The 85,978-nt window shown below is 66.3% G+C and carries 85 protein-coding genes (1 of these 85 only partly in view); 42 read left to right on the top strand and 43 right to left on the bottom strand.

What is annotated here, in order from left to right; all coding sequences use genetic code 11:
- Window positions 1-1,554 (top strand): hypothetical protein (locus MTBLM5_RS14895; protein WP_217425040.1); only part of this gene is annotated, 1,554 nt, incomplete at its 5' end.
- Between the two features lie 833 nt (window positions 1,555-2,387).
- On the opposite strand, the gene MTBLM5_RS14890 is transcribed toward MTBLM5_RS14895, so the two are convergent.
- The 4 genes from MTBLM5_RS14890 to MTBLM5_RS14875 form a co-directional block, all read right to left on the bottom strand.
- Complete coding sequence (locus MTBLM5_RS14890; protein WP_173976855.1) at window positions 2,388-3,650, bottom strand: GGDEF domain-containing protein; 1,263 nt, start codon at window positions 3,648-3,650, stop codon at window positions 2,388-2,390.
- On the bottom strand, window positions 3,647-4,396 hold the full coding sequence (locus tag MTBLM5_RS14885) for a transporter substrate-binding domain-containing protein (protein WP_173976854.1): 750 nt from the start codon (window positions 4,394-4,396) through the stop codon (window positions 3,647-3,649). Before MTBLM5_RS14885 ends, MTBLM5_RS14890 begins: the two co-directional genes overlap by 4 nt.
- A gap of 175 nt (window positions 4,397-4,571) precedes the next feature.
- Window positions 4,572-5,036 (bottom strand): hypothetical protein, encoded by a 465-nt coding sequence (locus tag MTBLM5_RS14880; RefSeq protein WP_173976853.1) that lies wholly within the window; start codon window positions 5,034-5,036, stop codon window positions 4,572-4,574.
- A gap of 55 nt (window positions 5,037-5,091) precedes the next feature.
- Window positions 5,092-5,595, bottom strand: a complete 504-nt coding sequence (locus MTBLM5_RS14875; RefSeq protein ID WP_173976852.1) for a metal-dependent hydrolase — start codon at window positions 5,593-5,595, stop codon at window positions 5,092-5,094.
- A 117-nt stretch (window positions 5,596-5,712) separates the two neighbouring features.
- Here MTBLM5_RS14875 and MTBLM5_RS14870 point away from each other — a divergent pair, with 117 nt between their 5' ends.
- Window positions 5,713-6,201, top strand: a complete 489-nt coding sequence (locus MTBLM5_RS14870) for a bacteriohemerythrin (RefSeq protein WP_173976851.1) — start codon at window positions 5,713-5,715, stop codon at window positions 6,199-6,201.
- 63 nt (window positions 6,202-6,264) lie between these two features.
- Here MTBLM5_RS14870 and MTBLM5_RS14865 read toward each other — a convergent pair whose 3' ends face one another.
- From MTBLM5_RS14865 to MTBLM5_RS14845, 5 genes are all read right to left on the bottom strand, one after another.
- Window positions 6,265-6,420, bottom strand: coding sequence for a hypothetical protein (locus MTBLM5_RS14865; RefSeq protein ID WP_173976850.1), 156 nt, complete (start codon window positions 6,418-6,420; stop codon window positions 6,265-6,267).
- Window positions 6,421-6,490: 70 nt separating this feature from the next.
- The gene (locus tag MTBLM5_RS14860) at window positions 6,491-6,682 is read right to left on the bottom strand and encodes a hypothetical protein (protein WP_173976849.1); all 192 of its coding nucleotides are present in this window, start codon (window positions 6,680-6,682) and stop codon (window positions 6,491-6,493) included.
- Between the two features lie 181 nt (window positions 6,683-6,863).
- Entirely contained in the window at window positions 6,864-7,061 is a 198-nt protein-coding gene (locus MTBLM5_RS14855) for a hypothetical protein (protein WP_173976848.1), read from the bottom strand.
- Window positions 7,062-7,079: 18 nt separating this feature from the next.
- The gene (locus tag MTBLM5_RS14850; RefSeq protein WP_173976847.1) at window positions 7,080-7,907 is read right to left on the bottom strand and encodes a hypothetical protein; all 828 of its coding nucleotides are present in this window, start codon (window positions 7,905-7,907) and stop codon (window positions 7,080-7,082) included.
- Window positions 7,898-9,100, bottom strand: coding sequence for a hypothetical protein (locus MTBLM5_RS14845; protein ID WP_173976846.1), 1,203 nt, complete (start codon window positions 9,098-9,100; stop codon window positions 7,898-7,900). The genes MTBLM5_RS14850 and MTBLM5_RS14845 overlap by 10 nt, the downstream gene beginning before the upstream one ends.
- Window positions 9,101-9,199: 99 nt before the next feature.
- Between MTBLM5_RS14845 and MTBLM5_RS14840 the strand changes: the two genes are divergently transcribed.
- Window positions 9,200-10,132, top strand: a complete 933-nt coding sequence (locus MTBLM5_RS14840; protein WP_173976845.1) for a hypothetical protein — start codon at window positions 9,200-9,202, stop codon at window positions 10,130-10,132.
- Here the strand turns inward: MTBLM5_RS14840 and MTBLM5_RS14835 are convergent.
- Complete coding sequence (locus MTBLM5_RS14835; protein WP_173976844.1) at window positions 10,074-10,652, bottom strand: YqaA family protein; 579 nt, start codon at window positions 10,650-10,652, stop codon at window positions 10,074-10,076. The genes MTBLM5_RS14840 and MTBLM5_RS14835 overlap by 59 nt on opposite strands.
- 128 nt (window positions 10,653-10,780) lie before the next feature.
- Between MTBLM5_RS14835 and MTBLM5_RS14830 the strand changes: the two genes are divergently transcribed.
- On the top strand, window positions 10,781-13,231 hold the full coding sequence (locus tag MTBLM5_RS14830) for a PAS domain-containing sensor histidine kinase (protein WP_254431070.1): 2,451 nt from the start codon (window positions 10,781-10,783) through the stop codon (window positions 13,229-13,231).
- An 89-nt stretch (window positions 13,232-13,320) separates the two neighbouring features.
- Here the strand turns inward: MTBLM5_RS14830 and irrA are convergent, their stop codons facing one another.
- From irrA to MTBLM5_RS14810, 4 genes are all read right to left on the bottom strand, one after another.
- A complete protein-coding gene (gene irrA / locus MTBLM5_RS14825; protein WP_173976843.1) occupies window positions 13,321-13,740 on the bottom strand; it encodes an iron response transcriptional regulator IrrA in 420 nt (139 codons plus the stop codon).
- Between the two features lie 145 nt (window positions 13,741-13,885).
- Window positions 13,886-15,286, bottom strand: coding sequence for a nitronate monooxygenase family protein (locus MTBLM5_RS14820; protein WP_068501523.1), 1,401 nt, complete (start codon window positions 15,284-15,286; stop codon window positions 13,886-13,888).
- A 102-nt stretch (window positions 15,287-15,388) separates the two neighbouring features.
- On the bottom strand, window positions 15,389-16,090 hold the full coding sequence (locus tag MTBLM5_RS14815; protein ID WP_254431069.1) for a glycerophosphodiester phosphodiesterase family protein: 702 nt from the start codon (window positions 16,088-16,090) through the stop codon (window positions 15,389-15,391).
- The gene (locus MTBLM5_RS14810; protein ID WP_173976842.1) at window positions 16,090-16,497 is read right to left on the bottom strand and encodes a hypothetical protein; all 408 of its coding nucleotides are present in this window, start codon (window positions 16,495-16,497) and stop codon (window positions 16,090-16,092) included. Before MTBLM5_RS14810 ends, MTBLM5_RS14815 begins: the two co-directional genes overlap by 1 nt.
- 132 nt (window positions 16,498-16,629) lie before the next feature.
- On the opposite strand from MTBLM5_RS14810, the gene ccmA reads away from it, so the two are divergent.
- The 4 genes from ccmA (at window position 16,630) to MTBLM5_RS14790 (ending at window position 20,166) form a co-directional block, all read left to right on the top strand.
- Window positions 16,630-17,298, top strand: coding sequence for a heme ABC exporter ATP-binding protein CcmA (ccmA, locus tag MTBLM5_RS14805; RefSeq protein WP_173976841.1), 669 nt, complete (start codon window positions 16,630-16,632; stop codon window positions 17,296-17,298).
- The gene (gene ccmB, locus MTBLM5_RS14800) at window positions 17,295-17,960 is read left to right on the top strand and encodes a heme exporter protein CcmB (protein WP_068501534.1); all 666 of its coding nucleotides are present in this window, start codon (window positions 17,295-17,297) and stop codon (window positions 17,958-17,960) included. Before ccmA ends, ccmB begins: the two co-directional genes overlap by 4 nt.
- Window positions 17,961-18,051: 91 nt before the next feature.
- Window positions 18,052-18,219, top strand: a complete 168-nt coding sequence (locus tag MTBLM5_RS14795) for a hypothetical protein (RefSeq protein ID WP_173976840.1) — start codon at window positions 18,052-18,054, stop codon at window positions 18,217-18,219.
- Between the two features lie 339 nt (window positions 18,220-18,558).
- Window positions 18,559-20,166 (top strand): leucine-rich repeat domain-containing protein, encoded by a 1,608-nt coding sequence (locus MTBLM5_RS14790; protein ID WP_173976839.1) that lies wholly within the window; start codon window positions 18,559-18,561, stop codon window positions 20,164-20,166.
- Between the two features lie 285 nt (window positions 20,167-20,451).
- Here MTBLM5_RS14790 and typA read toward each other — a convergent pair whose 3' ends face one another.
- Together typA and MTBLM5_RS14780 are read right to left on the bottom strand one after the other, a co-directional pair.
- Window positions 20,452-22,263, bottom strand: coding sequence for a translational GTPase TypA (typA, locus tag MTBLM5_RS14785; protein ID WP_173976838.1), 1,812 nt, complete (start codon window positions 22,261-22,263; stop codon window positions 20,452-20,454).
- Between the two features lie 44 nt (window positions 22,264-22,307).
- On the bottom strand, window positions 22,308-23,300 hold the full coding sequence (locus MTBLM5_RS14780; protein WP_173976837.1) for an adenosine kinase: 993 nt from the start codon (window positions 23,298-23,300) through the stop codon (window positions 22,308-22,310).
- 124 nt (window positions 23,301-23,424) lie between these two features.
- Between MTBLM5_RS14780 and MTBLM5_RS14775 the strand changes: the two genes are divergently transcribed.
- From MTBLM5_RS14775 to MTBLM5_RS14765, 3 genes are all read left to right on the top strand, one after another.
- A complete protein-coding gene (locus tag MTBLM5_RS14775; RefSeq protein WP_254431068.1) occupies window positions 23,425-24,114 on the top strand; it encodes an EI24 domain-containing protein in 690 nt (229 codons plus the stop codon).
- Between the two features lie 131 nt (window positions 24,115-24,245).
- The gene (gene acnB / locus MTBLM5_RS14770) at window positions 24,246-26,831 is read left to right on the top strand and encodes a bifunctional aconitate hydratase 2/2-methylisocitrate dehydratase (RefSeq protein WP_173976835.1); all 2,586 of its coding nucleotides are present in this window, start codon (window positions 24,246-24,248) and stop codon (window positions 26,829-26,831) included.
- Between the two features lie 140 nt (window positions 26,832-26,971).
- A complete protein-coding gene (locus MTBLM5_RS14765; RefSeq protein WP_173976834.1) occupies window positions 26,972-28,732 on the top strand; it encodes a DEAD/DEAH box helicase in 1,761 nt (586 codons plus the stop codon).
- Here MTBLM5_RS14765 and MTBLM5_RS14760 read toward each other — a convergent pair whose 3' ends face one another.
- The 6 genes from MTBLM5_RS14760 to MTBLM5_RS14735 all read right to left on the bottom strand — a co-directional run bounded on the left by MTBLM5_RS14760 (window position 28,733) and on the right by MTBLM5_RS14735 (window position 36,158).
- Entirely contained in the window at window positions 28,733-30,934 is a 2,202-nt protein-coding gene (locus tag MTBLM5_RS14760; RefSeq protein ID WP_173976833.1) for a SulP family inorganic anion transporter, read from the bottom strand.
- Window positions 30,935-31,021: 87 nt separating this feature from the next.
- On the bottom strand, window positions 31,022-31,399 hold the full coding sequence (locus tag MTBLM5_RS14755) for a carboxymuconolactone decarboxylase family protein (protein WP_173976832.1): 378 nt from the start codon (window positions 31,397-31,399) through the stop codon (window positions 31,022-31,024).
- 15 nt (window positions 31,400-31,414) lie between these two features.
- Entirely contained in the window at window positions 31,415-33,256 is a 1,842-nt protein-coding gene (locus MTBLM5_RS14750) for an ATP-binding protein (RefSeq protein ID WP_173976831.1), read from the bottom strand.
- Window positions 33,257-33,265: 9 nt separating this feature from the next.
- On the bottom strand, window positions 33,266-34,273 hold the full coding sequence (locus MTBLM5_RS14745) for an ABC transporter substrate-binding protein (protein ID WP_173976830.1): 1,008 nt from the start codon (window positions 34,271-34,273) through the stop codon (window positions 33,266-33,268).
- On the bottom strand, window positions 34,270-35,115 hold the full coding sequence (locus MTBLM5_RS14740) for a 2-keto-4-pentenoate hydratase (protein WP_173976829.1): 846 nt from the start codon (window positions 35,113-35,115) through the stop codon (window positions 34,270-34,272). Before MTBLM5_RS14740 ends, MTBLM5_RS14745 begins: the two co-directional genes overlap by 4 nt.
- Window positions 35,116-35,189: 74 nt before the next feature.
- Window positions 35,190-36,158, bottom strand: a complete 969-nt coding sequence (locus MTBLM5_RS14735) for a DUF1848 domain-containing protein (protein WP_254431067.1) — start codon at window positions 36,156-36,158, stop codon at window positions 35,190-35,192.
- 121 nt (window positions 36,159-36,279) lie between these two features.
- Here MTBLM5_RS14735 and dnaK point away from each other — a divergent pair, with 121 nt between their 5' ends.
- The 5 genes from dnaK to dapB all read left to right on the top strand — a co-directional run bounded on the left by dnaK (window position 36,280) and on the right by dapB (window position 40,840).
- Entirely contained in the window at window positions 36,280-38,202 is a 1,923-nt protein-coding gene (dnaK, locus tag MTBLM5_RS14730) for a molecular chaperone DnaK (RefSeq protein ID WP_173976828.1), read from the top strand.
- A gap of 67 nt (window positions 38,203-38,269) precedes the next feature.
- Entirely contained in the window at window positions 38,270-39,430 is a 1,161-nt protein-coding gene (dnaJ, locus tag MTBLM5_RS14725; RefSeq protein WP_173976827.1) for a molecular chaperone DnaJ, read from the top strand.
- Window positions 39,431-39,489: 59 nt separating this feature from the next.
- Complete coding sequence (locus tag MTBLM5_RS14720; protein WP_173976826.1) at window positions 39,490-39,735, top strand: type II toxin-antitoxin system CcdA family antitoxin; 246 nt, start codon at window positions 39,490-39,492, stop codon at window positions 39,733-39,735.
- Window positions 39,735-40,028 carry a CcdB family protein gene (locus MTBLM5_RS14715; RefSeq protein ID WP_173976825.1) on the top strand — a complete coding sequence of 98 codons (294 nt, stop codon included), beginning with the start codon at window positions 39,735-39,737 and terminating at the stop codon, window positions 40,026-40,028. Before MTBLM5_RS14720 ends, MTBLM5_RS14715 begins: the two co-directional genes overlap by 1 nt.
- A gap of 14 nt (window positions 40,029-40,042) precedes the next feature.
- Window positions 40,043-40,840 (top strand): 4-hydroxy-tetrahydrodipicolinate reductase, encoded by a 798-nt coding sequence (gene dapB, locus MTBLM5_RS14710; protein WP_173976824.1) that lies wholly within the window; start codon window positions 40,043-40,045, stop codon window positions 40,838-40,840.
- Window positions 40,841-40,853: 13 nt separating this feature from the next.
- On the opposite strand, the gene MTBLM5_RS14705 is transcribed toward dapB, so the two are convergent.
- Genes MTBLM5_RS14705 through hrcA form a run of 3 tightly spaced genes read right to left on the bottom strand, consistent with a single transcriptional unit; the run spans window position 40,854 to window position 43,718 of the window.
- A complete protein-coding gene (locus MTBLM5_RS14705) occupies window positions 40,854-42,038 on the bottom strand; it encodes a sorbosone dehydrogenase family protein (RefSeq protein ID WP_173976823.1) in 1,185 nt (394 codons plus the stop codon).
- Between the two features lie 10 nt (window positions 42,039-42,048).
- Window positions 42,049-42,648, bottom strand: a complete 600-nt coding sequence (grpE, locus tag MTBLM5_RS14700) for a nucleotide exchange factor GrpE (RefSeq protein WP_173976822.1) — start codon at window positions 42,646-42,648, stop codon at window positions 42,049-42,051.
- Window positions 42,649-42,662: 14 nt separating this feature from the next.
- Window positions 42,663-43,718: a heat-inducible transcriptional repressor HrcA gene (gene hrcA, locus MTBLM5_RS14695; protein WP_173976821.1), complete on the bottom strand. Its 1,056-nt coding sequence runs from the start codon at window positions 43,716-43,718 to the stop codon at window positions 42,663-42,665.
- A 136-nt stretch (window positions 43,719-43,854) separates the two neighbouring features.
- Between hrcA and rph the strand changes: the two genes are divergently transcribed.
- Genes rph through hemW form a run of 3 tightly spaced genes read left to right on the top strand, consistent with a single transcriptional unit; the run spans window position 43,855 to window position 46,317 of the window.
- Entirely contained in the window at window positions 43,855-44,571 is a 717-nt protein-coding gene (rph, locus tag MTBLM5_RS14690; protein ID WP_173976820.1) for a ribonuclease PH, read from the top strand.
- Between the two features lie 4 nt (window positions 44,572-44,575).
- Window positions 44,576-45,169 carry an RdgB/HAM1 family non-canonical purine NTP pyrophosphatase gene (gene rdgB, locus MTBLM5_RS14685; protein ID WP_173976819.1) on the top strand — a complete coding sequence of 198 codons (594 nt, stop codon included), beginning with the start codon at window positions 44,576-44,578 and terminating at the stop codon, window positions 45,167-45,169.
- Window positions 45,157-46,317 (top strand): radical SAM family heme chaperone HemW, encoded by a 1,161-nt coding sequence (hemW, locus tag MTBLM5_RS14680; RefSeq protein WP_254431066.1) that lies wholly within the window; start codon window positions 45,157-45,159, stop codon window positions 46,315-46,317. The genes rdgB and hemW overlap by 13 nt, the downstream gene beginning before the upstream one ends.
- Window positions 46,318-46,322: 5 nt before the next feature.
- Here the strand turns inward: hemW and MTBLM5_RS14675 are convergent, their stop codons facing one another.
- A complete protein-coding gene (locus MTBLM5_RS14675) occupies window positions 46,323-47,654 on the bottom strand; it encodes a penicillin-binding protein activator (protein WP_173976818.1) in 1,332 nt (443 codons plus the stop codon).
- A 125-nt stretch (window positions 47,655-47,779) separates the two neighbouring features.
- Between MTBLM5_RS14675 and rsmI the strand changes: the two genes are divergently transcribed.
- Genes rsmI through gshB form a run of 5 tightly spaced genes read left to right on the top strand, consistent with a single transcriptional unit; the run spans window position 47,780 to window position 51,458 of the window.
- Window positions 47,780-48,733 (top strand): 16S rRNA (cytidine(1402)-2'-O)-methyltransferase, encoded by a 954-nt coding sequence (gene rsmI / locus MTBLM5_RS14670; protein WP_173976817.1) that lies wholly within the window; start codon window positions 47,780-47,782, stop codon window positions 48,731-48,733.
- Window positions 48,730-49,098 carry a YraN family protein gene (locus MTBLM5_RS14665; RefSeq protein WP_173976816.1) on the top strand — a complete coding sequence of 123 codons (369 nt, stop codon included), beginning with the start codon at window positions 48,730-48,732 and terminating at the stop codon, window positions 49,096-49,098. Before rsmI ends, MTBLM5_RS14665 begins: the two co-directional genes overlap by 4 nt.
- Window positions 49,099-49,156: 58 nt before the next feature.
- The gene (locus MTBLM5_RS14660) at window positions 49,157-49,762 is read left to right on the top strand and encodes a BON domain-containing protein (RefSeq protein WP_173976815.1); all 606 of its coding nucleotides are present in this window, start codon (window positions 49,157-49,159) and stop codon (window positions 49,760-49,762) included.
- Between the two features lie 4 nt (window positions 49,763-49,766).
- Window positions 49,767-50,468: a tetratricopeptide repeat protein gene (locus tag MTBLM5_RS14655; protein ID WP_173976814.1), complete on the top strand. Its 702-nt coding sequence runs from the start codon at window positions 49,767-49,769 to the stop codon at window positions 50,466-50,468.
- A gap of 24 nt (window positions 50,469-50,492) precedes the next feature.
- Window positions 50,493-51,458 carry a glutathione synthase gene (gene gshB / locus MTBLM5_RS14650; RefSeq protein ID WP_173976813.1) on the top strand — a complete coding sequence of 322 codons (966 nt, stop codon included), beginning with the start codon at window positions 50,493-50,495 and terminating at the stop codon, window positions 51,456-51,458.
- 83 nt (window positions 51,459-51,541) lie between these two features.
- Here the strand turns inward: gshB and MTBLM5_RS14645 are convergent, their stop codons facing one another.
- Entirely contained in the window at window positions 51,542-53,050 is a 1,509-nt protein-coding gene (locus MTBLM5_RS14645) for an ATP-binding protein (RefSeq protein ID WP_173976812.1), read from the bottom strand.
- A 170-nt stretch (window positions 53,051-53,220) separates the two neighbouring features.
- On the opposite strand from MTBLM5_RS14645, the gene MTBLM5_RS14640 reads away from it, so the two are divergent.
- From MTBLM5_RS14640 to MTBLM5_RS14630, 3 genes are all read left to right on the top strand, one after another.
- Entirely contained in the window at window positions 53,221-54,744 is a 1,524-nt protein-coding gene (locus MTBLM5_RS14640; RefSeq protein WP_173976811.1) for a YifB family Mg chelatase-like AAA ATPase, read from the top strand.
- Between the two features lie 56 nt (window positions 54,745-54,800).
- The gene (locus MTBLM5_RS14635; RefSeq protein ID WP_173976810.1) at window positions 54,801-55,451 is read left to right on the top strand and encodes a hypothetical protein; all 651 of its coding nucleotides are present in this window, start codon (window positions 54,801-54,803) and stop codon (window positions 55,449-55,451) included.
- A gap of 62 nt (window positions 55,452-55,513) precedes the next feature.
- The gene (locus tag MTBLM5_RS14630) at window positions 55,514-55,861 is read left to right on the top strand and encodes a hypothetical protein (protein ID WP_173976809.1); all 348 of its coding nucleotides are present in this window, start codon (window positions 55,514-55,516) and stop codon (window positions 55,859-55,861) included.
- Here MTBLM5_RS14630 and xth read toward each other — a convergent pair.
- Window positions 55,858-56,646, bottom strand: coding sequence for an exodeoxyribonuclease III (gene xth / locus MTBLM5_RS14625; RefSeq protein ID WP_173976808.1), 789 nt, complete (start codon window positions 56,644-56,646; stop codon window positions 55,858-55,860). The two genes, MTBLM5_RS14630 and xth, sit on opposite strands and share 4 nt — an antisense overlap.
- A gap of 283 nt (window positions 56,647-56,929) precedes the next feature.
- On the opposite strand from xth, the gene MTBLM5_RS14620 reads away from it, so the two are divergent.
- Window positions 56,930-58,210: a tetratricopeptide repeat protein gene (locus MTBLM5_RS14620; protein ID WP_173976807.1), complete on the top strand. Its 1,281-nt coding sequence runs from the start codon at window positions 56,930-56,932 to the stop codon at window positions 58,208-58,210.
- Here MTBLM5_RS14620 and MTBLM5_RS14615 read toward each other — a convergent pair.
- The 4 genes from MTBLM5_RS14615 to MTBLM5_RS14600 all read right to left on the bottom strand — a co-directional run bounded on the left by MTBLM5_RS14615 (window position 58,207) and on the right by MTBLM5_RS14600 (window position 64,025).
- Entirely contained in the window at window positions 58,207-58,854 is a 648-nt protein-coding gene (locus MTBLM5_RS14615) for an outer membrane lipoprotein carrier protein LolA (protein ID WP_254431064.1), read from the bottom strand. The genes MTBLM5_RS14620 and MTBLM5_RS14615 overlap by 4 nt on opposite strands.
- A gap of 52 nt (window positions 58,855-58,906) precedes the next feature.
- Entirely contained in the window at window positions 58,907-61,306 is a 2,400-nt protein-coding gene (locus MTBLM5_RS14610) for a DNA translocase FtsK 4TM domain-containing protein (RefSeq protein WP_173976806.1), read from the bottom strand.
- Window positions 61,307-61,317: 11 nt separating this feature from the next.
- Window positions 61,318-62,478: an aminotransferase class I/II-fold pyridoxal phosphate-dependent enzyme gene (locus MTBLM5_RS14605; RefSeq protein WP_173976805.1), complete on the bottom strand. Its 1,161-nt coding sequence runs from the start codon at window positions 62,476-62,478 to the stop codon at window positions 61,318-61,320.
- Window positions 62,479-62,669: 191 nt separating this feature from the next.
- Window positions 62,670-64,025 carry an ammonium transporter gene (locus MTBLM5_RS14600; RefSeq protein WP_173976804.1) on the bottom strand — a complete coding sequence of 452 codons (1,356 nt, stop codon included), beginning with the start codon at window positions 64,023-64,025 and terminating at the stop codon, window positions 62,670-62,672.
- A gap of 198 nt (window positions 64,026-64,223) precedes the next feature.
- Between MTBLM5_RS14600 and MTBLM5_RS14595 the strand changes: the two genes are divergently transcribed.
- Window positions 64,224-64,868, top strand: a complete 645-nt coding sequence (locus tag MTBLM5_RS14595; RefSeq protein ID WP_217425039.1) for a methyltransferase domain-containing protein — start codon at window positions 64,224-64,226, stop codon at window positions 64,866-64,868.
- 145 nt (window positions 64,869-65,013) lie between these two features.
- Here MTBLM5_RS14595 and MTBLM5_RS14590 read toward each other — a convergent pair whose 3' ends face one another.
- Window positions 65,014-65,352, bottom strand: a complete 339-nt coding sequence (locus MTBLM5_RS14590; protein ID WP_068501405.1) for a P-II family nitrogen regulator — start codon at window positions 65,350-65,352, stop codon at window positions 65,014-65,016.
- A 260-nt stretch (window positions 65,353-65,612) separates the two neighbouring features.
- Between MTBLM5_RS14590 and MTBLM5_RS14585 the strand changes: the two genes are divergently transcribed.
- Both MTBLM5_RS14585 and secB read left to right on the top strand, forming a co-directional pair.
- Window positions 65,613-66,830 (top strand): UbiH/UbiF/VisC/COQ6 family ubiquinone biosynthesis hydroxylase, encoded by a 1,218-nt coding sequence (locus MTBLM5_RS14585; protein ID WP_254431063.1) that lies wholly within the window; start codon window positions 65,613-65,615, stop codon window positions 66,828-66,830.
- 64 nt (window positions 66,831-66,894) lie between these two features.
- Window positions 66,895-67,365, top strand: coding sequence for a protein-export chaperone SecB (gene secB, locus MTBLM5_RS14580; RefSeq protein WP_068501411.1), 471 nt, complete (start codon window positions 66,895-66,897; stop codon window positions 67,363-67,365).
- Window positions 67,366-67,399: 34 nt separating this feature from the next.
- Here the strand turns inward: secB and dnaQ are convergent, their stop codons facing one another.
- The 5 genes from dnaQ to MTBLM5_RS14555 are packed head-to-tail and all read right to left on the bottom strand — an operon-like array spanning window position 67,400 to window position 70,922.
- Entirely contained in the window at window positions 67,400-68,092 is a 693-nt protein-coding gene (gene dnaQ, locus MTBLM5_RS14575; RefSeq protein ID WP_173976802.1) for a DNA polymerase III subunit epsilon, read from the bottom strand.
- Entirely contained in the window at window positions 68,085-68,675 is a 591-nt protein-coding gene (gene coaE / locus MTBLM5_RS14570) for a dephospho-CoA kinase (protein ID WP_173976801.1), read from the bottom strand. Before coaE ends, dnaQ begins: the two co-directional genes overlap by 8 nt.
- Complete coding sequence (locus MTBLM5_RS14565) at window positions 68,672-69,508, bottom strand: shikimate dehydrogenase (RefSeq protein WP_173976800.1); 837 nt, start codon at window positions 69,506-69,508, stop codon at window positions 68,672-68,674. The genes coaE and MTBLM5_RS14565 overlap by 4 nt, the downstream gene beginning before the upstream one ends.
- On the bottom strand, window positions 69,505-70,095 hold the full coding sequence (locus MTBLM5_RS14560; protein WP_256367180.1) for a Maf family protein: 591 nt from the start codon (window positions 70,093-70,095) through the stop codon (window positions 69,505-69,507). Before MTBLM5_RS14560 ends, MTBLM5_RS14565 begins: the two co-directional genes overlap by 4 nt.
- The gene (locus MTBLM5_RS14555; RefSeq protein WP_068501425.1) at window positions 70,092-70,922 is read right to left on the bottom strand and encodes a pyruvate, water dikinase regulatory protein; all 831 of its coding nucleotides are present in this window, start codon (window positions 70,920-70,922) and stop codon (window positions 70,092-70,094) included. Before MTBLM5_RS14555 ends, MTBLM5_RS14560 begins: the two co-directional genes overlap by 4 nt.
- Window positions 70,923-71,316: 394 nt before the next feature.
- Between MTBLM5_RS14555 and hemE the strand changes: the two genes are divergently transcribed.
- The 4 genes from hemE to rho all read left to right on the top strand — a co-directional run bounded on the left by hemE (window position 71,317) and on the right by rho (window position 75,266).
- Window positions 71,317-72,363: a uroporphyrinogen decarboxylase gene (gene hemE, locus MTBLM5_RS14550; RefSeq protein WP_173976799.1), complete on the top strand. Its 1,047-nt coding sequence runs from the start codon at window positions 71,317-71,319 to the stop codon at window positions 72,361-72,363.
- A 5-nt stretch (window positions 72,364-72,368) separates the two neighbouring features.
- Window positions 72,369-73,376 (top strand): ferrochelatase, encoded by a 1,008-nt coding sequence (gene hemH, locus MTBLM5_RS14545; RefSeq protein WP_173976798.1) that lies wholly within the window; start codon window positions 72,369-72,371, stop codon window positions 73,374-73,376.
- Window positions 73,373-73,807, top strand: a complete 435-nt coding sequence (hemJ, locus tag MTBLM5_RS14540) for a protoporphyrinogen oxidase HemJ (protein ID WP_173976797.1) — start codon at window positions 73,373-73,375, stop codon at window positions 73,805-73,807. Before hemH ends, hemJ begins: the two co-directional genes overlap by 4 nt.
- 202 nt (window positions 73,808-74,009) lie before the next feature.
- Window positions 74,010-75,266, top strand: coding sequence for a transcription termination factor Rho (gene rho, locus MTBLM5_RS14535; RefSeq protein ID WP_068501438.1), 1,257 nt, complete (start codon window positions 74,010-74,012; stop codon window positions 75,264-75,266).
- A 77-nt stretch (window positions 75,267-75,343) separates the two neighbouring features.
- Here the strand turns inward: rho and MTBLM5_RS14530 are convergent, their stop codons facing one another.
- The 4 genes from MTBLM5_RS14530 to MTBLM5_RS14515 are packed head-to-tail and all read right to left on the bottom strand — an operon-like array spanning window position 75,344 to window position 79,363.
- Window positions 75,344-75,868, bottom strand: a complete 525-nt coding sequence (locus MTBLM5_RS14530; protein WP_173976796.1) for a hypothetical protein — start codon at window positions 75,866-75,868, stop codon at window positions 75,344-75,346.
- A gap of 56 nt (window positions 75,869-75,924) precedes the next feature.
- Complete coding sequence (locus tag MTBLM5_RS14525) at window positions 75,925-76,899, bottom strand: quinone oxidoreductase (RefSeq protein ID WP_173976795.1); 975 nt, start codon at window positions 76,897-76,899, stop codon at window positions 75,925-75,927.
- A complete protein-coding gene (locus MTBLM5_RS14520) occupies window positions 76,896-77,351 on the bottom strand; it encodes a methylated-DNA--[protein]-cysteine S-methyltransferase (RefSeq protein ID WP_173976794.1) in 456 nt (151 codons plus the stop codon). The genes MTBLM5_RS14525 and MTBLM5_RS14520 overlap by 4 nt, the downstream gene beginning before the upstream one ends.
- Window positions 77,352-77,359: 8 nt before the next feature.
- On the bottom strand, window positions 77,360-79,363 hold the full coding sequence (locus MTBLM5_RS14515) for a thioredoxin domain-containing protein (RefSeq protein WP_173976793.1): 2,004 nt from the start codon (window positions 79,361-79,363) through the stop codon (window positions 77,360-77,362).
- A gap of 96 nt (window positions 79,364-79,459) precedes the next feature.
- Between MTBLM5_RS14515 and MTBLM5_RS14510 the strand changes: the two genes are divergently transcribed.
- Genes MTBLM5_RS14510 through MTBLM5_RS14480 form a run of 7 tightly spaced genes read left to right on the top strand, consistent with a single transcriptional unit; the run spans window position 79,460 to window position 85,581 of the window.
- A complete protein-coding gene (locus MTBLM5_RS14510) occupies window positions 79,460-79,711 on the top strand; it encodes a DUF6489 family protein (RefSeq protein ID WP_173976792.1) in 252 nt (83 codons plus the stop codon).
- A complete protein-coding gene (locus MTBLM5_RS14505) occupies window positions 79,708-80,052 on the top strand; it encodes a ferredoxin (protein ID WP_173976791.1) in 345 nt (114 codons plus the stop codon). Before MTBLM5_RS14510 ends, MTBLM5_RS14505 begins: the two co-directional genes overlap by 4 nt.
- Window positions 80,049-81,359: a tRNA uridine-5-carboxymethylaminomethyl(34) synthesis GTPase MnmE gene (gene mnmE / locus MTBLM5_RS14500; protein WP_173976790.1), complete on the top strand. Its 1,311-nt coding sequence runs from the start codon at window positions 80,049-80,051 to the stop codon at window positions 81,357-81,359. Before MTBLM5_RS14505 ends, mnmE begins: the two co-directional genes overlap by 4 nt.
- A 9-nt stretch (window positions 81,360-81,368) precedes the next feature.
- Window positions 81,369-83,237, top strand: coding sequence for a tRNA uridine-5-carboxymethylaminomethyl(34) synthesis enzyme MnmG (mnmG, locus tag MTBLM5_RS14495; protein WP_254431062.1), 1,869 nt, complete (start codon window positions 81,369-81,371; stop codon window positions 83,235-83,237).
- Between the two features lie 40 nt (window positions 83,238-83,277).
- A complete protein-coding gene (rsmG, locus tag MTBLM5_RS14490; RefSeq protein ID WP_173976859.1) occupies window positions 83,278-83,889 on the top strand; it encodes a 16S rRNA (guanine(527)-N(7))-methyltransferase RsmG in 612 nt (203 codons plus the stop codon).
- Window positions 83,870-84,676, top strand: coding sequence for a ParA family protein (locus tag MTBLM5_RS14485; protein WP_173976789.1), 807 nt, complete (start codon window positions 83,870-83,872; stop codon window positions 84,674-84,676). Before rsmG ends, MTBLM5_RS14485 begins: the two co-directional genes overlap by 20 nt.
- A 5-nt stretch (window positions 84,677-84,681) precedes the next feature.
- Window positions 84,682-85,581, top strand: a complete 900-nt coding sequence (locus tag MTBLM5_RS14480; protein ID WP_068498978.1) for a ParB/RepB/Spo0J family partition protein — start codon at window positions 84,682-84,684, stop codon at window positions 85,579-85,581.
- A gap of 140 nt (window positions 85,582-85,721) precedes the next feature.
- Here MTBLM5_RS14480 and MTBLM5_RS14475 read toward each other — a convergent pair whose 3' ends face one another.
- Window positions 85,722-85,978: the 3' end of a malonic semialdehyde reductase gene (locus tag MTBLM5_RS14475; RefSeq protein ID WP_173976788.1), read on the bottom strand. The gene runs 334 nt beyond the window's last position; only the last 257 of its 591 coding nucleotides appear in the window; its start codon lies off the right edge, out of view — the gene reads right to left on this strand; its stop codon occupies window positions 85,722-85,724.

The following is an 85,978-nucleotide window of genomic DNA, read 5'->3' as shown; positions in this document are numbered from 1 at the left end:
TCGCCGGAGGGCGGGATTTTTCGAGGTGCCCATAAGCCAACGTTCAATCTGGACGACTTCACGCCGACCTCGCTCGGATTCGCTGCTATCACTTTTAAGTTTCCTGCTGATACCCGATTTCCAACCCTGCCGGTACGAACCGATAATGGCTTGGTGTTCCCCCTTGAGGGGGAGAGCAACTGCTCGGCTCCCGAGATTTGTCTCGCCAGGAAGCTGGGGGCTGAAATCACCATCCGCTACGGAGTCATTGTTCCGACCGATGGCAACCAGCCGATATTCACGCCGTTCATCAAGGAATGCCTGGATAACCGGGGAAAGTACCCTAAGAACACGCTGGACAATCTGTTCTGGAAGGAACTGAGCAACTCGACCTACGGGAAGACCGCCCAGGGTTTACGGGAAAAACGGGTATATGATCTCCGGGATAAAACTACCAAGGTGCTTCCCGAGAGCCGAATCACTAATCCGTTCTTCGCTTCATTCATCACCTCCTTCGTCCGAGCCGTCCTGGGAGAGGTGATTAACGCCCTCCCGCCATCCGTTTGTGTGTTCAGCGCTACGACCGATGGGTTCCTGACCAATGCCACGAAAGACCAGATTGATGCCGCCTGCCAGGGTGAGCTGCTGACAATCTATAATGACGCTCGGAAGCGGCTGACCGGAAAGTCTGGCGCCCTTGAAGCCAAGCACCATGTCAGGAAGCCTCTCGGATGGCGCACTCGAGGACAAGCCACTTTGAAGGAGGGGGTTGTTGGTAAGGACGATGAGAACGTCGTTCTCGCCAAGGGAGGGATCTTCACTCCCTCCGCATATGACACCACCAGGGAGCAAAATCGCTACATCACCAACCTGTTCTTCGGTCGCACACCTGAATCCGTGATCACCTCCGCCATCAAGACCGGGGTAAGGGATATGGTGGAGTACGACGCCGATCTCGTTGAGAAGGACCTGATCAAGCGCCTCAACATGGAATACGACTGGAAGCGATGCCCTTTGGCAGTGGGGGCATCAGCCGACTACGATCACCTGGTTTTCAGCACCAAGCCTTGGAAGACGGTCGATGAATTCCAGCGAATCAGATTGCTTTGGGAGGAGTACACGAAGGCAACGCCAACGTGCTTGAAAAGCGTTGACGATTTTAAGATGTTTGCAAATTACGTTATGGTTAAAACCGCTTTATGTGTCGAGTTATCAAAATACCTTAAAAAGACTAATCCAGATATTAAAAGACTACGACAGACTATTTGCTCTGCGTGGTGTCATTCTAATGCTGGATTGATTTATCATTATGATGATGTGTCCAACGCTGAATTTGCCACTACTCTTGAATTATCTGGAGTTCCTTGTTCTCGGGCAAATTTTGAAAATGGTATGAAGAAATCCTTTGAACCTCACAGCGTTCCGCCGACTGAAGCCGTTCTTGCCGCACTTCAGCAAATTCGGGGGAAATTCACTAACCTGGATATCGATTTGATCCTCGCCAAGGGTAAGGACGGGATTGATCTCCTGGGAGCGTTGCAGGGGTCATGCCCATTCATTAAACGGGTGAGCTGATCGGTTTTTTCACCAGCACACCAACACCCAATTGGTGTTGACTGATTTGCATAGGTGCAGGGCTGGCGAACGGCATCGTTTTAGGCATAATGCTGTAGTGTTAGAACTCGCTCATTAGCAAATTTCATACATTTGCTTGATCAAGGAGAACAATTTTGAACAAATGGAATATACCAACATGGCTAGAATTATTGGTAATTGAAAGAGATAGGCATTGCGTATATTGCAATGTTGAATTTTCAACACCTCCATTAAAGAGGGGGGATAAACCATCATGGGAACATATTATAAACGATGCCAAAATTATTACTGAATCCAATATTGCAAGATGCTGCGTGTCATGCAATGCGAGCAAAGGTGCGAAGGATTTAATCGCATGGATGGAGTCAAAATACTGCAAGAGAAAAAATATAAATTACAGCTCTGTTTCTGAAGTTATAAAAAAGCACTAAAAAAAACAATCAATAATATTTAAATTACTGTCCACACCCGTGCGTATACGTAAAATAGTAAACAATTATTTGTAGCTCGACCAATTCTCCACGTGCGAGATAAACTATTTGAATGCGTAAATACATCTTCTGCCATTGGCTGACTCCGAAGCGCCCTGCCGCACTCTATAACCGGATCATGAACGGATTTATTCCAGCGCTAATACAGCATTGTAAATCAATTAGTTAGCTGCGATGCGCCGTTTGCCAAGGTTGGGGTCGAGGGTTCGAATCCCTTCGCCCGCTCCAAATTCTCGATACTCGAAAGCCGCGGTTCGCCGCGGCTTTTCGCGTTTTGGACGTCCGCGTGTTCACGCTTGCCGTGAAAATGCTGTCACCGCCCTACTCGGCCTCGATCCGGTCGCGGCCGCTCTGCTTGGCGCGGTACATGGCCGCATCGGCACGGCCCAGCAACGCATCGCAATCGTCGCTGTCTTGCCGCAGGCTGGTCGCCCCGATGCTGGCCGTATAGCGGAATCGGCCTTGTTCGGTTTCCATCTCCTGGGCGCGGATGGCCTCGAGGATGCGCGTCGCCACCTCGGTCGCCTGGTGCAAAGGGGTGTCGGGCAGCGAGATGACGAATTCCTCGCCACCCAGTCGGGCCAGCATGTCCGACGCCCGCAGCTGGCCCAGCGCGGTGCGGGCGAAATTGACCAAGGTGTCGTCGCCGGCAGCGTGCCCCCAGCGATCGTTAACCTGTTTGAAATGGTCGAGATCCACCGCCAGCACAGTGAGCGGCGCCCCGGTCCGCTGGGCGCGCATGATGTCCACCGCCAGACGCTCCATGAAATGGCGGCGGTTCGCCAGCCCGGTCAGCGGATCGGTGCGGGCCAGGAGCTCCAGGCGCTGGTTTGCCTGCTCCAGGGCCAGGGTCCGGCTGCGGACCTGGTCCTCCAGGCTGTGGTTGACCGCGGTCAGGGTCTCGACATGGGCCCGCCGCTCGCGATCCAGGGTATCCAGCATGCGGTTGAAGGCATCCTGCAGGCGGCTCAGTTCATTGTCCTCGGTCTGACGCAGATCGACCCGGCGATGGCCCAGCGAATCCAGGTCGATGGCCGAGACCGATTCGGTCAGGTCGCGCAGCGGCAGTCCCAGCCGTCGACGAAAGGCCAGGACGAACAGGGTCGCCAGCACCAGGCTTTTGATCACCGCGCTGATCATGATCATCTGGAAGCCGACCTGCAGACGCTGCAGCACCACGGTATCGCTGGCCGAGAAGGTGACGCGGGCCAAGTGAATGTCCTCGCCCGAGAAGTGATAGGACACGTCGAAGGCATGTTCGATGGTGGCCCCGATCAGGCCGGAATCATGGCCGCGCCGGATCTCGGGCCCGGACTGGGCGGCGACACGAACCGACGAGATCAGCGGCAGGTCGGTCACGCCGCGCATCAGGGCATCCAGCTGTTCGCGGTTCAGTTCCCACAACGCGGTGGCCAAGGCGGGATAGAAGGTTCGCTCGGCGCCTTCCAGTTCTTGCTGCACCATGGCCCGGGTGTGGGAGTACTCGATGGCCATCTGGGTCAGGGTGATCAGCACCGTGATGGAAAAATAGATCGACAGCACCGAGCGCAGCAACTGCCAGGACAGTTTCTTGCGGTGGTTCATCGCTTGACCTCGAAATATCGCTCGACATAGCGGCGATAAATGGCGTCGTACGTCCCATCCCGGCGGATGGCCGCCAGGCCGCGGTCGAAATCGTCGCGCACCGTGGGATCGACGAAGGCGGTCTTGTAGGGAGTGGGCTCGAACAGGTTGAAGGCCTGGTACTCGATCGTCGGGTTGACCTTACCCTCGGCGACCAGCTTCTCGCGGTAGAAACGGAAGATACTCTCGTCCATCAGCGCCACGTCGATCCGGCCCAGCATCAGCATCAGGACCTGGGTTTCCTGGTTGGCGATCTCCTTGTAATGCGGGTTGCCGGCCATCGCTGTCCCGAATGCCCCACCCAGATATTTGCTGGCATTCTGGAAGGCGACCACCGACTTGTCCTTCAGATCTTCCAGACCACGCACCTGCTGGTTTCGCTCCTTAAGGGCGAAGGCGAAATTGTGATATTGCATGAAATCGGCGGAATAATTGGCGGTCAGGCCCGAATTCTCGCGGATGATGGCGGTGCCATCGACGCGCTTCTCGGCGAACATCTCGAAGCCGCGTCCGATCGGGACGTAGACCGGTATCACCGTATGGCCGGAACTGCCCAGCGCCGCCTTGACGATGTCGATGACGATACCCTCGCCATTCTCGAACACGTAAGGCGGAGTGTAGGACGAGAAGATGATCTTCAGTTCACGGGCCGCCGCCGCATTTGACCACAGCAGCAAGGCGCACAGCCAGCCAGTCACTATACGCAAGGCCACCACCCTTCCGAGCTATGTCCGACAGACTTGGTTTAGACTCGTTCGAGATCGGCCGGAAGAAACAATTTGTCACGGGACAATTCACCTGGAGGTCATCGGTGCGGGTATGAAGCCGGCGCGGTCGCGGGAGACCACGGCCTTTTGCGTTTCCGACCGGAGCCACCGCCGCTTAGGCGGCAGCCTCGCGGAAATCCAGGCTTTCTACCAGATCCATCACCCGACGCAGATCGTCGGGCCGCTGCTCGATATCGACCTTGATCCAACTTCTGTGGCGGCCGGCCCGCTGCAGGGCGTCCAGCGATTCCTCTTCCGGGGAATCGTCGAGCCAGATGAAATCCTCGCCCAGTTCCATGGCCTCGGCCTTGAAGTCCTGCCAGACCGGCGCGGCGAACGATGCGGCGATGGCCCGGATGCGGTCCCATTCATCGCCGGGACCGATGGCCTGGCGCAGCACCGGCAGCAGCTTGTCGACGTCGCCGTGACGGGTGCGTGAGGTCACCCAGAAGCACTCGAACCCGGCCGCCGCCCATTCAAGAAAGCGCAACAAGTTGGTGGCCGGCGCGAACTCGCCGCGCAGGCGGGCATGGCCCGAGCGGCGCAGCAAGGTGCCGTCCACATCCAGATACAAGCGCATCAGCGCCCCCCTCGCTTCTTTCCCCCACGATTCAGCATAATCGAACCGTGATCGATCACAAGCCCCGCCAGCCCGATGGTCGGGGCAAAGCGGTCAGGTCCAGACCGGCGGCCCAGCCGCCCAAAGCGGCGACAACCGCCACCAGGGCGAATTCGATCCACGATCCGGTGGAACACAGGTTCAAGGTAAAACGGCGCCGGCTGGGCCACAGCAGCGGCACCCCCGAAGGCGTCAACCCGTCGGCGGCCAGATGCGACAGATAGCCCACCACCAGCGGCGCCATCGGCTGGTTCAGTCCCATCATGGCCAGAGCCGCGATTCCGGCGATCACCGCCAGCAGGGAATGGGTGATGCCGCGATGGCCGACCACCATCGCCAACGGCACCGAGACCACACGGAACTTTCGCCCGGCCCAGCTTTGCGGATGGTCGATATCGGGCAGCAGAGCGCCGGCCAGAGCCGCCGACAGCGCCACCGGCTCGGCCGGATCCAGGCCGGCGGCCCGGGCGGTCACCGCCCACAGGGCGGCGCCGACCACCATATGCGATCCGGCCATCATCGAAATGTACCCCCAATGGTCGTGAGCTCTTGCATCTATCGTCTTTTGGTATGGATGATTCGCGGTTATGATCAAGCTGGGGATGGGTGGTGGACAGAATGCGCGGGGGAGCCGACCATGTCCATTGCCTGGCGTGACGCGATGAGTGTGGGTGACGCGGCGATCGATGCCGACCACCGCCACCTGATCGAACTGATCAACAGCTTCGAAGCGGCCGTAACGGCCGAGATCGACCACAAGCGGGTGGCGCGGGTGCTGCTGGCGCTGATGGATTACACCGCCGAGCACTTCGCCCGCGAGGAGGCGCTGCAAAAAGAGGTGCGCTATCCCTATGCCGATTGCCACCGCCGCGCCCACCGCGATCTGCTGACGCGGCTGACCGGCATCGTGCAGGCCTATGGCGCCCAGGCGCCCGGGCCCGCCCGCGACCATATTCTGCGCGGCCTGTCGGACTTCCTGAAGGAATGGCTGGTGTCCCACGTCATCGAATCCGACCTGGGGATGAAGCCCCACGTGATCACATTGCGCCGCCACCAGGCCGAAAACGAACGCCGCACCCGCGAGGCCATCGCCCTGTCCGAACGAATGGCGGGAATCGAGCGGTAAACGGGTGGCGGGCCGAGTCCACCCGCCACCATCAGGCGAGCAAATGAGGCGCGAACCCGTCGGTCAAGCCAAGAGCACCAGCAAGAGCACAGCCACCATGGCCGCCAATCCGGTCAATCGGCGCCCCCTGGTGCTGCCCAGCACGGTCTTGGACAAGAACGGAAACAGCAACACGACGGCGAACACCACCATACCGCCACCAGGGCGAATTCGATCCATGATCCGGTGGAACACAGGTTCAGGGTGAAACGGCGCCGGCTGGGCCACAGCAGCGGCACCCCCGACGGCGTCAACCCGTCGGCTCGGCCGGATCCAGGCCGGCGGCCCGGGCGATCACCGCCCACAGGGCGGCGCTGACCACCAAATGTGAACCGACCATCATCAACGGATACCGCCGAGGATCGAGGTCGATGAATGCGGTCGACTTTCGGTAATCATGGTGGGCCGCTGCAATCCAGGAGGGATGGGCGACGGACAGCATGCGGATCGAAAGCGGCCAGTCCATGGCCTGGAAACGAGGCCCACCCGGTCGAGCGGCATCGCCACCGTGCCGAAAGTCTGAGCGAAGCCCCTGGCGCCGGACACCCTAAGTCGGTGGTCTTTTAGGCCCATCCACCAGACCGACGGCTCAGACCACTGAGCCGTCGGTTTGGATCGGACCCCTATGGGCGTCGATAATTCTCGCGCACCTTGCGCCCTCCGCGCGAGGCCTCGAGGCATTCCGCGTACAGGTCCAGGTAATCCTGGCGGGAATAGGGGTTCCCGGTCTCGCGGTAGCGCCCCTCGAGTTCCTGGACATCCCGGGCCAGACGATAGGCCACAAGTTCGGCGCTATCGCCAGTAAGCTCGTGATCGGACATGGTTGTTCACCTCGATGGTTAGGGAATGAATTCGGTATTGGCCGGGTTGACGCCGCTGCGGCGGAAATAGTCGCGCCAGACCTGAATGATGCTGGTCATCACCGAAGGCTCGATGATGGCGTAGGGGTTCTCGTCGCCGCGGCCAAAGCCATAGACATGCACCTTGGCATCGCCGCCCAGGCGTGGCACCAGTTGCGCCGCCCACAAGGATTCGATGGTGCGTCTGCGGATATGTTCCTCGACCACGGTCCCGGGGCGGAGATTCATGGTTTCGGTGTCCAGCAGATCGGTCATCAGAATCAATGCCTTGATCTCGGCACGCGTGCTCTGGACGGTGGCCGCCAGGGTGCTGGCGATAGCCGAGCGCTGGGCCGCCCGCGGCGCCGTCGCCCCGCGATCATCGCGGACCGAGGTGATCACCGCGGACAAGGCGTGGTCGAAATCCCGCAGGTCGGCCCTTTTCTCGGCCGCGTCGTGAGGGGTGTCGGTCCACCCCAGCGGACCGCCGGGGCGGCAATCATCGAACAGGACCCGGCGCGTCGACGGGTGGTCAAACAGGGTGAAGACCACCACCCGATCACCTTCCGCCATCAGGCTTTGAAGATCGGCATAGGCGGCATTGATTCCGGCGACGTCGATCGGTCGGATCTGGCCGGTGGAGCGATCCACCCCCAGCAGCAGGGCCTTGGCGTCCCTCTGGCCGTATTTTCGGCAATAGCGCATCGGCTCCGGGGTGGGGACTGCAGCCGCCACAGACTGGACTTCCCTGCGGCGCTGCTGTGCGCCGGCCGGCGTCACGGCGGTCAGCAGCGTGGCGGCGGCCAGAAGCGCAAAGATCAATCGCATTGGGGCTTCTCCTCGGCGAATTCTTTTTCTAGGGCTTTGGCGACATCGGCGATGGCATCGTTTTTCAGCCACCCCGGCAAGGCCAGTTCGGGCCGCTCGTCGGTGCACCCTTCGGCATAGGCGCTCAGGCGCTGGCAGACCATTTGGGTGGCACGGCCGACATAGACCGACCATTCCTCCCACGCCTGGCGCAGGCGAATCTTGGCCCGTTCCAATTCGCCGGTCAGGCGATCGTGACGGTGAACCAGCGTCTTGCGGTCGCTGACGAAGCGGGCCTGAATTTGCTGCTCGCGCCGGCGGGTCCGACCTTCGATGCGGACGAAGCGGGCATGGGCCTTGCGAAAGGCGTTGCCAGCCGTCTGGTATTCGGGGCTGGGATCGTAATGGAGGATCGCCGTAAACAAGCCGATGAAATAGATCGAGACGTTGAGGAACAGGAAGAACAGCAATTCGCCCAGATTGGGGTCGCCGCGTTCCTCCAGCAGTTTCCAGCGCAGGTAATAGACCACGCCCAGAGCGACCACAGACAGCAACCCGGCCAGGCCCCAGATCAGCAGGCTGGGCAGGAATGGCAGACTGAGCAGTTGGCGTTGCTTGAGCATTCGCCCACTCATATGGGCGAATTGGATCAACAACACGCCGACAATGGCGGCCAGCACCCAGGTCAGGATGGCCATTTCGCCGGTGAACACCGCCCGGGTGGCCTGCAGGTTGATGGGGAATTCCGCCGCCGACAACGCCGCCATGATCAGGAAATACAGCATGGGCGGCAGGTGCGATTGCAGCCGTCTTCCGTGGGCGGCGTCGCGGGACTGGCTAAGGGCCTGCTCGGCCTGCTCCAGATTCTGCTTGGCCTGGCCCCATTCGCTCAGACCGAACTCGTCGCCCTCGCCACGCAGCAGCTTCATGTCGAGTTCGCGATGCTCGGCCAGCAGGCGTTGCTGGCGATCATAGGACTGAACGTCTTTCTCCAGCGCCTTGACCTCGCCCGTCAACTGACGATAGCGGACCATCCACCGGTCGTGCGCCGATTTCAGCAGGTGCCGGCTCTCGGCAATGATGGTCAGGGCATAACCGATCGGCTCGGGATCGTTGGATCGCGGCACCCCCGATTGGCGGTCCTTGCGACCCCTGGTGCTGTCCGGACTGGTATCCAAACGGGTCAGTGTGAGAATGCGATCGAAGGGGTCCATTCACGCCATCCAAAGGCAGTAGATTTTCGAATAATACCCTTTTATGGATACGCGAAAGGCTGTATGAGTCAACCGAGAAGAATCGTTTAGATTGTGTAAATGCTCGATTTCGGCTCGCCCACCCTGTATCCGATACCATCTCTCGGCGAGTGTCAGGCCGAGGGTCTGGCCGTCACCTGGCAGGCGATGGCCGCCCAGATCGAAACCCGTGCCAAGACCTTGTGCGCCCTGCTGCGCAATCCGCTTCCCTTCGGGGGCGAACGGTGGATTTTAGGCATCGACGACGTCGCCTGGCTGGAAGCCCAGTACAGCGAGGCGCGCGGCCTGTTGGTCAGCCTGGAACAGAAGCAGGCCCCGCTTGGCGGCGCCGAATCCTTCCTGGTTCGATGCGAGTTGTGGTGCGCCCGTCTCGATCGCGAACTGACGCACCGGCAGCGCCAGAAGATCTTTCTGGATGTCGGCCGCCGGCTGCTGCTGTCGGGCTTGGGGCTGCTGCTGCTGGTCGCACTGCAATTGTTGATCGAGCACAAGTTGGTCCGCGGCATCCTGGATCCGGTCTTCAAGGTGATCGGACCCGATGGGCTGCAGAAATTGATGGCCTACGTGATCACGGGCGCCGCACTCAGTGCCGCCGTCGCCATCGCCATCCACCTGTTCAAGGCAAAACGGCCCCGTCTGGGGGCCGTGCTGCAGGCATTGCTGTGGAGCCCCTTCACCTTGCTGCTGATCGTGCTGGCCGGCGGATTGGGCAAGGTGTCGGCCACCGTCGATGGCAACGACGTCCCGGAACTGCTGACCATCCAGTTCTATGTCCAGACCATCGCCCTGACGGTGGGCTATGCGCTGCCGATCCTGCTGAAGACCTTGAAGAGCGGTCGCTACTGGAAGGGCCTCGACGCCGGGCGGGTGATTCTGACCCGGAACATGCTGTCAGCGCTGAATTCCATCCCGGCCGCCCTGCGCGGCAAGCTGCCTAAAGCAGCTTCACCACCAGAAAGCCCGCAACAATCAGGATCACCGCTACCGTGGTGACCAGCTTCAGGCGCTTTTCGACGAAGTCGCGGATCGGCGGGCCGAACTTCCACAACAGGGCGGCGACCAGGAAGAACCGCATGGCCCGGGCGATGAAGCTGGCGAAGGTGAAATCCAGCAGATCGAACTTGAAGGCGCCGGCGGCGATGGTGATCAGCTTGTAGGGGATGGGGGTGGCGCCCTTGACGATGATCACCCATACCCCGTACTGGTCGACCAGCGGCTTGAAGGCGGCGAACTTCTCGGTCAGGTGGAAGGCGGCCAGCACCCAGGCGCCGACGCTGTCCATGAAGTAATAGCCGATGGCATAGCCCAGATAGCCGCCGGCCACCGACGACAGCGTGCAGATCAGCGCGATGCGGAACCACCGGGTCGGCGCCGCCAGCACCAGCGGGATCAGCATGATGTCGGGCGGGATCGGAAAGACCGAGCTTTCGATGAACGAAATCAAGGCCAGCCACCAGATCGCATGACGGTGCGCCGCCTTGTCCATCATCCAATCATAGGTCTTTTGCAGCATCGGATTCCCCTTCTCGAACTGGCCGCTGGTGTATCACCCGCCGCCTGGCCTGTCAGCCTACTTGTCATTTCGGGCTGGCCCCTGCACTGTGGCGGCCATAGGGAAGGGGAACCAGGATCGTGCCGAGAGTGGCGCTTACCGCCTTGCTGACGACCACCGCCTTGCCGGCCCTGGCGCAGATGCCGGCCGGCCCGGCCGAGGTGCCGCCGTCCCTGTGGCTGGACCCGCTGGCCATGGTGCTGGGCGCCGCCGTGCTGGCCTCGGTGGTGGTGCCGCTGTTCGCCTGGCAAAGGCTCAGGCTGTCGCGCCTGATCCAGACTACCGCCGAGAAGGAAGCCGAGGCCCAGGCCCTGCTGGAATGCCTGGCGTCGGCGCCCGACGGCTTCTATTGCTGGATGGCCCCGCCCAGCCCGCTGGAAACCTGCTCGCGCCGGCTGGCGGTGTTGCTGGGCCTGCCCAAGGGCACCGAATCCGATTTCGAGGACGTGCTGGCGGTGTTCGCGCCCGAGGACGGCCTGGCGCTGGAACGCAAGGTCGGCCTGTTGTTTGCAGACGGCGCCGGCTTCGAGATGGAACTGCCGCTGCCCGGCCAGAACCGCACCGTGCGGATCACCGGGGCGCGGGCCGCCGATGCCGACGGCGAGCGCCTGGCCGATCTGATCTGGGCCGCCGACGTCAGCGCCGGCGCCGCCATGGTCGATGACCTGGCCCGCTCGCTGCAGGCCCTGGCCTCGGACACCACCTATCTGAAGGCGCTGATCGACGCCCTGCCGATGCCGGTGTGGCTGCGCGACGAGGATCTGTCGATCCTGGCGGTCAACCGCGCCTATGCCCAGGCGGTGGATTCCGCCTCGACCGAGGCGGTGGTGCACGCCCAGATCGAGCTGGCGTCCGACAATCTGGTCCGCGAGGCCCGCGCCCTGGCCGCCCGGGCCCGCGCCGCCGGTGCGCCGCGCTTCGAGCAGTTCCATCTGGTCCTGGCCGGCGAACGCCGCCTGGCCCAGATCGCCGAAATCCCGGTCCAGGTCGGCGACACCTTGCTGACCGCCGGCCTGATCCAGGATGAAACCCGGGTCGAGGAGCTGCAAAGCCAGCTCGACCGCCACGTCGCCACCCAGGGCGAGGTCCTCGAGCGTCTGGCCACCGCCATCGCCATCTTCACCCCCGATACCCGCCTGGCCTTCTTCAACACCGCCTTCACCAAATTGTGGCGCCTGGAACGCGACTGGCTGGCCGGCCAGCCGACCTATGGCATCTGGCTCGACACCCTGCGCGAGCGCCGGCTGTTGCCCGAGACCGCCGATTATCGCGCCCACAAGGAAGACGAGCTCAAGCGCTTCATCTCGCTGATCGAGCCCATCGAGACGCTGATGCACCTGCCCGACGGCCGCACGCTGCGCCGGGTGGTGTCGGCCCATCCCCATGGCGGGTTGATCTTCACCTTCGAGGACGTCACCGACAGCCTGGCGCTCGAGCGTTCCTTCAACACCGCCATGGCCGTCCAGCGCGAGACCCTGGACCACCTGCACGAAGGCATCGCGGTGTTCGGCGGCGACGGCAGGATGAAGCTGTCCAACCCGGTCTTCGCCGCCCTGTGGGGCCTCGAGCCCGAGACGCTGCAGGCGGCGCCCCACATCAACGAGATCGTCGAGCGCTTGAAGTCGTTCTTCGATGGCCGCCCCGACCGCGCCTCGACCTGGCTTCTGGCCCGCGAACGGCTGATGTCCCTGGTCAACCAGCGCGCCGGCACCACCCGGCTGGAGCGGCAAGACGGCACCATCCTGGCCTGCGGCGCGGTGCCGCTGCCGGACGGCGCCTGCCTGCTGACCTTCCTGGACGTCAGCGATTCCGCCCGCGTCGAGCAGGCGCTGATCGAACGAAACGAGGCGCTGGCCGCCGCCGACACCTTGAAAAGCGAGTTCATCGCCAACGTCTCGGCCGAGGTGGCCAAGCCGCTGACCACGGTGATCGGCTTCTCGGAAATGCTGGCCGCCGAATATTTCGGCAAGCTCAACAAGCGCCAGTCCGATTACATCAAGGGCGTGCTGGAGGCCGGACAGACCCTGAAGGGGCTGGTGGCCGACATCTTGGACCTGGCCGCCATCGAGGCCGGCCAGATGACCCTGGAGCTGGACGTCGTCGACATCCACCCGATGCTGGCCTCGGTGCTGGGGCTGGTCAAGGAACGGGTGCGCGAAAAGAAGCTGGTGCTGGACTTCGACTGCCCGCTGGACATCGGCTGGATCATCGCCGACCAGCGGCGGCTGCGCCAGGTGATGTTCAATCTGATCGGCAACGCCGTCAAATTCACCCCATCCGGCGGGTCGATCACGGTGTCGGCCCTGCGCGACGGCGCCGAGCTGGTGCTGACCGTCGCCGATACCGGCCCCGGCATCTCGGCCACCGACCAGGGCCGGGTGTTCGACAGTTTCACCCGCACCGCCGCCGACGGCGCCGGCTTGGGGCTGACCCTGGTCCATCGCTTCGTCGATCTGCATGGCGGCCGCGTCGCCCTGGCCTCGGCCGAGGGCCAGGGCACCATCGTCACCGTGCGCCTGCCGACCGGGGCGGCGCCATAACGACAAGGCGCCCCAAAAGGGGCAAAACCTTGAAACGACAAGGCGCCCCAAAAGGGGCGCCGGGCCGGTTCGTTCACAGGGTAGAGAGGTCAGCCGGCGACGCGGACGATCACTTCGACCCGGCTGATGTTGAAGCCCTCGGGGGCATCGGGAATCTTGGTCAGACCAACCATTTCGGCCGGGATGTCGGCAAGCTTGCCGCTTTTCTCGAAGAAGAAATGATGGTGGTCGCTGGTGTTGGTGTCGAAATAGGACCGCCCGGCATCGACCACGATCTCACGCAGCAGACCGACATCGGTGAACTGGTGCAGCGTGTTGTAAACCGTGGCCAGCGACACCCGGATGTTGTTGGTCAAGGCTTCCGAATGCAGCTGTTCCGCCGAAATATGACGGTCGCAGCCGTCGAACAGCAGCCGGGCCAAGGCCAGGCGCTGGCGGGTCGGACGCAGCCCGGCGCCGCGCAAGCGGTCGAGAGCATGGCTGTAAGGACGAACGGTAACCATGGTCATGACGAGCCATCCCTGTCTGCGGCGACGTCGCTCTCCTCGGTTTGGAAGAGGAGTTCCTCCAAACTAGCACAGAGCCGGTTGAAATTTAAAGGATTTCAACCGGCCTTCTGTGACCTTGGTCAATTTGCGCCGCAGCAAATACTTCTTAATCACCCGTCGCCAGACGATCGACCAGCTGGCGGACGGTGGGGATGAAGCCGTTGGCATAGAACGGATCGCCGCCGAAGCGGAAGGCGTTGTGGCCGGCGAACATCAGTTCATGTTCGACATCGCCGCCATGGCCGATGTTCTGCAGGGTCTTCTGGATGCAGAAGCTGCGCGGGTCGGCCTTCTTGCCGTTGGTGCCGGCCTCGTTCTGCGCCCAGTTCGAGAAGCTGCACATCGACAGGCAGCCCATGCAATTGACCTGATCGCGGCGGATTTCCTCGGCCTTTTCGGCATCGACGAACACCAGGGTATTGTCGGGCGTGCGCAGGGCCTCGGTGAAGCCGGCCTGCATCCAGGCCAGGGCGGCTTCCTTGTCGTGCGGGGTCACCCACACCAGGCGGCCGCGGGCGCCGATCGGCAGTTCGGCGACATGGTCGCCCATGGCTTCCGAGGAATAGGCGATCTGGCGATGGGAGCGGTCGACCAGCTCCTGGATGAAGCCGTTCTTGACCGCCGACGAATAGAAGCCGGTCGGGCTGAAACGGTGCAACAGCACGTCGCCCGGCTTCAGGGCCAGCAGACGCTTCTTCCAGGCGTCGGAGATCGGGCTTTCCTGGGTCAGCAGCGGACGGGTGCCGAACTGGAAGGCGATCGAGCCCAGCTCGGGATTGCCGATCCAGTCGGACCATTCCTTCAGCGCCCACACGCCGCCGGCCATGAAGATCGGCACCGCGTCGGACACGCCGCACTCGCGCATGGTGGTGCGCAGGTCGCGCACGCGGCCCATCGGCGGCTCGGGCTTTTCCGGGTCTTCCGAGTTGGACAGGCCGTTATGGCCGCCGGCCAGCCAGGGATCTTCATAGACCACGCCGCCCAGCAGCTCGCCATACTTGTGATAGGCGCGCTTCCACAGGGCGCGGAAGGCCCGCGCCGACGACACGATCGGATAATAATAGACGCCGTAGCGGGCCACGATCTCGGCGACGCGGTACGGCATGCCGGCGCCGCAGGTCACGCCGTGGATCAGGCCCTTGGCCCCTTGCAGCGCGCCTTCCAAAATGGCCTCGGCGCCGCCCATCTCCCACAGCACGTTCATGTGCAGCCGGCCCTGGCCGCCCGAGATGTCGTGGGCGATGCGGGCCTGGGCAATGGCGCCGCGAATGCCCATCTCGATCAACTCGTGATGGCGCTCGGTGCGGGTCTTGCCGAGATAGACCGCTTCCTTGATCTGGCCGTTCTCGTCGTAATCGTCGGCATTGACGCCCGAGAAGGTGGCGACGCCGCCGGCCGCCGCCCAGGCGCCGGAGCTTTCCCCATTGGAGACGTTGATCCCCTTGCCGCCTTCGACCAGGGGCAGGACTTCACGACCGGAAATAACGATGGGATCGAGCTTGAACAAGGCGAAACAACTCCGTATCGGCAAGGGACGGCTTTGAAACCCGTCGGCGGACCCTATTTCTAGCCAGCCTTCGCGCGCAATGCTACCGCCGTGGTGAAAAATTCATGACATGGCCGCGCTTTTTCCGGCCAACAGATCGGGTCGGTCGCTGAACAGGGCCGATACACCGCGCTGCAGCAAATGCTCGGCACGCCCAACGCGGTTTACCGTATAGGCCAGTACCCGCAAATCGTGCTTTTTAAGGATGGCGACCCGCTCGGCGGTCAGGCGGGACTGTTCGGCGGCGACGATCTCGCATCCCAGGGTCAGGGCGCGCGCGATGGTGCCGGCGGTCACCCGGCCGACCAACAGGCCGCGCGGCCAGGACGGGCATTGCTCGGCGGCCACCGCCAGGGCACGGGGCGCGAAGCTCGAGACCAGCACCGGCCGGTCCCACAGGTCGCGGGCGACCCTCAGGGCGGCGCCAGCGCTGGCGGCCTCGGTGCCGCGATCGGGCTTGATCTCGATATTGACCGCCAGCCCCAGCGAGCGGCACAGATCCAGCACCTCGGCCAGAATCGGCACCTGGGGGGCATGGCGGCGCAACTGGGCCAGCGAGCACGCCGCCACCGGGCCGGACAAGGCGGTGGTGCGGTCAAGATGATCGTCGTGGAAGACGATGGGGACGCCATCGGCGGTCAGGCGGGTGTCGAACTCGACCATGGCGCAGCCCAGCCGGGCGGCCAGGGCGAAGCCTTCAAGGGTGTTCTCGGGGGCACAGGCGGCGGCGCCGCGATGGCCGATGATCACCGGCAGCTCCAGCATCAGCTGGTCGGCACGCCGCGCAGGGTCGCCAGCACCTCGTCGAAGCAGGCCTGGTCGCTGATCACCTGGGGGCTGCGCACGGCGTAATGGGCGACCCGGTGGGTGGTGCCTTCCTCGTACAGGAACAGGTCCAGCGTGCAGGAGCGGACGCGGTATTGCCAGATTTCCGCCGGGGCATCCTTGCGGGTGAAACTGGGCCGGCCCAACAGCGCCGTCACCTGGCGGGCGTTCAAGCCCTTCAGGCGGGCCGGATTGGTGACGTCGGGCGGCGGCAACGACGCTTCCTGAAGGTCGCCGCCCTTGTCCATGCCGGCACCGGCCGTGTTCGGCCTGGCGCCCGATTGCGGATCGGCGGCGCAGGCGGCCAGCAGAAGGACCAACGAAAGCACGACAACAGGGCGGCGCATGATGGATTCCCGGGGGGCGGAAAAGCCGGCGGATTATAGCGCGAAGCGCCCGCGCCGCAACGATTGTCGCCCGCTCGTCCGCACCGCCACTGTCTCTTTGCGTCGCGCGGGCTTTTCTGCCATACAGCGGCGATGAGCTTCACACCCTCGCCCCCACCCTTTTCCGGTTCCCAGCTGGGCTGCATCCGTGGCGGCCGGGTGGTGTTCGCCGGCCTGTCGTTCCAGGTCGCCCCCGGCGACGCGCTGGTGCTGCTGGGCCCCAACGGATCGGGCAAGTCCAGCCTGCTCAGGGTGATGGCCGGCCTGTTGAAGCCGGCTTCGGGCCGTCTGGCCTGGGGCGAGCAGGCCATGTCCGACGAACCCGAGCTGCATGCCGCCCGCACCCATTATGTCGGCCACCATGACGCGGTGAAGCCGGTTTTGTCGGTGGCCGAGAATCTGCGCTTCTGGGCCCGCCTGCACGAGCCCCATGCCGGCCGCGCCGCCGACGCCGTCGAGACGGCTTTGGACCGTTTCGGCCTGGCCCATCTGAAGGACATTCCCGGCAAGATGCTGTCGGCCGGCCAGAAGCGGCGGACCAACCTGGCCCGCCTGCTGGCCGCGCCCTCGCCCCTGTGGCTGCTGGACGAGCCGACCACCGCGCTGGACAAGCGCTCGATCGCCGAGTTGGAACGGGTGTTCGCCGAACATCGCGCCCAAGGCGGCATGGTGGTGCTGTCGACCCATATGGATGTCGCCCTGCCGGGCGCGAAGACCCTGCAGCTCGACGAATTCTCGGTCGAAGAGGAAGACGAGACATGATCCGCTTCCTCGAAGTGGTGCGCCGCGACCTGCGCCTGGCCCTGCGCCAGGGCTCGGACAGCATCATGGTGGTGACCTTCTTCGTGCTGACCGTGGTGCTGTTCCCCTTCGGCATCGGCCCGGAATCCGGCATCCTGGAACGCGTCTCGGCCGGCATCTTGTGGGTGACGGCGCTGCTGGCCTCGCTGCTGTCGCTCGATCGCCTGTTCCAGGCCGATTACGAGGACGGCTCGCTGGAATTGCTGGTGCTGACGCCGACGTCGCTGGGCATCGTCGTCGCCGCCAAGGTGGTGGCCCACTGGCTGACCACCGGCCTGCCGTTGCTGCTGGCGGCACCCATCCTGGCGGTGCTGCTGCACATGAATGCCGACGGCTTCGGCGTGCTGATGCTGACCATGCTGATCGGCACGCCGATCCTGTCGCTGGTCGGCGCCATCGGCGCCGCCCTGGTGCTGGGCGCCCGGCGCGGCGGCGTGCTGCTGTCCCTGCTGATCCTGCCGCTTTACGTGCCGGTGCTGATCTTCGGGGTCGGCGCCATCGACGCTGCCGTCCAGGCCCGCTCGGCCGAGCCGCATCTGTTGATCCTGGCCGGCCTGCTGGCCGCCGCCCTGCCGCTGGCCCCCTGGGCCGCCGCGGCCGCCCTGCGCCAGGCGCTGGAATGATTCGTTCTGGAAATCTTAACTAAACCCACCATATGCTGTTTTGGTCCAGCATAAGGAGGCCGACATGTTGATTCCGGATCGGGATGAGATCATGAGGTCCGCACGCTTGATGGTGCTGCGCTATGGCAACCATGCCGCCGCCATCGCCCGCGAGGATATCGCGAGCGCCAAGTTCGGCCGCGAGCAGGATTTGGCCTTCCTGGTGCTGAACGAGGTGGAACGGATGGTGCTGACCGGTACGGCGCCGACGACGCACTGACGGACCGGGCGGCGGGAAGAAAAGATTTCACCACAGAGGCACAGAGGCACAGAGGTTATGTGCCGCCGGCGCCGTCTCGGGTTCCGTCCGCCGCAGGGCGATTTGGAGTCTGTCTGAGGGTGGTGGAATCGGATGTTCCACACCCCTCGCCGTCATGGCCGGGCTTGATAGGATGGACGTGTGCTTCAGCGTGGACCGGACAGACTCCCGGGGGCCGTTTGGTTTCTCCCTCTGTGCCTCTGTGGTTTACCCTTTTTGAGGTTGCGGAAACTTCCGTCGTTTTACAACCCATGCTAGTCTTGGCCCCATCCACCCCGCCGATCCGTCGAGGTTTGAGCCTTGCCCTGGAAGCTGAAAGACCCCATCCCCACCGCCCCGGCCAGTGTCGAAGACCTGATCGAGGGGGATTTGGACGAGGTTCGTCGACTGAAACTTAATGGACGCGGCCTCACCCGCCTGCCCGACGACATTGACCGCCTGACCGGGCTGGTAACTCTGGATGTCGATGACAACCCGCTGACCACCCTGCCGCCAGGCCTAAGCCGCCTGAAGCAGCTGCGGACCCTTTATGCGGCCAAGGTCCCCTTGGTGGATTTGCCGGCCGAGCTCCACCGGAGCGGCCTGGCGTTGCTATCCCTATCGGCCGCAACGCCCCAAATTCTCTCGGTCCTGCGCCAGCTGACCTCACTGAACCACCTTTGGGTAAACGGTGCCAATACCGCCGATGCAGCGGCGATGATCGAGGCCGTCCCGGATTTGGAAGTGATCGACCTATGGGGGGAGGCGCTGACCGAAATACCGGCGGCGCTGCGTCGCCATGATTTGCACGGCCTGACCCTCCAGCACAGTGGCGTCTCAGACCTCCCCGACTGGATCGGCGACTTTCCCAATCTGATTAACGTTACCCTCACGGGCAATCGTATCACCCGACTGCCGAAGGGGCTCGCTCGTCTTGATGAAAGCAAGCTGTCGCTGACATTGAGGGATACCCCCCTGGAAGAACCCTTCGCCAGCCTTTACCGGCAAGGCATCGGCCCGCTGTTCGCCTATCTGCGTACGCTGCCCGGCCCGGAACCGGAACTGACCGTCCCCGAGCAGCGGCGGGGGCCGGTGCTGACCCGGGTGGTCGCGGGCCGACTGGAATTGGCGCCCGAGCCCGAGCCCGGTCAGGCCGGCCGGCCGGAACTGGCCGCCCTGCATGCCGAGGTGCGCGACTGGGTGGCCCGGGTGCGCCAGAAGATCGGCGCCAACAAGGCCTTCCTGGATGATTTCCTGATCCAGTGCCAGGAGCGGCTGGGCACCGACGGCGCCGGCTTGCAGGTGCTGGCCCTGGCCCTGGCCACCGATCGCCTGGCCCGGGCCTTGGCCGGCTGGCGCGACGAGGATGACGGCGATCCCCTGACCTCGGAAGAGCGGGTGATGTGCGACGCCTTGCTGGGCAATCTGGGCATGCTGCTGAACTGGACCGACGAATGGAAGGAGTATCGCCGCCAGGCGGAATCCGACCCGGTGTTGGCCGAGGCCATCCGGCCGATCAGCGCCACCCTGGACCGGCTGGCCCAGGCCCTGGCCGACCGGCCCGAATTGGCGGCGCCCATCCTGGCCGCCACCCTGGCCGAGCTGAGCCGGGCGACCCGGGCGCCAGAGCCGGCGCCCGCCATCGTCGCCCGCGAAGCCGCCGATTCCTTGCACAATACCCTGGTGCCGCTGGCCCGCGAGGCGCTCAGCCTGACCGTGACCGCCGACGACCGCAAGGAAATCCGCAAGGTGGTCGTCCAGGGCGCCACGATCGGCGTCGGCACGCTGGCGGTGCTGGCCGGAGGCTTCATCCAGTCCCATGCCGGGGATTTGATGCAGCTGGCCCAAATGCTGCCCGCCGATTTCGGCTGGCTGCGCAACGTGGTCGAAGCCCTTAAGACCTTCGCCGGCCGTTCGCGCGCATCGTAACTGGGGCAAAAGTCCGGGCACGCAGATGCAGCAATTGCGGCGTTTTCCCTCTCCCCTTGTGGGAGAGGGTGGCCGCGAAGCGGCCGGGTGAGGGGCGCGCGCGTCGGCGCGCCATATGATGTGCTTGATACAAAGACGTTTTTTACGCGCTCGCCGCGCGTAAGACCCCTCACCCCCGCGCTTCGCGCGGCCCCTCTCCCACAAGGGGAGAGGGTTATGATGCCCGTGTCAAGCACGGGCATGACGAAAGGACCAGGAGTAGCCCGCCAAATTTCAAGCCGGGGATCAATCCTCGGCGGAACGGCTGGCCTTCTTGCGGTCGTTCGGATCGCGCAGGCGCTTCCTCAGGCGGATCGACTTCGGCGTCACTTCCACCAACTCGTCGTCCTGGATGTAGGCGATGGCCTGTTCCAGGCTCATCTTGCGCGGCGGCGTCAGGCGCACCGCCTCGTCCTTGCCCGAGGCGCGGATGTTGGTCAGCTGCTTGGCCTTCAGCGGATTGACTTCCAGGTCGTTGCCGCGGCTGTGCTCGCCGATGATCATGCCTTCATAGACCTTGACCTGCGGATTGATGAACATCGGGCCGCGATCTTCCAGGTTCCACAGCGCATAGGCCACCGCCTCGCCGCTGGCGTTCGAGATCAAGACGCCGTTGCGACGGCCCTCGATGGCGCCCTTGTAGGGGGCGTAACCGTGATAGACGCGGTTCATCAGGCCGGTGCCGCGGGTGTCGGTCAGGAACTCGCCGTGATAGCCGATCAGGCCGCGCGACGGCGCCAGGAAGGTGATGCGGGTCTTGCCGCCGCCGGTCGGGCGCATGCCGGTCAGCTCGGCCTTGCGGATGGTCATCTTTTCCACCACCACGCCCGAGAATTCCTCGTCCACATCGACGAACACTTCCTCGATCGGCTCGAGGCGCTGGCCGTCCTCGGTCTTGAACAGCACGCGCGGACGCGACACCGACAATTCGAAGCCCTCGCGGCGCATGGTCTCGATCAGCACGCCCAGCTGCAGTTCGCCGCGGCCGGCCACCTCGAAGGCGTCCTTGCTGTCCTGCTCGGTGATGCGGATGGCGACGTTGGATTCGGCCTCGCGGAACAGGCGCGCGCCGATGACGCGGCTGGTGACCTTGTCGCCCTCGGTGCCGGCCAGCGGGGAATCGTTGACCGAGAAGATCATCGCCAGCGTCGGCGGGTCGATCGGCTGGGCCTTCAGGGGCTCGCTCACCTCGGCGGCGCAGATGGTGTCGGCGACGGTGACCTTGGTCATGCCGGCCAGGCAGACGATGTCGCCGGCCTCGGCCTGATCGACCGGCACCCGCTCGATGCCGCGGAACGACAGGATCTTCGAGGCGCGGAACTGCTCGACCACGCCGTCGCGGTTGATGCCCTTGACCGGCATGTTCAGCTTCAAGATTCCGGTCTCGATGCGCCCGGTCAGGATGCGGCCCAGATAGGGGTCGGCTTCCAGGGTGGTGGCCAGCATCGAGAAGGGGGCGTCCAGATCGTGGTTCGGGGCGGGAACGTGCTTGAGGATCAGGTCGAACAGCGGCTCGAGCGAATCCTTCGGACCCTCCGGCGCCTCGGCGGCCCAGCCGTCGCGGCCGACCGCGAACAGGGTCGGGAAGTCCAGCTGCTCGTCATTGGCGTCCAAGGCGGCGAACAGATCGAAGCATTCGTCATGCACTTCGTGCGGGCGGGCGTCGCCGCGATCGACCTTGTTGACCACCACGATCGGCTTGAGCCCCAGGCCCAGCGCCTTGCCGGTGACGAACTTGGTCTGCGGCATCGGGCCTTCGGCCGCGTCCACCAGCACCACCACGCCATCGACCATCGACAAGATGCGTTCCACCTCGCCGCCGAAATCGGCGTGGCCGGGGGTGTCGACGATGTTGATGCGCACGCCCTTCCAATCGACCGAGGTGCACTTGGCCAGGATGGTGATGCCCCGTTCCTTTTCCAGGTCGTTGGAATCCATCACCCGCTCGGCGACCTGCTGGTTTTCGCGGAAGGTGCCGGACTGCCGCAGCATGGCATCGACCAGGGTGGTCTTGCCATGGTCGACGTGGGCGATGATGGCGATGTTCCTAAGTTCCATGGGAGGTTCGTTTCTTGTCTTGAAGGGGATGGGGAAAAGCGCTCTCAGCCCAGCTTGGCGGCGGCCAACTTGGCCAGAGACTGCGCCGGGCGGGCGCCGATGTGGGAAATGATCTCGGCCGCCGCGATGCCGCCCAGGCGCGCGCAGGTGGCCAGATCACGGCCTTGGGTATAGCCGTGCAGGAAGCCGGCGGCGTAAAGATCGCCGGCCCCGGTGGTATCGACCACATGATCGACCGGGTCGCAGCCGACGACGATGACGTCCTCGTCGGTCACCACCACCGAGCCCTTGGGGCCCCGCGTGATCGCCGCCACCTTGGCGTGGCCGCGCACGGCCCTGAGCGCCTGGTCGAAATCGTCGGTCGAGAACAGCGACTGAATTTCGGCATCGTTGGAAAACAGGATATCGACATGGCCCGAGATCAGTTCCAGGAACTCGGCCCGGTGACGATCGACGCAGAACGGGTCGGACAGCGACAGCGACACCTCGCGCCCCGAATCGTGGGCAACCCCGGCGGCCTTGAGGAAGGCCTGCTTGGCCAGCGGCGGGTCGTACAGATAGCCTTCCAGATAGGTCACGGCGGACTGGGCAATGACGGCCTCGTCGACATCGTCGGGCCCGAATTCGATGCAGGCGCCCAGATAGGTCAGCATGGTGCGCTGGGCGTCGGGGGTGACCAGCACGAAGCAGCGCGCGGTGGCCGGGCCGTCGGCGGCGGCCACGGTCTCGAAGGTGGCGCCGGCATTCTTGATGTCGTGGGCGAACACCCGGCCCAGCTGGTCGTCCTTGACCTTGCCCATATAGGCGGCCTTGCCGCCCAGCGAGGCGATGCCGACGATGGTGTTGGCCGCCGACCCGCCCGAGCATTCCAGGCCCGGCGGCAGCGAAGCGTAGATCCGTTCGGCCTCGGCGCTGTCGATCAGGGTCATGACGCCCTTGGTCAGGCCCAGGCGGGCCAGCAGCTCGTCCTCGGCGTGGACCAGCACGTCGACAATCGCGTTGCCGATACCGGCGACGTGGAAACGTGGTTCTGCCATGATCTTGATCTCGTGGTTCGCTGCGCGATATGGACGGAAGACACCTGCTCCCGACAAGCGGCGCAGTATATCCAGACCGCGTTCTGGAACAACATAAAAACGGCGTGACATATAAGGGATGACGATGATCGCGGCTTTGTTCAAGGCCTTCGCCCAACTTCCCGACCGCTCCTTGAACCGGGTGCTGGGTCGCGGCATCCTTGGCGCCCTGGCGATTTACATCGCATTGGTCGCCGCGGTGTGGACCATCTTGTCGCAGGTCACCTTCTTCGCCGAGGCCTGGGCCGACATCGGCACCGGCCTGGCCTTGGGGCTGGCGGTGCTGGTGCTGCCCCTGCTGTTCTTCCCCGCGCTGGCCACCGCCATCATGAGCCCGATGCTGGACCAGGCCGCCGAAGCGGTCGAGGCCCACCACTATCCGCACCTGGCCCCGGCCCGGCCGCAGCCCTGGACCGAAGCCTTGCTGGCCACCGCACGATTTTTGGCGGTGATGGTGGTGATCAACCTGCTGGCGCTCCCTATATATGCGGTGCTGCTGCTGACCGGCCTGACCTTCATCCTGGTGACGGCGATCAACGGCTACCTGCTGGGCCGCGAATATTTCGAGCTGGTGGCTTTGCGCCGGCTGGACCTGGCGACCGGACGGCTGGTGTTCAGGAACAATCTGGGACGCCTGTGGCTGGCCGGAGCGGTGATCTCGGTGCTGTTCTCGGTGCCGCTGCTGAATTTGGCGGCGCCGGTGATCGGCACCGCCTTCATGGTCCATGTGGTCCAGCGGCTGAAGGGCCCGGCGAGGGCCCCAAAAAACGGGTAGGGGGTAGAAAATTACCCGCCCGAAGGGATAGCCAGGCTGGACTCGCGGGCAAAAATATGGTGTAAGCCAACGTCGCCGGATCACCATGCCCGGCGCAACCCTTGTCCTTGTTCCAAAGCGGAGGATATCCCGTGCTCGAAGCCTATCGTCAGCATGTTGCCGAACGCGCCGCCCTGGGGATCCCGCCGCTGCCGCTGACCGCCAAGCAGACCGAGGAATTGGTCGCGCTGCTGAAGAACCCGCCCAAGGGCGAGGAGCAGACCCTGGTCGAGCTGATCACCTATCGGGTGCCGGCCGGCGTCGATGATGCCGCGGGCGTCAAGGCCGCCTTCCTGGCCGAGATCGCCAAGGGCACCGCCACCAGCCCGCTGATCAGCAAGGTCAAGGCCACCGAATTGCTGGGCACCATGCTGGGTGGCTTCAACATCTCGCCGATGATCGAGCTGCTGGCCTGCGCCGAATGCGGCGCCGCCGCCGCCGAGGGCCTGAAGAAGACCCTGCTGGTGTTCGATTATTTCCACGACGTCAAGGCGCTGGCCGACAAGGGCAACGCCAATGCCAAGGCGGTGATCCAGTCCTGGGCCGACGCCGAATGGTTCACCTCGCGCCCGGAAGTGCCGGCCAGCCTGACCGTCACCATCTTCAAGGTGTCGGGCGAGACCAACACCGACGATCTGTCGCCCGCTCCCGACGCCTGGAGCCGCCCCGACATCCCGCTGCACGCCCTGGCCATGCTGAAGAACCCGCGCCCGGGCATCGAGCCGGAAGAGGCCGGCGTGCGCGGCCCGGTCAAGTTCCTGGAGGATCTGCGCGCCAAGGGCAACCTGGTGGCCTATGTCGGCGACGTGGTCGGCACCGGCTCGAGCCGCAAGTCGGCCACCAACTCGGTGCTGTGGTTCACCGGCGAAGACATCCCCTTCGTCCCCAACAAGCGCTTCGGGGGCGTCTGCCTGGGCACCAAGATCGCGCCGATCTTCTACAACACCATGGAAGATGCCGGCGCCCTGCCCATCGAGCTGGACGTCAACCAGATGAACATGGGCGACGTGGTCGAGCTGCGCCCCTATGAGGGCAAGGCCCTGAAGGACGGCAAGGTCATCGCCGAATTCACCGTCAAGAGCGACGTGATCTTCGACGAAGTGCGCGCCGGCGGCCGTATCCCGCTGATCATCGGCCGTGGCCTGACCTCCAAGGCCCGCGAGGCCCTGGGGCTGGCACCCAGCACCCTGTTCCGCCTGCCGGCCGTGCCGGCCGACACCGGCAAGGGTTACAGCCTGGCCCAGAAGATGGTCGGCCGCGCCTGTGGCCTGCCGGAAGGCAAGGGCATGCGCCCGGGCACTTATTGCGAACCCAAAATGACCACTGTCGGCAGCCAGGACACCACCGGCCCGATGACCCGCGACGAGCTGAAGGACCTGGCCTGCCTGGGCTTCTCGGCCGACATGGTGATGCAGTCCTTCTGCCACACCGCCGCCTATCCCAAGCTGGTGGACGTCAAGACCCACAAGGAACTGCCGGGCTTCATCTCGACCCGAGGCGGCGTGGCGCTGCGTCCCGGCGACGGCGTCATCCATTCCTGGCTGAACCGCCTGCTGCTGCCCGACACCGTCGGCACCGGCGGCGATTCCCACACCCGCTTCCCCATCGGCATCTCGTTCCCGGCCGGTTCGGGCCTGGTCGCCTTTGCCGCCGCCACCGGCGTCATGCCGCTGGACATGCCGGAATCGGTGCTGGTCCGCTTCAAGGGCACGCTGCAGCCGGGTGTCACCCTGCGTGACCTGGTCAACGCCATCCCGCTTTACGCCATTCGCGCCGGCCTGCTGACCGTCGAGAAGAAGGGCAAGAAGAACGTGTTCTCGGGCCGCATCCTGGAAATCGAGGGCCTGCCCGACCTGAAGGTCGAACAGGCGTTCGAGCTGACCGATGCGTCTGCGGAACGTTCAGCCGCCGGCTGCACGGTGCGCCTGAACAAGGAACCGATCATCGAGTACATGAACTCGAACATCACCCTGATGAAGTGGATGATCGCCGAGGGCTATGCCGATGCCCGCACGCTGGGCCGCCGCGTCAAGGCGATGGAAGCCTGGATCAAGGACCCGCAGCTGTTGGCCCCCGACGCGGATGCCGAATATGCCGCCATCATCGACATCGATCTGGCCGACATCAAGGAACCGATCGTCGCCTGCCCGAACGATCCCGACGACGTCAAGCTGCTGAGCGAAGTGGCCGGCGACAAGATCGACGAGGTGTTCATCGGCTCGTGCATGACCAATATCGGTCACTTCCGCGCCGCCGGTAAGGTGCTGGACGGCAAGTCCGACATCCCGACCCGCCTGTGGATCGCGCCGCCCACCAAGATGGACGCCATGATCCTGAACGAGGAAGGCTATTACAGCGTGCTCGGCAAGGCCGGCGCCCGCATGGAAATGCCCGGCTGTTCGTTGTGCATGGGTAACCAAGCCCAGGTGCGCAAGGGTTCGACCGCGATGTCGACCTCGACCCGCAACTTCCCCAACCGTCTGGGCATCGACACCCGCGTCTATCTGGGGTCCGCCGAGCTGGCCGCCGTCTGCGCCCTGATGGGCAAGATCCCGACTCCGGCTGAATATCTGGCCCAGGTCGCCGTGGTCAACGAAAAGGCCAAGGATGTCTATCGCTACATGAATTTCGACCAGATCGCCGTCTTCAAGGAAATCGCCGACGGCGTCACGGTCTGACCGGACAGACCAATAAGAAGAGCGCTCACGCCTTGAGCCCCCGCCGGGAAACCGGCGGGGGTCTTGTTTTTTCCCCACCCGCGGCGCGGAAAGTGTTATGGCTTCGCCTTGCCCCCCGAAATGAAAGCAATTGTTCCGTCATGGACGTCTTCACCCCCGATCATCCCCTGAGCCTGGCCCTGGCCGAGCGCGCCTATACCGAACTGACCGACGTGCAAGGCGCGGTGCTTGACCCCGTGGCCGAGGGCCGCGACCTCTTGGTGTCGGCCCAGACCGGATCGGGCAAGACCGTGGCCTATGGCCTGGCGCTGGCCGACACCTTGCTGGACGGAATGCCGACCCTGGGGGCGGCCGGTGACCCGTTGGCCCTGGTGGTCGCCCCCACCCGCGAACTGGCCCTGCAGGTCAGCCGCGAATTGACCTGGCTGTACGCCAAGGCCGGCGCCCGGGTGGTCGCCTGCGTCGGCGGCATGGACCCGCGCGCCGAGCAGCGTCTGCTGGCGCAAGGGGTGCACATCGTGGTCGGCACGCCGGGCCGTCTGCGCGACCATCTGGAACGCGGCGCGCTGCGCATCCGCCATTTGAAGGCGGTGGTGCTGGACGAAGCCGACGAAATGCTGGACATGGGCTTCCGCGAGGACCTGGAATTCATCCTGGAGGCCACGCCGGCCGAGCGACGCACGTTGCTGTTCTCGGCGACGCTGCCCAAGGATATCGTCGCGATGGCGAAACGATATCAGAGGAATGCTTGGCGCATCGCCATCGCCGGCGGCAAGCAGGGCCATGCCGACATCGAGTATCGGGCGGTGCGCGTCGCCCCCAACGAGATCGAGCATGCGGTGGTCAACATCCTGCGCTATATCGAATCGCCCACCGCCATGGTGTTCTGCAACACCCGCGAATCGGTGCGCCACCTGCAGGCGATCCTGCTCGAACGCGGCTTTTCCGCCGTCGGCCTGTCGGGCGAGATGAGCCAGGCCGAGCGCAACCGCGCCCTTCAATCCCTGCGCGACGGCCGCGCCCGGGTGTGCGTCGCCACCGATGTCGCGGCGCGCGGCATCGACCTGCCCAATCTGGGCCTGGTCATCCATGCCGAATTGCCGCAAAACGCCGAGACCTTGCAGCACCGATCGGGCCGCACCGGCCGCGCCGGCAAGAAGGGCATCAGCGCTTTGCTGGTGCTGCTGTCCAGGCGCCGCCGGGCGGAAGGGCTGCTGAACGCCGCCGGCGTCACCGCCACCTGGAGCGGCGCGCCCGCCGCCGACGAAATCCTGCAGCTGGACCAGGAACGGCTGCTGAAACATCCGCTGCTGACGGAAGAGCCCGACGAGGCCGACCTGGCCATGGCCACCGCCCTGCGGGCCGAGCGCCCGCCCGAGGCGATCGCGGCGGCTTTGGTCAAGATGTACCGCGCCCACCTGCCGGCCGCCGAGGAAGTGTTCGACCCCGGCTCGGGCCCGGCCCCCATGGGCGAGCGGCCGGAACGCGCGCCCCGCGGCGAACGCCCGCCGCAGCTGGAAGGCGGCGGCGTATGGTTCCGGCTGAATGTCGGGCGCCAGAAGAACGCCGATCCGCGCTGGCTGATCCCGCTGATCTGCCGCCAGGGCAAGATCACCAAGGCCGAGATCGGCGCCATCCGCATCTTCGAGCGCGACACCCGCTTCGAGATCGAGGCCGCCGCCGCCGACCGTTTCCGCGCGGCATTGGCCCATGCCGACCGCACCGACGTCCGCATCGAACTGGCCGACAACCAGGGCGCCGGCGGCCCGCCGCCGCCGCGTGAGCCCCACGGCCCGCGCAAAGCCCGGCCCGAGGGCGCGCGGCCCGAGGGCAAGAAGCCGGGCGGCTTCATCAAGACGCCGTGGAAGGCCAAGGACGGCGGGCCCAAAAAGAAGCGCTGATCACGCCTGCAGGGCGCGCAGCTCGGCGTTGGTATAGCGCAGGCGGGCGGCCAGCACGCTGGCCAGGCCTTCCATCATGTTGAGCGCGATCTTCTTGTGGCTGTCGGTGAAGGCGTCGAACTGCCGGCGTGACAGCACGTAAAGATCGACGTCGCTGAAGGCGACGGCGTTGGCCGAGCGGGCCTCGCCGTCCAGGAAGGCCATCTCGCCGAAAAAGGCGCCGCGCCCGAAGGTGGCGAGGTGATGGATCTGGCCCTGGCCCACCGGCAGGACGATGCGCACCGATCCCTTGCGGATCAGGTAAAGCTCGTCGCCATGGTCGCCGATCGAGAAGATCACCGCGCCGGCCGCGATGTGGCGTTTCTCCATCTGGGCCTCGAGCTCGGCCAAGGTCTCGCGCTTGCGGTCGGCGAACAGCTCGATCTCGAACAATTCCAGCGGAATTTCGTCGTTCCGGGCCAGCGCCGCCTCGGCGATCAGCTGGTCCTCGACCCATTCCATCGCCTCGTTCAGTTCGGCGAAGGCGCGCACCTTGTGACTGGAATGCACCAGCCCGACCTGGTCGAAATAATCCTCCATATCCTTGCCCGACGGCACATGCTTGGGGATGCGCGAGAAGATCAGCATGCCGCCGCGCTCGCCCAGCATGTCCTTGATCTGATCCAGCATGTGGGCGGCGGTGATGTCCACCGCCTGGACCCGGCGCATGTCGAGAATCAGGTATTTGCGCCGTTTCAGATCGGCCTCCAGCGCGTGGTAAAGCTGGCTGGTGGTGCCGAAGAACAGGCTGCCCTGCAGCTCGACGATGGCGGTCTGGCCGCCCTTTTCGGTCAGGATGTCGCGTTCCGCCTGGACCCGGACCCGCTTCGAGAAAGTCTGGTCGCCGGAAACGATGGCGCGGACCACCGAGCCATGCACCTGTTCGCGAATGAACAAAAGCACCGCCAGCACCACGCCGACGCCCGAGGCGACGATCAGGCTGATGGTCAGCGCGCAGGCGATCACCGCCGCGATCACCGCGAAATCCAGCACCGTGGCGCGGTGCTTCAAAAAGCCCAGGCTGTGCCAGTCGATCATCCTGACGCCGATCACCAGCAAGATGCCCGACAGCGACGCCACCGGCACCCAGCTGATCAGGTTGGCCAGCAACACGAAGGCGATCAGGGCGGCGATTCCCTCGACCAGGCCGGACAGCTTGGTGGTAGCACCGCTCGACATGTTGACCAGGGTCGCACCCATGGTGCCGGCGCCGGGCACGCCGCCCAGGGCGGCGGCGGCCAGATTGCCCAGGCCCTGGCCCAGAAGCTCGCGGTTGGAATCGTGGCGGGTCCGGGTCAGGGCGTCCAGCACCACGCAGGTCTTCAAGGTGTCGATGGACAGCAGCACCGCCAGGGTCAAGGCCGGCAGCACCAGGTCGCGCAGCGCGTTGAAGCCCAATTGTCCCAGGGCGTTCCAGCGGTCGGCGAAGGATTCGATCAGCCCGCCGCCCTCGCCGCCGCCCAGGGCGCCGACCACGAACTTGTTGCCCTCGAGGGTCAAGAGCGCCGGATCGGCCAGACCCAGCGTCAGATAGGTGGCGATGCCGGCCGCCAGACCCAGGACCGGGGCCGGCACTTTCTTGGTGATCTTCGGCGCGGTCAGCATGACGGCGATGGTGGCGCCGCCGACCACCATGCCCTGCCAGCGCCACATCTCGGGCGCGCCCAACGCCCCCCAGAAGCCGGTGCCCTTGGGCAGGCCCAGAAAGCGCGGCAGCTGGCTGGCGATGATGATCATGCCGACGCCGCTGAGGTACCCGCTGACCACCGGATAGGGCATGTACTTGATCAGGCGGCCCAGGCTGAGGGCGCCCATCAGCAGCTGCAGGCCGCCGGCCATCAGGCCCATCAGCGCCAGCAGCAACAGGCCCAGCTCGGGGCTGCCGCCGCGGCTCATATGGTCGATGGCGAAGGCGCCGAGGACCGCCGCCGCCGGGGCGCACGGCGCGCTGATCAGCCGGTTGGTGCCGCCGAACAAAGGTGCCAGCAGACCCAGCGCCACGGTGCCCAGGATGCCGGCCACCGCGCCCTGCGCCCCGTACTGGGCGCCCAGCACCGAATAGATGGTGACGCCGAAGGCGATGGCCGACGGCAGGGCCACCAACATGGCGGCGGTCCCGCCCCACACGTCACCCAGCAGGTTTTCCGACTTCCAGGACTTCATGGCAGCCCCTCCCCGCCCGCCTTGACGGCGGGCTTTCCATCCCGGATCAGGCTACACCAACTTTCTAGGTAATGTTACCGATCTGTTTCAGCCGAAAGCATCGGGCAAGGCCTCGCGCGCCAGGCGAATGGCCTCTTCGGCGGCGGGGGCGCCGCAATAAAGCGCGGCCTGCAGCAAGACCTCGCGCAGCTCGGCCGGGGTGGCGCCGTTCTTGATGGCGCCGGCCAGATGCAGCTTCAGGGCATGCGGCCGGTTCAGCGCGATCAGCATCGCCACGGTGACCAGCGAGCGGGTGCGCCGGTCCAGCTCGGGCCGGCCCCAGACCTCGCCCCAGCCATAGCGCACCATCAGATCCTGGAACGGTTCGGACCAGCCGTCCAGCGAGCCGGCCACCCGGTCGGCATGGGCGTCGCCCAGAATTTCGCGGCGATTGCGCAGGCCCCGGTCGCGGGAGGAATCGGACATCGGCGGCTCCTGGGATCAGCGGGATTTCGGCAAGGTGAAGGCGATGGAGCAGCCCACCCCGGGGCGGCCCTCGGCCCAGATGCGGCCGCCATGATAGTCGATGATCTTCTTGGCCAACGCCAGACCGACGCCGACCCCTTCATAGTCCTCGGGATCGACGACGCGCTGGAAGATGCCGAAAATACGCTCGGCATAGGCCTGCTCGAAACCGATGCCGTTGTCGGCGACGGTGAAGCGCCATTCGGGGCCATTGTCGGTGCAGGTGATGGCGATGGTCAAGGGTCGGGCCGGATCACGGAACTTGATGGCGTTCTCCAGCAGGTTCTGGACCACCATGATCAGCTCGGCCTCGACCCCCGTCACCGTCGGCATCGCGGGGTCCGGCGTCACGGTGGCGCCGGCATCCTTGAGCGAGCGGGCCAGGTTTTGTTGCGCCTCGTCGATCACCTTGGAAAAGGCAACGTCTTCGAAGCCGCTGTCGGCCGAGCCGATGCGGGCATAGTCCAGCAGGCCGCCGATCAGGGCGTACATCCGCCGGGCGCCAAGAATGGTGTAGTTCATGAATTCCCTGAGGTCGCCGTCGATGTCGGGACCCAGGCGGCGCTCGATCAGGTCGATATACATGCTGATGGTCCGAAGCGGCTCGCGCAGATCGTGCGAGGCGACCCAGGCGAAGCTTTGCAGATCGGCGTTGGCGCGCTGCAGGATGCGGGCCTGGTCCTCGAGGCGGCGATTGCCCTCGCGCAATTGCGTCTCGGCCAGCTTGCGGGCGGTGACGTCTTCGAACACCGTGATGAAATAAAGGGCACGCCCCGCCGAATCGCGCGCCAGGGCGGTGGTGACGCGGGCGATGACCGTCTCGCCGTTTTGATGACGATAGGCGATTTCCCACGATCGGCTGGCACAATCGCCGGCCAGGATCGCGCGGGCGGCCAGGGTGTCGGGCCGCTGGGCGGGATCGACGGTGAACAACGGATAGCCGCCGGCGACCAGCGAATCATGGTCGTAGCCCAGGATGTCGCTCAGGCAATGGTTGACGTCCAGCCAGGTCCCGTCTGGGGCGACCATCGCCATGCCCACCGCGGCCTGCTCGAACACCGTGCGGAACCGTTCGGCCAAGGATTCCAGCTCGACGCGTCCGGCTTCCTGCTGGTCCAGCAATTGGTTGAAAGTGGCGCAAATGGTGCCGATCTCGTTGTCGTCGGCCACGTCGGCGCGGGCCGGCACGCCCCGGCGCAGGTTTTCGATGGTGGTCTCCAGACCCTCGAGCGGGGTCAGGATGACTGTGTGGAAGCGCACGAACACCAGGCCGACGAACAGGATCATCGCCGCGCTGAACAGACCGAAGATGGCCAATTGGCGTTCCTTGGCGGAATCATAGGCATGGCGCGCGATACGATCGGACGCCGCCTTGATCTCGCGCAGCGACGCCTGCAGCTGGGTGGATTCCTGGAACAATTGCGAGCGCAGGATCGAGGTGACATGGGTGTCGTTGCCGTTGCCGCGCGCCTCGCTCAGGCGGTCCAGCAGCGGATGGAGCGCGCTGAAGCGATAGGACAGCGCGTCGATCATCGGTGCGACCGGCGAATCGGCGGCCAGGCGAACCGGCTTCATCGCCTCGGCCACTTCCTCGACCTGGCGGTGCCATTGCTGGACGGCGCGGGGTTCGCCGTACAGCAGGATCTCGTGAGTCAGCTGGACCAGCTGGACCCCCTCGGTGACGACGCGGTCAAGCTGTTCGCTGCGCGAGGTGTCGGCGAAAAAGGCCTGCTGGCTATAGGCGAAGGCAGCGATGGCCAGCGCGGTCAGGAAAGCCCCGATCAGCAGGACCAGTCGGAAGCCGAGCTTGATATCCACTGACCCGACCTATCGCGTGAAGATGCCGACTGCGTCCGGCTTGACCGCCCGCAACGGCTCGGGGTGGATGGTGTCGGCGAAGGTCGGGCGCGTGCCCTTGGTGTCGGCCTGGGCCAGCCAGCGCGCCTCGCTATCCATGGCCTCGAGGATTTCCTGCGGCAGGCTGACCGCCAATTGCATGCGCGGCCACAAAATGTCGAGATAGGCCCGATCAAGGGCGAAGCGCTGGGCCAGATAGGCCTTGGCCTCATCGGGATTGGCCCGCACCCATTGCTCGGCCAGGATCAGCCCTTTCAGCAGCTTGCGAATGGCGTCCGGCCGCGGCGCGATCTCGGCCTCGCGGGTCACCAGCAGCAGGTGCGCCTCGGTGCCGCCATCCATCAGCCGCACCGCGTTGGGGCCCAGCGCCTTCTCGATGGCCGTCACGTGGGGTTGCCACACGATGGCGGCGTCGATCTGGCCGGCGGTCACCGCCTCGACCAGCGGCTTGGGCGCCAGGTCGACGATGGTCACGTCGCGCACCGACAGGCCCTGCAGCGCCAGAAACACCATCAGGTTATGTTCGGCCGACGAGGTGGCCGGAACGCCGATGCGCTTGCCGCGAAGATCGCCGGGAACCAGGATGTTGCGATCGCGCCGGGCCACCAGGCCCTTGTTCCAGTATCGGCAGATGTCGGCCAGGATGCGCAGGTCCCGCTCGGTGAAGCTGCGCTTGGCCACCACCAGATCGGCGGCGGTGGCGATATCGACCTCGCCGGCCCGCAGGGCTTCCATCGCGGCATTGCCCGACGGATAGGCCTTCATATCGACCTCGAGCCCGACCTTGCGGAAAAACCCCTTGTCGCGGGCGATCCATTCCAACGCCCCGACATCGCCGTCATAGGCGGCCAGGCGGATGTGATCGACCTTGCCCGGCCCCAGGATGTCCAGCCCGGCCTGGTCGGCCACCACCGTCAAGCCGCCCAGCCCGACCAGGGCCAGGATGGCCAGCAGCAGACGGCGCCGGGCCCGGTTCATGGTGAGCCCGCAAAAGCGACGGTGACCGCCGGGTCACCCGGCAGGCCGTGATAACGAACGGTGATCCGGGTCCCCGGCCTGGTCGGGGCCGAGCCCTGGAAGCCGCCCAGGCTGAGCAGGTCGCCCGCCTTAAGCGGCTGTCCCGCCGCCCTGACCGCCCCGGCCAACCAGATGGCGGCGTTCAAGGGGTGGCCCATCAGCACCGCGCCTTTTTCGCGACCAAGTTCCTTGCCGGAAATCTCTTCGGTGATGGTGACCTGCATGGTGGCCAGGGCGGCTGCCAGATCAGCGCCGGCGCCATCGACCAAAATCGCCGCGCCCATGACGCCGCCACGGAAGGCGGCGTTGGTGGCGATCAGCTCGGGTCCGGTCGGCGTGCCCTCGATCATCAGGTCGGGCAGCTCGACGAACGGCACCAGGGCGCTGATATGGGCCAGCGCCTCGGCCGGCGTGCGGGCGTCGGCCAGGGCGGCATCCTTGACCACCACCACGAAATCAGCCTCGTAGCGCGGCTTGGCGCCGAAATTTGCCGGAACGACGGCGCCGCTGGTCACCATCTGGCCGGCGAACATCGCGCCCCAGGCCGGGCCGGCCACGCCGAACCGCTTCTGGGAATCGGGATTGGTGAACAACGCCTTGTAGCCGACGCGCGGACCCAGAACCGGTGGCAATTCCGGGATCAGGCGGCCCTGCGCGCACAGGGCCTCGGCTTCGGTAATGGTCTTGCCGAAGCCCCGGCTGGGATTCTTGGCGGCGAATTCGGCGACATAGGCGCTGACCTGAGCGGCGTCGGGACAGCCGGCCACGGCCGGGACCGAGCCCAGAACGACAAGACCGGCCATGAGACATCGCCCGGCGAATCGCATGGCGGCACCTCCCCTCCACCAAATCTCCCACAAAAATACAGTGAATAGGGCTATGGCGGAAGTGCCGTGTTCGCAGGGCCGCCCTGACCGGAAATCAGGCTTTCCCCGGCCGGATCGTGGGCGTGGTAACGCCGCTTGGCCAAGGCGCGCGACCCCACCGCGTAACAATAGCTGCAGCCATGCGGGCAGGTATCGTACTGGCCGATGTCGCGGCTTTCATGGCAGGCGCAATCGGGGCGGTTGCCCTTGACGCGGGCCTTGATGGTGCAAGGCCGGCCCCAACCGGCGGCCACATCTTCCAGGCGGCGGGCGTCGATGCAGGCCGCCGGCCGGGTGCCGGCCACATGATAGGCCGATTGCGAACAGACACTGAGGGTCAGGCCCCGCCGGGCGGCCAGCGCGGCCAATTCGGCGACCAGGCGGCACTTGTCCTGGTCGGGCGGATCGGACCAGGTGAAGCCGTGCGCCCTGGCCGCCGCATCCAGGTTGCGGGCACTTTTGCGGTAGATGGTGGCGAACGAGGTTTGGCATTCGTCGATGGTTCCGGCCAGGCGGTCGGCCAGGCGGGCGAAGCTGTCGCGGTGGAAATCGTCCGGCGTGACCGAGGTGAACAGGATCGGGTCATAGCGCCACACCACGGCGCGCGGGCCGAACTCGGCCGCTACCGCCAGCATCGACTCGATGGCGCGGGCCGGCTCGATCACCGCACTCTCCAGGGCGCGCGGATAGCCAGTGACGGTGTGGCTGACCACGAAGGGGATGCCCGCCTCGCGCAACAGCCGCAGGGCGGGCAGAAAGGGGCGGACATTGCGGGTCCAGAACACGAAACCATCGACGCCGTCGCGCAGCGACACCCATCCGTCCGGCCCGCCATAGGGATTGGGCACACGGGCGGTCCCCGCCTTGAAGCGGTGGATGAACCACTCGCCGTAAAAGGCCGGTATATCTGTGCGGAAGCTGGCCGAGACGATCATTTGCCGATTGTCGGCAAGCCTTTGCGGCCTGGCAAGGATTTGCATTGTTGCAGGCTTCCATCCCCACCCTATATAAGGCGCGAGAAGGCGTCCCCCCATTCCCGTCGGGCGGACGCCGCCGGATTTTTCGGACCGCATCAAGGCGGCCTGAGCGCGAGAGGACGACATGAGCAAAGTTATCGGTATCGACCTGGGCACCACCAATTCCTGCGTCGCGGTGATGGAGGGCAAGAGCGCCCGCGTCATCGAGAACGCCGAAGGCATGCGCACCACGCCGTCGATGGTGGCTTTCGCCGATTCCGGCGAGCGTCTCGTCGGCCAGCCGGCCAAGCGCCAGGCGGTGACCAACCCGACCAATACCTTGTTCGCCATCAAGCGCCTGATCGGGCGCCGCTTCGAGGACCCGATCACCAAGAAGGACATGAACCTGGTCCCCTATCACATCGTCAACGGCGACAATGGCGATGCGTGGGTCGAGGCCGGCGACAAGAAGCAGAGCCCCAGCCAGATCTCGGCCTTCATCTTGATGAAGATGAAGGAAACCGCCGAAGCCTATCTGGGCGAGACCGTGACCCAGGCCGTCATCACCGTGCCGGCCTATTTCAACGACGCCCAGCGCCAGGCCACCAAGGATGCCGGCCGCATCGCCGGCCTGGAAGTGCTGCGCATCATCAACGAGCCGACCGCCGCCGCCCTGGCTTACGGCATGGAGAAGAAGGGCTCGGGCATCGTCGCGGTCTATGACCTGGGTGGCGGCACCTTCGACGTCTCGGTGCTGGAAATCGGCGACGGCGTGTTCGAGGTCAAGTCGACCAACGGCGACACCTTCCTGGGCGGCGAGGATTTCGACGCCCGCATCATCGATTACCTGGCCGACGAGTTCAAAAAGGAACAGGGCATCGACCTGCGCGGCGACCGCCTGGCCCTGCAGCGCCTGAAGGAAGCCGCCGAGAAGGCCAAGATCGAGCTGTCGTCCTCGATGCAGACCGAGGTCAACCTGCCGTTCATCACCGCCGACGCCTCGGGCCCGAAGCATCTGAACATCAAGCTGACCCGCTCGAAGCTGGAGGCCCTGGTCGAGGATCTGGTCGCCCGCACGGTCGAGCCCTGCAAGGCGGCGCTGAAGGATGCCGGCCTCAAGGCCAGCGAGATCGACGAGGTCATCCTGGTCGGCGGCATGACCCGCATGCCCAAGATCCAGGAAGTGGTGAAGGAATTCTTCGGCCGCGAGCCCCACAAGGGCGTCAACCCCGACGAGGTGGTCGCCGTCGGCGCCGCCATCCAGGGCGGCGTGCTGAAGGGCGAGGTCAAGGACGTCCTGCTGCTCGACGTCACCCCCCTGTCGCTCGGCATCGAGACCCTGGGCGGTGTGTTCACCCGCCTGATCGACCGCAACACCACCATCCCCACCCGCAAGAGCCAGGTGTTCTCGACCGCCGAGGACAACCAGACCGCCGTCACCATCCGCGTCTTCCAGGGCGAGCGCGAGATGGCCGCCGACAACAAGATCCTGGGCCAGTTCGACCTGATGGGCATTCCGCCGGCCCCGCGCGGCGTGCCGCAGGTCGAGGTGACCTTCGACATCGACGCCAACGGCATCGTCAACGTGTCGGCCAAGGACAAGGCCACCAACAAGGAACAGCAGATCCGCATCCAGGCTTCGGGCGGGCTGTCGGACGGCGACATCGAGCGCATGGTCAAGGAAGCCGAGGCCCACGCCGCCGACGACCGCAAGCGCAAGGAAGCCGTCGAGGCCCGCAACCAGGCCGATTCGCTGATCCACTCGACCGAAAAGAGCCTGAAGGAATTCGGCGACAAGGCCGACCCTGCGCTCAAGAAGGACATCGAGACCGCCATCGCGTCCTTGCGCGAAGTGATGGACGGCGAGGATGCCGAGGTCATCAAGTCCCGCACCGACGCCCTGATGCAGGCCTCGATGAAGCTGGGCGAGGCGATGTACAAGGCCCAGGAAGCCGCAGGTGCCGCCGAGGCCGGTGCCGGTGCCGGTGCCGCCGACCAGGGCGGCCCGGACGGCAAGGTCGTGGACGCCGACTTCGAGGAAGTCGACGGCGACAAGAAGCACAAGTAAGAGGGACCCCCGCCATCCCGGTCCTTGGCCGGGATGGCGGCCCTGACAGAAGGCGGCGGCGGGCGGCATGAGCAAGCGCGATTATTACGAGGTTCTGGGCGCCGAGAAGGGCGCCTCGGCGGACGATCTGAAGAAGGCCTATCGCAAGCTGGCGATGCTCTATCACCCGGATCGCAACCCGGATGATCCGTCGGCCGCCGACAAGTTCAAGGAACTGAACGAAGCCTATGACGTCTTGAAGGACGAGCAGAAGCGGGCCGCCTATGACCGCTTCGGCCACGCCGCCTTCGAGGGCGGACGCGGCGGCCCGGGCGGCGGCTTCGGTGGCTTCGATTTCGGCGGCGGCGGCGGCGGCGGCGGCGGCTTCTCGGACCTGTTCGAGGAGATGTTCGGCGAGTTCATGGGCGGCGGCCGGCGCGGCCAGTCGCAAGGCCGCGGCGCCGATCTGCGCTTCAACATGGAAATCAGCCTGGAAGAGGCCTATGCCGGCAAGGCGGCCACCGTCACCGTGCCGTCCTCGGCCCCGTGCGATGCCTGCCAGGGTACCGGCGGCAAGGACGGCGCCCAGCCGGTGGCCTGCATCACCTGTCACGGCGCCGGCAAGGTCCGCGCCCAGCAGGGTTTCTTCACCATCGAACGCACCTGCCCGACCTGCCAGGGCATGGGCCGGGTGATCAAGGACCCCTGCCGGGTGTGCTCGGGCGCCGGGCGGGTCCGCAAGGACAAGACCCTGAACGTCACCATCCCGCCGGGCGTCGAGGACGGCACCCGCATCCGCCTGGCCGGCGAGGGCGAGGCCGGCATGCGCGGCTCGCCGCCGGGCGACCTTTACCTGTTCCTGGCGATCCGGGCGCATCGCCTGTTCCAGCGCGACGGCGCCAACATCTATTGCCGGGTGCCGATTCCGATGACGGTGGCGGCGCTGGGCGGCTCGATCGAGGTGCCGACCATCGAGGGCACCATGACCAAGGTGTCGATCCCGGCCGGCACCCAGACCGGCAACCAGTTCCGCCTGAAGAACAAGGGCATGAGCGTGCTGCGCAGCCCGGCCCGCGGCGACATGTTCATCCAGGCGATGGTCGAGATCCCGGTCAACCTGACCGCCCGCCAGCGCGAGCTGCTGGAGGAGTTCGATCGTGCCGGCGACGACGACACCGCCAAGCACAGCCCGGAATCCCACGGCTTCTTCTCGAAGGTCAAGGAGCTGTGGAAGGATCTGACCGAGTAGGACTTGCCGCTGGCGACGCCATGCGTATATGGTATGCGCATGGACCATGAGGTTTCGCCATGAACGCCCTGTTCGATCCCAAGGCGCCCAAGAAGGCGTGCAACGTCAGCGTCAACCAGGACCTGCTGGCCCAGGCCAAGGACTTGGGCATCAATCTGAGCCAGGCCTTGGAGGGCCAATTGGCCCAACTGGTGCGCGAGGCCAGGAGCAAGGCGTGGAGCGAGGAGAACCGCGAGGCCATTGAGGCACACAACCGCCATGTCGAGCGGCATGGCATGTGGAGCGACGGGCTTCGGATGTTCTGATGCACCAGTTCGACGTCCATCAATCCTCGGGGCCGCTGCTGGTGATCTTGCAATCGGACATGATCGGCGAGCTCAACGTGGTTGTGGCCGCGCCACTGGTCCCGGCGGAGGACTGGCCGGTCCCCGCCCGCCATTTACACCCGGTCTGCCTGCTCGACGATAGTCCGTACGTCCTGGTGACCAACCATCTGGCGGCGGTGACCAAGGACCGGATCGGACGCCGCGTCGGCTCTGTCGATGCCCATCGTTCGGATATCATCAACGCCCTGGATTTCCTGTTCACCGGCATTTGAAGGTAAGGCACATCATGAAGATCGGAATCGTCGGCTGCGCCGGCCGCATGGGGCGGATGTTGATGAATGCGGTGCTGGAGGCCCCGGGCTGCCAGCTTGCCGGCGGCACCGACCGCCCCGGCTCGGACCAGGCCGGCCAGGATCTGGGCACTCTGCTGGGCCGCGCGCCCCTGGGCCTGACCGTAGGCCAAGATGCCAAGGCGCTGTTCGCCGCCTGCGACGCCATCATCGACTTCACCGCGCCGGCCGCCACCGTGGCCCATGCGGCGCTGGCCGCCGAACTGGGCAAGATCCTGGTGGTCGGCACCACCGGATTGACCAAGGAAGACGAGGCCGTCCTGGCCCAGGCCGCCCGCAAGACCACCATCATCTATGCCCCCAATTTCAGCGTCGGCGTCAATCTGCTGATGGCCCTGACCGAGCGGGCCGCCGCCATCCTGGGGGATGATTACGATATCGAAATTGTCGAGATGCATCATCGGCGCAAGGTCGACGCGCCGTCGGGCACCGCCCTGGGCCTGGGCCGGTCGGCAGCCAAGGGGCGCGGCGTCGCGCTGGATCAGGTGTGGTGCAAGTCCCGCGACGGCCATACCGGGGCGCGCCCCAAGGGCGAGATCGGCTTCGCCACCCTGCGCGGCGGCGACGTGGTCGGCGACCACACGGTGATGTTCGCCGCCGAGGAAGAGCGCGTCGAGCTGACCCACAAGGCCGCCAGCCGCGCGGTGTTCGCCAAGGGCGCGGTGCGCGCCGCCCGCTGGGCGGGATCGGCCAAGCCCGGCCTTTATTCCATGCGCGACGTGTTGGGGTTATAGGCGCCGCGCGGGGTTATGGCGCGCTTTGGGTGATCTTCCACACCGTGCGGCCGGCATCGTCGGCCACATACAGGGCGCCGTCGGGGCCGAAGGCCAGGCCGACCGGCCGGCCCCACACCTTGCCGGGCGCCACCATGAAGCCCGAGGCGAACACCTCGTATGGACCCAGCGGGTGGTCGTTGACGAAGGGAACCCGGGCGACGACAGTGCCGATCGGCTCGGACCGGTTCCACGACCCGTGCAGGGCGACATAGGCGAACCCGTCGGCGAAGGCCAGCCCCAGCGGCGCCGAATGGGCGCGAAACAGGACGTCCGGCACCCGGCTTTTCACCACCAGACCGGGCGCCCGGCTTGCAAAACCTGGCTGCGGATTGGGGCCGATATAGGCATAGGGCCAGCCGAAGAACGCCCCGTCCTCAAGCCGGGCCAGATAATCCGGCACCAGCTCGTCGCCCAACCCGTCGCGTTCGTTGACCACTGTCCACAAATCGCTGCTGCCGGGGCGGAAGGCCAGGCCGACCGGATTGCGTAACCCACTTGCGAAAGTGCGCCCATGGCTGCCGTCGATGCGAAATTCCCGCACGGTGGCGCGCGGCGCCGCTTCCTCGGCGATATTGGCGCGCGAGCCGATGCCGACATAGAAGCGGCTGCCATCGGGATGGATGGCCAGCGAGCGCGTACTATGACCTCGATCATCGCCCAGGGCGCCGGGCGGGGTGACCTGGACCCAGCTGTCGGCCCGCTCCTGGCCGTCGCTCCAGGCCGCGCGCCACACCGCCCTGGTGTCGGCCACCCACACCTGCCCGTCATGGAAGGCCAGGCCGAACGGTTCGGAAAAGCCGGTGGCGAAGGTGGCACGGGTCTCGGCCATTCCGTCGCCGTCGGCATCGACCAGGCGGGTCAGCTTGTCCATCCGCTGCTCGGCCACCAACAGCGCGCCGTCGGGCAGTACCAGCAGATTGCGCGGATGATCCAGCCGGTCGGCGAACAAGGTGGCGGCGTAACCCGGCGGCAGCTCGAGGGCCGCCTGTTCCGGACGCGCAACGACATCGGCGGGATTGGCCTTGGACGGCGTCGCGAAGGGCTGGGGCAGATCGGTGAAATGGACGTGGAAGCGGGTCAGCGGCGCCAGGTCGGCCGCCGCCACCGGGGCGGCGGCGGCCAGCAACAGCAGGACACAGACCAGCCGCCACGCCATGTGGGACCGCCTAGACGTTGGTGTCGAGCTGCTCGCCGGGCGGGGTCTTGGGGCCGCCCTTCGAGACGGCGACCAGGGCCGGGCGCAACAGGCGGTCATGAATCTGATAGCCCTGCTGCATCACCATGACCACCGTGCCTTCCGGCTGGGTGGTGTCTTCCATTTCCATCATCGCCTGATGGAAATTGGGATCGAAGCGGGTGCCCAGCGCGGCCACCTGTCGGATGCCGTAGCGTTCGAAGGTGCCCAGCAGCTCGCGCTCGGTCATCTCGACGCCGACCGTCAGGGTGTTGGCGATGTCGTTGCCTTCGCGCGCCGCCGGCGGCACCGCATCCAGCGCGCGGCGCAGATTGTCGGCCACCGACAAAACGTCCTTGGCGAACTGGCCGACGGCGTACTTGCCGCGATCCTCGGCCTGCTGTTCCAGGCGGCGGCGGACGTTCTCGGTGTCGGCGCGGGCGTAGAGAACCTCGTTCTTCAGACGCGCCACCTCGGCTTCCAGCTCGGCCAGCTTGTCGGTCGGCTGGGCTTCCGGGGCGGGGGCGGCAGCCTCGGCGGGGGCCTCGGCCGGGGCGGGGTTGGTCTGTTCGGGGGTCTGGGTCTCGCTCATGAAATCCGTCTCTCTTAACCGATGATGCGGCCGACCACTTTTGCCGTGTAGTCGACCAGGGGGATGATGCGGGCGAAATTCAGCCGCTGCGGGCCGATCACGCCGATGGCGCCGACGATCTGCTCGCGGGCGTCGCGGTAAGGTGCGACGATCATAGAGCAGCCCGAGACGCCGAACAGATCGTTTTCCGATCCGATGAAGATTTGTACGCCCTCGGCCTTGGTGGTCATTTCCAGGATACCGAGAAAGCGTTCCGAGGTCTCCAACGCGTCGAACAGCCCGCGAATGCGTTCCAGATCCTCGACGGCGGTGACGTCTTCCAACAAATGCGACTGGCCGCGCACGATCAGGGCGCTGCGCTGGGCGTCGCCCGACCAGGTGGCCAGGCCGGCCTCGACCACCCGCCTGGTCAGGGCGTCCAGCTGATGGCGCTGGTGTTCCAGCTCGGCCAGCACGTCCTCGCGGACCTCGTCCAGGGTATGACCGGCCAGACGGTGGTTGAGGAAGTTGGTGGCCTCGACCAGGGCCTGGGGCTCGACCCCTTCCGGCAGATCGACCAGCCGGTTTTCCACCAACCCGTCCTCGGTCACCAGCACCACCAAGGCGCGGCCGCGACCCAGCCAGACGAATTCCAGATGCTTGAGATTGCGCTGCATCTTCGGCGCCACCACCATGCCGGCGCAGCGCGACAGGCCCGACAGGGTGCCGATGGCTTCCGACAGCAATTGCTCGACGCTGCGCCCCATGGCCTGGGCCTGGGCGTCGAGCCGGCTGCGTTCCTCGTCGGCCAGGCCGCCCACTTCCAGCAGGCCGTTGACGAACAGCCGCATGCCGGCCTGGGTCGGCAGCCGCCCGGCCGAGGTGTGCGGCGCATAGAGCAGGCCCAGATCCTCGAGATCGGCCATGACGTTCCGGATGGTGGCCGGCGACAGCCCGGCCGGCAGCCGCCGCGACAGCGTACGCGAGCCGATGGGTTCGCCGGTATGCACATAGGCATCGACGATGTGGCGAAATATCTCGCGCGAGCGTTCGTTCAGCTCGGTGATCGCCGGTGTCCTGCCGCGTATCATGGGGGCCTCGGGTGCCGAAATCCGCCCGGAATCTAGTGAGGGTTCGGCCATCCGTCAACTTTGGGGGGTTTCATTCGCCGCGCCGCTTGTTTAGGGTCGCCCCAGATCGATCCCCTTACCCAAGGACACCCCACCGATGAGACCGTCAGGCCGTACCTTCGACCAGCTGCGCGCGATCGCCCTGGAACCCGGCTTTTCCAAGCATGCCGAGGGCTCGTGCCTGGCCAAGTTCGGCGATACCCACGTCCTGTGCACCGCCTCGGTGGAAGATCGGGTGCCGCCGTTCCTGCGCAATACCGGCAAGGGCTGGGTCACCGCCGAATACGGCATGCTGCCGCGTTCGACCCATTCGCGCACCGACCGCGAGGCCGCCAAGGGCAAGCAATCGGGCCGCACCCACGAAATCCAGCGCCTGATCGGCCGGTCCTTGCGCGCCGTCACCGACCTGGTCGCCATGGGCGAGATGCAGATCAAGATCGATTGCGACGTGCTGCAGGCCGATGGCGGCACCCGCACCGCCTCGATCACCGGCGCCTGGGTGGCGCTGCACCTGGCTTTCCAGAAGCTGGTGGCCGACGGCAAGCTGGCCGCCGTGCCGCTGATCGACCATGTTGCGGCCATTTCCTGCGGCATCTTCGAAGGGACCGCCGTGCTGGACCTGGATTACCCCGAGGATTCCAACGCCCAGGCCGACGCCAATTTCGTGCTGACCGGCTCGGGCGGCATCGTCGAGGTCCAGGGCACCGCCGAGGAACGCCCCTTCACCCGCGCCCAGTTCGCCGAGCTGATGGAGCTGGCGGAAAAGGGCGTGACCGAGCTGGTGGCGCACCAGAAGCGCGCGGTGGGGCTGTAACCCCATGGCGCGGCGCCTGACCGGCAAGCTGGTGATCGCCAGCCACAACCAGGGCAAGGTCCGCGAGATCGGCGAATTGCTGGCGCCATACGGCGTCGAGGTGGTGTCGGCCGGCGCCCTGGGCCTGCCCGAGCCCGAGGAAACCGGCTCAAGCTTCGTCGAAAACGCCGAGCTGAAGGCCAAGGCGGCGGCATCGGCTGCCGGCCTGCCGGCCTTGGCCGACGATTCCGGTCTGGCGGTCGATGCGCTGGGCGGCGATCCCGGCATCTATTCGGCGCGCTGGGCCGGACCGGGCAAGGATTTCGCCGCCGCCATGGCCCTGGTGCACGACAAGATGGGCGACCATCCCGACCGCTCGGCCCGCTTCGTCTGCGCGCTGAGCGTCGCCTGGCCGGACGGCGAAATGGTCACCGTCGAAGGCACCGTCGAGGGTGCCATCTGCTGGCCGCCGCGCGGAAACAATGGTTTCGGCTACGATCCGTTTTTCGTGCCGACGGGGGCCAGCTTGACCTTCGGCGAGATCGAGGCGGCGGCCAAGCATGCCATCAGCCACCGCGCCGACGCCTTCCGCAAGCTGGTGGCGGCGTGTCTGGCCTGACCGCGATTTCGGCCGATTCTTTTGGCCTTTATGTCCATTGGCCGTTCTGCCTGTCGAAATGCCCCTATTGCGACTTCAACAGCCGGGCCATGGGGGCGGTCGATCACCGTCGCTGGCGGGCGGCCTATGTCACCGAGCTGGCCCATTTCGCCCGCCTTGCCCCCGGGCGGCGGCTGACCTCGATCTATTTCGGCGGCGGCACCCCCAGCCTGATGGAACCGGCCACCATCGCGGCGATCATCGCGGCGGCGGCCGGCCATTTCACCGTCGCCCCCGACATCGAGATCACCTTAGAGGCCAACCCCTCGACCGCCGAGGCCGGACGCTTCACCGATTTCCGCGCCGCCGGCATCAATCGGCTGTCCATCGGGGTGCAGGCCCTGGACGACCGCGCCCTGGCCTTCCTGGGCCGCGGCCATTCGGCGGCCGAGGCCAAGGCGGCGGTCGGCCTGGCGTCCCGCCTGTTCGAGCGCTATTCGTTCGACCTGATCTGTGCCCGGCCCGGCCAGACCCCGGCCGACTGGGCGGCCGAGCTGGCCCAGGGTCTGGCCATGGCCGGCGACCATCTGTCGCTTTATCAGCTGACCATCGAGGACGGCACCGCCTTCGCGCCCGCCTATGAACGCGGCGACTTCGTCCTGCCCGAGGACGACCAGGCCGCCGCCCTTTACGGCCTGACGCAAGAGATGTGCGAAGGCGCCGGCCTGCCGGCCTATGAGGTGTCGAACCACGCCCGCCCGGGCGGTGAAAGCCGCCACAACCTGACCTATTGGCGGGGCGGCGATTATGTCGGCATCGGGCCCGGCGCCCATGGCCGGCTCGATCACACCGCGCTGGCCCAGCGCCGCGACCCCGGGGCCTGGCTGGACGGCGTGGAGAAGGACGGTCACGGCACCGCCGAGGAAGAGATTCTGGATGCGCGCACCCGCGCCGAGGAGCTGGTGATGATGGGCCTGCGCCTGAATGCCGGCATCGACGCGGCCACCTTCGCCGCCGCCGCCGGCCTGTCCCTGTGGCAGGTGATCGACCCGGCCGGCCTGGCCCGCATGGAGCAAGGCGGCTTCGTCATCCGCACCGCCACCGGCTTGCGGGCCACGGCCGCCGGCCTGCTGATGCTGAACGGCGTCACCGGGGCGCTGCTGGGATAGACCCTCTACTGCCCCGGCATGAAGAAGCTGGTCGGGGCCGGCCCGATTTCCTTGGTCCCGCTGCGCGCCACCTCGCGCACCGCCAGGCCCCGCTCGTTGGTGCCGTCGGGTCGCAGGCGGAACAAGCCGTCGATCCCGGCGAAACCGCCGGCATTGGTCAGCGTCGCGTCCGAGAAATCCAGATTCTGCCGCGTCAAGGCGCCGACCAGGGCGGTGGCGTCATAGGCGATCGAGGCCAGATTGCCGACCTGAACCGGCAGCGGCCCGAAGGCGCGGCCATAGCGGGCCTCGAAATCCTGGTGGGCGGCGACCGGGGGGGCGGCGAACCAGCCGCCCTGCAAGGCCGGCTCGGACGCCAGGCGCGGATCGGCCCACAACATGGTGCCGAGGAAACGGACGTCGGTGGGGTCGACCTCGTAATAGCTGATCAGCGAGGCGACCTGGCGCAGCCGGGTGCCGTCGTCGGGAATCATCACCGCATCGAACGGCGGCGGCGGCACCGGCGGCAGATCCTTGGCGGCGCGGGCATCCTTGGGCCGACCCCGGGTGCGCGATTCGACCTCGGTGAAGCGCTTGACCACCGCCGTCAGATCGGCGGCCGACGGATCGTAGAACTCGACCTTGGCGACCTTGCCGCCTTGCGCCGCCACGGCGGCCCGGAAGGATTCGGCGACCGACCGGCCATATTCGTCGGACCGCGCCAGCAGGGCGAAGCGCTCCTTGCCCTGGGTGCGGGCATGGCCGATCACCCGGGACACCTGGGAATCCGGCAAGAAGCCCAGGGCATAGACCCCCTGGCCGGCGGCGGATCGATCGGTGGTGAAGGCGATCATCGGCACACGCTGCTCGCGGGCGATCGGCCCGGCGGCCTTGACCTCGGGCGAGAAGAGCGGGCCCAGGATGATGTCCGCCCCTTGGGTCAGAGCCTGGCGCGCGGCCTCGGCCGCACCCTCGGGGGTGCCGCGGGTGTCGAGCGGGATCAGGTTGAGCTTTTGGTCGGCCACCTCGAACAAAGCCAGCTGGGCGGCGTTGGACAAGGCCTGGCCCCAGGGGGCGTAACTGCCCGACAGCGGGACCAGAAGGGCGGCGCGGACTTCGTCCCTGTCCAGCTGACGGGAAACCGACGGCGGCAGCAACGCGGGCGGCGCGGCGGGCGGCAGCGCCGCGATGGCCGGCTCGGTGGGGGCCAGAGGGGGAACCGGCGGCTGCGAAAACAGCGTGTCGGCCTTCCCGCCCGGTGCCGGCAGCGGCTCGACCGTGACCGAGGGCGGCGGCGGCACGGCGGTCACTCGGCCGGGCGGAACCGGCGGGGCCGGCGGCGGCGGAGCCGGCACCATGACCTGGGGCCTGGACGCCGGAAGCGGGGCGCGCGGCGCCTCGACCTGCGGAGCGGGCTTGGTTCCCGTCAGCCAAGGTGGTAAGTCTGCCTGTTGACACCCGCTTACCAGAAAAGCCGAGAGCAATGGCAAGGCAGCGACCAGGCGCCACCGGAACGGAACCCGCCGCACAGCGACCCTCCCGTGGGACAAACATCAAGAATCCGCGTGAAGGTAGACCGGCCAGGGCGGGAAGTAAACCGGCGCCCGGCCTGTACCTGATCGCCACCCCCATCGGCAACATGGGCGACATCACCTATCGCGCCGTCGAGGTGCTGGCCGCCGCCGATCTGGTCGCCTGCGAGGACACCCGCGTCACCGGCGGGCTGATGACCAAGCTGGGCCTGGACCGGCCGCTGACCCCCTATCACGAGCACAATGCCGAACGCGCCCGCCCGCACCTGATTTCCCAGCTGAAGGACGGCAAGGTGGTGGCCCTGGTGTCCGATGCCGGCACGCCGCTGGTGTCCGACCCCGGCTATCGCCTGGTCCGGGCCTGTGTCGCCGAGGATATCGCCGTCACCGCCCTGCCCGGCGCCTCGGCGATGATCACCGCGCTGCAGCTGTCGGGTCTGCCCAACGACCGCTTCCTGTTCGGCGGCTTCCTGCCGGCCAAGGCCACCGCCCGGCGCCAGGCGCTGCGCGAGCTGGCCGCCGTGCCGGCCACCTTGATGTTCTACGAATCGCCCAACCGGCTGGGTGCCTCGCTGGCCGACATGGCCGCCGTGCTGGGTGCCCGCGAGGCGGCGGTGGCGCGCGAGCTGACCAAGCTGCACGAGGAAGTGGCGCGCGGCGACCTGTTCGCCCTGGCCAACCGCTATGCCGATGCGCCGCCCAAGGGCGAGGTGGTGGTGGTGGTGGCCCCGCCCGACGATGCCCGCCCGGCCACCGCCGACGAATTGGACGACCGCCTGCGCAAGGCCGTCGCCGACGGTGCCACCGTCAAGGACGCCGCCGCCCTGGTGGCGGCCGAGACCGGCTTTCCCCGCCGCGACGTCTATGCCCGGGCGCTGCGCCTGTTCACCATGGGCGAGGAGTGAGCCCGACCAACCATCAGCGCGGCACCCGGGCCGAGGATCGGGCGGCCTGGTGGCTGCGCCTGAAGGGCTATGCCATCCTGGCCCGGCGCTATCGGGCCGGACGGGGCAGCGGCGGCGGCGAGATCGACATCGTCGCCCGCCGAGGGAGTGTGATCGCCTTCGTCGAGGTCAAGGCCCGCTCCGACGCCGATCTGGCGGCGCTGGCCATCACCCCGGCGCAGACGCGGCGCATCGCCCGCGGTGCCGAGATCTTTCTGGCCGAGCATCCCGAATTGGACGGCCTGACCTATCGTTTCGACGCCATACTGATGGCACCCGGGCGGCTGCCGCGCCATATCGCCGATGCATGGCGCCTCGAGACTTGAGCGCCAAGCCCGCCGACCATTAGACTGATCATGGTCAATTCACCGTAAGGATCGCCCGATGCGCGTCTCTCAGCTTGTCCCCGCCTTGTTTCTGATGGCCTCGGCCGGCCTGCTGGCGGGCTGCGCCGGTGCCGTGGTCGGTGCCGGGGCCACCGCCGGCGTCGCCGCCGCCGAGGAACGCGGGCTCGAGGGCGCGCTGGAGGACACCAAGATCCGCGCCGCCATCAACGAGGCGTGGTTCCGCCACGATGTCGAGATGTTCCGCAAGGTCACCCTGACCATCTCGGAGGGCCGGGTGCTGCTGACCGGGGTGGTGCCGACCGACGCCAACCGTGACGACGCCGCCCGGCTGGTGTGGCAGGTGGCCGGCGTGCGCGAGGTCTATAACGAGGTGCTGGTCCGCCCCGCCGGCAGTGGGCTGATCGACGACGGCCGCGATGTGTGGATCCAGCAGGAACTGAAGGCCAAGCTGCTGTTCGACAAGCAGATCCGCAACATCAACTTCACCGTCGATGTCACCGACGGCACCGTCTACCTGATGGGCATCGCCCAGTCGGAAGGCGAGCTGCAGCGGGTGATGGCCTATGCCCGCGAGATTTCCAACGTCAAGGGCGTGGTCAGCTATGTCCGCCTGAAGGGCGCCGCCCGCGCCGCCGGCGGGTAAATCCATGGCCGCCGCCGATCCCTTCTGGGCCTTGGCCGGATTGGATGGACTGGCGGCACGCGCGCTGGTGCTGGCCGATCCCGGTGGCTTGCCCGGGCGGTGGGCCGATCGGCTGGTGGCCGACCCGCACCCGTTGATTCATGCCGACGACGGCGGCCCGGCGGCCGCCAATCTGGCCGCCACCCTGGAATCGGGCCATGGCGGCGACATCTGCCTGGCCATTTTGTGGCTGGAATATTTTCGCCGCCAATCCATCGCCGCCGAGGCGGTGGACCTACCCGGCCGCATGCTGGTGCGGCTGACCGGCGAGCGGCGGGCGATCCTGGACCCCTGCCAACAGGGACGCGAACTGGACCCGCCTGACCTGCGGGTGCTGGCCGCCGGATTTGGCGGCATTCTGCCCGGCCCCGGCCAATTGGCGGCGCTGTCCGACGATCAGGTGCTGGTCCGCTTGCAAGGCCAGCTGAAAATGCGCCTGTTGAAGGCCGGCGACGTCGCCGCCGCCCTTCTTGCCGTGGAAGGCGCCTTGCGCGTCGATCCCGATCAGGCCAAGCTGTGGCGGGAATCGGGCCTGATGCGCCTGCGACTGGGTGACCTGGCCGGTGCCGTCGCCGCCCTGGAACAATTCGTCACCCGCACCGACAATGGTCAGGCGCGCGGCCGGGCCAGCCAATTGCTGGCCCAGATTCGCGTCCGACTGCCCTGACCCCGCCCCCTGGGAGCCACGTCCATGAGCCTTGCCGTCGCCATCCAGATGGACCCCATCGAGACCATCAACATCAATGCCGATTCGACCTTCGTGCTGGCGCTTGAGGCCCAACGGCGCGGCCATGCCCTGTACCATTACCTGCCCAGTGCCCTGGCCTTGAAGAACGGCCGTGTGCTGGCCTCGGTACGCGCGCTGGAGGTGCGGCGCGAGGCCGGCAACCACGCCACCTTAGGGCAGCCGCAGATGGTCGATCTGGCCACCATGGACGTGGTGCTGATGCGCCAGGACCCGCCCTTCGACATGGCCTATATCACCGCCACCCACCTGCTCGAGCACATTCATCCGGCGACCCTGGTGGTCAACGATCCGGTTCATGTGCGAAACGCCCCGGAAAAGCTGCTGGTCACCCACTTCCCCAAGCTGATGCCGCCGACCCTGATCACCGCCGACGCCCAGCAGGTGGTTGAATTTCGCAAGGAATACAAGGACATCGTCTTGAAGCCGTTGTTCGGCAACGGCGGGGCCGGCGTCTTCCACGTCAAGCCCGACGACGAGAATCTGGGCAGCCTTTTGGAATTGTTCACCCAGCTTTACCGCGAGCCGGTGATCGTCCAGCAATACCTGCCGGCGGTGCGCGACGGCGACAAGCGCATCATTCTGGTGGATGGCCAGCCGGCCGGGGCGGTCAACCGGGTGCCGCAGGCCGGCGAGGCCCGCTCGAACCTGCATGTCGGCGGCAGGGCGATGAAGGCCGATCTGACCGCGCGCGATCGCGAGATCTGCGAGGCCATCGGCCCGACCTTGCGGGCGCGGGGCCTGGTGTTCGTGGGCATCGACGTCATCGGCGGTTTCCTGACCGAGATCAACGTGACCTCGCCCACCGGCATCCAGGAAATCAACCGGTTCGACGATGTTCACATCGAGGCGCAGATCTGGGACGCCATCGAACTGCGCCGAGCTGCCTCCGGCTCGGTGCCGTCAGCCTAATAAAAACAATAGGTTAGTCAGTCGTGCCTTCATACGCAGGCAGAAACTGCATACGAAGTTCTCAGTCAACTGCGTTTGAAGTTTTAGGGCCGACCCTGTTGCGTTGATGCAACATCCGGACTCGCCGCCGGCACGGTGAAGCGGAAGACCGACCCTCCCGCCGGTCCTTCCTCGACCCAGATGCGTCCGCCATGGCGTTCGACGATTTTCTTGGCGATGGCCAATCCGATGCCGGTTCCCGGATAGGCCGCTTTGGTATGAAGCCTTTGAAAAATCTGAAAAATTCTTTCCCGCGCCTCGGCCGGAACGCCGATCCCGTTGTCGGTGACCGAGACCACCCACTCTGGTCCGGCCCGCTCGGCCGTCACCATTACCCGGGGCGGCAGATCGGGGCGACGGTATTTCAGCGCATTGCCGATCAGGTTCTGCAGCAGGCGAACGAGCAGGGGCGCGGCCCCCCGGACCTGCGGCAGGGGGGTTGTGCGGACCACGGTCGCACCCGATTCGGCGATGGCCGCATCCAAATTTATCAACGCATTGGCTAACAAATCCTCAAGCGACACATCAGCAAGGGACGCCTCGGCGCGGCCGACCCGGGAATAGGCCAGCAGGTCGTCGATCATGTTCTTCATGCGGCCGGCGCCGTCGGACAGGTAGGCCAGGAATTCACGACCGTCCTGATCCAAGGCGGGGCCGTAACGTTTTTCCACCAGCTGGGCGTAGGCCCCGATCATCCGCAACGGCTCTTGCAGATCGTGCGAGGCGATGTAGGCGAAGTGTTCCAACTCGGCGTTCGAGCGGGCCAGCTCGTCATTGGCCGCCGACAATTCGGTGGTGCGCTCGGCGACCATGCGTTCCTGCAGGGCGCGGGCGGCGTCCAGGCGCAGCCAGCTCTCGCGCAGGCGAGCCAGGAAGATCAGGCTGGCCCCGGCCAGCAGCACGAAGCCCAGCCCGTGCACCAGCAGAATCTGACGGCGGATCGGGTCGCTGACCACGGTGAATTCCGCCAGCGGAATGCTGACCGACAGGCCGCCGCGCACGTCGCCCACCTGATAGCCCTGGGGGGCGTGGCATTTCAGGCACGGCTCCTCGACCAGCATGCGCGAGATGTAGCGATAGACCGGGCCGGATGCGCCCGCGACCAGCTCCAGCTTCTCGGCCAGGCCGGCCTCGAACTCGACCAGCGCCTGGTCCTCCCAGGCGTCGGGAGCGTTGCCCGGCCGGATCGGCCGCCGGCTGGTCAGGCGCAGATTCAGCCGCTCGTCGGCATTGATCATCTCGGCGACCTGGCGGGTCAGGTAGGACGGGTTGATCTTGGTGAAAGGCCGGCCGTTGATCTCGACGTCGCGCAGGGGATCGACCAGCCATTGGTTGGGCGGCGTCGCCTCGGTGGCCGGAACATAGACGCCGCCATGCTTGGCGGTCCACAGTCGGGTGGTCTGGATCACCGTCACCACCATGCGCGCCCGCGTCAGCGCCGCCTGGCGGTCCTGATCGTCCAGCATGTCGAGATTGTGCCACGCCGACAGGCCGGCGATGGCGGCCCACAGGCCGACCATTCCCACCCCGACCTTGAACCCGGGAACACGCATGCGCTTTCGCTCCACAATGGCGCTCGGTGCCCCCCAGCGGGGTTCAGCATAACCCAGGGGTGGAAGACCTACAACCATATGGCGGGTGCTGGTATTGCCTTCGCACCGTGCTTGCGCGGACACGTGTTTCGGGGGAAAACAACAATGCATGCAACCCGGGTCGGGAGCCGATGACCACCCACGCCCCCACTGTCGCCTTCTCGGGCATCGAGTGCCTGGACATCGACGTCCAGGTGCAAATCGCCAACGGTCTGCCGGCTTTCACCCTGGTCGGTCTGCCGGACAAAGCGGTCGGCGAAAGCCGCGAGCGGGTGCGCGCCGCCTTCAACGCGCTGGGCCTGGCGCTGCCGCCCAAGCGGATCACCATCAATTTGGCCCCGGCCGACCTGTTGAAGGAAGGCAGCCATTTCGACCTGCCCATCGCCCTGGGTTTGTTGGGCGCCATGGGGGTGCTGCCACCCGACGAGGTGGCCGGCTTCGTGTCGCTGGGCGAGCTGGGACTGGATGGCAGCCTGGCCCCGGTGTCGGGGGTGCTGCCGGCGGCGATCACCGCCCTGGGGGCCGGCAAGGGGCTGATCTGCCCGGGCTCGCAGGGGCCGGAAGCGGCCTGGGCCGGCGATGTCGAGATTCTGGCGCCCGCCAGCCTGCTGGCCCTGATCAACCATTTCAAGGGCACCCAGGTCTTGAGCCGGCCCACCCCGCGCCTGGAGGACGAGGCCGGCCCCTTGCCCGACCTTCGTGACGTCAAGGGCCAGGAGACCGCCAAGCGGGCCCTCGAGGTGGCGGCGGCCGGCGGCCACAATCTGCTGATGATCGGCCCGCCCGGTTCGGGCAAGTCGATGCTGGCGGCCCGCCTGCCCGGCCTGCTGCCGCCCTTGACCGCCGCCGAGGCCCTGGAAGTCAGCCAGATCCACTCGGTCGCCGGCCAACTGGCCGGGGGACGGCTGCTGCGCAGGCGGCCCTTTCGCGACCCTCACCATTCCGCCTCCGTTCCGGCCCTGGTCGGCGGCGGCCAACGGGCCCGACCGGGCGAGGTGTCGCTGGCCCATGCCGGGGTGCTGTTCCTGGACGAGCTGCCGGAATTCCAGCGGGGCGCGCTTGAAGCCCTGCGCCAGCCGCTGGAATCGGGCCGCGCCACGGTGGCGCGGGCCAACGCCCATGTCAGCTATCCCGCCCGCATCCAGCTGGTGGCGGCGATGAATCCGTGCCGCTGCGGCCATCTGGGCGACGCCTCCCTGGCCTGCACCAAGGCGCCTCGCTGCGGGGCCGAGTATCAATCGAAGATTTCCGGCCCGCTGTTCGACCGCATCGACCTGCATGTCGAGGTGCCGGCGGTCAACCCGGCCGATCTGTCGCTGCCGCCGCCGGCCGAGGGCTCGGCCGAGGTCGCCGCCCGGGTCGCCGCCGCCCGCGCCGTCCAGGCCGAGCGGTTCGAGGCTGTGGTGCCCGGCAAGGGCCTGACCACCAACGCCCAGGCCGACGGCGCCGTGCTGGAACAGATCGCCGGCCCCGATGCCGCCGGCCGCGCCCTGCTGACCGAAGCGGCCGAGCGCATGCGGCTGTCGGCGCGCGGCTATCACCGGGTGCTGCGGGTGGCCCGCACCCTGGCCGACCTGGACGGGTCGGAGACCGTGCGTCGCCTGCATATCGCCGAGGCGCTGTCCTATCGCCGGGTCATGCCGGGTCGGGCATAGACCGGACCTCCGAAAGTCTGGTTGCGTGTTGCGCACAGGTTGCGCACAGTGGGGCCATGAGTGCGCCGTCCTGTTCGGGCAGCCGGGCCTGCCATGCCATTTCCGCCACCGTCATCGACGTGGTGCAGGCGCTGATCCGCGACCGCGCCGTCGATGGCAAGGTCGAGGTCGCCGACCTCGAGCGCATGCTGAGCCTGGTGCGCCGCGGCACCATGTCGATGGACACCGCCTTCCTGGCCCAGGAAGAACGTTGCCGCAAGGATCACAGCAGGCCCAAGGGCAATGTCGGCGCGCGTTCGAACCCGTTCCAGCGTCTGATGGTCCGCCCGTTCGAGCATCTGCTGTTCGGCGATCCGCCGCCCTTCCCCCGCCCGCTTCTGGCCAATTACTTCACCTTCATCGAACAGGCCCTCGAACCCGAGCGCGACGCCTGGGAAAAGGTCTGCCGCGCCGTCATCCAGGCGCTGCTGGTGGTGCATGGCAACAATCTGACCTGGGACCATTTCTATTCCGACAGCCGCGCCTTGAAGACCCTGGGCACGGCGCTGACCCGCATCGCCCGCCTGCTCGGCACCCATGACGGCGCCCGCCATTGGCAGGAAATCATGGGCCGCCCGCTGGTCGATCACCCGCAGGCCACCCTGGAGCAGATCGCCCTGGTCCGTCAGGCCTTGCTGGAAACCCAACGCGGCCTGAACGTGGCTTGACCAAAGTCGGGTCGGTCATCGCCAAAGCAGGATAAAAAGGCGCTTCCACCAAGGGGGCGGCCATGGGCGATACGGCACGGATCTGGATTCCACGGTTGTTGTTGGCGATCGAGCTGGCGCTGTTCGCCTTCATCGCCACCCATCTCGATGTCGGCCTGAAGACCGAGATGATCGACGGCCAGCCGGCCGGCAATTGTTCGGAAACCGAATTCGCCACCATCGGCATGGTCTGGCTGGGCATGACCTGTCTGGCCTTTGCCGGCTGCCTGTTGTCGCTGTTCGGCCGCTCGAAATGGCTGGGCCTGGTGCTGTTCGCCCTGCCGGTGATCACCGCCACCACCATGGCCAAATACCAGGAAGACCGTTATCCCGCTTGCTGGGAGCGCCCGGCCGACCCGCGAAAGGGCTAAGGATCCAACTCGACCAGCACCGGCACATGGTCGGACGGTTGGGTCCATTGCCGGCATTCGCGCGCCACCAGCGCCGAGCGAAGCCCATCCTTCAAGGCCGGCGTCACCCACACATGGTCCAGGCGGCGGCCGCGATCGTTCTTCTGCCAGTCGGGCGAGCGATAGGACCACCAGGTGTACAGCCGTTCGGTGGGTGGAATGAAGTGGCGCACCGCATCGACCCAGCCCAGCGAGTCCTGCAGCCGGCCCAGTTTCTCGACCTCGACCGGGGTATGGCTGACCACGGACAGCAATTGCTTATGCGACCACACGTCGGTTTCCAGCGGTGCGATGTTGAAATCGCCGGCCAGGACCAGCCGATCGGCGGCGCCAGAGCGGGTTGGCAGCCAGGCGGTCAGCTCGTCCAGGAAGGCCAGCTTGTGGGCGAATTTGGGGTTGGTGTCGGGGTCGGGCACATCGCCGCCGGCCGGCACGTACAGACTGTGCACCTCGATCCCGTCGATGCACGCCGCAATGTGGCGGCAATCGCCCTTGCCGCACCAATCGGGCAGCGCGACCGGCTGGGCCGGCGATTTCGACAAGATGGCCACGCCGTTATAGCTTTTCATGCCCTTGAACAGCACATGGTCGAAGCCCAGGCCGCGGCAATCGTCCAGCGGGAACAGCGGGTCATCGACCTTGATCTCTTGCAGGCAGACCACGTCGGGACGAAGGGTCTCGACGATGTCGCGCAACAAATCCATGCGCAGGCGCAGCGAGTTGATGTTCCAGGTGACCAGGCGCAAGACGGCATGCTCCGCAAGAGAGTCGGAGCCCAGGTCCTACCATGAAGACGGACCCCGAAACAGGGGGCGCCCGGTCAGGGGGGTAACCGGGCGCCCGTTCTGCTCCGTGCGGAGCGTGGGGTCGGCAGGGGAGACCTACCCCACGCGACCCAACCGATGAAGGCCGGGCCGCTCTGTTACACGAGATGGGGAGGTGGCGGCCAATTCGGTAACGGGTGAAATGCATAGCAGCATTGCATGAAACGCATGCCAGCCGACCCGGCCGCCATGGTGGGATGGAGCCATGAACGCCGAGGATTTCTTCATCGAGGGACTGCGCCTGGCGGCCGGCGGCAAACTGGCCGAGGCGGCCGAACGTTGGGCCGCCACCCTGGCGGCGGCGCCGGCCCATGCCCAGGCCCGTTTCAACCGGGTGCTGGCGCTGGGCCGCCTGGGCCGTCTCGAGGAGGCGGCAGCCGAGGCGGCCGAGGGGTGCCGCCACCATCCGACCGAGCCGTCCTTCCCGGCCCAATTGGGGCAGATCCTGGCCCGGCTGGGTCGTCTGGACCGGGCGGCCGATGCCCTGCGCCAAGCCCTGGGACTGGGGGACGACCCGGCCCTGTGGTGGGCGCTGGGCCTGGTCGAACGCGACCGCTGCGCCTGGAGCCAGGCCCGCCAGGCCCTGAGCCATGTCGAGGACCGGGTCGAGGCCCGCTTCGAACTGGCCCAGTTGCTGTTGCGCGACGGTGAATGGCAAAAAGGCTGGGAATTGTGGGAATCCCGGCTGGCCCGGCCCCAGGCGGCCGAGGATCGCTGGCACATCCCCGAATGGACCGGCGGCGGGTTGAACGGCCTGGACCTGCTGGTCTATGGCGAGCAAGGCGTGGGCGACACCATCCAGATGCTGCGCTTCGTCCCCGAACTGGCCCAGCGGGGCGCCATCGTCCGCCTGGCCGTTCATGACGGGCTGATGGGATTGCTGGCCGGCCTGCCCGGCGTGACCCAGCTCTTGCCGCTGTCGGCGCCGGCCTGCCCGGCGACGCACCGCGTCTCGATCATGTCGCTTCCGCATCGATTGCCGGCCGCCGATTGCCGGCCGGGTTCGGTGCCTTATCTGGCCGCCCGGCCGGCAGTCCTGACGGGGGGCGGCCTCAAGGTCGGATTGGTGTGGGCCGGGTCGGCCAGCTTCGCCAATGCCGCCCAACGCCATGTCGGCCGGCAATTGCTGGAGCCCTTGGCCGCCATCCCCGGCACCAGCCTTTATTCGCTGCAACTGGACCAGGCGCCGAACGATCCGGCCATCACCGATCTGGCGCCCGGCATCAAGGATTGGACCGACACCGCCGGCCTGATCGCCGCCCTGGATGTGGTCATCAGCGTCGATACCGGCACCGCCCATCTGGCCGGGGCCATGGGCAAACCGGTGTGGCTGCTGCTGCACAAGGGGGCCGACTGGCGCTGGGGGCATGGCACCCGGACCGACTGGTACCCGTCGGCCAGGCTGTATCGCCAAGACACCAACGGCGATTGGGGGCCGGTGCTGGCCAGGGTCGGCCTGGATTTGCGCAAGCTGGCGCGGGCTTAACCTTCCCGCAGCTTCGGCCTGGTGTTGCTGGGGTCTTTGAACTCGAACAATTTGGGATCGAAGGACAGCCCGGTCTGGGTGTCGAACAGCGATACCTGGGTCACGTTGCCCTGCGGGTCCAGCACCCGCCATTGCTTCAGCGCGAACGGGCGTTCGGTGAAGACCAGGGTCAGCTCGCCCTGGCCGGGATCGTCGGCCTGGACCATCGACACCGTCAGGATGCCCGGCGCCCGACCGACCTTGGTAACGGCGACGTCCTTGCCGTCGAGGTGGACGTTCTTGCGCACCAGGATGCCGGCCGGGGTGGAATCCAACGGGATATAGCTGGGCGCGTCCAGTTCCTTGTCGTGGACGATCAGGAAGGTGCCGTCGGCCACCACCAGCATCGGCGACGGCGGATCGTATTGCAGCCGCATGCGGCCGGGTCGCGAGAAATAGGCGGTGCCTTCGGCCTGGCTGCCGTTGGGGGCGGTCTGCAGGAAGCGCGCCCTGAGCGTGGTGAAGGAATTCAGGTATTCCTCGGCCCGCTCGACATCGGCCTTGTCCTGGGCCGACAAGGCCTTGCGCGGGGCGGCCATGGCCGGGCCGGCCAGGATGGTGGTGGCCAGCAAGGCCAGAAGGCGGCGGCGGGTGAGGTGCGGCAAGGGTTCGGTCTCCGGGGTGGCAGGTCTTTGTGCCCGCCAATCATGGCGAAATTTAGTAATCATCTCGGGTCGAACGGGCAAGCACCTCGCGCTTGCCGACATGGTTGGCCTTGCCGACCACCCCTTCGGCCTCCATCCGCTCGATCAGGCGGGCGGCGCGGTTATAGCCGATCTGCAGGTGACGCTGGACGAAACTGGTCGAGGCCTTGCCCTCGCGGGCGACCAGCGCCACCGCCTGGTCGTAAAGGTCGTCGCCAGAACCGCCGCCCCCCGAGCCGGGCAGGCCGAACTCGCCATCCTCTTCCTCGGTGACCGCCTCGATATACGAGGGCTCGCCCTGGCCGCGCAGATGTTCGACCACCTGCTCGACCTCCTGGTCCGACACGAAGGGACCGTGCACGCGGGTAATGCGGCCGCCGGCCGCCATGTACAGCATGTCGCCCTGGCCCAGCAGCTGCTCGGCGCCCTGCTCGCCCAGGATGGTGCGGCTGTCGATCTTGCTGGTGACCTGGAACGAGATGCGGGTGGGGAAGTTGGCCTTGATGGTGCCGGTGATGACGTCGACGCTGGGCCGCTGGGTCGCCATGATCAGATGAATGCCGGCGGCGCGCGCCATCTGGGCCAGACGCTGCACCGCCGCCTCGATGTCCTTGCCGGCCACCAGCATCAAATCGGCCATTTCATCGACGATGACCACGATGAACGGCAGCGCCTTCAGGTCCAGCAGCTGGTCCTCATAGATCGGCTTGCCGGTGTCGGGGTCGAAGCCGGTCTGCACCGTGCGGGTCAGTTGCTCGCCCTTGTCGCGGGCCTCGGCCAGGCGCTGGTTGTAGCCGGCGATGCTGCGGACGCCCAATTGGCTCATGGCGCGGTAGCGGTCTTCCATCTCGCGCACCGCCCATTTCAGGGCCACCACCGCCTTGCCGGGCTCGGTCACCACCGGGGCCAGAAGATGCGGGATGCCGTCATAGACCGACAGTTCCAACATCTTGGGGTCGATCATGATCAACCGGCATTCTTCCGGGCTCAGGCGATAAAGCAGCGACAGGATCATGGTGTTGACCGCCACCGACTTGCCCGAACCGGTGGTCCCGGCGATCAACAGGTGCGGCATGCGGGCCAGATCGACCATCACCGGCGCACCGCCGATATCCTTGCCCAAGACCAGGGTCAGCCGCGCCCCGGCCTTTTCGAATTGTTCGGCGGCCAGCATCTCGCGCAAGTAAACCGTCTCGCGCCGGGCGTTGGGCAACTCGATACCGATCACCGAGCGGCCGGGAATGGTGGCGATGCGCACCGACAGCGCGCTCATCGAGCGGGCGATGTCATCGGCCAGGCCGATCACCCGGCTGGTCTTGGTGCCGGGCGCCGGTTCCAGTTCGTAAAGTGTCACCACCGGGCCGGGGCGGACCTTCAAGACCTTGCCGTTGACGCCGAAATCCTCGAGCACCGATTCCAGCATGCGGGCGTTCTGGGCCAGGCCGTCCTGATTGATGGCGGTGCGGTTGGATTCGGGCGGCAAGGCCAGCAGGGTCAGGGGCGGCAGCGCCCAGCCGGGCCCGACCGGGCCGCCCAGGTCCAGCATGCCCTGGCGGGCGGCGCGTTCGCGCTTGCCGGCGGCCGGCGGCGGGCGCTTGGGTTCGACCAGGGCACCGGGCTCGGGCATGCGCTCGAAGGGCGGCGGGTCGTCGTCGCGGGGCAAAGGCGCGATGACCGCGTCGTATTCATCATCATCCTCGTCCGGGTCGGACCAGCGCATCGGCGGCGGCTCGCGCACCACCGGGCCGGCGGCCGGCGAGGGTGCGCGGTGGCGAAGCGCGGCCGCCGCATGGCCGGTGGCCACCGCCACCTGGATCGAACGGGTGCCGGCCTTGGACAGGTTGGCCCAATCCGCTGGCGACAGCCCCAGAACGAAGATCAACAGACCGAAGCCGGCGCCGCCGGCCAGGAAGCCCACCGCCCAGACGAACTCGGTCGGCACCTGCGGAGCCACCGTCGTCCACAGCACCCGGCCCAAGGCGCCGCCGGAACCGGCGATGACGTCGGGCGCCGGCAGCGGCAGCGCGGCCAGGGCCAGCGCCCATAACAGCACCACCACCGGCAGGGCCGCGATGCGGGTCGCCCACAAGGACGGTGCGCGGGCGCGGATCAGCGTGCGCAGGCCCCAGATCAGGGCCACCGCCACCGCCACCCACGCGGCCAGGCCAACCAGCTGGCCCAGCAGGTCGGCGACGCTGGCGCCCACCCGGCCCAAGGCATTGCGCACCGGTCCGTCCACGGCATTGTTGAACGAGGGATCGCGCGGATCGGCGGTGACCAGGGCGGCGGCGATCAGGCCAGCAATCACGATCAGGCCCAGGCCGCCCAGACGGGCAGCCAGCCGCCACAGCGCGTCGGCCGCGCCCTTGGGAAGAAAACCGCCCTTGCCAACCCCCTTCTTGGCCGCGGCCATCCTGCGCTCTCCTACAGCACCTGGGCGAGGCGGGTCAGCGCCCGCTCGGTCGTATCCAGATCGTGGACCAGCGCCACCCGGATGTAGCGGTCGCCCACCCCATCGCGCGACAGATAGCGGCCGGGCAGGACGCGGATATTGGCCTCGCGCCACAGCCTAAGGGCCGCAGCCTCGCCGTCCCCGACATCCAGCCACAGAAAGAAACCGCCCGGCGGACGCGTAAAGCCGAAACGGCCGCCCAGCAGATGCTCGGCAATATCCAGCTTGGCGCGGTAGAGGCGACGATTTTCCTCGACATGGGCCTCGTCCTGCCACAAGGCGGTGGCGGCGGCCAGGATCGGCAGCGGGATCGCCGCACCGCCATAGGACCTGACCCGGCCGAAGGCGGCCATCACCGTCGGATCGCCGGCGACGAAGCCCGAGCGCAGGCCCGGCACGCTGGAGCGCTTCGACAGCGAATGGAACACCAGCACGTTGGCCAGCCCCTCGCCCAGGCGGGCGCAGGCCGCGAGCGCGCCGGGCGGCGGCGCCTGGTCCCAGATCTCGGAATAGCATTCATCGACCGCCAGCACGAAATCATGCCGGCGGGCCAGCCGCACCGTGCGCTCGAGCAGATCGGCATCGGCCACCGAACCTTGCGGATTGCCCGGGCTGCACAGATAGGCCAGCGCGACGCGATCAAGGATATCGTCCGGCAGGGTCGAAAAATCAGGCTGCGAGGCCGGGCCGTCGGCGCCGGGCACGAAAATCGGTTCGGCCCCGGCCATGATCGCGGCCCCGACATAGACCTGATAGAACGGATTGGGCAGCAGCACCACCGGGCGCTTCTTGCCCGAACCGACCACCGTCTGGGCGATCAGGTAAAGCGCCTCGCGGGTGCCGGCCACCGGCAGGATCGCCTTGTCGGCCTCGATCAGACCGGCCGGCAGGTCGAAGCGGCGGGTCAGCCAGACGGCGGTGGCGGCGCGGAAATCGGGGGTACCGGCCGCCGGCGGGTACTTGCCCCACAGGTGGGCCTGTTCGGCGATGATCCGCGCCACCATCGGCGGCGCCGCGTGCTGCGGTTCACCGATGGACATGATGATGGTGTCGGGACCGGGCGCCCCGCCCAGCAGGTCGGCCAGGCGTTGGAACGGATAATCGGTCAGAAGATCAAGACGGTCGTTCAGCATCGGGTTGTTCTAACGCAAATTTCCCGGGACGCGAAGGGTCCACAAAAGAATCGCCCGCGCAAAAGTCCTTACAGAACCGGGGGAAAGTACACCGAGGCGAAGCCGAGGGACTTTTCCACGGACAACAAAAGAATGGGGCGCGGCTTTCGCCGCGCCCCACCCCAGTCCCGTCCCCCGTTGGGACGAAGCGCTTAGTGCACCGATTCGCCGTGCAGGGCGAGATCGAGGCCTTCGCGCTCTTCTTCGGCGCTGACGCGCAGGCCCATCACCACATCCACCAGCTTCAGGATGATGTAGGTGACGATGCCGGTATAGACGGCGGTGATGACCACGCCGTAAACCTGGGCCAGCACCTGGCCGCCATTGCCTTCCAGCAGGCCGGGGAAGCCGCCGATGGCTTCCGACGCGAACACGCCGGTCAGGATGGCGCCCAGGATGCCGCCGATGCCGTGCACGCCGAAGGCGTCCAGGCTGTCGTCATACTTCAGGGCATGCTTCAGGCCGGTGGCACCCCAGTAGCAGACCACGCCGGCCAGCAGGCCGATGATCAGCGCGCCCTTGGGGCCGACGAAGCCCGAGGCGGGGGTGATGGCGACCAGGCCGGCAACGGCGCCCGACACGATGCCCAGGACCGACGGACGCTTGCGCAGGATCCATTCGGCGAACATCCACGACAGGGCGGCGGCGGCGGCGGCGATCTGGGTGACGGTCATGGCCATGCCGGCACGACCGTCGGCGGCCAGGGCCGAACCGGCGTTGAAGCCGAACCAGCCGACCCACAGCAGCGAGGCGCCGATGACCGACAGGGTCAGGTTGTGCGGAGCCATGTTGTCGACGCCGTAACCCTTGCGCGGGCCCAGCACGATGGCGGCCACCAGACCGGCGACGCCGGCATTGATGTGCACCACGGTACCGCCGGCGAAGTCCAGAACGCCCATGGCGCCCAGGAAGCCGACCGCCGCACCCGACGCGTCCAGCATCCACACCCAATGGCAGACCGGGGCATAGACCAGGAACAGCCACAGGGTCATGAACACCAGCATGGACGAGAACTTCATGCGGTCGGCGAAGGCACCGGTGATCAGCGCCGGGGTGATGATGGCGAAGGTCATCTGGAACATCATGAACACCGATTCGGGGATGGTGCCCGACAGGGTGGTCTTTTCGATGCCGTCCAGGAACAGGCGGTCGAAGCCGCCGAAATACGGGCTGTCGCCGGTGAAGGCCAGCGAGTAGCCGGCGATCATCCACAACACCGACACCAGGGCGGCGATGGCGAAGCTTTGCATCATCACGCCCAGCACGTTCTTCTTGCGAACCATGCCGCCGTAGAACAACGCCAGACCGGGAATGGTCATCATCAGCACCAGGGCGGTCGAAACCAGCATCCAGGCGGTATTGCCGGCATCGAGGGCCGGAGCGGGCGCGGCAGCGGCCGCCTCGGTCGCGGCGGCAGCCGCTTCCTCGGCAACGCTGGCCGTCGCGTAAAACAGCGATGCCAGGGCCGGGCCAACGCCGGCGAGTACGGACTTGATACGATGGTTCATGGGTCTTCCCCTCGAAACGGCTCAGCGGTCATTGGGCGCCGGATCCAGACACCCCAGGGAGGAGAGAGGGGGGCGTCCGGACCGGCTCGGGCCACATACAAACAAAAACCGTGCCAAGTGCCGTAAAGCCGGTTGCCGCCACCTTTTTTCCCCATGGACGTAAGGCCTTGGCTAGAATTTAGGCATGAGAAAGGGGTGATGCGCGATTCATGGGCAGCGTCATCGCTGGTGACCATCGACCGTCACAATGCTATGACCGGGCAGGATTTTTCGGCGAGGATCGTCATGCGCCTGAACCTGGGATGCGGCCGCGACAAGCGGGCCGGCTATATCAATGTCGACAAGTATCCGGTGTTCGAACCCGACCAATTGGTCGATCTCGAGCAGATTCCCTGGCCGTTCGCCGACAATTCGGTCGATGAGATCGTGCTGCACCACGTGCTCGAGCATCTGGGCCAGGAGACCCGGGTCTTCCTGGCGATCGTCACCGAGCTTTACCGGGTCCTGAAGGTCGGCGGCGTTGTCGAGATCACCGTGCCGCACCCGCGCAGCGACCTGTATCTGGGCGATCCCACCCATGTCCGGCCGATCACGCCGGCGATGTTTCATCTGTTGTCGAAGAAGAATTGCGCCGAATGGAGCCGGCTGGGCACGCCGCACACCCGGCTGGCCGAAATCCTGGACGTCGATTTCGAGGTCGGCCAGATTCGCAACCGGCTGGCGCCCGCCTGGGCGCAAAAGGCCGAGCGCGAGAAATGGCCGCAGGCCCGCGTGCGCGAGGCGGCCGAGCTTTACAACAATGTCGTCGAGGAAATCATCTTCACGGCACGCAAGGCCAGCTGACGGCCGGCCGAATGGCGCCGATGGCCGTCATGCCCGGGCGTGCCCGGGCGTCCACACCTGTTCGTTCGACCCGAAAACCGGGTGAGGAGTCGCGTGGACGGCCGGGCACGCCCGGCCATGACGACGAAGGCGAAAGGGCAAGCCCTTACAGCGCTTCCGAATTGGCTTCGCCGGTACGGATACGATAGGCCTGCGCCAGTTCGACCACGAAGACCTTGCCGTCACCGATCTTGCCGGTGCGGGCGGCGGTCTGGATGGTCTCGACGACGCGGTCGGCGATATCGTCGTTCACCGCCACTTCGATCTTCACCTTGGGCAGGAAGTTCACCACGTATTCGGCACCGCGATAGATTTCGGTCTGGCCCTTCTGACGGCCAAAGCCCTTGACCTCGCTCACGGTCAGGCCCTGAACTCCCAGCGGAGTGAGGGCTTCGCGCACCTCGTCCAGCTTGAAGGGCTTGATGACGGCCATGATCAGCTTCATCTCTGGTCCCCTAACATATGGCGGTTGACCCGCCGGTTGATCGGTCGCTGGTTCGATTGCGAACCGTCAGCGTGATTTCTCCCTTTCAAAAGCCGTGCCGATTGAGGCAAAGCGCCGCTTTTCTGGGTTCTGCCGCCACCACGGGCGGCGATCGCCGCCGCATCTGCATAATAGATGAGCAACTGCCTGGAGCGGCTGCAGTCTTGCGCCCGGCGAACAGCGATGGCACATGGTAGGTCATGGTGACGCCAAACTTCTCATTGCCCCTTCCCCCCACCGCCGATGTGTTGGTGGTGGGCGGCGGCCCGGTCGGCGGACTGACCGCCTGCGCCCTGGCCCAGGCGGGTCTTGACGTCGTGCTGGTCGAAGCGGCCGACCCGGCCGAGCTGGCGCGGCCCGGCACCGACGGCCGCTCGATTGCCGTGGCCGCCTCGGCCCGGCAGGCCTTTGACGGCGCCGGCATCTGGCCGCTGATGGCGGCCGAGGCCCAGCCGATCGAGGATATCCGCGTCACCGACGGCGCCAGCCCGCTGTTCCTGCATTACGACCACCGCGCCCTGGGCGACCAGCCGTTCGGCTGGATCGTCGAAAACACCACCATCCGCCGCGCCGTCCACCAGCGCCTGGCCAGCCTGCCCACGGCGCGGGTGCTGGCGCCGATGCGGGTCGAAGCGGTGGAGTATGGTGCCACCGGCGCCGTCGCCACCTTGTCCGACGGACGGACCCTGCGGGCCGGCCTGGTCGTCGGCGCCGATGGCCGCCCGTCGCGCATCCGCCGATCTGCCGGAATCGACGTCACCCGCCTGGAATATGGGCAATCGGGCATCGTCACCACCATCGCCCATCAACAGCCCCACCGCGGCATCGCCCACGAGCGCTTCTTGCCGTCGGGCCCGTTCGCCATCCTGCCGATGACGGGAAACCGCTCGTCCATCGTGTGGACCGAACGGCTGCATCTGGCCCCCGCCATCGTCGCCCAGGACGATGCGGGTTTCCTGGCGGAAGTGCGGGACCGCTTCGGCGATTTCCTGGGGCCGCTGTCATTGACCGGGCCGCGCTTTTATTATCCGCTGACCCTGCAGGTGGCCAAAAGCATGATCGGCCGTCGCCTGGCCCTGGTCGGCGACGCCGCCCATGGCATGCACCCGGTCGCCGGCCAGGGCATGAACATGGGGGTGCGCGACGCGGCCGCCCTGGCCGAGCTGGTGGTCGATGCCCGCCGGCTGGGGCTGGATGTGGGGGCGAGCGCGGTGCTCGAGCGCTATCAGCGCTGGCGGCGCTTCGACAACATGCTGATGCTGGTCATGACCGACGCCCTGGTGCGGCTGTTCTCGAACGATGTCGCCCCCCTGAAGCTGGCCCGCGACCTGGGGCTGGGGCTGGTCGAGACCATGCCGGATGTGAAGCGTGTGCTGATGCGTCACGCCATGGGTGTGGTGGGCGACCTGCCTCGCCTGATGCGGGGCGCACCTTTATAGTGTCTGGCCTTGGACCCCGATCCATGTTAGCCATCAATCGCCTGATTTCCATGCGAGTATCGATATGACCGAGACTGCCCAGAACCTGCCGCCGCTGATCATCAACGGCCAGTACATCAAGGACCTGTCCTTCGAGATCCCCGGCGCGCCGACCATCTATACCGAGATGCAGGGCCAGAACCCGGACATCCCGATCCATGTCGATATCACCGCTTCGGGCCTGCGCGAGAACACCTTCGAGGTGGTGCTGCACCTGAAGATCGACGCCACCTTGCCCGACGGCAAGCCGGTGTTCCTGGTCGAGCTGGCCTATGGCGGCATCTTCACCATCAACGTCGCCCCCGAGCATGTTCAGGCGATGTTGCTGATCGAATGCCCGCGCATGATGTTCCCGTTCGCCCGCAACATCATCGCCGATCTGACCCGCGACGGCGGCTTCCCGCCGCTGATGATCCAGCCGATCGACTTCGTCCAGCTGTTCCGCGCCCGCGTCGAGGCCGCCCAGGCCGAAGCCGCCCAGGCGGAAAAGAACTAGAAATCCCGCTCCCCCGGCGAGACCGGGGGAGCGTTCATTCCGGCTCGCGCAGCCAGATCGGTTTCTTCAGTTTGCCGATGAAGGCGTTATGCGCCTCAAGTTCCTCGGGGCTGGCGTCGTGCGGCCGGGCCGCGCGGATCGGGCGATCGACCTGACTGGGCTGGTCGGCCGCGCCGCCACGCTGGCCCTTGCTCGCCCCCAGTTCCAGGCCGGGCTGGCGCCCGCCGATCAGCTGCAGATAGACCTCGGCCAGCAATTCCGAATCCAGCAACGCGCCGTGATGGGTGCGGTGGGTGTTGTCGATCTCGAAGCGCCGGCACAAGGCATCGAGATTGGCCTGGGCACCGGGAAACTTGCGCCTTGCCATCAACACCGTATCGACGGTCCGGGTCATGGGAATCGGCGGAAAGCCCAGCCGCGCCAATTCGGCGTTGATGAACTTCATGTCGAATTCGGCGTTATGGATCACCAGCTTGGAATCGCCCAGGAATTCCAGGAAATCGGCGACCACTTCGGCGAAGACCGGCTTGTCCGACAGGAACTGCGCCGACAGGCCATGCACCCGGAAGGCTTCTTCCGGCATGTCGCGCTCGGGGTTGAGGTACTGGTGATAGGTGCCGCCGGTCGGCAGGTGGTTAAACAGCTCGACGCAACCGATCTCGACGATGCGGTGACCGGTCAGCGGATCGAAGCCGGTGGTTTCGGTATCCAGAACGATCTCACGCACCGCGCATCTCCTTGACCAGGGCCCTGAGTTTCCGCCAGGCCGGCCCGCGGCCGGTTCCGGTCGGGATGATGATATCGGCGCGGCGACGCTTGGCGGAATCGGGCATCTGCTGGGCGCGGATGGCGGCCAGCCGGGCCGGGCTTTGGCCCGGCCGTCGCAGCACCCTTTGCGCCTGCAGGAAGGCCGGGCAGGTCACCACCGCCACCTTGTCGCACCGCTCTTCGCCGTGGGTTTCGTACAAGAGCGGGATATCCAGCACCACCAGCCGGGCACGACGGCGGCGCCAGATCGCCAGGAAGCGCGTCTCGGCGCGGCGCACCAGCGGATGGACAATGCGTTCCAGCCGACGCAGGCGGGCGGGGTCGCCGAACACCTGGCGGCCCAGTTCGGCACGGTCGATCGCACCATGGGCGGTCACACCCGGAAAGGCCGCTTCGACCGCCGCGACGGCGGCGCCGCCCGGCCCCAGCAGCCGGTGCACGGTGGCATCGGCATCGTGCACCGGCACCCCCATCCGCCGCAGCATGGCGGCCGCCGTGCTTTTGCCCATGCCGATCGATCCGGTCAGGCCCAGGATCTTCATGCCAAAACGTACGCCCGCAATTCATCGGTGACCGTCGGGCGGGCGCCGAACCACGCCTCGAAGCCCGGCACCGCCTGCCATAGCAGCATGCCGATGCCGTCGACGATGGGATTGCCGCGCAGGGCGGCAGCATTCAGCAGGTCGGTCATCAGCGGCGCATAGACGATATCGTTGACCACCGCCGAATCCGGCAGGGCGGCAAGGTCGATATCCAGCGGCGGCTGGCCATTCATGCCCAGGACGGTGGTGTTGACCAGAAGGCCAGCGCCATCCAGGGCGTCGGCGCGGACCTGCCAATCCAAGGGTCGCACCGGGCCGCCGATATCGGCGGCCAACTGCTCGGCCCGGGCCAGCCCGCGATTGAGCAGACGGATCTCGGGCACGCCGGCATCGACCAGGGCGGCCACCACCGCACGCGCCGCGCCGCCGGCACCCAGCACCACCGCCGGACCGTTTTCGGCCCGCCAGTCCGGCGCCCCCCGGCGCAGATTTTCCAGGAACCCGAAGGCGTCGGTGTTGCGGCCCTCGATGGTGCCGTCATCCCGGACCACCAGGGTATTGACCGCGCCGATGCGCGCCGCCAGCGGTTCGACATGATCGACCAGGGCCAGGGCCATTTCCTTATGGGGCACGGTGACGTTGGCACCCCGGAAGCCCAGCTTGGGCAGGGCATCCAGCGCGGCGGCGAAATCCTCGGGTTTGACCGCCAGCGGCACATAGGCGCCGTCGATCCCCAATTGCTTGAGCCAGAAGCCGTGCAGGCGGGGCGAGCGCGAATGCCCCACCGGCCAGCCGATCACCCCGGCCAGGCGAGCCTTTCCCGACAGGGTCATGGGATCAATTCTCCGTTCTCGCGCAGGAAATCCAGCAAGGGCAGCAACGGCAGACCCAGGATGGTGAAATGGTCGCCGGTGACCTGCATCATCAATTGCGCCCCCAGCCCTTCCAGCTGATAGGCGCCGACCGAGCCCAGCACCGCCTCGCCGGCTTGGGTAAGATAATCATCGAGGAAGGCATCGGAAAAGCGGCGCATGGTCAGATGGGCCGCCTCGGTGTGGTGCCACAGGGTCTGGCCGTCCCTGACCACCACCACCGCACTGGTCAGGCGGTAGTTGCGACCACGCAACGACATAAGCTGGGCGCGGGCTTCGGCCGGATTGGCCGGCTTGTCGTACCATGTTGCGTCGCAATCGAGCATCTGATCGGCGCCGACCACCAGGGCGCCGGGATGGCGCGCCGACACCCGAATCGCTTTCAAGGCGGCCAGCGCTTCCGCCGCCCGGGCCGGGTTGCCGGTTTCGGCCTTGAACGAATCCTTGACCGATTGTTCGTCGATGGCCGCCACGTCGATAGCGAACGACACGCCGGCGCGCTCCAGCATGGCGCGCCGCGCCGCCGAGGCCGAGGCCAGCACGATCACGCCGTCACCCCGTCGCGCTTGGCGGCGTGCTGGGCGTGCAATTGCATGATCGAGGCCGAGGCCTCCTCGATCGAGCGGCGGCTGACATCGACCACCGGCCAGCCATGGCGCGAGAACAATTTGCGGGCGCTGGCCACTTCCTCGCGGACCTTCTCGAACTGGGCGTATTCGGCGTCCTCGTCGTGATTGAGGAAGCGCAGGCGCGAGCGGCGAATGTCGGACAGGCTTTTCGGGTCCTTGGTCAGACCGACCACCAGCGGCCAGCGCAAGGATTCCAGCTGGGTCGGCAGCGGCACGCCGGGCACCAGGGGATAATTGGCGCATTTATAGCCGCGATTGGCCAGGTACATGCAGGTCGGCGTCTTCGAGGTGCGCGACACCCCGATCACCACGATGTCGGCATCGTCCAGATCGTCCAGCAATTGCCCGTCATCATGGGCCAGGGTGTATTGCATGGCGTCGATGCGGGCGAAATATTCGGCGTCCAGCACATATTGGCGGCCGGGCGTGGCACCGACCTCGGCGCCGAAGAACCCGGCCAGCGCCCCCATCACCGGATCGAGAACCGGGATGAACGGGACCCGCATGCGCCGGCAGGCCTCTTCCAGCAGCGAGCGCACCGCGCCGTCGACCAGGGTGCACAGCACGATGCCGGGATTGTCCTCGATCCCGGCGATCACCCTTTCGGCCTGGCCCTGGCTGCGCACCAGCCACCAATTATGCTGGGTGGTGTTGATCCCCTCGAACTGCACCAGGCAGGCGCGGGCCATCGATAGGACGGTTTCGCCGGTGGCGTCGGAAACCAGATGCAGGTGATAGCTGTCCATGCGCTTTGCTGGGGATAAGGTGGAAGAACGGGGATAACCGGGGTGTTTCGACGGTGACGGGCTTTTTCCTCCCCGTTCGCGTCAATCCCTCCCCGGGACGGCCAGGCTGTCGACAACATTCCGTCCGCACCCGACAATAGCGTGAATCATCGTCCGCTTCATCCGCTTTCCCCCTTATCCCCGCTTTCCAAACCGGCACCGGCACGGTGATTCCCGGGACTTTTCCCCAGGCCGGGCGACTTTTCCCCCGGGAAGGACCAATTTGGGGATAAGGTGGGGATCGAATCGCATCCCCAGGTTCCACAGGCCCAACAACACTCAGCCACCTTTCTTCTCTCAAACAAACCTTGTATGACCTTGGACCGCCGCAGCCGAATATCTTCGAGGGTGACCCTTGACCCAGACCGCACCGACCAAGCCGTTTCTTCGTGCCCTTGCCGGCGAGACGATCCTGCCGCCGCCTTTCTGGCTGATGCGACAGGCCGGTCGCTACCTGCCGGAATATCGGGCCACCCGCGCCCAGGCCGGCAGCTTCCTCGACCTGTGCTACAATCCCGAACTGGCCGTCGAGGTCACGCTGCAGCCGCTGCGCCGCTACGGCTTCGACGCCGCCATCCTGTTTTCCGACATTCTGGTGGTTCCCGACGGGCTCGGACAGGATGTCGCCTTCCGGGAAGGCGAGGGTCCGGTGCTGACGCCCATTCGCTCGGCAAGGGATCTGGATGGTCTCGACATCTCGGGCCTGCACCAACGGCTTGACCCGGTCTATCGCACCGTCAAGGGCCTGTCCTCGGCGATTCCGTCCTCGACCGCGCTGATCGGTTTTTCCGGAGCGCCGTGGACGGTGGCCACCTACATGATCGAAGGCGGCGGTTCCAAGGATTTCCAGGAAGCCAAGCGCCTGATGTGGGGTCAGCCAGAGGTGTTCGCCCGGCTGATGGACCTACTGGTCGAGGCGACCGGCCAGTATCTGATCCGCCAGATCGATGCCGGCGCCGAGGCGATCCAGATTTTCGACACCTGGGCCGGGGCCCTGCCGGAGCCCGAATTCCGCCGCTGGGTGATCGAGCCGGCCCGCAAGCTGGTCGAACGCATCCGCGCCGAACGACCCGGCATCCCGGTGATCGGCTTCCCGCGTGGGGCCGGCATGCTTTACCAGGCCTATGTCAAGGAAACCAAGGTCAGCGGCGTCAGCCTGGATTCCAGCGTGCCCCTGGACTGGGCGGCCGAGACGCTGCAGCCCCATTGCACGGTCCAGGGCAATCTGGATCCGATTTTGCTGGTCACCGGCGGTGAAGCGCTGGACGGGGGCATCGACCGGGTGCTGAAGAGCCTAAGCAAGGGGCCGTTCATCTTCAATCTGGGCCACGGCATCATTCCGCCGACGCCCCCTGAGAACGTGGCCCGATTGGCCGAACGGGTCAAAAGCTTCAAGGGCTAGGCATCATGGGCAAGACCGCCGTCGTTTTGTTCAACATGGGGGGGCCGGACAGCCTGGAGGCGGTCGAGCCGTTCCTGTTCAACCTGTTCAACGACAAGGCGATCATCGGAGCGCCCTGGCCGATCCGACCCTTGCTCGCCAAGCTGATTTCCAGCCGCCGCGCCCCGGTGGCCAAGGAAATCTATCGCCAGATCGGCGGCGCCTCACCGATCTTGCGGGAAACCAAGGCCCAGGCCAGCGCCCTTGAATTCGCCCTGGGTGCGGGCTTCAAGGTGTTCGTCGCCATGCGCTATTGGCACCCGTTTACCGCCGAGACGGTGGCGGCGGTAAAGGCCTGGGGGGCGGAACGGGTGGTGTTGCTGCCGCTTTACCCGCAATTTTCCACCACCACCAATCGATCGAGCCTGAGGGCATGGGCGACCCAAGCGGCCCAGGCCAATCTGAACCTGCCGACCGAAACCATCTGTTGCTATCCGGCCCAAGCCGGCCTGGTCGCCGCCATGGCGGAGCTGGTCCGGGCCGGCTGGACCACCGCCAGCGCCCATGGTCGGCCGCGGGTGCTGTTTTCCGCCCATGGATTGCCGCAAGGATTGGTCGACAAGGGCGATCCTTATCCGATGCATGTCGAGATGACCGCCCGCGCGGTGGTGGCGGCCTCGGGGCTGGACGATCTCGATTGGGGCGTGTGCTATCAAAGCCGGGTCGGGCCGCTGAAATGGATCGGGCCGGCGACCGAGGACGAGCTGGCTCGGGCCGGCGCCGACAAGGTGCCGGTGGTGGTGGTGCCCATCGCCTTCGTCTCCGAGCATTCCGAGACCCTGGTCGAGCTGGACATCGAATATCGCCATCGCGCCGAAGGCCTGGGCATTCCGGCCTATGTGCGGGTGCCGACGGTATCGGCCCATCCCGCCTTCATCGAGGGCTTGGCGGAATTGGTCAGAGATCCGGCCCAATGCCATGGCCGCGCCTGTTCCGCCATCGGCAGAGGCTGCCTGTGGAAGGAAGCGCCATGACCGGGGAAGGCTATCTGTGGCTGAAGGCCTTGCATGTGATCGCGGTGATCTCGTGGATGGCCGGTCTTCTCTATCTGCCGCGGCTGTTCGTGTACCATTGCGAGGTGGAGATCGGCTCGGCCACCTCGGAATTGTTCAAGGTGATGGAACGGCGCCTGTTGAAGGCGATCATGATGCCGGCGGCGATCGTCGCCTGGGTGGCCGGCCTGATCATGGCGGGGGTCGGCGGGCTATTCCACGACGGATGGTTTCACGTGAAACTAACCCTGGTGATCGGAATGACCATCGCCCACCATATGATGACAAGGTGGAAGAACGACTTCGCCGCCGACCGCAATAGCCGGCCGCAGAAGTTTTTCCGCATCGCCAATGAAGTTCCGACCTTGCTGATGATTGCCATCGTTATTCTGGTCATCGTCAAACCCTTTTGAGATCGCTGCGTTGCACACAGAAAAGGCGTTTGACAGGCCTGTCCGCTTTGGCTAATGCTTGGCGCGATCCTGATGGGGCCGTCTGAAGCCCCCTTGATCCCGATTTCATCCAGGCCGTCGCCGTCTGCTTTTCCGCCACGGGCCAACCCGTGGTCCCGCCCCTTGGCAGCGGATCGACGGATATTCCCAATGGAACCCCCCCATGCACCTGCAGGAACTGAAGAAAAAGACGCCCGCCGAGCTTCTGGCTTTCGCCGAGGAGCTGCAGATCGAAAACGCCAGCACGCTGCGCAAGCAGGACATGATGTTCGCGATCCTGAAGCAGCTGGCCGACAATGATCAGCCGATCTATGGCGACGGCGTGCTGGAAATCCTGCAAGACGGCTTCGGCTTCCTGCGCAGCCCCGAGGCGAACTACCTTCCCGGTCCCGACGACATCTATGTCAGCCCCAGCCAGGTCCGCCGTTTCGGCCTGCGCACCGGCGACACCGTCGAGGGCCAGATCCGCTCGCCCAAGGATGGCGAGCGTTATTTCGCCCTGCTGAAGGTCAACGCCATCAATTTCGAGCCGCCGGAAAACGTGCGGCATCGCATCAATTTCGACAACCTCACTCCACTTTATCCCGACGAGAAGCTGAGCCTGGAACTGGACGATCCGACCAAGAAGAACCTGACCACCCGGGTCATCGATCTGGTCGCTCCGATCGGCAAGGGCCAGCGCGCGCTGATCGTGGCGCCGCCCCGGACCGGCAAGACGGTGATGCTGCAAAACATCGCCCACGCCATCTCGGCCAACCACCCCGAGGTCTATCTGATCGTCCTGCTGATCGACGAGCGGCCCGAGGAAGTCACCGACATGGCCCGTTCGGTCAAGGGCGAGGTGATCAGCTCGACCTTCGACGAGCCGGCCTCCCGTCACGTCCAGGTTACCGAGATGGTGCTGGAAAAGGCCAAGCGCCTGGTCGAGCACAAGCGCGACGTGGTGATCTTGCTGGATTCCATCACCCGCCTGGCGCGCGCCTACAACACCGTGGTCCCCAGCTCGGGCAAGGTGCTGACCGGCGGCGTCGACGCCAACGCCCTGCAGCGGCCCAAGCGCTTCTTCGGTGCCGCGCGCAATATCGAGGAAGGCGGCTCGCTGTCGATCATCGCCACCGCCCTGATCGATACCGGCAGCCGCATGGACGAAGTGATCTTCGAAGAGTTCAAGGGCACCGGCAATTCGGAAATCATCCTGGACCGCAAGCTGTCGGACAAGCGCACCTTCCCGGCCATCGACATCACCAAGTCGGGCACCCGCAAGGAAGAGCTGCTGGTCGACAAGGGCGTGCTGTCGAAGATGTGGGTGCTGCGCCGCATCCTGATGCCGATGGGCGTGATCGACGCCATGGAGTTCCTGGTCGACAAGCTGAAGCAGTCCAAGAACAACTCGGACTTCTTCGACGCGATGAATTCGTAACACGTCTTCGACGCGATGAACTCGTAAGATTGTTTTTTCAGACAAGAAAAAGGCCCCTCGGTTTCGAGGGGCCTTTTTTATTTCGGCGGGTGCCGGGTCTTGTTTTGCGCCCGGGTCTTCCAATCATCGACCGGGGCGATATCGTCCAGGCTGAAGGGCCTTTGCGGCATCTCTTCTTCGGGTTCGAAGCCGCCAGCATGGCCGGGCGGCGGAGTCGGAGCCTTGGTGTGCATCTGTGCCCGCGACTTCCAATCGCCGCCCTCGTCCAGGTGGCGGACATGCATGCGGACCGGATTGCGCTTCAGATAGGAGGACAGCCAGGCGCTCAACAGCAGTGGCGGCACCACCACCGCCAGGAACCGGCCGGCCATGGTCCAGAAAGTGTCGCGGCCGGATTCGACGATGATCGCTTCCTTGCATTCATAGCGATCCCGGAAGCTGCCCTGACACTGGGTCGCCATGCGGTCCTTGACCGCCGCCGAGCTGTGATGTTCCACCGATGCCGGCATCATGACGAACAGCAACCAGCCGACCACCGCCATCCAGGCGATGCAGCTGACGGTCACCGACCACACCAGAAAATTCCGCTTAGACTTGGTCATGCCTGGTCCCCGGACGCGAGCCGTTACGCACACACATCCGAGCGATTATAGGCCCTTCAGGGCAGAAGAACCAGAGACCCCGTTGTACGGCGGGCTTCCAGGTCGCGGTGGGCTTGTGCCGCCTCGGCCAAGGGATAGGTTCGGCTGATCTCGACCTTGACCGCACCGGATTGCACGACGTCGAACAATTCGGTCGCCATGGAAACCAGATCGGCGCGGGCGGCGGTATAGGTCATCAGGGTCGGCCGGGTCAGGAACAGCGAGCCCTTGGCCGCCAGGATGCCGGTATCGAAGGGGGGCACCTTGCCCGAGTTTTGGCCGAAGCTGACCATCATGCCTAACGGCTTGATGCAGTCGAGCGAGCGTTCGAAGGTGTCGATTCCCACCGAATCATAGACCACCTGCACGCCAATTCCTTGCGTGATCTCGCGCACGGCGGCGACGAAATCGGCGTCGCGGTAAAGGATGGGATGGTGGCAGCCATGGGCCTTGGCCAGTTCGGCCTTTTCCGGGCTGCCGACGGTGCCGATCACGGTGGCGCCCAGATGATGGGCCCATTGGCACAGCAACAGGCCGACGCCCCCGGCGGCGGCATGGACCAGGATGGTGTCGCCCTTTTGCACCCGGTATGTCCGGCGCAGCAGATATTGGGCGGTCATGCCCTTCAGCATCATGCCGGCCGCCTGGGTCTCGGAAATCGAGTCCGGCAGTTTGACCAGGCGGTGGGCGGGGATCACCCGGCGCTCGGCATAGGCGCCGATCGGCGGGTTGGCATAGGCGACGCGGTCACCGGGCCGGAAGTCGGTCACGCCGTCGCCGATGGCTTCGACGGTGCCGGCGCCTTCCAGGCCCAGCGCGCAGGGAAGCGGCGCCGGATAAAGTCCGGTGCGATGATAGACGTCGATGTAATTGACCCCGACGGCGCCTTGGCGCAGCAAGACCTCGCCGGCGGCCGGGGCGGGCACCGTCACATCCTCGAACACCAACGCTTCGGGTCCACCGGTCTGGTGGATGCGGATCGCCTTGCTCATACCAGCACCCCTTCATGTCGCAGCAGGAACCGTTTGGTATCGATCCCGTCCATGCCGGAATAGCCGCCCAGGCCGCCATTGCCACCCAGCACCCGGTGGCAGGGGATCAGGATCGGGATGGGGTTGCGGCCGCAGGCGCCGCCCAGGGCGCGCGCCGCCGTGCCCAATTCGCGGGCCATGTCGCCATAGGTCCGCGCCCGGCCGAAGGGAATGGCGGCGATGGCCGCCCACACTTTCTTCTGGAAAGCGGTGCCGAACGGCGCCAGCGGCAGATCGAACCGGGTCAACCTGCCGTCGAAATAGGCCTCGATCTGGGCGCGGGCCTCTTCCAAAAGGGCGCCGGGGGCTTCGTCGGTTTCGGGCGGCCAGCCCCATTCGACGGCGACGATGGCGCCGTCATCGGCGAAGATGGTCAGCGGGCCGACCGGGCTGTTGGTGGTGATCTGGGTCATAATTCAGCCTAACGTGAAGCAAGGGCTGCGCGCAAGGCGGCGGGATCGGTGATCGGGGCGGAACAGGTCGAGCCCCGGCAGACATAGGCGGCGGACCGGCCGTCGATGGGCATTTTGCCGAAGGCCGGGTGATGATCGGGCAGGGGATCGGTGCCGCCGGTCCGCAGCAGGATCCGATTGGGCAGGGCGATCGCGGCGACGGCGCGTTCCAGCGCGTGGGCGCCGACGCCTGCGGTGATCACCACCTGGACCGAATCGGCCAGCAGGTCGAAGGCGGTCAGCAGGGCGGTGATGTTGGGGTAATGGTCGATGTCGAGGCCTGAGAAGGCGGCGATGGTGGCATCGGCGCGGTCACGCCAGCGGGTCTCGCCGGTGGCCAGCCACAATTTGGCCAGCAATTGGGCCATCAATCCGTTGGCCGACGGCACCGCCGAATCATGGACCGGCTTGGGTCGGACCAACAGGTCGCGGGCATCCGTGGCGGTCTGGAAGAAGCCGCCGCCGCTTTGGTCCCAATGATGGGTCTGCGCGGCGTCGGCCCAAGCGGCGGCCTGGCGCAGATAGGGGCTCTCGCCGGTGGTCTGGTAAAGGGCCAAGGCCGCCAGCCCCATCGCCGCCAGGTCATCGAGCAGGCCGACATCGGACAACCGGTCCAGGCGAAGCGAATGGGCCAGGCGATCGCCGGGCAGGGCCATGCGGGTGCGCACCGTCTCGAAGGCGCGCCGGGCCGCATCCAGCCAGCCAGGCTGGTCGAAGACGAAGGCCGCCTCGGCCAGGGCCGCGATCATCAGTCCGTTCCAGTCGGCCAGCACCTTGTCGTCGCGGCCGGGCCGGACCCGCTGGTCGCGGGCGGCCTTCAGGATCGGCCGGGCCCGGGCCAGCAAATCCTCGGCCCCTTCGGGCTGCGGGCCGGAGCGGTTGAGGATGGTCGCTCCTTCCCAATTGCCACGCTGGGTGATGCCATAGGCCTGGCGGAACCAGCGATTGGTCTCGGCATCCAGCAGGGAATCGATCTCGGCCGCCTGCCAGACATAGAAGCGGCCTTCATGACCCTCGGAATCGGCATCCAAGGTGGCGGCGAAGGCATCGCCCTCGGCCAGCATCTCGCTTTGCAGCCAGCCGATGGTCTCGGCGACCCGGTCGCGCCACAGCGGGTCGCCGGTCTCCTGCCACAGCAGGGTCAGCAGCGACACCAGTTGCGCGTTGTCGTACAGCATCTTCTCGAAATGGGGCACCAGCCAGATGTCGTCGGTGGAATAGCGCATGAAGCCGCCGCCCAGATGATCGTAGATGCCGCCCTGGCAGATGCGGTCCAGGGTCAGCAGCACGGCGTTTTTCATGGCGCTATCGCCGGTGCGCCGGGCCGAGCGCCACAGGAAGTCGAACAGGCCGGGTTGGGGAAACTTGGGCGCGCCGCCGATGCCGCCATGTTCGGTATCGACCATGCGCAAGATGGCCCGGGCCGACCGGTCCAGCAGATCCAAACTCAGCGCACCCGGACCCGGCGAGTGGGCGGCGCGGGCCAGGCCGGCCTTCAGGGCGGCGACGTTCTCGAACACCCTTTCCTGGGTCAGTTCCCACGACCGCGACACCGCACCCAGCACCTCGGGGAAGCTGGGCCGGCCCCAACGGGGCGAGGGCGGGAAATAGGTGCCGCCCCAAAAGGGCTCGGCCGCGGGAGTGCAGAACATGGTCAGCGGCCAGCCGCCATGTTGGCCCATCAGCCCCAGCGCCTGCTGATAGATGGAATCGAGATCGGGCCGTTCCTCGCGGTCGATCTTGATGGCGATGAAGTCCCGGTTGACCTGTTCGGCGATGGCCGGGTCCTCGAAGCTTTCATGGGCCATGACATGGCACCAATGGCAGGCGGCATAGCCGATGGACAACAGGATCGGCTTTCCCTGCGCCTTGGCTTCGGCCAGGGCCTCGGGGCCCCACGGCCACCAATCCACCGGATTGTCCTGGTGCTGCAGCAGATAGGGGCTGGTCTCGCCGGCAAGGCGGTTGGTCATGGACGATATCCGGGTTCGGTGTGGCGTTGCGAAGGCGGGTGTGAAGGCTTAGTTTGGTATGCGACGCCCGTTTGGCAAGCCGTAAGGGATGGCAAGATGAAGATCACCGTCGATATCGACTGCACGCCGGAAGAGGCGCGGACCTTCCTGGGCCTGCCCGACGTCCGCCCGATGCAGGACGCCCTGATGGCTCAGATCCAGGAGCGGATGACCGCCAGCCTGCACGCCATGGAGCCGGAAGTGATGCTGAAGACCTGGCTGCCGGCAGGCGTGCAGGGCATGGAGCAGCTGCAGAAGATGTTCTGGGCGCAGTTCGCCAATGCCGGCCGCGGGGGGAAGAAAGAGTGAGCCGCCCCACCGATCCCGCCCCCTATTTCAGCCTGCACGTCTTCGTCTGCACCAATCGCCGGCCCGACGGTACGCCGCGCGGCAGCTGCGCCGGTCACGGCTCGGAATCCTTGCGCGACTATCTGAAGGCCAAGGCCAAGGAAGCCGGCCTGAAGGACGTGCGGATCAATTCCGCCGGCTGCCTGGATCGCTGCGGGTTGGGGCCGGTGCTGGTGGTCTATCCCGACGGCATCTGGTACGGCTTCAAGACCCACGCCGACATCGACGAGATCCTTGAGACCCACCTGGTCGGCGGCGGTCGGGTCGAGCGGCTGATGCTGACGCCCGACCAGGGCAAATGACCCAGACTATTTTTGCCCTGGCCAGCGCACCGGGACGGGGAGGCGTCGCGGTGTTTCGCCTGTCCGGGCCGCTGGCCGGGCCGGCCTTGGTCAGCCTGACCGGATCATTGCCGCCGGCCCGCATGGCGGTTCGGGTGCGGCCCACCCATGAGGGCGAGGTGATCGATGACGGCCTGGCCCTGTGGTTTCCCGGGCCGGCCAGCTTTACCGGCGAGGATGTCTGCGAGCTGCACCTGCATGGCGGTCGCGCCGTCGCCGCCGCCCTGGCCCATGCGCTGGTGGGGTTGGGTCTGCGCCCGGCCGAACCGGGCGAGTTTTCCAAGCGCGCCTTCCTGAACGGCAAGCTGGACCTGACCCGGGCCGAGGCCATCGCCGATCTGGTCGATGCCGAGACGGCGGCGCAGCGGCGCCAGGCCCTGCTGCAATTGGATGGCGGGCTGGACCGGCTGGCCGAGGGCTGGCGGGCCGATCTGATCCGTGCCCTGGCCCTGCTGGAGGCCTGCATCGATTTTTCCGACGAGGATCTGCCCGACGGCGTGACCGACCAGGCGGCCCAGCTGGTGGCCCGGCTGGCGGCCGAGCTGCGTGGCCATCTGGCCGAAGGCGTGCGGCACGAGCGGCTGCGCGACGGCATCCATGTCGCCATCCTGGGTGCCCCCAATGCCGGCAAGTCCAGTCTGCTGAACCGCATCGCCGGGCGCGAGGTGGCCATCGTCTCGGCCACCGCCGGCACCACCCGCGACGTCATCGAGGTACATCTGGACTTGCAGGGCTGGCCGGTGGTGCTGGCCGATACCGCCGGACTGCGCGAGGCCGCCGAGGAGATCGAGGCCGAGGGTATCCGCCGCGCTTTGGTCAAGGCCGAGGCGGCCGACCTGAAATTGCTGGTATTTGATGCGGGCTGTCCGGCCGATGCCGCCACCCTGGCCCTGCTGGGCGGGGATTCGGTGGTGGTGGCCAACAAGGCCGATCAGCCGGGCAGCGATGCTTTTTCCATCGACGGCGCCGCCCCGATCATGCTATCGGCCCGCACCGGCGCCGGTCTGGACGAGTTGCTGGAACGGTTGACCGGCGAGGTGGCGTCCCGCTTCGCCCTCACCCAGGCGCCGGCCCTGACCCGGGCCCGCCACCGGGCGGCGGCGACCGAGGCCTTGGTCGCGCTTGGTCGCTTCGACCCGGGACTGGGGCTGGAACTGGCCGCCGAGGAGATACGGGCGGCGGCTGGGGCCATCGGACGGATCAGCGGCCGGGTCGATGTCGAGGACGTGCTGGATGTGGTGTTTGGCGAGTTCTGTATCGGCAAATAGGTGTTTCACGTGAAACGAGATGCGCAGCTGACGGCCGACGTGGTGGTGATCGGCGGGGGTCATGCCGGGTGCGAGGCGGCAGCCGCCGCGGCCCGCACCGGCGCCGACACCATCTTGCTGACCCAGCGCCTGGACACCCTGGGCGAGATGAGCTGCAACCCGGCCATCGGGGGCCTGGCCAAGGGCCAGCTGGTGCGCGAGATCGACGCGTTGGACGGCTTGATGGGCCGGGCCATCGACCAAGGCGGCATCCAGTTCCGTATCCTCAATCGCTCGAAAGGGCCGGCGGTGCAGGGGCCGCGCGCCCAGGCCGACCGCAAGCTGTACCGCCGGGCCATGCGGTCCTTGCTCGAGGGCCAGGAGAATTTGCGGCTGGTGCAAGGGGCGGCCGACGATCTTGTGGTGACCGATGGCGCGGTGACCGGCCTGGTGCTGGCCGATGGCCGCACCATCGCGGCGGCAGCGGTGGTGGTGACCACCGGCACCTTCCTGTCCGGCCTGATTCATTGCGGCGAGCGGAGCTGGCCGGCCGGCCGGGTCGGCGACGCCCCCAATTACGGATTGTCGCGGGCCTTGAAGCGTCTGGGCCTGCCGCTGGCCCGGCTGAAGACCGGCACCCCGGCCCGGCTGGACGGTCGCACTATCGATTGGGCCGGGTTGGACATGCAGGCCGGTGACGATCCGCCGGTGCCGTTCTCGACCCTGACGGCATCCATCACCCAGCCGCAGGTCCGCTGCGGCATCACCTATACCAACGCCGCCACCCACGGGGTGATCATTGCCAACCTGCATCGCTCGGCGATGTATTCCGGTCGTATCCAATCGGTCGGCCCGCGCTATTGCCCGTCGATCGAGGACAAGATCGTCCGCTTCGCCGACAAGGATCGCCACCAGATCTTCCTCGAGCCCGAGGGGCTGGACGATCCGACCGTCTATCCCAACGGCATCTCGACCTCGCTGCCGGCCGAGGTGCAGGACGCCATGATCCGCACCATGGCCGGACTCGAGCGGGTGACCATCCTGCGGCCGGGCTATGCCATCGAGTATGATTTCGTCGATCCGCGCGCCCTGGATCGCTCGCTGGCGGTGCGCACGGTGCCGGGCCTTTTCCTCGCCGGCCAGATCAACGGCACCACCGGCTACGAGGAAGCCGGCGCGCAAGGCCTGGTCGCCGGCCTCAACGCCGCCCGTCGGGTGGCCAGATCGGCGCCTTTGATCCTTGACCGTGCCGACGCCTATATCGGGGTGATGATCGACGATCTGGTGCGGCTGGGCACCAGCGAGCCGTACCGCATGTTCACCTCGCGCGCCGAATATCGGCTGCTGCTGCGCTCGGACAATGCCGATCTGCGTCTGACCCCCATCGGCGAGGCCATGGGCTGCGTCGGACCCGAACGTCGCCAGGCCTTCGCCCGCCGTCTGGCCGGGTTGACGGCGGGGCGTGCGATGCTGGACCAATTGTCAGCCAGCCCGACCGTGCTGGCCCGGGCCGGTTTCGCCGTCAATCAGGACGGGGTGGCGCGCTCGGCCTGGGACCTGTTGGGCTATCCCGACATGACGCTGGCCCGGCTGGCGGCCCTGTGGCCCGAGCTGGCCGCCATCGACCCGGCCAGTGCCGAGCAATTGGAGATCGAGGGCAAGTATCGTGGCTATCTGGATCGGCAGGAGGCCGACATCCGTGCCTATCGCCGCGACGAGGGGCTGGAACTGCCGGCCGATCTGGATTATGCCCAGGTCGGCTCGCTGTCCAACGAGGTGCGGCAGAAATTGGCGGCGGCCCGGCCGGCCAGTCTGGCGGCGGCGGCCCGCATTCCCGGGGTCACCCCGGCGGCGATTTCGGCCCTGCTCGGGCATGTGAAACGGCGAGGGGCGGCATGAACAGCATTTGGTGTTTCACGTGAAACAGACCCCCTATGGAATGGAACAGTGTCTGGCCGACATCGCTGTTTCACGTGAAACCGGCGAGCGGCTGCAGACCTATGCCGATCTGCTGGTCAAATGGCAGGCGCGGATCAATCTGGTCGGGCCGGAAACCATCCCCAGCCTGTGGCAGCGGCATTTCCTGGATTCCGCCCAGCTTTTCCCGCTTGTTCCCCAATCCGTCCACAGACTTGTCGACATGGGGTCGGGCGCCGGCTTTCCCGGCCTGGTCCTGGCCATCCTGGGGGTGCCCGACGTCCATCTGATCGAAAGCGACGGGCGCAAATGCGCCTTCCTGCGCGAGGCCGCCCGGGTCACCGCCACCAAGCTGACCATCCACAATGCCCGCATCGAGCAGGTGGCCCCGTTGGCGGCCGATCTGGTGACCGCCAGAGCCCTGGCACCGTTGGAAAAACTGCTGTCCTGGGCCGAGCCGCATCTGGGGCCGGGCGGCGAATGTCTGTTCCTGAAGGGCCGGGCGGCGGAAGACGAATTGACCCAGGCGGCCAAAGAATGGATATTCTCGCTCGACCGGGTCACTTCCCTGACCGATCCGGCCAGCTCCATCCTTCACTTGAGAGAGGTCCGCCGTGGTCGAGCAGAGCGTTAGCAACGCCGCCCGCATTATCGCCATCGCCAACCAGAAGGGCGGGGTCGGCAAGACCACCACCGCCATCAACCTGGCGACCGCCATGGTGGCGACCCGCAAGAAGGTGCTGATGATCGACCTGGACCCCCAGGGCAATGCCAGCACCGGCCTGGGCGTTGACCGGGCCGATCGGGCGATCAATTCCTATCACGTCCTGATCGGCGAGGCGAAACTGGCCGAGGCGGTGCGCGAGACCGAGATTCCCGGCCTGTCGGTGGTGCCGTCGGGCGTCGATCTGTCGGGTGCCGAGATCGAGCTGGTGGAAATGGCCCGGCGCGAGGTCCGGCTGGCCGAGGCCTTGAAGCCGGCGGTGGCCGGCTGGGATTACGTGCTGATCGATTGCCCGCCATCCCTGAACCTGTTGACCCTGAACGCCCTGGTGGCGGCCCACGCGGTGCTGGTGCCGCTGCAGTGCGAGTTCTTCGCCCTGGAAGGCATCTCGCACCTGGTCAAGACCATCGAGGCGATCCGCCAGGGCTTCAATCCCGGCCTGGAATTGCAGGGCATCGTGCTGACCATGTTCGACAAGCGCAACAACCTGACCGAACAGGTGGCGGCCGACGTGCGCGCATTCTTCGGTGACAAGGTCTATGACACGGTGATCCCGCGCAACGTGCGCATTTCCGAGGCGCCGAGCCACGGCAAGCCGGTGCTGATCTACGATCACAAATGCGCCGGTTCGGAAGCTTATATCCATCTCGCCGCGGAAATGCTGAAGCGCGAGCGGCGCGCGACGAAGGGGGCGTAAGGAACGTGGCTGAGGAAAAGCGACGCAATCTGGGCCGCGGTCTGTCCGCGCTGTTGGGCGATTCGGCGGTGGCGGCGGCGGCGGCCGTTCTGGACGGCCAGGCCCTGGCCGGGACCGCCAAGCCTGCCGGTCTGCGCACCCTGCCGATCGGCGAGCTGAAGCCCGGCAAGTTCCAGCCGCGCCGGCAATTCGACGAGGCGGCCATCGCCGACCTGGTGGAATCGGTGCGCTCGAAGGGCGTGCTGCAGCCGATCCTGGTGCGGCCCTACCAGGGCGCCTACGAGATCATCGCCGGCGAGCGCCGCTGGCGGGCGGCGCAGCGGGCGCAATTGCACGAAGTCCCGGTGATCATCCGCGAGTTCACCGACAAGGAGGCCCTGGAGGTCGCCCTAGTCGAGAACCTGCAGCGCCAGGACCTGACCGCGCTGGAAGAGGCCGACGGCTATCGCCGCCTGGTCGACGAGTTCAACCACACCCAGGAAGAGCTGGCCAAGGCGGTCGGCAAGTCGCGCAGCCATGTCGCCAACATGATGCGTCTGCTGGCCCTGCCGGACAGCGTCAAGACCCTGCTGGAAGAGGGCCGCATCACCGCCGGCCACGCCCGCGCCCTGCTGACCTCGGCCGATCCGGCCGGCCTGGCCCGCCAGGTGGTCGATCGCGCCCTCAACGTCCGCCAGACCGAGAAGCTGGCCGGGGCGGGCGCCAAGCCGAAATCGGCCGGCGGGCGGCCGTCCAAGGCCTCGGCCAAGGATGCCGACACCGCCGCCCTGGAACGCGACCTGACCGAGATGCTGGGCTGCCGGGTGCGCATCACCCCGCAGGGCAAGGGCGGCGAACTGACCGTCGAATATGGCAGCCTGGAACAGCTTGACGACATTCTGTCGCGGCTGTCGGGCGAGAAATAGGGATCATCCCAAATCCGAAGGGATGTTCGGATTTGGGATGCGGCGCCCATTGCGGGCGCGGCCAAGCGAACCGGAGGTTCGCGCCCGGCGAGGGGCGAACATAAGAACCACCAAATCCGAAAGGTCGTTCGGATTGGGGTTCATTCGACCCGGCAGGCCTCGGCGAAATCCAGCCGCGGCCCACGCGGATACAGGCCGGCCGGGTCGCCATGGCCGATATTGAGCAGGAAATTCGACCGCCAAGTCGTGCCGGCCAGGAAGGCGGCATCGATCCGGGCATTGTCGAAGCCGCTCATCGGCCCGCAATCAAGCCCGACCGCGCGCAGCGCCAGGATGAAATATCCGGCTTGAAGCGTGGCGTTGCGAAAGGCGGTGGCCTGGATCAGGGCATCGTTGC

Origin of the sequence: Magnetospirillum sp. LM-5, assembly GCF_902729445.1 — a bacterium.
Lineage (GTDB): Bacteria > Pseudomonadota > Alphaproteobacteria > Rhodospirillales > Magnetospirillaceae > Magnetospirillum.
Note: the sequence above shows the minus strand (reverse complement) of the source record. Positions and strands in the feature narration are given on the sequence as shown.

Coding starts and splice junctions, on each gene's coding strand:
- rsmI (WP_173976817.1), top strand. CDS start 47,780: ATGGCAAGGCAGCGACCAGGCGCCACCGGAACGGAACCCGCCGCACAG.
- dapB (WP_173976824.1), top strand. CDS start 40,043: ATGAAGATCGGAATCGTCGGCTGCGCCGGCCGCATGGGGCGGATGTTG.
- rph (WP_173976820.1), top strand. CDS start 43,855: ATGAGACCGTCAGGCCGTACCTTCGACCAGCTGCGCGCGATCGCCCTG.
- rdgB (WP_173976819.1), top strand. CDS start 44,576: ATGGCGCGGCGCCTGACCGGCAAGCTGGTGATCGCCAGCCACAACCAG.
- coaE (WP_173976801.1), bottom strand. CDS start 68,675: ATGAAGATCCTGGGCCTGACCGGATCGATCGGCATGGGCAAAAGCACG.
- MTBLM5_RS14740 (WP_173976829.1), bottom strand. CDS start 35,115: ATGGCCGGTCTTGTCGTTCTGGGCTCGGTCCCGGCCGTGGCCGGCTGT.
- MTBLM5_RS14715 (WP_173976825.1), top strand. CDS start 39,735: ATGCACCAGTTCGACGTCCATCAATCCTCGGGGCCGCTGCTGGTGATC.
- MTBLM5_RS14660 (WP_173976815.1), top strand. CDS start 49,157: ATGCGCGTCTCTCAGCTTGTCCCCGCCTTGTTTCTGATGGCCTCGGCC.
- hemH (WP_173976798.1), top strand. CDS start 72,369: ATGGGCAAGACCGCCGTCGTTTTGTTCAACATGGGGGGGCCGGACAGC.
- dnaK (WP_173976828.1), top strand. CDS start 36,280: ATGAGCAAAGTTATCGGTATCGACCTGGGCACCACCAATTCCTGCGTC.
- MTBLM5_RS14835 (WP_173976844.1), bottom strand. CDS start 10,652: ATGCTGCAAAAGACCTATGATTGGATGATGGACAAGGCGGCGCACCGT.
- MTBLM5_RS14675 (WP_173976818.1), bottom strand. CDS start 47,654: ATGGTGCCGGCTCCGCCGCCGCCGGCCCCGCCGGTTCCGCCCGGCCGA.
- MTBLM5_RS14815 (WP_254431069.1), bottom strand. CDS start 16,090: ATGCTGGAGCTGCCGGTGATCATCGGCCATCGCGGCGCCGCCGCCTGT.
- MTBLM5_RS14850 (WP_173976847.1), bottom strand. CDS start 7,907: ATGCGATTGATCTTTGCGCTTCTGGCCGCCGCCACGCTGCTGACCGCC.
- hrcA (WP_173976821.1), bottom strand. CDS start 43,718: ATGATACGCGGCAGGACACCGGCGATCACCGAGCTGAACGAACGCTCG.
- MTBLM5_RS14705 (WP_173976823.1), bottom strand. CDS start 42,038: ATGGCGTGGCGGCTGGTCTGTGTCCTGCTGTTGCTGGCCGCCGCCGCC.
- MTBLM5_RS14555 (WP_068501425.1), bottom strand. CDS start 70,922: ATGGACAGCTATCACCTGCATCTGGTTTCCGACGCCACCGGCGAAACC.
- MTBLM5_RS14620 (WP_173976807.1), top strand. CDS start 56,930: ATGAACGCCGAGGATTTCTTCATCGAGGGACTGCGCCTGGCGGCCGGC.
- MTBLM5_RS14735 (WP_254431067.1), bottom strand. CDS start 36,158: ATGCAAATCCTTGCCAGGCCGCAAAGGCTTGCCGACAATCGGCAAATG.
- MTBLM5_RS14890 (WP_173976855.1), bottom strand. CDS start 3,650: ATGAACCACCGCAAGAAACTGTCCTGGCAGTTGCTGCGCTCGGTGCTG.
- MTBLM5_RS14795 (WP_173976840.1), top strand. CDS start 18,052: ATGAGGTCCGCACGCTTGATGGTGCTGCGCTATGGCAACCATGCCGCC.
- MTBLM5_RS14525 (WP_173976795.1), bottom strand. CDS start 76,899: ATGAGCAAGGCGATCCGCATCCACCAGACCGGTGGACCCGAAGCGTTG.
- MTBLM5_RS14530 (WP_173976796.1), bottom strand. CDS start 75,868: ATGACCAAGTCTAAGCGGAATTTTCTGGTGTGGTCGGTGACCGTCAGC.
- MTBLM5_RS14590 (WP_068501405.1), bottom strand. CDS start 65,352: ATGAAGCTGATCATGGCCGTCATCAAGCCCTTCAAGCTGGACGAGGTG.
- MTBLM5_RS14760 (WP_173976833.1), bottom strand. CDS start 30,934: ATGAAGTCCTGGAAGTCGGAAAACCTGCTGGGTGACGTGTGGGGCGGG.
- MTBLM5_RS14775 (WP_254431068.1), top strand. CDS start 23,425: ATGATCGCGGCTTTGTTCAAGGCCTTCGCCCAACTTCCCGACCGCTCC.
- MTBLM5_RS14655 (WP_173976814.1), top strand. CDS start 49,767: ATGGCCGCCGCCGATCCCTTCTGGGCCTTGGCCGGATTGGATGGACTG.
- MTBLM5_RS14630 (WP_173976809.1), top strand. CDS start 55,514: ATGGGCGATACGGCACGGATCTGGATTCCACGGTTGTTGTTGGCGATC.
- MTBLM5_RS14765 (WP_173976834.1), top strand. CDS start 26,972: ATGGACGTCTTCACCCCCGATCATCCCCTGAGCCTGGCCCTGGCCGAG.
- MTBLM5_RS14605 (WP_173976805.1), bottom strand. CDS start 62,478: ATGCTGAACGACCGTCTTGATCTTCTGACCGATTATCCGTTCCAACGC.
- MTBLM5_RS14865 (WP_173976850.1), bottom strand. CDS start 6,420: ATGGATCGAATTCGCCCTGGTGGCGGTATGGTGGTGTTCGCCGTCGTG.
- MTBLM5_RS14880 (WP_173976853.1), bottom strand. CDS start 5,036: ATGCGCTTGTATCTGGATGTGGACGGCACCTTGCTGCGCCGCTCGGGC.
- MTBLM5_RS14640 (WP_173976811.1), top strand. CDS start 53,221: ATGACCACCCACGCCCCCACTGTCGCCTTCTCGGGCATCGAGTGCCTG.
- hemJ (WP_173976797.1), top strand. CDS start 73,373: ATGACCGGGGAAGGCTATCTGTGGCTGAAGGCCTTGCATGTGATCGCG.
- MTBLM5_RS14875 (WP_173976852.1), bottom strand. CDS start 5,595: ATGATGGCCGGATCGCATATGGTGGTCGGCGCCGCCCTGTGGGCGGTG.
- MTBLM5_RS14720 (WP_173976826.1), top strand. CDS start 39,490: ATGAACGCCCTGTTCGATCCCAAGGCGCCCAAGAAGGCGTGCAACGTC.
- irrA (WP_173976843.1), bottom strand. CDS start 13,740: ATGACCATGGTTACCGTTCGTCCTTACAGCCATGCTCTCGACCGCTTG.
- MTBLM5_RS14780 (WP_173976837.1), bottom strand. CDS start 23,300: ATGGCAGAACCACGTTTCCACGTCGCCGGTATCGGCAACGCGATTGTC.
- MTBLM5_RS14860 (WP_173976849.1), bottom strand. CDS start 6,682: ATGCTGTCCGTCGCCCATCCCTCCTGGATTGCAGCGGCCCACCATGAT.
- MTBLM5_RS14610 (WP_173976806.1), bottom strand. CDS start 61,306: ATGGCCGCGGCCAAGAAGGGGGTTGGCAAGGGCGGTTTTCTTCCCAAG.
- MTBLM5_RS14600 (WP_173976804.1), bottom strand. CDS start 64,025: ATGAACCATCGTATCAAGTCCGTACTCGCCGGCGTTGGCCCGGCCCTG.
- grpE (WP_173976822.1), bottom strand. CDS start 42,648: ATGAGCGAGACCCAGACCCCCGAACAGACCAACCCCGCCCCGGCCGAG.
- MTBLM5_RS14645 (WP_173976812.1), bottom strand. CDS start 53,050: ATGCGTGTTCCCGGGTTCAAGGTCGGGGTGGGAATGGTCGGCCTGTGG.
- MTBLM5_RS14635 (WP_173976810.1), top strand. CDS start 54,801: ATGAGTGCGCCGTCCTGTTCGGGCAGCCGGGCCTGCCATGCCATTTCC.
- rho (WP_068501438.1), top strand. CDS start 74,010: ATGCACCTGCAGGAACTGAAGAAAAAGACGCCCGCCGAGCTTCTGGCT.
- MTBLM5_RS14745 (WP_173976830.1), bottom strand. CDS start 34,273: ATGAACCGGGCCCGGCGCCGTCTGCTGCTGGCCATCCTGGCCCTGGTC.
- gshB (WP_173976813.1), top strand. CDS start 50,493: ATGAGCCTTGCCGTCGCCATCCAGATGGACCCCATCGAGACCATCAAC.
- MTBLM5_RS14755 (WP_173976832.1), bottom strand. CDS start 31,399: ATGTCCGATTCCTCCCGCGACCGGGGCCTGCGCAATCGCCGCGAAATT.
- ccmA (WP_173976841.1), top strand. CDS start 16,630: ATGAGCTTCACACCCTCGCCCCCACCCTTTTCCGGTTCCCAGCTGGGC.
- rsmG (WP_173976859.1), top strand. CDS start 83,278: ATGGAACAGTGTCTGGCCGACATCGCTGTTTCACGTGAAACCGGCGAG.
- MTBLM5_RS14515 (WP_173976793.1), bottom strand. CDS start 79,363: ATGACCAACCGCCTTGCCGGCGAGACCAGCCCCTATCTGCTGCAGCAC.
- mnmE (WP_173976790.1), top strand. CDS start 80,049: ATGACCCAGACTATTTTTGCCCTGGCCAGCGCACCGGGACGGGGAGGC.
- dnaJ (WP_173976827.1), top strand. CDS start 38,270: ATGAGCAAGCGCGATTATTACGAGGTTCTGGGCGCCGAGAAGGGCGCC.
- MTBLM5_RS14845 (WP_173976846.1), bottom strand. CDS start 9,100: ATGGACCCCTTCGATCGCATTCTCACACTGACCCGTTTGGATACCAGT.
- secB (WP_068501411.1), top strand. CDS start 66,895: ATGACCGAGACTGCCCAGAACCTGCCGCCGCTGATCATCAACGGCCAG.
- MTBLM5_RS14595 (WP_217425039.1), top strand. CDS start 64,224: ATGCGCGATTCATGGGCAGCGTCATCGCTGGTGACCATCGACCGTCAC.
- MTBLM5_RS14565 (WP_173976800.1), bottom strand. CDS start 69,508: ATGACCCTGTCGGGAAAGGCTCGCCTGGCCGGGGTGATCGGCTGGCCG.
- ccmB (WP_068501534.1), top strand. CDS start 17,295: ATGATCCGCTTCCTCGAAGTGGTGCGCCGCGACCTGCGCCTGGCCCTG.
- MTBLM5_RS14870 (WP_173976851.1), top strand. CDS start 5,713: ATGTCCATTGCCTGGCGTGACGCGATGAGTGTGGGTGACGCGGCGATC.
- MTBLM5_RS14840 (WP_173976845.1), top strand. CDS start 9,200: ATGCTCGATTTCGGCTCGCCCACCCTGTATCCGATACCATCTCTCGGC.
- MTBLM5_RS14855 (WP_173976848.1), bottom strand. CDS start 7,061: ATGTCCGATCACGAGCTTACTGGCGATAGCGCCGAACTTGTGGCCTAT.
- MTBLM5_RS14520 (WP_173976794.1), bottom strand. CDS start 77,351: ATGACCCAGATCACCACCAACAGCCCGGTCGGCCCGCTGACCATCTTC.
- MTBLM5_RS14810 (WP_173976842.1), bottom strand. CDS start 16,497: ATGCGCCGCCCTGTTGTCGTGCTTTCGTTGGTCCTTCTGCTGGCCGCC.
- typA (WP_173976838.1), bottom strand. CDS start 22,263: ATGGAACTTAGGAACATCGCCATCATCGCCCACGTCGACCATGGCAAG.
- MTBLM5_RS14510 (WP_173976792.1), top strand. CDS start 79,460: ATGAAGATCACCGTCGATATCGACTGCACGCCGGAAGAGGCGCGGACC.